Source organism: Niveispirillum sp. FG148 (genome assembly GCF_057809655.1).
The window spans coordinates 1-111,426 of the sequence record NZ_JBMDKJ010000020.1; the positions used below are offsets into that span (position 1 = coordinate 1).

The 111,426-nt window shown below is 63.9% G+C and carries 99 protein-coding genes and 2 tRNA genes; 62 read left to right on the top strand and 39 right to left on the bottom strand.

From position 1 onward, the window contains the following. The 5 genes from ACODTW_RS18945 to ACODTW_RS18965 form a co-directional block, all read right to left on the bottom strand. A partial coding sequence (locus ACODTW_RS18945) for a tetratricopeptide repeat protein (protein ID WP_488947618.1) occupies positions 1 to 322 on the bottom strand: 322 nt, incomplete at its 3' end. Positions 323 to 411: 89 nt separating this feature from the next. Beyond that, complete coding sequence (locus ACODTW_RS18950; protein ID WP_488947619.1) at positions 412 to 1,530, bottom strand: PA0069 family radical SAM protein; 1,119 nt, start codon at positions 1,528 to 1,530, stop codon at positions 412 to 414. 61 nt (positions 1,531 to 1,591) lie between these two features. After that, positions 1,592 to 2,662 carry a phosphotransferase gene (locus ACODTW_RS18955; protein ID WP_488947620.1) on the bottom strand — a complete coding sequence of 357 codons (1,071 nt, stop codon included), beginning with the start codon at positions 2,660 to 2,662 and terminating at the stop codon, positions 1,592 to 1,594. Between the two features lie 14 nt (positions 2,663 to 2,676). Next, positions 2,677 to 3,462 (bottom strand): SDR family NAD(P)-dependent oxidoreductase, encoded by a 786-nt coding sequence (locus ACODTW_RS18960; RefSeq protein ID WP_488947621.1) that lies wholly within the window; start codon positions 3,460 to 3,462, stop codon positions 2,677 to 2,679. Positions 3,463 to 3,490: 28 nt separating this feature from the next. Further along, entirely contained in the window at positions 3,491 to 4,243 is a 753-nt protein-coding gene (locus tag ACODTW_RS18965) for a glucose 1-dehydrogenase (RefSeq protein ID WP_488947622.1), read from the bottom strand. A 228-nt stretch (positions 4,244 to 4,471) separates the two neighbouring features. Between ACODTW_RS18965 and ACODTW_RS18970 the strand changes: the two genes are divergently transcribed. Beyond that, positions 4,472 to 5,014: a hypothetical protein gene (locus ACODTW_RS18970; RefSeq protein ID WP_488947623.1), complete on the top strand. Its 543-nt coding sequence runs from the start codon at positions 4,472 to 4,474 to the stop codon at positions 5,012 to 5,014. Here the strand turns inward: ACODTW_RS18970 and ACODTW_RS18975 are convergent. Beyond that, positions 5,011 to 5,793, bottom strand: coding sequence for a rhamnogalacturonan acetylesterase (locus ACODTW_RS18975; RefSeq protein WP_488947624.1), 783 nt, complete (start codon positions 5,791 to 5,793; stop codon positions 5,011 to 5,013). The genes ACODTW_RS18970 and ACODTW_RS18975 overlap by 4 nt on opposite strands. A gap of 157 nt (positions 5,794 to 5,950) precedes the next feature. Between ACODTW_RS18975 and ACODTW_RS18980 the strand changes: the two genes are divergently transcribed. The 3 genes from ACODTW_RS18980 (at position 5,951) to lepB (ACODTW_RS18990) (ending at position 8,892) form a co-directional block, all read left to right on the top strand. Further along, the gene (locus tag ACODTW_RS18980; RefSeq protein ID WP_488947625.1) at positions 5,951 to 7,315 is read left to right on the top strand and encodes an RsmB/NOP family class I SAM-dependent RNA methyltransferase; all 1,365 of its coding nucleotides are present in this window, start codon (positions 5,951 to 5,953) and stop codon (positions 7,313 to 7,315) included. Between the two features lie 102 nt (positions 7,316 to 7,417). Next, the gene (gene lepB, locus ACODTW_RS18985; protein ID WP_488947726.1) at positions 7,418 to 8,143 is read left to right on the top strand and encodes a signal peptidase I; all 726 of its coding nucleotides are present in this window, start codon (positions 7,418 to 7,420) and stop codon (positions 8,141 to 8,143) included. Between the two features lie 17 nt (positions 8,144 to 8,160). Further along, positions 8,161 to 8,892: a signal peptidase I gene (lepB, locus tag ACODTW_RS18990; RefSeq protein ID WP_488947626.1), complete on the top strand. Its 732-nt coding sequence runs from the start codon at positions 8,161 to 8,163 to the stop codon at positions 8,890 to 8,892. A 13-nt stretch (positions 8,893 to 8,905) separates the two neighbouring features. On the opposite strand, the gene ACODTW_RS18995 is transcribed toward lepB (ACODTW_RS18990), so the two are convergent. From ACODTW_RS18995 to ACODTW_RS19005, 3 genes are all read right to left on the bottom strand, one after another. Beyond that, positions 8,906 to 9,298: a VOC family protein gene (locus ACODTW_RS18995; protein WP_488947627.1), complete on the bottom strand. Its 393-nt coding sequence runs from the start codon at positions 9,296 to 9,298 to the stop codon at positions 8,906 to 8,908. A gap of 34 nt (positions 9,299 to 9,332) precedes the next feature. Next, on the bottom strand, positions 9,333 to 9,653 hold the full coding sequence (locus tag ACODTW_RS19000) for a DUF6665 family protein (RefSeq protein WP_488947628.1): 321 nt from the start codon (positions 9,651 to 9,653) through the stop codon (positions 9,333 to 9,335). Positions 9,654 to 9,736: 83 nt separating this feature from the next. After that, positions 9,737 to 10,633 carry a branched-chain amino acid aminotransferase gene (locus ACODTW_RS19005; protein ID WP_488947629.1) on the bottom strand — a complete coding sequence of 299 codons (897 nt, stop codon included), beginning with the start codon at positions 10,631 to 10,633 and terminating at the stop codon, positions 9,737 to 9,739. A 73-nt stretch (positions 10,634 to 10,706) separates the two neighbouring features. Here ACODTW_RS19005 and ACODTW_RS19010 point away from each other — a divergent pair, with 73 nt between their 5' ends. The 7 genes from ACODTW_RS19010 (at position 10,707) to ACODTW_RS19040 (ending at position 17,394) form a co-directional block, all read left to right on the top strand. After that, the gene (locus ACODTW_RS19010) at positions 10,707 to 11,198 is read left to right on the top strand and encodes a MarR family winged helix-turn-helix transcriptional regulator (protein WP_488947630.1); all 492 of its coding nucleotides are present in this window, start codon (positions 10,707 to 10,709) and stop codon (positions 11,196 to 11,198) included. Positions 11,199 to 11,230: 32 nt separating this feature from the next. Beyond that, complete coding sequence (locus tag ACODTW_RS19015; RefSeq protein WP_488947631.1) at positions 11,231 to 11,944, top strand: response regulator; 714 nt, start codon at positions 11,231 to 11,233, stop codon at positions 11,942 to 11,944. Then, positions 11,941 to 13,308: an ATP-binding protein gene (locus ACODTW_RS19020; RefSeq protein WP_488947632.1), complete on the top strand. Its 1,368-nt coding sequence runs from the start codon at positions 11,941 to 11,943 to the stop codon at positions 13,306 to 13,308. Before ACODTW_RS19015 ends, ACODTW_RS19020 begins: the two co-directional genes overlap by 4 nt. Before the next feature lie 88 nt (positions 13,309 to 13,396). Next, positions 13,397 to 14,671: a serine--tRNA ligase gene (gene serS / locus ACODTW_RS19025; RefSeq protein WP_488947633.1), complete on the top strand. Its 1,275-nt coding sequence runs from the start codon at positions 13,397 to 13,399 to the stop codon at positions 14,669 to 14,671. Then, positions 14,664 to 15,440 (top strand): 5'/3'-nucleotidase SurE, encoded by a 777-nt coding sequence (gene surE, locus ACODTW_RS19030; RefSeq protein WP_488947634.1) that lies wholly within the window; start codon positions 14,664 to 14,666, stop codon positions 15,438 to 15,440. Before serS ends, surE begins: the two co-directional genes overlap by 8 nt. Continuing rightward, complete coding sequence (locus ACODTW_RS19035; protein ID WP_488947635.1) at positions 15,437 to 16,093, top strand: protein-L-isoaspartate(D-aspartate) O-methyltransferase; 657 nt, start codon at positions 15,437 to 15,439, stop codon at positions 16,091 to 16,093. The genes surE and ACODTW_RS19035 overlap by 4 nt, the downstream gene beginning before the upstream one ends. Beyond that, positions 16,033 to 17,394, top strand: coding sequence for a peptidoglycan DD-metalloendopeptidase family protein (locus ACODTW_RS19040; RefSeq protein ID WP_488947636.1), 1,362 nt, complete (start codon positions 16,033 to 16,035; stop codon positions 17,392 to 17,394). Before ACODTW_RS19035 ends, ACODTW_RS19040 begins: the two co-directional genes overlap by 61 nt. A 65-nt stretch (positions 17,395 to 17,459) precedes the next feature. Here the strand turns inward: ACODTW_RS19040 and ACODTW_RS19045 are convergent, their stop codons facing one another. After that, entirely contained in the window at positions 17,460 to 18,797 is a 1,338-nt protein-coding gene (locus ACODTW_RS19045) for a putative bifunctional diguanylate cyclase/phosphodiesterase (protein WP_488947637.1), read from the bottom strand. A gap of 321 nt (positions 18,798 to 19,118) precedes the next feature. On the opposite strand from ACODTW_RS19045, the gene ACODTW_RS19050 reads away from it, so the two are divergent. From ACODTW_RS19050 to ACODTW_RS19095, 10 genes are all read left to right on the top strand, one after another. After that, entirely contained in the window at positions 19,119 to 19,910 is a 792-nt protein-coding gene (locus ACODTW_RS19050; RefSeq protein WP_488947638.1) for a YdcF family protein, read from the top strand. A gap of 68 nt (positions 19,911 to 19,978) precedes the next feature. Continuing rightward, on the top strand, positions 19,979 to 20,983 hold the full coding sequence (locus ACODTW_RS19055; protein ID WP_488947639.1) for a lytic murein transglycosylase: 1,005 nt from the start codon (positions 19,979 to 19,981) through the stop codon (positions 20,981 to 20,983). A gap of 132 nt (positions 20,984 to 21,115) precedes the next feature. Then, positions 21,116 to 22,045 carry a septal ring lytic transglycosylase RlpA family protein gene (locus ACODTW_RS19060; RefSeq protein ID WP_488947640.1) on the top strand — a complete coding sequence of 310 codons (930 nt, stop codon included), beginning with the start codon at positions 21,116 to 21,118 and terminating at the stop codon, positions 22,043 to 22,045. 151 nt (positions 22,046 to 22,196) lie between these two features. Further along, a complete protein-coding gene (locus ACODTW_RS19065; RefSeq protein WP_488947641.1) occupies positions 22,197 to 23,399 on the top strand; it encodes a D-alanyl-D-alanine carboxypeptidase family protein in 1,203 nt (400 codons plus the stop codon). A 5-nt stretch (positions 23,400 to 23,404) separates the two neighbouring features. After that, positions 23,405 to 24,040, top strand: a complete 636-nt coding sequence (gene tmk / locus ACODTW_RS19070) for a dTMP kinase (protein ID WP_488947643.1) — start codon at positions 23,405 to 23,407, stop codon at positions 24,038 to 24,040. Continuing rightward, positions 24,037 to 25,161 carry a DNA polymerase III subunit delta' gene (locus tag ACODTW_RS19075; protein WP_488947645.1) on the top strand — a complete coding sequence of 375 codons (1,125 nt, stop codon included), beginning with the start codon at positions 24,037 to 24,039 and terminating at the stop codon, positions 25,159 to 25,161. Before tmk ends, ACODTW_RS19075 begins: the two co-directional genes overlap by 4 nt. Before the next feature lie 36 nt (positions 25,162 to 25,197). Continuing rightward, positions 25,198 to 26,745, top strand: coding sequence for a methionine--tRNA ligase (gene metG / locus ACODTW_RS19080; protein ID WP_488947646.1), 1,548 nt, complete (start codon positions 25,198 to 25,200; stop codon positions 26,743 to 26,745). Further along, positions 26,745 to 27,539: a TatD family hydrolase gene (locus tag ACODTW_RS19085; protein ID WP_488947647.1), complete on the top strand. Its 795-nt coding sequence runs from the start codon at positions 26,745 to 26,747 to the stop codon at positions 27,537 to 27,539. The genes metG and ACODTW_RS19085 overlap by 1 nt, the downstream gene beginning before the upstream one ends. Positions 27,540 to 27,543: 4 nt before the next feature. Continuing rightward, positions 27,544 to 28,335, top strand: coding sequence for an MBL fold metallo-hydrolase (locus ACODTW_RS19090; protein ID WP_488947649.1), 792 nt, complete (start codon positions 27,544 to 27,546; stop codon positions 28,333 to 28,335). A gap of 49 nt (positions 28,336 to 28,384) precedes the next feature. Then, positions 28,385 to 29,422, top strand: coding sequence for an oxidoreductase (locus ACODTW_RS19095; RefSeq protein WP_488947650.1), 1,038 nt, complete (start codon positions 28,385 to 28,387; stop codon positions 29,420 to 29,422). A 148-nt stretch (positions 29,423 to 29,570) separates the two neighbouring features. Here ACODTW_RS19095 and ACODTW_RS19100 read toward each other — a convergent pair whose 3' ends face one another. After that, a complete protein-coding gene (locus ACODTW_RS19100; RefSeq protein ID WP_488947651.1) occupies positions 29,571 to 30,434 on the bottom strand; it encodes an alpha/beta hydrolase in 864 nt (287 codons plus the stop codon). Between the two features lie 5 nt (positions 30,435 to 30,439). Further along, positions 30,440 to 30,877 carry an HIT domain-containing protein gene (locus tag ACODTW_RS19105; RefSeq protein ID WP_488947652.1) on the bottom strand — a complete coding sequence of 146 codons (438 nt, stop codon included), beginning with the start codon at positions 30,875 to 30,877 and terminating at the stop codon, positions 30,440 to 30,442. Positions 30,878 to 31,078: 201 nt separating this feature from the next. On the opposite strand from ACODTW_RS19105, the gene ACODTW_RS19110 reads away from it, so the two are divergent. After that, on the top strand, positions 31,079 to 33,670 hold the full coding sequence (locus ACODTW_RS19110; protein ID WP_488947653.1) for a glycosyltransferase: 2,592 nt from the start codon (positions 31,079 to 31,081) through the stop codon (positions 33,668 to 33,670). A 22-nt stretch (positions 33,671 to 33,692) separates the two neighbouring features. Here ACODTW_RS19110 and ACODTW_RS19115 read toward each other — a convergent pair whose 3' ends face one another. Beyond that, positions 33,693 to 34,940 (bottom strand): pyridoxal phosphate-dependent aminotransferase, encoded by a 1,248-nt coding sequence (locus ACODTW_RS19115; protein WP_488947655.1) that lies wholly within the window; start codon positions 34,938 to 34,940, stop codon positions 33,693 to 33,695. Between ACODTW_RS19115 and ACODTW_RS19120 the strand changes: the two genes are divergently transcribed. Next, positions 34,939 to 36,306: a M48 family metalloprotease gene (locus ACODTW_RS19120; RefSeq protein ID WP_488947657.1), complete on the top strand. Its 1,368-nt coding sequence runs from the start codon at positions 34,939 to 34,941 to the stop codon at positions 36,304 to 36,306. The two genes, ACODTW_RS19115 and ACODTW_RS19120, sit on opposite strands and share 2 nt — an antisense overlap. Positions 36,307 to 36,347: 41 nt before the next feature. Here the strand turns inward: ACODTW_RS19120 and ACODTW_RS19125 are convergent, their stop codons facing one another. After that, positions 36,348 to 37,850 carry a DUF3369 domain-containing protein gene (locus ACODTW_RS19125; protein ID WP_488947659.1) on the bottom strand — a complete coding sequence of 501 codons (1,503 nt, stop codon included), beginning with the start codon at positions 37,848 to 37,850 and terminating at the stop codon, positions 36,348 to 36,350. A 272-nt stretch (positions 37,851 to 38,122) separates the two neighbouring features. On the opposite strand from ACODTW_RS19125, the gene ACODTW_RS19130 reads away from it, so the two are divergent. From ACODTW_RS19130 to accC, 4 genes are all read left to right on the top strand, one after another. Next, positions 38,123 to 38,905, top strand: coding sequence for a DsbA family protein (locus tag ACODTW_RS19130; protein WP_488947661.1), 783 nt, complete (start codon positions 38,123 to 38,125; stop codon positions 38,903 to 38,905). A gap of 283 nt (positions 38,906 to 39,188) precedes the next feature. Then, positions 39,189 to 39,647, top strand: a complete 459-nt coding sequence (aroQ, locus tag ACODTW_RS19135; RefSeq protein ID WP_488947662.1) for a type II 3-dehydroquinate dehydratase — start codon at positions 39,189 to 39,191, stop codon at positions 39,645 to 39,647. A 36-nt stretch (positions 39,648 to 39,683) separates the two neighbouring features. Continuing rightward, positions 39,684 to 40,151, top strand: a complete 468-nt coding sequence (gene accB, locus ACODTW_RS19140) for an acetyl-CoA carboxylase biotin carboxyl carrier protein (protein WP_488947664.1) — start codon at positions 39,684 to 39,686, stop codon at positions 40,149 to 40,151. A gap of 31 nt (positions 40,152 to 40,182) precedes the next feature. Continuing rightward, positions 40,183 to 41,529, top strand: coding sequence for an acetyl-CoA carboxylase biotin carboxylase subunit (gene accC / locus ACODTW_RS19145; protein ID WP_488947727.1), 1,347 nt, complete (start codon positions 40,183 to 40,185; stop codon positions 41,527 to 41,529). Between the two features lie 184 nt (positions 41,530 to 41,713). Here accC and ACODTW_RS19150 read toward each other — a convergent pair whose 3' ends face one another. From ACODTW_RS19150 to ACODTW_RS19170, 5 genes are all read right to left on the bottom strand, one after another. Then, on the bottom strand, positions 41,714 to 44,788 hold the full coding sequence (locus ACODTW_RS19150; RefSeq protein WP_488947666.1) for a TonB-dependent receptor domain-containing protein: 3,075 nt from the start codon (positions 44,786 to 44,788) through the stop codon (positions 41,714 to 41,716). A gap of 452 nt (positions 44,789 to 45,240) precedes the next feature. Then, a complete protein-coding gene (gene mgtE, locus ACODTW_RS19155; protein WP_488947668.1) occupies positions 45,241 to 46,599 on the bottom strand; it encodes a magnesium transporter in 1,359 nt (452 codons plus the stop codon). Between the two features lie 440 nt (positions 46,600 to 47,039). Further along, a complete protein-coding gene (locus tag ACODTW_RS19160; RefSeq protein ID WP_488947670.1) occupies positions 47,040 to 49,322 on the bottom strand; it encodes an NADP-dependent malic enzyme in 2,283 nt (760 codons plus the stop codon). A gap of 336 nt (positions 49,323 to 49,658) precedes the next feature. Continuing rightward, positions 49,659 to 50,267, bottom strand: coding sequence for a class I SAM-dependent methyltransferase (locus tag ACODTW_RS19165; protein WP_488947672.1), 609 nt, complete (start codon positions 50,265 to 50,267; stop codon positions 49,659 to 49,661). Positions 50,268 to 50,495: 228 nt separating this feature from the next. Beyond that, positions 50,496 to 50,580: transfer RNA gene (locus ACODTW_RS19170), tRNA-Leu, on the bottom strand. A gap of 181 nt (positions 50,581 to 50,761) precedes the next feature. On the opposite strand from ACODTW_RS19170, the gene ACODTW_RS19175 reads away from it, so the two are divergent. The 3 genes from ACODTW_RS19175 (at position 50,762) to ACODTW_RS19185 (ending at position 53,039) form a co-directional block, all read left to right on the top strand. Next, on the top strand, positions 50,762 to 51,871 hold the full coding sequence (locus ACODTW_RS19175) for a branched-chain amino acid ABC transporter substrate-binding protein (protein WP_488947673.1): 1,110 nt from the start codon (positions 50,762 to 50,764) through the stop codon (positions 51,869 to 51,871). Between the two features lie 279 nt (positions 51,872 to 52,150). Next, positions 52,151 to 52,573 (top strand): response regulator, encoded by a 423-nt coding sequence (locus ACODTW_RS19180; RefSeq protein ID WP_488947674.1) that lies wholly within the window; start codon positions 52,151 to 52,153, stop codon positions 52,571 to 52,573. Between the two features lie 226 nt (positions 52,574 to 52,799). Beyond that, on the top strand, positions 52,800 to 53,039 hold the full coding sequence (locus ACODTW_RS19185; protein WP_488947675.1) for a hypothetical protein: 240 nt from the start codon (positions 52,800 to 52,802) through the stop codon (positions 53,037 to 53,039). Between the two features lie 100 nt (positions 53,040 to 53,139). Here ACODTW_RS19185 and ACODTW_RS19190 read toward each other — a convergent pair whose 3' ends face one another. The 3 genes from ACODTW_RS19190 to ACODTW_RS19200 form a co-directional block, all read right to left on the bottom strand. After that, on the bottom strand, positions 53,140 to 53,589 hold the full coding sequence (locus tag ACODTW_RS19190) for a DNA polymerase III subunit chi (protein ID WP_488947676.1): 450 nt from the start codon (positions 53,587 to 53,589) through the stop codon (positions 53,140 to 53,142). A 9-nt stretch (positions 53,590 to 53,598) separates the two neighbouring features. Further along, positions 53,599 to 54,117, bottom strand: coding sequence for a hypothetical protein (locus tag ACODTW_RS19195; protein WP_488947677.1), 519 nt, complete (start codon positions 54,115 to 54,117; stop codon positions 53,599 to 53,601). A gap of 98 nt (positions 54,118 to 54,215) precedes the next feature. Then, the gene (locus tag ACODTW_RS19200; protein WP_488947678.1) at positions 54,216 to 55,709 is read right to left on the bottom strand and encodes a leucyl aminopeptidase; all 1,494 of its coding nucleotides are present in this window, start codon (positions 55,707 to 55,709) and stop codon (positions 54,216 to 54,218) included. Between the two features lie 171 nt (positions 55,710 to 55,880). Between ACODTW_RS19200 and lptF the strand changes: the two genes are divergently transcribed. From lptF to rsmA, 5 genes are all read left to right on the top strand, one after another. Next, a complete protein-coding gene (gene lptF / locus ACODTW_RS19205) occupies positions 55,881 to 57,044 on the top strand; it encodes an LPS export ABC transporter permease LptF (RefSeq protein WP_488947679.1) in 1,164 nt (387 codons plus the stop codon). A 5-nt stretch (positions 57,045 to 57,049) separates the two neighbouring features. Then, positions 57,050 to 58,144, top strand: coding sequence for an LPS export ABC transporter permease LptG (gene lptG / locus ACODTW_RS19210; protein ID WP_488947680.1), 1,095 nt, complete (start codon positions 57,050 to 57,052; stop codon positions 58,142 to 58,144). A gap of 65 nt (positions 58,145 to 58,209) precedes the next feature. Beyond that, positions 58,210 to 59,502 carry a peptidylprolyl isomerase gene (locus tag ACODTW_RS19215; protein ID WP_488947681.1) on the top strand — a complete coding sequence of 431 codons (1,293 nt, stop codon included), beginning with the start codon at positions 58,210 to 58,212 and terminating at the stop codon, positions 59,500 to 59,502. Positions 59,503 to 59,506: 4 nt separating this feature from the next. Further along, positions 59,507 to 60,523 (top strand): 4-hydroxythreonine-4-phosphate dehydrogenase PdxA, encoded by a 1,017-nt coding sequence (gene pdxA, locus ACODTW_RS19220; RefSeq protein WP_488947682.1) that lies wholly within the window; start codon positions 59,507 to 59,509, stop codon positions 60,521 to 60,523. Next, positions 60,520 to 61,368, top strand: a complete 849-nt coding sequence (rsmA, locus tag ACODTW_RS19225) for a 16S rRNA (adenine(1518)-N(6)/adenine(1519)-N(6))-dimethyltransferase RsmA (protein ID WP_488947683.1) — start codon at positions 60,520 to 60,522, stop codon at positions 61,366 to 61,368. The genes pdxA and rsmA overlap by 4 nt, the downstream gene beginning before the upstream one ends. Positions 61,369 to 61,409: 41 nt before the next feature. On the opposite strand, the gene ACODTW_RS19230 is transcribed toward rsmA, so the two are convergent. Beyond that, positions 61,410 to 63,650 carry a xanthine dehydrogenase family protein molybdopterin-binding subunit gene (locus tag ACODTW_RS19230; protein ID WP_488947684.1) on the bottom strand — a complete coding sequence of 747 codons (2,241 nt, stop codon included), beginning with the start codon at positions 63,648 to 63,650 and terminating at the stop codon, positions 61,410 to 61,412. A gap of 3 nt (positions 63,651 to 63,653) precedes the next feature. Further along, positions 63,654 to 64,112 (bottom strand): (2Fe-2S)-binding protein, encoded by a 459-nt coding sequence (locus ACODTW_RS19235; protein ID WP_488947685.1) that lies wholly within the window; start codon positions 64,110 to 64,112, stop codon positions 63,654 to 63,656. Between the two features lie 323 nt (positions 64,113 to 64,435). Between ACODTW_RS19235 and ACODTW_RS19240 the strand changes: the two genes are divergently transcribed. Next, positions 64,436 to 65,968 carry a YifB family Mg chelatase-like AAA ATPase gene (locus ACODTW_RS19240; protein WP_488947686.1) on the top strand — a complete coding sequence of 511 codons (1,533 nt, stop codon included), beginning with the start codon at positions 64,436 to 64,438 and terminating at the stop codon, positions 65,966 to 65,968. Here ACODTW_RS19240 and ACODTW_RS19245 read toward each other — a convergent pair. Then, positions 65,965 to 66,738, bottom strand: a complete 774-nt coding sequence (locus ACODTW_RS19245; RefSeq protein WP_488947687.1) for a substrate-binding periplasmic protein — start codon at positions 66,736 to 66,738, stop codon at positions 65,965 to 65,967. The genes ACODTW_RS19240 and ACODTW_RS19245 overlap by 4 nt on opposite strands. 47 nt (positions 66,739 to 66,785) lie before the next feature. Next, complete coding sequence (locus tag ACODTW_RS19250; protein ID WP_488947688.1) at positions 66,786 to 67,094, bottom strand: hypothetical protein; 309 nt, start codon at positions 67,092 to 67,094, stop codon at positions 66,786 to 66,788. 229 nt (positions 67,095 to 67,323) lie between these two features. Here ACODTW_RS19250 and ACODTW_RS19255 point away from each other — a divergent pair, with 229 nt between their 5' ends. The 3 genes from ACODTW_RS19255 (at position 67,324) to ACODTW_RS19265 (ending at position 70,013) form a co-directional block, all read left to right on the top strand. After that, positions 67,324 to 68,127, top strand: coding sequence for a dienelactone hydrolase family protein (locus ACODTW_RS19255; RefSeq protein WP_488947689.1), 804 nt, complete (start codon positions 67,324 to 67,326; stop codon positions 68,125 to 68,127). A 115-nt stretch (positions 68,128 to 68,242) separates the two neighbouring features. After that, the gene (locus ACODTW_RS19260) at positions 68,243 to 69,211 is read left to right on the top strand and encodes an aspartate carbamoyltransferase catalytic subunit (RefSeq protein ID WP_488947690.1); all 969 of its coding nucleotides are present in this window, start codon (positions 68,243 to 68,245) and stop codon (positions 69,209 to 69,211) included. Positions 69,212 to 69,299: 88 nt separating this feature from the next. Beyond that, on the top strand, positions 69,300 to 70,013 hold the full coding sequence (locus ACODTW_RS19265; RefSeq protein ID WP_488947691.1) for a 2OG-Fe(II) oxygenase: 714 nt from the start codon (positions 69,300 to 69,302) through the stop codon (positions 70,011 to 70,013). A 19-nt stretch (positions 70,014 to 70,032) separates the two neighbouring features. Here the strand turns inward: ACODTW_RS19265 and ACODTW_RS19270 are convergent, their stop codons facing one another. Together ACODTW_RS19270 and ACODTW_RS19275 are read right to left on the bottom strand one after the other, a co-directional pair. Then, positions 70,033 to 70,608 (bottom strand): DUF1993 domain-containing protein, encoded by a 576-nt coding sequence (locus ACODTW_RS19270; RefSeq protein WP_488947692.1) that lies wholly within the window; start codon positions 70,606 to 70,608, stop codon positions 70,033 to 70,035. Positions 70,609 to 70,781: 173 nt separating this feature from the next. Beyond that, positions 70,782 to 70,871: transfer RNA gene (locus ACODTW_RS19275), tRNA-Ser, on the bottom strand. A gap of 274 nt (positions 70,872 to 71,145) precedes the next feature. On the opposite strand from ACODTW_RS19275, the gene ACODTW_RS19280 reads away from it, so the two are divergent. The 7 genes from ACODTW_RS19280 (at position 71,146) to ACODTW_RS19310 (ending at position 80,164) form a co-directional block, all read left to right on the top strand. Continuing rightward, the gene (locus tag ACODTW_RS19280) at positions 71,146 to 73,515 is read left to right on the top strand and encodes a response regulator (RefSeq protein WP_488947693.1); all 2,370 of its coding nucleotides are present in this window, start codon (positions 71,146 to 71,148) and stop codon (positions 73,513 to 73,515) included. 63 nt (positions 73,516 to 73,578) lie between these two features. Continuing rightward, on the top strand, positions 73,579 to 73,980 hold the full coding sequence (locus ACODTW_RS19285) for a response regulator (RefSeq protein ID WP_488947694.1): 402 nt from the start codon (positions 73,579 to 73,581) through the stop codon (positions 73,978 to 73,980). 8 nt (positions 73,981 to 73,988) lie between these two features. Next, positions 73,989 to 74,438 (top strand): GNAT family N-acetyltransferase, encoded by a 450-nt coding sequence (locus ACODTW_RS19290; protein WP_488947695.1) that lies wholly within the window; start codon positions 73,989 to 73,991, stop codon positions 74,436 to 74,438. Between the two features lie 91 nt (positions 74,439 to 74,529). Beyond that, positions 74,530 to 77,670: an ATP-binding protein gene (locus ACODTW_RS19295; RefSeq protein WP_488947696.1), complete on the top strand. Its 3,141-nt coding sequence runs from the start codon at positions 74,530 to 74,532 to the stop codon at positions 77,668 to 77,670. 8 nt (positions 77,671 to 77,678) lie between these two features. Continuing rightward, positions 77,679 to 78,086, top strand: a complete 408-nt coding sequence (locus tag ACODTW_RS19300) for a response regulator transcription factor (RefSeq protein WP_488947697.1) — start codon at positions 77,679 to 77,681, stop codon at positions 78,084 to 78,086. Positions 78,087 to 78,162: 76 nt separating this feature from the next. Further along, on the top strand, positions 78,163 to 79,338 hold the full coding sequence (locus tag ACODTW_RS19305; RefSeq protein ID WP_488947698.1) for a PQQ-dependent sugar dehydrogenase: 1,176 nt from the start codon (positions 78,163 to 78,165) through the stop codon (positions 79,336 to 79,338). 136 nt (positions 79,339 to 79,474) lie between these two features. Continuing rightward, entirely contained in the window at positions 79,475 to 80,164 is a 690-nt protein-coding gene (locus ACODTW_RS19310; RefSeq protein ID WP_488947699.1) for a class I SAM-dependent DNA methyltransferase, read from the top strand. On the opposite strand, the gene ACODTW_RS19315 is transcribed toward ACODTW_RS19310, so the two are convergent. Next, a complete protein-coding gene (locus ACODTW_RS19315; protein ID WP_488947700.1) occupies positions 80,165 to 82,357 on the bottom strand; it encodes a xanthine dehydrogenase family protein molybdopterin-binding subunit in 2,193 nt (730 codons plus the stop codon). 19 nt (positions 82,358 to 82,376) lie between these two features. After that, complete coding sequence (locus ACODTW_RS19320) at positions 82,377 to 82,826, bottom strand: (2Fe-2S)-binding protein (protein WP_488947701.1); 450 nt, start codon at positions 82,824 to 82,826, stop codon at positions 82,377 to 82,379. Positions 82,827 to 83,021: 195 nt separating this feature from the next. Between ACODTW_RS19320 and ACODTW_RS19325 the strand changes: the two genes are divergently transcribed. The 4 genes from ACODTW_RS19325 to ACODTW_RS19340 all read left to right on the top strand — a co-directional run bounded on the left by ACODTW_RS19325 (position 83,022) and on the right by ACODTW_RS19340 (position 86,921). Further along, positions 83,022 to 84,437, top strand: a complete 1,416-nt coding sequence (locus ACODTW_RS19325) for a sigma-54-dependent transcriptional regulator (protein ID WP_488947702.1) — start codon at positions 83,022 to 83,024, stop codon at positions 84,435 to 84,437. Beyond that, positions 84,427 to 85,788, top strand: a complete 1,362-nt coding sequence (locus ACODTW_RS19330; RefSeq protein ID WP_488947703.1) for a sensor histidine kinase — start codon at positions 84,427 to 84,429, stop codon at positions 85,786 to 85,788. The genes ACODTW_RS19325 and ACODTW_RS19330 overlap by 11 nt, the downstream gene beginning before the upstream one ends. A gap of 68 nt (positions 85,789 to 85,856) precedes the next feature. Continuing rightward, the gene (locus tag ACODTW_RS19335; RefSeq protein WP_488947704.1) at positions 85,857 to 86,468 is read left to right on the top strand and encodes a LysE family translocator; all 612 of its coding nucleotides are present in this window, start codon (positions 85,857 to 85,859) and stop codon (positions 86,466 to 86,468) included. Between the two features lie 150 nt (positions 86,469 to 86,618). Further along, the gene (locus ACODTW_RS19340) at positions 86,619 to 86,921 is read left to right on the top strand and encodes an SCP2 sterol-binding domain-containing protein (protein ID WP_488947705.1); all 303 of its coding nucleotides are present in this window, start codon (positions 86,619 to 86,621) and stop codon (positions 86,919 to 86,921) included. Positions 86,922 to 86,934: 13 nt separating this feature from the next. Here the strand turns inward: ACODTW_RS19340 and ACODTW_RS19345 are convergent, their stop codons facing one another. After that, entirely contained in the window at positions 86,935 to 89,502 is a 2,568-nt protein-coding gene (locus ACODTW_RS19345) for a M10 family metallopeptidase C-terminal domain-containing protein (protein WP_488947706.1), read from the bottom strand. 178 nt (positions 89,503 to 89,680) lie between these two features. Between ACODTW_RS19345 and pyrC the strand changes: the two genes are divergently transcribed. The 3 genes from pyrC to ACODTW_RS19360 all read left to right on the top strand — a co-directional run bounded on the left by pyrC (position 89,681) and on the right by ACODTW_RS19360 (position 92,579). After that, a complete protein-coding gene (gene pyrC, locus ACODTW_RS19350; RefSeq protein WP_488947707.1) occupies positions 89,681 to 90,973 on the top strand; it encodes a dihydroorotase in 1,293 nt (430 codons plus the stop codon). A gap of 33 nt (positions 90,974 to 91,006) precedes the next feature. Next, a complete protein-coding gene (plsY, locus tag ACODTW_RS19355) occupies positions 91,007 to 91,627 on the top strand; it encodes a glycerol-3-phosphate 1-O-acyltransferase PlsY (protein ID WP_488947708.1) in 621 nt (206 codons plus the stop codon). Between the two features lie 163 nt (positions 91,628 to 91,790). Further along, positions 91,791 to 92,579, top strand: coding sequence for a phage tail protein (locus tag ACODTW_RS19360; RefSeq protein ID WP_488947709.1), 789 nt, complete (start codon positions 91,791 to 91,793; stop codon positions 92,577 to 92,579). A gap of 12 nt (positions 92,580 to 92,591) precedes the next feature. Here the strand turns inward: ACODTW_RS19360 and ACODTW_RS19365 are convergent, their stop codons facing one another. Beyond that, entirely contained in the window at positions 92,592 to 92,990 is a 399-nt protein-coding gene (locus ACODTW_RS19365) for an NUDIX hydrolase (RefSeq protein ID WP_488947710.1), read from the bottom strand. 129 nt (positions 92,991 to 93,119) lie between these two features. On the opposite strand from ACODTW_RS19365, the gene ACODTW_RS19370 reads away from it, so the two are divergent. Further along, complete coding sequence (locus ACODTW_RS19370) at positions 93,120 to 93,557, top strand: phage tail protein (protein ID WP_488947711.1); 438 nt, start codon at positions 93,120 to 93,122, stop codon at positions 93,555 to 93,557. Positions 93,558 to 93,599: 42 nt separating this feature from the next. Here ACODTW_RS19370 and ACODTW_RS19375 read toward each other — a convergent pair whose 3' ends face one another. After that, complete coding sequence (locus ACODTW_RS19375) at positions 93,600 to 94,070, bottom strand: Lrp/AsnC family transcriptional regulator (RefSeq protein ID WP_416572023.1); 471 nt, start codon at positions 94,068 to 94,070, stop codon at positions 93,600 to 93,602. Between the two features lie 129 nt (positions 94,071 to 94,199). Here ACODTW_RS19375 and ald point away from each other — a divergent pair, with 129 nt between their 5' ends. Continuing rightward, complete coding sequence (gene ald / locus ACODTW_RS19380) at positions 94,200 to 95,309, top strand: alanine dehydrogenase (protein ID WP_488947712.1); 1,110 nt, start codon at positions 94,200 to 94,202, stop codon at positions 95,307 to 95,309. 112 nt (positions 95,310 to 95,421) lie between these two features. Here the strand turns inward: ald and ACODTW_RS19385 are convergent, their stop codons facing one another. Together ACODTW_RS19385 and ACODTW_RS19390 are read right to left on the bottom strand one after the other, a co-directional pair. After that, positions 95,422 to 95,877, bottom strand: a complete 456-nt coding sequence (locus ACODTW_RS19385; RefSeq protein ID WP_488947713.1) for an SRPBCC family protein — start codon at positions 95,875 to 95,877, stop codon at positions 95,422 to 95,424. Between the two features lie 79 nt (positions 95,878 to 95,956). Continuing rightward, complete coding sequence (locus ACODTW_RS19390; RefSeq protein WP_488947714.1) at positions 95,957 to 98,545, bottom strand: ligase-associated DNA damage response DEXH box helicase; 2,589 nt, start codon at positions 98,543 to 98,545, stop codon at positions 95,957 to 95,959. Positions 98,546 to 98,596: 51 nt separating this feature from the next. Between ACODTW_RS19390 and ACODTW_RS19395 the strand changes: the two genes are divergently transcribed. The 5 genes from ACODTW_RS19395 to ACODTW_RS19415 all read left to right on the top strand — a co-directional run bounded on the left by ACODTW_RS19395 (position 98,597) and on the right by ACODTW_RS19415 (position 102,032). Next, positions 98,597 to 99,013, top strand: a complete 417-nt coding sequence (locus tag ACODTW_RS19395) for a GNAT family N-acetyltransferase (protein WP_488947715.1) — start codon at positions 98,597 to 98,599, stop codon at positions 99,011 to 99,013. A 53-nt stretch (positions 99,014 to 99,066) separates the two neighbouring features. After that, positions 99,067 to 99,681: a hypothetical protein gene (locus ACODTW_RS19400; protein WP_488947716.1), complete on the top strand. Its 615-nt coding sequence runs from the start codon at positions 99,067 to 99,069 to the stop codon at positions 99,679 to 99,681. 101 nt (positions 99,682 to 99,782) lie between these two features. Further along, a complete protein-coding gene (mazG, locus tag ACODTW_RS19405) occupies positions 99,783 to 100,592 on the top strand; it encodes a nucleoside triphosphate pyrophosphohydrolase (protein WP_488947717.1) in 810 nt (269 codons plus the stop codon). 31 nt (positions 100,593 to 100,623) lie between these two features. Continuing rightward, positions 100,624 to 101,400 (top strand): SDR family NAD(P)-dependent oxidoreductase, encoded by a 777-nt coding sequence (locus ACODTW_RS19410; RefSeq protein WP_488947718.1) that lies wholly within the window; start codon positions 100,624 to 100,626, stop codon positions 101,398 to 101,400. A 122-nt stretch (positions 101,401 to 101,522) separates the two neighbouring features. Beyond that, on the top strand, positions 101,523 to 102,032 hold the full coding sequence (locus ACODTW_RS19415) for a hypothetical protein (protein ID WP_488947719.1): 510 nt from the start codon (positions 101,523 to 101,525) through the stop codon (positions 102,030 to 102,032). 7 nt (positions 102,033 to 102,039) lie between these two features. Here ACODTW_RS19415 and ACODTW_RS19420 read toward each other — a convergent pair whose 3' ends face one another. From ACODTW_RS19420 to ACODTW_RS19430, 3 genes are read right to left on the bottom strand one after another with little or no spacing between them, the layout of a single operon-like run. Further along, the gene (locus tag ACODTW_RS19420; RefSeq protein WP_488947720.1) at positions 102,040 to 103,746 is read right to left on the bottom strand and encodes a GMC oxidoreductase; all 1,707 of its coding nucleotides are present in this window, start codon (positions 103,744 to 103,746) and stop codon (positions 102,040 to 102,042) included. Next, positions 103,746 to 104,294, bottom strand: coding sequence for a gluconate 2-dehydrogenase subunit 3 family protein (locus tag ACODTW_RS19425; protein WP_488947721.1), 549 nt, complete (start codon positions 104,292 to 104,294; stop codon positions 103,746 to 103,748). The genes ACODTW_RS19420 and ACODTW_RS19425 overlap by 1 nt, the downstream gene beginning before the upstream one ends. Further along, positions 104,291 to 105,577: a 3-keto-disaccharide hydrolase gene (locus tag ACODTW_RS19430; RefSeq protein WP_488947722.1), complete on the bottom strand. Its 1,287-nt coding sequence runs from the start codon at positions 105,575 to 105,577 to the stop codon at positions 104,291 to 104,293. The genes ACODTW_RS19425 and ACODTW_RS19430 overlap by 4 nt, the downstream gene beginning before the upstream one ends. A gap of 324 nt (positions 105,578 to 105,901) precedes the next feature. Here ACODTW_RS19430 and ACODTW_RS19435 point away from each other — a divergent pair, with 324 nt between their 5' ends. Further along, positions 105,902 to 106,357 (top strand): hypothetical protein, encoded by a 456-nt coding sequence (locus tag ACODTW_RS19435; protein ID WP_488947723.1) that lies wholly within the window; start codon positions 105,902 to 105,904, stop codon positions 106,355 to 106,357. A gap of 248 nt (positions 106,358 to 106,605) precedes the next feature. On the opposite strand, the gene ACODTW_RS19440 is transcribed toward ACODTW_RS19435, so the two are convergent. Next, positions 106,606 to 108,222, bottom strand: coding sequence for a peptide chain release factor 3 (locus tag ACODTW_RS19440; RefSeq protein WP_488947724.1), 1,617 nt, complete (start codon positions 108,220 to 108,222; stop codon positions 106,606 to 106,608). Positions 108,223 to 108,393: 171 nt separating this feature from the next. Between ACODTW_RS19440 and ACODTW_RS19445 the strand changes: the two genes are divergently transcribed. Next, positions 108,394 to 111,426: NACHT domain-containing protein (locus ACODTW_RS19445; protein ID WP_488947725.1), on the top strand; the 3,033-nt coding region annotated here is incomplete at its 3' end.

Consider the following 111,426-nt stretch of genomic DNA (forward strand, 5'->3'; position numbering starts at 1 on the left):
AAGCCGGAGAGCGCGATGATCCCGCCGCTCCTACACCACGCACGGGGACGTGATCATCGCTTAAAGACAGCCCTTTTAAAGCATCAAGGCTGTTTTTATATTTTTGTGAAAAATCTCTGTATAGAATTTCCGCCTTTACTGCATCGCCTAATTCCAGGTTGGCAGCAGCTAGATTGTTCAGGGAATTTTGAGAAATCAATGGGTCTTTAAATGATGAATTTAAAATGTCCTCGTATATTTTTATTGCAGAATAGATCTCTCCTTCCTGATGAAGATTGACGCCAAGATTGTACATTGTCCGTATTTTCTTGATATAATCCATGATCCTGCTCATAATAAATTAGAATATATATAAGATGAAAATATAATAAAGATCAACCTTTGCAGTGGGGGCCATGCCCCCCATATATTTCAAATAAGCTGCATCTGGTCGCCCGGCCGGGGCGGTGGGCGGAACTGGGTGCAGTCCATCTGCCAGTTCCGCTTTTCCAGTCCCAGGCGACGGCAGGCCAGTTTGAACCGTTGTGACAGCATTTCTGCTACCGGCCCGGTGCCCTTCATCCGTGTCTTGAATTCCGATCGATAAAGCGCGCCGTCGCGGGCCTGCCGTATCAGGCTCAAGACTTTTTCGGCGCGGTTGGGGGTATGGGCCTGCAGCCATTCGCTGAACAGGTCCGCGATTTCCAGCGGCAGACGCAGCAGGATATAGCTGGCAGCACACGCCCCCTGGTCGGCAGCGGCAGCCAGGATCGCCTCCATCTCATGGTCGTTCAGACCGGGAATCATAGGGCTGGACAGGACGGCGACGGGGATGCCCGCCTTGGTCAGGGCGCCGATGGCGGCCAGCCGCCTGGACGGGCTGCTGGCGCGCGGTTCCATGGACCGGGCCAGCGCGGGGTCCAAGGTTGTGATGGAGATCGCGACCGAGGCCAGACCGCGTGCCGCCATGGGGGCCAGAATGTCGATATCCCGCATGACCAGGGCCGATTTGGTGATGATGGCCACGGGCTGGTTGAAATCGCGGCAGACCTCCAGCACCGACCGCGTGACGCGTTCCGTCCGCTCCACGGGCTGATAGGGGTCGGTGTTGGCGCCCAGGGCCAGCGGCTTGCAGACATAGCTCTTTGCCCGAAGTTCCCTGTCCAGGAGGGCGGCCGCCTCCTTCTTGGCGAACAGCATGGTTTCGAAATCCAGCCCTGGCGACAGGCCCAGATAGGCATGGCTGGGGCGGGCGAAACAATAGACGCAGCCATGTTCACAGCCGCGATAAGGGTTCACCGACTGGTCGAAATTAATGTCGGGGCTGTCATTGCGGGCGATGATGCTGCGCGCCGTGTCGGGCAGCAGGCGGGTGCGCAGCCTTGGGGCGTCGTCCGGTTCCGGACCGTCGTCATCAGGCAGGACCGGGGCTTGCCAGCCATCGTCGATGCGATGGCGGCTTTCACGCTCGAACCGGCCAGCATGGTTGGAGACGGCGCCGCGCCCCTTCACCGGACGGTCGGGCAGGATATCATCAGGATGCCTGTCCATGACGGCATCCTGATGATGAATTCAGAACATTTCAAGAACAAATAGTGAGGAGACCGTCCCGTCAGGTGCGGTCGGACACGAAACGCCAGCCGGTTTCGGCGGCCGCGCGCGCCACCTCGCCATAAGCCAGGGCCTTGCGATCGGCGGCGTTGCCGGCCAGGGCGCGGGCATAGACGCCTTGGCAGATCGATGCGATGCGGAAGAAGGCAAAGGCCAGGAAGTAGGGCCAGTCGGGAATGCCGCTGCGGCCCGTGCGCCGGCAATAGGCGGCTACATAGTCGGCCTCTGACGGGATGCCAGTGGCGGCCAGATCGATGCCGACCAGGCCCGGGAACTGCTTGATCCCGGCCGGCAGGTGATAGGCTATGCAATTATAGGCCAGATCCGACAGCGGATGACCCAAGGTCGCCAGTTCCCAATCCAGGATGGCGACGACGCGCGGTTCCGTCTTGTCCAGCATCAGATTGCCCAGGCGGAAGTCGCCATGGGCGATGGTGGTCTCCTCCGCGGCCGGCACGGCGCGCGGCAGATACTCCATCAGCCGGTCCATGGCGGGAATGTCGCTGTCGCCCTTGGCGGCCAGGAACTGCTTCGACCAGCGTTCCGTCTGGCGCAGGATGTACTGTTCCGGCTTGCCGAAATCCGACAGGCCGGCAGCCCGCCAATCCACGCCATGCAAGGCCGCCAGCGTTTCATTCATGCTGTCATAGATGGCGGTACGCTCTTCCCCGCTGAAACCGTCCAGCGCCACGTCGGACAGGACGCGCCCGTCGATATGGTCCATGACATAGAAGGGCGTGCCGATAATGGCGGCATCCTCGCACAGCAGGCGCACATTCGGCACCGGGGCCGCCGTCGCCGCCAACGCCCGCATGACGCGGAATTCCCGCTCGATCATATGGGCGCTGGGCAGCAGCTTTCCGGGCGGCTTCTTGCGCAGGACATAGCGGCGGCCCGCCGCATCGGCGACCAGAAAGGTCGGGTTCGACTGCCCACCCTGGAACTGCTGTACCGTCGCCGGCCCCTGGAACCCGTCCAGATGGGCCGACAGCCAGACGGACAGCGCCGCTTCATCGAAACGGTGCTGTGGCAGCACGTCGATCAGGACGGCCGCACCCTTTCCTTCACTCATCACCGGTCCCCTGATCAGAGAATGGTCGGGTCGGCGATGGTGGCACCACCGTCGGCCACCAGGACCTGACCCGTCATGAAGTTGCCGGCAGGTGCTGCCAGCATCAGGGCGACGCCCGCAATCTCCTCCGGTTTGCCGAACCGGCCCAGCGGCGCGCGGCGCATCACAGCCTTGGCAATGTCGGGATTGTCGGTCAGCGCCTTGGCAAAGTCGGTTTCGATGATGCCGGGCGCAATGGCGTTCACGCGGATATTGGCACGGCCATATTCCACGGCCAGGTTGCGGACCAGCGCCGCCTCAGCCGCCTTCGACACGCCATAGGCGCCGATGACGGGATTGCCGCGCAGACCGGCGATGGAAGACAGGATGATGACCGTGCCGTCCTGGCGCTCCGCCATGGCCGGCAGCACCATGTTGCACAATTGCCAGGTGCTGCGCAGGTTGCTGCCCATGATCTTGTCCCAGGCATCGTCGCTGACGCTGGCCAGCGGACCATAGACCGGGTTGATGGCGGCATTGGCGACCAGGATGTCGATGCGGCCCCATTCGGCCAGCGTGGCATCGACCAGGGCCTGCAGATCCTCCTTGCGGCCGATATTGCAGGGGACCGCGATGGCTTGGCCCCCGGCGGCGATGATCTCGTCCCGCACGGTCAGGCAGGCGTCAATCTTGCGCGAGGAGATGACGACCTTGGCCCCGGCGCGGGCGAATTCCTGGGCGATGGACTTGCCGATCCCGCGCGAGGAACCGGTGATCAGCGCCACCTTGCCCGTCAGGTCGAACAGCGGATGCGTGGTCATGTGCATTCTTCCTTGAAAAGACACGGTATTACTGGGCTGTGGTGCCGCCATCGACGACGAATTCCGCACCCGTGACGAACGGACTTTCGTCGGACAGCAGGAACAGCACCATATTGGCCGCATCTTCCGGCTTGCCCATGCGGCCCAGCGGCGAGGTGCGTTCCAGGCGACGGCGCATCTTCTCCCCATCCGGGGCGATATCGATCATCGACTGCACCATGGGTGTTTCCAGGAAGGACGGATGCACGGAATTGCAGCGGATCTCGTACTTCTGCTGCGCACACCACATGGCGACCGACTTGGTCAGCAGCCGCACGGCGCCCTTGGAGGAGCAATAGGCCGGCAGATCCGGCGCGCCCAGCAGGCCGGCGACCGAAGAAATATTGACGATGGACCCGCCGCCCGTCTGCTTCATGGCCTTGATCCCGTGCTTGCAGCCCAGGAAAACCGATTCGACATTGACGGCATGGACGAAACGCCAGCCCTCCAGCGTCTCTTCCTCGATATTGTGCATGGAACCGCAGCCGGCATTGTTCACCAGCCCGTCCAGACGGCCATATTTCTCGACAATATGAGCGATGATGTCGACCCAGCGTTCTTCGCGCGTCACGTCTTGGGCCAGGAACTCCACCTGCGCGCCCAATTCGGCGGCGGCGGCCTCACCACCCTTCACATTGCGGTCGGTGATGACGACTTTGGCCCCTTCGCGCACCAGCGCCCGCGCCGTAGCCAGACCGATTCCCGATGCACCACCCGTCACCAGGACAATCTTGTCCTGCATGCGTCCCGCCATAATGATCCCTCCCAAGAATTCTTAGCCGGCCAGACGACCGGACATTCTCAAACGCTTGTTTGAGTGTAGGTGCAGTGTCGGCATGACGCAATGGGGAAGGTGAGGGCGGTTGTCCAAATCCCCGTTTGGCCGCGTGGCTTGTCGCGTCGAGGCCCGTTGACAGGGCGCCGATCGGGGCACAGCCTTTCTGCCAGATTATTGAATGCGCGGGAGGGCATGATGAAGCAGATGTTCCGGGTAGTCACGCTGCTGCTGGCGATGGTGTCGCTGTTCCTGTCACCGGCCATGGCCGGCGATCCGGACCCGTTCGCTGATATCGCCGGTTTCGTGGGCAAGACCTGGAAGGGCGAGGGCAAGGGGCCGGACGGCAAGCCCATGACCGACATCGCACGCTGGGAATGGGCGCTGGGGGGCAGGGCGGTTCGCATCACCCATTCCCTGGCCGACCAGTCCTATGGCGGTGAAACCATGATCGTCTGGGACGGCCCCTCCAAGTCGCTGGTCTATCACTATTTCACGACCGGCGGCTTCAATACCCAGGGTCGGATGCATGCCGAGGGTCCCGGCCGCCTGATCGCGGAGGAGGACGTGGCGGGCCATCCCAAGATCAGCAAGGTGCGGTCGACCATGATCGTCACCGGCGACGGCATGACAACGCAGGCGGAATTCTTCAGCGACGGCAAATGGTCGCCCGGCCATGGCTTCACCTACAAGGCCACGGACCCGTCTGCCCTGCCGCCCTTCACGCCCGTCCGTTAAGGGCAGGTGGGACCACCCAGGGTCGGCGGGTTAATGGCGGACAGGGGCAGGATGTGCGCGGAGACCGGCAGGTTCAGCGCCTGTAGCCGCGCCGCCACCAGCGAGGCGACGGCGCGGGCGCCGATTTCGCTGAAATGGACGTCGTCCCTGATGCCATCGGGCCAGCGCGGGTAGCCGGCTTCCTTCGCGTAGTGAAGATAGAAGGCCTTGGACGGCTCCTCGCCGATGGTCTGGAAATAGGCGCGGCTGTCGGCGGCAAGGTCGATCAGCGGTGTTGCCGTCTCCTTCGCCACCGCGCGTGTCACGGCCGCGTATTCACCCAAGGTCTCCTGCAACACACCCTGATCAAAGCTGCGGATGGCGACGGGGGTCAGCAGCACGGCCCGTGCGCCCTTCTCCCGCGCGGTGGCGATGAAGCGCAGCAGGTTGACGCGGAAGTCGGGCAGGGTTGTGTACCGCTCCGGCTTGGCGACCGTCGTGTCATTATGCCCGAACTGGACCAGCAGCGTGTCGCCAGCCGCGATGTCCCGGAACAGGGCGTCGAACCTTCCTTCAGCGATATAGCTTTTGGTGCTGCGCCCGCCGGCGGCCCGGTTCTCCACCATCACATTGCCGTCCAGATTGCAGGCCAGCACCATGCCCCAGCCCAACTGCGGGTATCTTTCCGGTCCATACTGGGCGGCCGTGCTGTCGCCCGCGATGAAGATGCGCCCGTCGGCAAGGGCAGGGCCGGTGACAAGGCTGGTTAGGGCAAGGAACAGGGCGGACAGGCGGCGCATGGGGATCTTCCATTGGTAACCGGTGTCAGTATGATGGAAGAACCCTCTGTCCGGCAAGCCGGCGATGGGCAGCCATGGCAGCTGGGCACTTCCCGTGACCCGCGCCCGGCCCTATAGTCCCCGGCTTTGCCAGCCGCACTGTACCGGAAGAAGAACCATGACCCCCGCCGCCCGTTTGGCCACCGCCACCGACCTGCTTGCCGAGGTGATGGACACCCCGCGCCCGGCCGATGCCGTGACCAGCGCCTTCTTCCGTGCCCGCCGCTATATCGGGGCCAAGGACCGGGCGGAGATCGCCCAGGCGGTCTATGGCGTCATGCGCCGCTGGGCCCGGCTGCATTGGTGGCTGGAGCGGGTGAACCATATGCCCGATCCGCGCGCCCTGGTCATCGCCGACTGCATCCTGTCGGGAGGCCGGACGGCCGACGCCGTGGCCGGCCTGTTCAACGGGGCCAAGTTCGCGCCGGCCCCGCTGTCGGACCGGGAACGCAAGCTGATCCGGGCGCTGGACACGCACACACTGGACCATCCGTCGCAGCCGGAGGCCGTGCAGGCCGAGGTGCCGGAATGGGCCGAGGCGTCCATGCGCGCCACCTTCGGCGACCGCTTCCTGGCCGAAGCGTCGGGCATGCTGGGCGAGGCGCCGCTGGACCTGCGCGTCAATCCGGTGAAGGCCACGCGCGAGGAAGCCATGAAGGCCCTGGCCGATGCGGGCATCAAGGCGCAGCCGACGGACCTGTCGCCGGTGGGCCTGCGCCTGGCCGGCCGCGCGCCCATCATGGCGCTGGACGCCTATAAGGACGGCATGATCGAAATCCAGGACGAAGGCTCGCAGCTGGTCGCCTTCATGACTGACGCACGGCCGGGCATGCAGGTCGTGGATTTCTGCGCCGGGGCCGGGGGCAAGACCCTGGCCATCGCCGCCATGATGGACAATAAGGGCCGCGTGGTCGCCACCGACGTGCTGGAAGGCCGTCTGACGCGCGCCAAGGAGCGGTTCCGCCGCGCCGGCCTGCACAATATCGAAACCCGCGCCATCAAGACCGAACGCGACCCCTGGGTGAAGCGGCACAAGGGCAAGTTTGACCGTGTCGTCGTGGATGCGCCCTGTTCGGGCACGGGTACCTGGCGCCGCAACCCGGACAGCCGCTGGCGCCCGCTGGGGCCCGGCCTGTCCGAACTGGTGCCGCTGCAGGCCAGCATCCTGGACAGTGCGGCCCGGCTGGTCCGGCCCGGCGGGCGCGTGGTCTATGCCACCTGCTCGGTCCTGCGGGAGGAGAATGAAGGCCAGGTGGAGGCATTTCTGGCCAGCCATCCGGACTTCACCCTGTTGCCGGTGGCGTCCGCCTGGCCCGCCGCCTGGGGAAAGCCCCCGGTGGACACGGACATGCTGCGCCTGACCCCGCTGCGGCACGACACGGACGGCTTCTTTGCCGCCGTGCTGGAACGCCGCGCCGATGCCGTTGAAGCCGCACCGGCCGAAGACGACGCCGCAGTAGAAGCAGACACCGCCACCGCGTGAATTGGTCCCATGTGGGCCCAGACGGGTGGAGATTGACCCAGGGAACGCCGCCGGGCATGGTGGCGGCAACCTTGATGACCGGGAGTATGGACGTTGCGCGCAGTGTTACGGGAATGGGCGGGTCTGATCGGCTTTGTCGCCGCCTTCTATCTCACCATCAACACGCTGCTGTTCGCAGGTTTCCACGTTCCATCGGAAAGCATGCTGCCCACGCTGAAGGTCGGCGACCAGTTCTATGCCGCCAAATATGCCTATGGCTACAGCCGCTTCTCCACCAGCTTCGTGCCGCTGCCGTTCGGCAGCGGGCGCTTCCCGGACATCATGCCGGAACGCGGCGATATCGTGGTTTTCCGCCTGCCCACGACGGAAGAAGATTATGTGAAGCGCGTCATCGGCCTGCCCGGCGACACGATCCAGGTGCGTGAAGGGCGGCTTTACATCAATGACGCCGAAGTGCCGCGGGAAAAGAACCGCGACTATTCCTACCGCGACAATGGCGGCAGCGTCGTGCAGGTGACCGAATATACGGAAACCCTGCCCAACGGCCGCAAGCACCTGATCATCGAACAGCGCGACGACGGCTATGCCGACAACACGCCCGAATATAAGGTGCCGGAAGGCCACCTGTTCATGATGGGCGACAATCGCGACAATTCGCAGGACAGCCGCTATCTGCGTCAGGTCGGCTATATCCCGGTGGAGCGTGTGCTGGGCCGCGTGTCCATGGTGGCCTTCGCCCGCAAGTCCTGCTCACCCGAAGATGGTCTGGTCTGCCCCGGTGGCGGCTGGTGGGACCGTCTGTTCCGCTGGGTTGCTGCCGACTATTGATCCGGAAAGGATGGACGATGCCGATTTCAGCCAAACTCAAGGAATGGGGGAGACTGGTCGGCTTCGTCGGTGGTTTCTATGTGCTGGTAACCACTTTGCTGTTCGCCGGTTTCTATGTGCCGTCGGAAAGCATGCTGCCCACCCTGACCGTCGGCGATCAGTTCTATGCGGCCAAATACGCCTATGGCTACAGCCGCTTTTCCACGCCCTTCGTGCCCTTGCCCTTTGGCAGCGGCCGCATCCCCGACATCCGCCCGGAACGCGGTGACGTCATCGTCTTTCGCAAGGGGAAGGACGAAACCGATCTGGTGAAGCGGGTCATCGGCCTGCCGGGCGACCGCCTGCAATGGCGCGAGGGCCGCCTTTACATCAATGGCGAGATGGTCGAGCGGGAGAGGGTCCGGGACTATGTCTACCGCACCCATAATGGCGTTTCGGTCCAGGCCACGGAATATCGGGAAACATTGCCCGGCGGCCGGCAGCACCTGATCCTGGAACAGACCGACAGCGGCTTTGCCGACAATACCGCCGAATATGTCGTGCCCGAAGACCACATCTTCGTATCGGGCGACAATCGCGACAATTCCGGCGACAGCCGGTTCCTGAACGATGTCGGCTATGTGCCGCTGGAACGGGTGCTGGGCCGCGTCTCCGTGGTGGCCTTCACCCGTGCGCCCTGCGCGGCCGAGGACGGGCTGGTCTGCCCCGGCGGTGGCTTCATGGACCGGCTGCTGCGCCGGGTGCCGTAATCGACTGCCGGGATCACGCACCCGATGGCTTGTGACACACCGCCTCGATATTGTGGCCGTCGGGATCAAGGATGAAGGCCCCGTAATAGTTCGGATGATAATGGGCACGGATGCCGGGGCCGCCATTGTCGGTGCCACCGGCCGCCAGCCCGGCGGCATGGAAGGCGTCCACCGTGGCGCGGTCTTCCACCCGGAAGGCGACATGGATGATGGGCCTGTTGGGCGTGCCTTCGATGATCCAGAAATCCGTCTTCCCGCCCTCGCCGAAACCGGCAACATTGGCGCCGCCTGTCACGGAAGCCGGAAACTCCATCAGCAATTCATAGCCGATCGCCCCCAGTGCCATCTGGTAGAAGCGTTTGCTTTTCTGGAAATCGCTGACATTGACGCCGGTATGGTCGATCAAGGCGGGCTCCTGCGAATGGAAAGGGTGTCACGGGTCAGCGGACAGTGCCCAGCCGCATCAGGACGACGGGCGGTATCTTGTAGGTGTCGATGGCATCGCTGTGGTCGCGCACGCCACAGACCTCCCGCTGGATGAAGTAATGCCAGACGGCGCGGGCCGCCTCGTTCAGCAATGCTTCGCGCTGGGCCGTGTCGTCAGCGGGGCAATCGCGCCAGGCGGCCAGACTGCGTTCAACGGCACGCCCCATGGCGCCCAGGCTGCTGGCCTGTTCGGCCAGTATCTCGGCCTCCAGCGCTGAAAAACCGGAGCGGGCCTGGAAATCCGGGGTCAGGTACTGAGGAGGACGGACGGTCATGATCGCTCTCCCTGGTCCATGAAAAAAGGGCGGCTGGATCTGCTCCGGCCGCCCTTTCCTGAACCCAGTCGGGCCGCTTCCGCTTATTCGGCGGCGGCGGCTTCCAGGCGGCCATTCACCAGCGCATCGTAATCCAACATCAGATTACGACAAACTTCGCCCGGCGTGTAGGTCCAGTCACCGATACGGCCCACCGGGGTCACTTCCGCCGCAGTACCCGTCAGGAAGATTTCCGAGGCGCCCTGGACCTCTTCCAACTGGATGTGGCGTTCGATGACCTGATAGCCGCGACGCTTGGCCAGATCCATGACGGTCTGGCGCGTGATGCCGTTCAGGAAGCAGTCCGGCGTCGGCGTGTGGATGACGCCATCCTTGACCATGAAGAAGTTGGCGCCCGTGGCCTCCGCGACCAGACCGCGATAATCCAGCATCAGCGCGTCCTGGAACCCGTCCTTTTCGGCCGCGTGCTTGGACATGGTGCAGATCATGTACAGGCCGGCGGCCTTGGCTTCCGTCGGGGCCGTGTCGGGGGCCGGGCGGCGCCATTTGGACAGCTGCAAATGGATGCCCTTCATGCGGGCTTCCGGGGTGAAGTAGCTGGGCCATTCCCAGCAGGCGATGGCCAGATGGATCTTGTTATGCTGGGCGGACACACCCATCATCTCGCTGCCACGCCAGGCGACCGGACGGATATAGCCGTTGGTCATGTTGGCGGCCTTGCAGGTGGCGACCTTCGCCGCCTCGATCTCGTCCACGCTGTAGGGGATGTCGAAGCCCAGCAGTTCACCCGACCGCTTCAGGCGCACACTGTGTTCGCGCGACTTGAAGATGGAACCGTTGTAAATGCGCTCCCCCTCAAATACACAGCTTCCGTAGTGCAGGCCGTGGGTCAGGACGTGTACCTTCGCGTCACGCCACGGAATCAGCTCACCGTCGAACCAGATGTGACCGTCACGGTCATGGAAGGGGATGATCGACATTGCCTTGGTTTCCTCGTTACTTTATGTCCCATGGGACTTCGCCCACGTTACAGAATTGCAGAAATAAGTCAACATGGCTGACGTAAAATCAGGACCGAACCCGCTGTTCCTCCGTGAGGAGGATCTCCGACAGGGCATCGAGCTGCTGTTCTACGCATACCGCGACTTTACCGCCGAACCCGATGCAATGCTTGCAAAAATCGGGTTGGGGCGCGCGCATCACCGCGTCGTGTATTTCGTGGGACGCTACCCTGGTATTACCGTAACGGAGCTCTTGGGCATTCTGCAGATCACCAAGCAGAGCCTGAGCCGGGTGCTGACCGATCTGGTCGATCAGGAATATATCGCGCAGCGACCGGGCACCAAGGACCGGCGCCAGCGGCTGCTGACTCTGACGGAAAAGGGCGTGGAACTGGAACGCAGCCTATCGGACGCACAGCGCGCCCGCATCGCCCAGGCCTACCGCGCGGCAGGTGCCGCTGCGGTGGAAGGTTTCCGCACCGTCATGCTGGGCATCATCGACGCCGACGACCGGGCGAAGTTCCCACCGCCTGGCAAGCGGTGACCATTGGCCCCGGTCGTGTTATGCAAGGGGCCATGATGACCGACCCTGCCGATCTGCCCCACATCCTGGTCGTGGACGATGACACGCGTCTGCGGGAGGCGTTGCGTCGGTATCTGGGCCAGAACGGCTTTCTGGTCACCGGTGCGGCGGATGCCGCCGATGCCCGCGCCCGTCTGGCGGGGCTGGCCGTCGATCTGATTGTTCTGGACGTGATGATGCCGGGTGAAAGCGGGCTGGACCTGTGCCGCGACCTTTCGGCGCGGGGGGATACGCCCATCCTGCTGCTGACGGCGCGCGGCGAGGCCGATGACCGCATCCAGGGGCTGGAAGCCGGGGCCGATGATTATCTGGCCAAGCCGTTCGAGCCACGGGAACTGGTGCTACGGTTGAATGCCATTCTGCGGCGGCGGGCGCGACAGGGGGCGATCATCACCCCGCCCGCGTCGCCCCACCTGATCCGCCTGGGGCGATATCTGTTCGACGCCGAGCGGGAGGAACTGCGGGCAGGCGGGGAGATCATCCGGCTGACAGCCATGGAGTCCGGGCTGCTGCGGGTGCTGGCGGCGGAACCCGGCACCGTCCTCAACCGGGAAGCCCTGGTGGAAAAGGCCGGTGTCGATGCGGCCAATGCCCGGACCATTGATGTTCAGGTCACCCGCCTGCGCCGAAAACTGGAGGATGACCCGCGGGAGCCGCGTTATCTTCAGACTGTGCGCGGCGAAGGTTATGTGTTGAGGCCGGATTGAGCGACAGGCTGCGCCTTCTCTGGCAGAAACGGCCCCGGCCTCTGCGTGGCCTGAAACGCTATGTGCCGGCGACTCTGTTCGCGCGGTCGCTGTTGATCATGATGACGCCCGTGGTCCTGGCCCAGGCCATCGCCACCTTCGTCTTCTATGACCGCCATTGGGATACGATGACCAACCGCCTGGCCAACGGCGTGGCGGGCGAAATCGCCTTCGTCATCGAACAGATGGGGCGTGATCCCGACGACATGGCGCGCGAACAGACCCTGACCATGGCGGCGCGCAATACCGACATCCTGTTCACCTGGACACCGGGTGAAGAACTGCCCGATCCGCCGCCGCGGCTGCGCGGTGCGTTGGAAGAGACATTGGGGCAGGCGCTGGATGACCGCGTGCGCCGGCCCTGGCGCATCAACAGCAATGTCGCCCATAAATGGATCGAAATCCGGGTGCAGCTGCCGGATGGGGTCCTGTCTGTGCTGTCGCCGGAACGCCGGCTCTATAGCTTCACCTCCTATCTGTTCATCATCTGGATGCTGGGCAGCGCGCTGGTGCTGTTCTCCATCGCCACCCTGTTCATGCGCAACCAGATCCGGCCCATCCGCCGGCTGGCCGTGGCTGCCGATGCCTTCGGCAAGGGCCGCGACATCAGCGATTTCCGACCGGAAGGGGCCGTTGAGGTGCGACAGGCCGCCCATGCCTTCCTGCTGATGCGCGACCGAATCCGGCGCCAGATCGCCCAGCGCACGGAAATGCTGGCCGGCGTCAGCCACGACCTGCGCACGCCGCTCACCCGCATGAAGCTGCAATTGGCCATGATGCCCGACATGGCGGAGGTGGAGGAGCTGAAGGCGGACGTGGCCGAGATGCAGGTGATGATTGATGGCTATCTGTCCTTTGCCCGCGGTGACGGGGAGGAGGAACAGCGCAATGTCGACCTGTCGCTGCTGCTAGCTGAAATGGCGGGCAATGCGCGCCGGGAAGGGGCGCGGCTGACCCTGGACCCGATGGTCACGCAGGGCGATGCCGTGATGCTGCCCCTGCGTCTGCTGTCGGTGCGCCGCTGCCTGTCCAACCTGATCGGCAATGCCGCCCGCTATGGCAAGCATGTCTGGCTGGGGCTGGAGCGCAAGGGCAGTTTCGTCGAAATCCTGATCGATGATGACGGGCCGGGCATACCTGAGACTCAGCGGGAAAACGTCTTCCGCCCCTTCTACCGGCTGGAGCCGTCACGCAACCAGAAAACGGGCGGCGTCGGGCTGGGCCTGACCATCGCCCGCGACATCGCCCGGCGGCATGGCGGCGATGTCGTCCTGCGCGACAGCCCGCAGGGGGGATTGCGCGCCGTCCTGCGTCTGCCGCTTTGATCGGGGGGCTTTTCGCTCACTGGACGTCGTCCCCCCTCCGCCCCTATAAACAGCTTCCACATCACTCCCTTATCGAAGCTGGCTTTCCATGCACGACCTTCGTTCCATCCGCGACAATCCCGCAGCCTTTGATGCCGGTCTGACCCGGCGCGGAGTGGAACCGCTGTCCTCCCGCATCCTGGAACTGGACCAGGAGCGCCGCGCCTGCCAGACGCAGTTCCAGGAATTGCAGGCCCGCCGCAATGAAGCCTCCAAGCTGATCGGCGCCTACAAGAAGGAAGGCAAGGATGCCCAGCCGCTGCTGGACGAGGTTGCCGGCCTGAAGGAGAAGTTGCCGCAGCTGGAAGAGCGCGAGAAGGCGCTGGGCGTGGAGTTGGATGGCATCCTGGCTTCCTACCCCAACATCCCGGCCGCCGACGTGCCCGATGGCAAGGACGAGCATGACAATGTCGAAATCCGCCGCGTGGGCACGCCGACGGAAATCGTCGATGCCAAGCAGCATTTCGAGCTGGGCGAAGCCCTGGGCCTGATGAGCTTCGATCTGGCGGCCAAGCTGTCGGGCGCGCGCTTCACGGTCCTGCGCGGGCAGTTGGCCCGCCTGGAACGTGCGCTGGGCGACTTCATGCTGGACATCCACACGCGCGAATTCGGGTATGAGGAAGTGTCGCCGCCGCTGCTGGTCAAGGACGATGCGGCCTTCGGTACGGGCCAGTTGCCCAAGTTCACCGAGGACCTGTTTCAGACCACCAACGGCTTCTGGCTGATCCCCACGGCTGAGGTGCCGCTGACCAATCTGGTCAATGATGCCATCCTGGATGGCGAGGAACTGCCCCTGCGCCTGACGGCCCGCACCCCCTGTTTCCGGTCGGAGGCCGGGTCGGCCGGGCGCGACACGCGCGGCATGATCCGCCAGCACCAGTTCTACAAGGTGGAGATGGTATCCATCACCCGACCCGATCAATCGGCCGCCGAACATGAGCGCATGACCGACGCGGCCGAAACGGTGCTGAAGCGCCTGGGCCTGCCGTTCCGCACGGTCACGCTCTGCACCGGCGATATGGGCTTCACGTCCCAGAAGACCTACGATATCGAGGTCTGGCTGCCGGGACAGGGCGCCTATCGCGAAATCTCGTCCTGCTCCAACTGCGGGGATTTCCAGGCACGGCGCATGAAGGCCCGCTTCCGCACCAAGGGGGAGAAGGCCACCCAGTTCGTGCATACGCTGAACGGGTCCGGCACGGCCGTGGGCCGCTGTCTGATTGCCGTGCTGGAAAATTACCAGCAGGCCGACGGCTCCATCCTGATCCCCGAGGCGCTGCGCCCCTATATGGGCGGGCTGGAGCGGATCACGGCCCATGGCTGAGTTCGACTTCACCGGTACGCGCATCCTGATCAGCAATGATGACGGCATCCATGCCGCCGGTATCGGTGTGCTGGAAGCGATTGCGCGTGAATTGACCGATGATGTCTGGGTGGTGGCGCCGGAAACCGAACAGTCCGGCGCCAGCCACAGCCTGACCATGCACCGGCCGCTGCGCCTGCGCGAACTGGGGGCCAAGCGCTTTGCCGTGGACGGCACGCCCACCGACTGCGTCCTGCTGGCCATCAATCATCTGATGGCGGACAAGAAGCCGGCGCTGGTGCTGTCCGGCATCAACCATGGCAGCAATCTGGGCGAGGATGTGACCTATTCCGGCACGATCGCCTGCGCCATGGAGGCCACGCTGCTGGGCGTGCGGGCCATCGCCATGAGCCAGCGCATGCCCCATGGCGGCCCGCCCAACTGGGCCGTGGCCCAGGCGTTCGGCGCCGAGGTGGTGCGCAAGGCCATGGCGGCGGACTGGCCCCGGCTGGTGCTTATGAACGTGAACTATCCCGACCGGGCGGTGGCGGATGTGACGGGCGTCCATGTCGTCCGCCACGGCAACCGCAAGATCGGGGATGAGTTGGACGAGCGGGTCGATCCGCGCGGCCGCCGATATTTCTGGATCGGCGCGGCGCGGGGGGACGAGGATGTGCCCGTTGATACCGACGTGCATGTCGTCAACCATGGCGGCATCGCCGTCACCCCGATCTTCCTGGACTTGACGCATTATGCGTGCCTGGAGGGTCTGAAAGGGGTGTTCGCATGAGTGGCGGGGCGGCGCGCAAGATCAGGTTGCTGATGCTTCTGCGCCGCCAGGGGGTGACGGATGTGAATGTGCTGCGCGCGATCGAGCTGATCCCGCGGGAGCTGTTCGTGCCGCGCCCCTTCCGCGACCAGGCCTATGAGGATACGGCCCTGCCCATCGGGCACGGCCAGACCATCAGCCAGCCGCAGGTCGTGGGCCTGATGACCCAGGCCCTGGAACTGGGCGACCGGCACAAGGTGCTGGAAATCGGCACCGGGTCCGGTTACCAAGCAGCGATCCTGTCCAAGATCGCGCGGCGCGTCTATACGATGGAACGCCACCGGCCCTTAGCGCAGGAGGCCGAACAGCGGTTCGTCGCCCTGCGTCTGCACAACATTACCGTGCGGGTGGGGGATGGAATCCGGGGTTGGCCTGAAGCTGCACCCTTTGAGAGGATATTGGTGACCGCCGGCTGTATTGGCAATCCTCCGCCTGATCTTGTAGATCAACTGGCGGTTGGTGGTATCATGGTCATCCCGTTGGGCCCGGACCACCGGGCGCTGAATGTGGTCCGCATCCGGCGTGACGAGACTGGATTGAAGCGAGAGGTACTGTGGCCCGTCAGGTTCGTTCCCCTGTTGCCGGAAGTGGCGCCGGACCCGGTTTCGGCCTGAGCCGCCGCGTCGGCACGCCCGTTGCCCTGCTGCTGGTGGGTCTGCTGGCGGCCGGCTGTTCCACGGAGGGTGACCTTCCGGCCCGTGCGGTCAAATCGACGGTGGCCGCCGCCCCCAACAGTATCTTCGTCTCCAAGGGTGATACGCTGTATCGTCTCGCACAGCAGTATAATGTGCCACTGCGCGACTTGATCGAGGCCAATGGCCTGAACCCGCCCTATACCTTGACCGCGGGGCAGCGGCTGTTGCTGCCGGTCCCCCGCACCTATGTCGTGAAGGCGGGTGACACGCTCTATGGTCTGTCGCGCCAGTTTCAGGTCGACATGTCCGAACTGGTGCGGATGAACAATATCCAGGCGCCTTATACACTGAAGACGGGTCAGAATATCCGTCTGCCGGGGCGAAGCCCCACACCGGCCACGGTGGTGGCGGCTGCGCCGGCCACAGCAGCCGGCACGCTGGCCAGGCCCCCGGTTTCCGCCCCATCGCGAAAGCCGGATCAACCGCCGGCCACCAGCCTGAGCCCGACCGAACGCAGCCAGCGGCCCGCCGTGGAAGTCGCGACGCTGCCCCCGCCGGCCACCCAGCCGGTGGGAACGGTCCCCAATGCCGCTACGGGTGCATCACCTGCACCCATGACCCGCCCGCCCCCGTCGGCCCCGACGCCACCGGCCAATGGCGGCAATGCCGGCGGCAACGCGCGCAGGGGTGTGGAGGCGGAAAGCCTTCCGCCGCCGCCCGCGGCCAATGCCACGCCCGCCCCCATATCACCCGCTCCCACACCGCCCGCTGCTGGATCGGCCGCGACGAATGTCACGCCGGCGGAGCGGCGGCCGGCTGCCCAGGAGCCTGCCCAGACCCAAGTGGCTGCCGTGGCCCCGCCACCGGCCCCGGCGAAAGCCGATCAGCCGCCCCCACGGGCCGGCAGCCGTTTCCTCTGGCCGGTGCGTGGCACCATCCTGTCGGGTTTCGGCGAGAAGCCGGGTGGCCTGCGCAATGATGGCATCAATATTGGTGCCAGCAAGGGCACGCCTGTCGCCGCCGCCGACGCCGGTATCGTCGCCTATGCGGGCAATCAGCTGAAATCATTCGGGAATCTGGTTCTGATCCGCCATGATGGCGGCTGGGTCACCGTCTACGCGCACCTGGATGCGATCGGCGTCGAACAGGGGCAGCGGGTGACGCGCGGGCAGGGGATCGGCACGGTCGGCCAGACCGGCAATGTCCGCGCCCCGCAACTGCACTTTGCCGTGCGCAAGGGCGAACAGGTGCTGAACCCGCTGGAGCAGTTGGAGAAATAACCCCCCGCGCGCGCGGGTGCGTCCGCCCCGTTGCGTGCAGTCCCCCTGACGCGCCGGGGCGTCAGTTAAGTGCCGACCCCATGCCGGATGAATTCGGCGAAGGCTTCCGCCGGCATCGGACGGGCGAACAGATAGCCCTGGCCCTCCTCCACGCCCAGCCGCTTCAGGATTTCCCACTGCGCCGGGGTTTCGATCCCTTCCGCCACCACTTTCAGATCCATGGCCTGGGCCATGGCGACGATGGCTTCTACGATGTGGCGGGTGCTCTGGTCCCGTTCCATGTCCATGACGAACTTGCGATCAACCTTCAGGCAATCCAGGGGCAGTTCGCGCAGATAGGACAGGGACGAATAGCCGGTTCCGAAATCGTCGAGTGCCAGGGCAACCCCACGGTCGGCGATCCAGCGCATCTGCTGCAGGGCACCTTCCAGATCGTCGGGCAGGATTGTCTCGGTAATTTCCAGCTGCAAAAGATGCGGCGGGATACCGCTTTCCGCCAACAGCACATCGATCAGGGCCGGCAGGTGACCCCAGCGGAACTGCCGTTCCGACACGTTCACGGCGATTTGTATGGGCGGGTAGCCCGCATCCAGCCAATTGCGGATTTGCTTGATGGCCGTCCGAAGCACCCATTCGCCGATCGGTACGATCAGCCCCGTTTCCTCCGCCGTCGGGATGAACACGCCGGGGGCGACCATGCCGCGCGTGGGATGGCGCCAGCGCAGCAATGCTTCCCCACCGACCGGCGCACCGCCCTGTATCGCCACCTTGGGCTGGTAATGCAGGACCAGCTGGTCGTCGCGGATGGCTGCCCGCAGCTCATCCTCCAGATCCAGCCGCTCTTTCAGATCATCACGCATGGCGCGCGTGAAATGAAGGTAGTTGGCCGTACCCGATTTCACGGCCCGTTCCAGCGCCACGCAGGCATTGCGGACCAGCGAAGGGCCGTCGGTCGCATCATTGGGAGAGACCGCGACGCCGATCTTGGCCGAAACAAAAAGCTGCTGCCCTTCAATGATGATCGGCTCGTTCATATTGTTGGCGATGGCCGAGGCGGCGAACAGCGCCTTGCCGGCATGGTCCAGGCCCGGCAGAAAGATCGCAAACTGTGTCTGGGCGAATCGACAGATCAGATCATTGTCACCACAGACCGGCGTCAGCCGCTTGACCAGCGTCGCCATGGCCTCATCCAGTGTCTGTTGACCATGGACGCGGAACAATTGCGGCATGCGATCGATTTCCACCACCAGCAAACCCGCGATCAACTCACCCGCATGCGCTTGCATGATTTCGGTGACGCGGTTCACGAAGGGGCGCATTTCCCATACGCCGGTGACGGCATCGTGGGGGATGTAATCGGCGGCCAGGATACCTTCCGGCGTCATAATCTTTGTCAGTGTCACGACGACTTAATTCCGTGGTCCCGGCAATAACAGGTGATACTCTAATGCGATCCGACAATGATCTTCATCTCCGCAGACATGAGCGGCATGATCAGACCCTGTCCATCGGCGCCCAGGAAATTGCCGTCAAAAAAAGTCACGCGCGCATCAGCCCGCAGACCTTTCCCAGATGGCAACCCCATGGTCGTGAATATCATCGCACAATCGTATCGGATATGGAACGCGTCATTGATCGGAGCCCGGATTTTTCGCCGAAAATACAAGGTTGCGGCGGGCACTAAGCGGGCACTGGATTTTGAATTTTTCTAAGGAATCCGTCGGATGGATTTCATTTTAGGCAAGCTTCTGGGTGTCGCCACTTCGCCGGGGCATTTTCTGCTGTTGCTCATCGTGGCAGGCGGCATGATGTTTCGGCGCCGGTGGGGGCGTGTCGCGCTGTTCACGGGGGTGGTCAGCTTCGTCGCCATCGCCATGACACCGGTCTCCGTGTGGGTGCTGCTGCCGCTGGAGCAGCGGTTTCCATCGGAAATAAAGGAAAATATGCCGCCCCTGGATGGAATCATCGTGCTGGGCGGTGCCATCATGCCCGGAGGGTCGGCGGAACACGGGTCGCCCCAGCTGACCCGCGATGCCGAACGCCTGACGGTACTGCCCGGGCTGATGCGACGGTTTCCCGAAGTGCCGGTCATCTTCACGGGCGGCAGTGGCGATCCGCGACGGCCGGACGAAAAGGAAGCGCCGGTCGCCTTGGCATTGTTGACGGATTGGGGGGTGGACACCAGCCAAGTCATCATCGAGGACCAGTCCCGCACCACCTGGGAAAATGCCGTGAACAGCCGCCCCCTGATTACGGTCCGTGGCGGCGGGCACTGGCTGCTGGTGACGTCGGCGTCCCATATGCCGCGGTCCATGGGTGTGTTCCGCATCGCCGTGCCGGGGGTGAAGTTCAGCCCCTATCCGGTGGGTTACAACGCCGACCGGGCCGATGCCTGGCGGTTCGGGCTCAACCTGTCTGACAATCTCCAAAGGCTGGAATCCGCCGCCTATGAGTGGCGGGGCTTGATTGCCTATCGGCTGGCCGGGCGCACCGACGCGCTGTTCCCGGCACCGTGATTGTGGCTTGCCGCCCCGTTCCGGGGCGTGCCACAAGAAATGGATGCGGCCCGCAGGAGTGCCACAACATGATGATCGCAATGCCCGTTCAGGCCCGGATTCGGCAAATCGTCGGGCTGTCGCTGCTGCTGACCGCGCTGGCGACCTGTCTGCCGGCAACGGCCGCGCCCGACTTCCAGCAATGGCTGAGCGAGTTGCGGGCCGATGCGCGCCGGGAAGGGGTGACCGACCGCACCATCGACGCCACCCTGACCAGCATCCAGCCGATCGGGCGCATCCTGGAACTGGACCAGCGGCAGCCCGAGCGCACGATCAGCTTTGACACCTACCTGTCGCGCGCTATCACCCCGGCCCGCATCCGCAAGGCGCGGGAAAAGCTGAAGGCCAACCGCGCGGTGCTGGAACGCGTCGGCAAGCAGTATGGCGTACAGCCCCGTTTCATCGTGGCGCTGTGGGGCATGGAAACCGATTTCGGCGGCAATATGGGGGGCTTCAAGGTCGTGGACGCGCTGGCCACGCTGGCCTATGACGGCCGGCGCAGCGCCTTTTTCCGGGCCGAACTGCTGAAGGCGCTGCGCATCATTGATGAAGGCCACGTCGTGCCGGACCGGATGCTGGGTTCCTGGGCCGGCGCCATGGGCCAATGTCAGTTCATGCCCTCCAGCTTCTTTCGCTTTGCTCAGGATTACGATGGTGATGGACGGCGCGACATCTGGGGCACGCAGGCCGACGTTTTTGCCTCCGCCGCCAATTATCTGAAAACAGTGGGCTGGAATCCGGCCCAGACCTGGGGACGTGCCGTGCGCCTGCCCAAGGGTGTTGATTCGGGGCCATGGGCCGGATTGGATAAATTCCAGCCGCTGTCAGTCTGGGCCAAGCGGGGCCTGCGCGCGGCCGATGGCAAACCCCTGCCGAAATCAGCCCTGGATGCTGCCCTGGTGATGCCGGATGGTCCGACGGGCAAGGCCTTTCTGGTCTATGGGAACTACCGGACCATCATGGACTGGAACCGCTCCACTTATTTCGCAACCGCGGTCGGAATCCTTGCCGACCATATTGGCGCGGGCAAATGAGTTGATGTAGGCTGCGGCCACAATCCGTTGGGGTAGGGAAGTATGGCGCGGGCAAATCTTGTAAGATTGGCGGTCCTTGGCATTGGTATCGCCAGCTTGGCGGGCTGTTCGACACCACCGCCACCGGCACCTGTGGCAAAGCCCGCCGCGCCGGAGCCGGCCCCCGTTCCGGGCGGTACCTACAAGGTCGGCAATCCCTATCAGATTGACGGCGTCTGGTACTATCCGCGCGTCGACTACAACTATAATGAAACGGGTATCGCCAGCTGGTACGGGCCGGGCTTTCACAAGAAGATCACGGCCAATGGCGAGCTTTACAACGAGAACGAACTGACGGCCGCGCACCAGACGCTGCCCATGCCAAGTCTGGTGCGCGTCACCAATCTGGAGAATGGCCGTTCCATCGTCGTGCGCATCAATGACCGCGGCCCCTTCGTATCCGGTCGCATCATCGACATGTCGCGCCGCGCCGCCCAGTTGCTGGCCTATGACCAGAAGGGCACGGCCAAGGTTCGGGTGGAAGTGCTGGCCGATGAAAGCCGCGCCATCGCCGCCGCTGCCATGAATGCCGGTACGCAGGTGGCCGGTTCGCCCGATGGCGGTCCGGTGCCGCAGGCGGCACCACGCCCGTCGGTGACGGTGGAGGCGACACCCCTGGCACCGCCCAGCGGGGCGAAGGGACCGGCAAAGGCGCCGACACCGCCGCCGCAGGTGGCAGCTGCACCACCGCCGCGCACCATCGTCGCCCCGACCACATTGGCGGGAACGACGACGGAGGATGGCCGTTTCCTGCCAGCCCCCGTGGTGGAACAGAAGCCGGTGCCCGCAAAGCCCGGCAAGATCTATGTCCAGGCCGGCGCCTTTGCCAATTATGACAATGCTGGCCGGCTGCGCGCCAAATTGAACTCAATCGCGCCGGCCAATGTTTCCACCGTGACGGTTGGCGGCCAGCAATTGTATCGCGTCCGGCTGGGGCCGTTCGATCAGGTGGAACGCGCCGACGAGGTGCTGTCGCAGGTGCTGCAGGTCGGCACGACAGAGGCACGCATCCTGATCGACTGATCCGGTCCCGCTGCGACATCGGGTCGTGTCATGTCGGCAATTGTTGCACAGGGACGGCCGCGTCTGGGAAAAGGATCGGAGAGGTTCCGATCAATCGCGGGATCCTGTGGGGTCCCATCTGTTCCGCTACCGTGAAGGGTTGACTGCAAAGATGGATATTCGGATCGCACATCGGATGAAGGGTGCCGCCCGCCGCGTGGCGGTGGCGCTCTTGTTCAGCGTGTCGGCCCTGCCGGCGGCCGCGGCCAGCCTGGAAACCATCGCCAGCCAGGCGATCCTGGTGGATGCCGACACCAATACGGTCATGTTCGAAAAGAACGCCGATCAGCGCATGCCCACCTCTTCGATGTCGAAGGTGGCGACCGCCTATATGGTGTTCGAACGCATCAAGGAAGGGCGGCTGTCATTGGATGACAGCCTGACCGTTTCGGAGCGTGCCTGGAAGGTACAGGGCTCCAAGATGTTTGTGGAGTTGGGCAACAATATCAAGGTCGAGGATCTGATCCGCGGCATGGTCATTCAGTCGGGCAATGACGCCTGCGTCGTGCTGGCCGAGGGACTGTCCGGAACGGAAGAGGCCTTTGCCGCCGCCATGACCAAGCGGATGAAGGAACTGGGACTCGTCAATACCAGCCTGATGAATGCGTCGGGCATGCCCGATCCGAACCATTATTCTACAGCCCGTGACCTGTCCGTGCTGGCCCGGCACCTGATCCATGATTTCCCGCAGCATTATCATTATTATTCCGAGCTGGAATATACCTATCACGGCATCAAGCAGGGCAACCGAAACCCGCTGCTCTATCGCAACATGGGCGTGGATGGCATCAAGACCGGCCACACGGAAGCGGCCGGCTATGGCCTGATCGCCTCGGGCGAGCGTGACGGGCGCCGTCTGGTGCTGGTGGTCAATGGTCTGCCCAACATGCAGGCCCGCGCCGACGAAAGCGCGCGCATCCTGGAATGGGGCTGGCGCGAATTCGATAATTTCACCCTGTTCAAGGGTGGGGAGACGGTGGACAGCGTCCCGGTCTGGCTGGGTGTGGCCGAAACGGTGCCCCTGATCGTGCAGGATCAGGTGAAGATCACCATGACGCATGAACAGAAGCAGAAGATGAAGGTCAGCTTCACGGCCAATGCGCCCATCGCGGCCCCCATCGTCAAGGGCACCACGCTGGGTACCCTGCATATCACGGCACCCGACCTGGCGCCGATTGAACTGCCGCTGCTGGCCGGTGCCGACGTGGCGCGGCTGGGCCTGTTTGGTCGCGTCGGTGCCGCCCTGTCGCACATGTTCGGCGGCGGTTCGTCCGCGCCGGCACCGGCCGTCCCGCCGGCCACGGCCGCACAGTGACCGGCGTGGCGCGCGGGCGCTTCATCACGCTGGAAGGCGGAGAAGGGGCCGGCAAGTCGACCCAGATCCGCCTGCTGGCCGATGCGCTGCGGAGGGCCGGGATCGGGGTGGTGACGACACGGGAACCCGGTGGATCGCCGGGAGCGGAAGTCGTGCGCGACCTGCTGGTCAATGGTGATCCAGGCCGCTGGCTGCCGGTCAGTGAGGCCATGCTGCTGTCCGCCGCCCGCCATGATCATGTCATGCGCACCATCCGGCCGGCCCTGGATGCCGGACAATGGGTGCTGTGTGACCGGTTCGCCGACAGCACCATGGCCTATCAGGGCTTCGGCCACGGGCTGGATCGCGCCATGTTGACCACGCTGCGCGACATCGCCGTGGCCGGCACCATGCCGGATCTGACCTTGATCCTGGATGTCGATCCGGCACAGGGGCTGGCCCGGGCCGCCGCCCGTCGCGGGGGTGAAGACCGGTACGAACGCATGCAGGCAGCGTTCCATGAACGCTTGAGGGATGGCTACCAAGCCATTGCAAAGGCTGAGCCGGAACGCTGCGCCCTGATCGATGCCTCGGTGGGGATCGAGGCAATCCAGCTGTCCATTCGCACGACCGTCGCCACCCGGTTGGGGGTGGCGCTATGAGTGCGGCGGGGCTGGACCCGGCGGAGGCCTTCCATCCCCGCCGCAATACCCACTTCGAGGGGCACCCCGCGGCCGAGAAGCTGTTGCTGGACAGCTGGAATTCCGGTCGCATGCATCATGCCTGGCTGATCGGCGGGCCGCCCGGCATCGGCAAGGCCTCGCTGGCCTTTCGTATGGCGCGGTTCGTGCTGACCAAGGGATTGCCGGGGGAGCAGGAAATGGGCCTTTTCGGCCCGCCGCCTGACCCCACCAGCCTGAATACCGACCCACAGAGCGCCGTCAATCACCGTATCGCGGCCGCTGGCCACGCTGACCTGCTGACCATCCAGCGCACCTGGGATGAAAAGCGCAAGCGCTTCAAACGCGACCTGCCGGTGGAGGAGATCCGCCGCATTGCACCCTTCCTGCGCCTGACCTCTGCCGAAGGGGGATGGCGCGTCGTCATTGTAGACGGCGCCGACCAGCTGAACAGCAGCGGCCAGAACGCCATTCTGAAAATACTTGAGGAACCGCCATCCAAGGCCCTGATTTTACTGGTCGCGGATAATGTCGGCGCCATGTTGCCGACCATCCGGTCACGCACCCGCAAGCTGGCGCTGGAGCCGATGTCGGAGGCGCAGGTGCGGTCCCTGCTGTTCCGTTACCTTCCCGATCTGGAGGATGCGGAACGCACGGCGCTGGCCCGTCTGTCCGAAGGGTCCATCGGTCGGGCCATGGAACTGCATGCGGCAGGTGGCCTTGACCTGTACAAGGCCATGCTGGGGGTATTCGACACGCTGCCCCGGATGGATGTCCTGGGCGCCTACGCCTTCATCGATGCCGTCCTGCGGGGTGGGAACGAGGAAGCGAATTGGGTTGCCGTCACCGAGCTGATCGGCTGGTGGCTGGGTCGCATCGCCCGTGCCGCGGCCCGCAGCACCATCCCGCCGGAGGTCGTGCCGGGCGAGGCCGCCCTTGTCCATCGCCTGATGCAAGGGAGCCACCGGGTGGGCGGCCTTGATCGGTGGGTGGAGGTGTGGGAGAACACCAACCATATGTTCGCCAAGGCGGAATCCGCCAATCTCGACCGCCGCCAGACCTTGATGTCCGTGCTGTCGGCGATTGAAGCGGCCGCCGCCTGAGCCCATCTGTTCCAGTCTGCCAAGCGGAGAAGACCCATGTCCGGGCGCACGCCCTATTACATCACCACGCCGATCTACTACGTGAACGATGCGCCGCATGTCGGCCACGCCTACACGACGATCGCCTGCGACGTGATGGCCCGCTTCAAGCGGCTGGACGGTTTTGACGTCAAGTTCCTGACCGGCACCGATGAGCATGGCCAGAAGGTGCAGAAATCGGCGGAGACGTTCGGGACGACCCCGCAGGAGCTTGCAGACAAGAATTCCCAGAATTTCAGAGACTTGGCGAAGCTTCTGAATGTCAGCAATGATGATTTCATCCGCACCACCGAACCCCGCCACGTCAAGGCCGTGCAGGCCCTGTGGCACCGGCTGGTCGACAGCGGCGACGTCTATCTGGGCAGCTATAGCGGCTGGTACTCCGTCCGCGACGAGGCCTATTACGGCGAGGATGAGCTGACGGAGCGGGATGGCAAGCGCTTTGCCCCCACCGGCGCCCCCGTCGAATGGGTGGAGGAGCCCAGCTACTTCTTCCGTCTGTCCGCCTATGCCGAGCCGCTGCTGAAGCTCTATGAAGAGCAGCCGCAATTCATCATGCCGTCCGGCAAGCGGTCGGAAGTGATCAGCTTCGTGAAGGGCAGCCTTCGCGACCTGTCGATCAGCCGCACCACCTTCGACTGGGGCATCAAGGTTCCGGGCGACGAGAAGCATGTGATGTATGTCTGGCTGGACGCGCTGGCCAATTACATTACCGCCGTCGGCTATCCCGATGAAACAGCAGACTTTTCCAAGTTCTGGCCGGCCGATCTGCACATGGTCGGCAAGGATATTCTGCGCTTCCATACCGTCTATTGGCCGGCCTTCCTGATGGCCGCCAAGCTGCCCTTGCCCCGCCGCGTCTTTGCCCATGGCTGGTGGACGGTCGAGGGCGAGAAGATGTCAAAATCGCTGGGCAATGTGGTCAAGCCGGCTGAATTGATCGAGACCTATGGCCTGGACCAGACCCGCTATTTCCTGATGCGTGAAATCCCGTTCGGCAATGACGGTGACTTTTCCAAGCGTGCCATGGTGCAACGGATCAATGGCGAATTAGCCAATGATTACGGCAACTTGTGCCAGCGTGTTCTGTCGATGATCCAGAAGTACCACGAGGGCAAGGTGCCCACGCCGGACATTCTGACCGATGCCGACCATGTGCTGCTGAACGCGGCCAAGGGCATGCTGGATGCCGTGCGGGCCGAGCTGGACGTGCAGGCCTTCAACAAGGCCCTGGATGCCATCTGGCGCGTCGTGGGCGATGCCAACCGCTATGTCGATGAGATGGCACCCTGGACCCTGCGCAAGACCGATCAGGTCCGCCTGGGCACGGTGCTGTACAACCTGGCCGACGTGATCCGCCAGTTGGCGATCCTGACCCAGCCCTTCATGCCCGATGCCAGCAACCGCATTCTGGATCAGTTGGTGATCCCGGCCGATCAGCGCGGTTTCGGTGACCTGATGGCCCATCCGCTGGTGCCCGGCACGCCGCTGCCGGCCCCGGCCCCGGCTTTCCCGCGCTATGTCGCGCCGGAGGAGGCGAAGTGATGCTGGTCGACAGCCATTGCCATCTGGATTTCCCCGACTTCGCGCCGGAGCGTGATGCCGTGGTCCAGCGCGCCCGCGATGCGGGCGTGGGCCTGATGCTGACCATCTGCACCCATGTCAGCCGGTTCGGCCAGGTGCATGAGGTGGCGCAGGCCTATGATGATGTCTATTGCACCCTGGGCATCCATCCGCATCAGGCGGCAGAGGAATTCGCGCTCTGCGACGAGGCGGAGATGATCCGCTTGGCCCAGCAGTCCAAGGTCGTCGGGATCGGCGAGACGGGTCTGGATTATTTCTATGACAAGTCGCCCCGTGACGTGCAGCAGGAGGCTTTCCGCCGCCATATCCGCGTCTGCCTGGAAACCGACCTGCCCATCATCGTCCATACCCGCGATGCGGATGAGGATACGATCAGCATCCTGCGCGAAGAGGGGCAGGGGCGTCTGCGCGGCCTGCTGCACTGCTTCAGCAGCAGCCGGCAACTGGCTGAACAGGCTCTGGAAATCGGCTTCTACATCTCGCTGTCCGGCATCCTGACCTTCAAGAAGTCGGAGGAATTGCGGGAGACGGCGGCGATTGTTCCCATGGACCGGCTGCTGGTGGAAACCGACGCCCCCTATCTGGCGCCCGTGCCCATGCGCGGCAAGCGCAACGAACCGGCCTTCGTGGCCCATACGGCCCGCACCCTGGCCGAGGTGAAGGGCGTCGATGCCGCCACCATGGCATCCGTGTCCACGGCCAATTTCCTGCGCCTTTTCAACAAGGTGCCGCAATCGGCTGTGAAGGTGGCCTAAGGCATTGGATTTGCGCGTCACCATATTGGGCTGTGGCGGTTCCGGCGGTGTGCCGCTGGTCGGCAATGTCTGGGGCAACGCCGATCCGGCCGAACCCCGCAACCGCCGCCGTCGGCCCTCCATCCTGGTGCAGAACGAGGATACGACCATCCTGGTCGATACCGGCCCGGACATGCGCGAGCAGTTGAATGATGCTGGCGTGAAGCGGCTGGACGGGGTGTTGTACACCCATGCCCATGCTGACCACGCCCATGGCATTGACGACCTTCGCGCCGTAAACTGGTTGCAGCATGCGCCGGTTCATCTCTATGGCAATGCGACGACCATGGAGATATTGACGCGGCGGTTCGATTACTGCTTTGCCGAGGCCGAGGTCAAACCGCCGCATTTTCCGCGACCGGTCCTGATACCCCATGTGATTGATGGCCCCTTGACCATTGGTTCCATTGAGATTCTGCCGTTTGTGCAGGACCATGGCTATTCCTGGACCTTAGGCTTCCGCTTCGGTCCCTTCGGCTATTCCACCGATGTCGTGCGCCTGTCGGACGAAGCGTTCGAGATTCTGGATGGCATTGATACCTGGATCGTCGATTGCGTGCGGCTGGAGCCTCCACATCCGGTGCATGCGCACTGGGACGTGACCAAGGCATGGATTGAACGGCTGCAGCCGCGCCGTTCGGTGCTGACCCATATGAACCAGAGCATGGATTATGCCAGCCTGCGGGCGATGCTGCCACCGGGTGTGGAGCCGGGCTATGATGGCATGGTGCTGGTGCCGGGCGGGCAGGGGGATTGACGCTGCCTTCAGAACGGTTCGCAAGGCACTGTTTTGAAAGGATTTCGACATGATTGTGCGGACAGCGCTGGTTGGCTTTGGCTATGCCGGCCAGACCTTTCACGCCCCCCTGATCGCGGCGTCGGGCGGATTGGACCTGTCAGTCATCGTGTCGGGGCAGGCGGACAAGGTGGCGGCCCTGTGGCCGGCGATCCCGGTGCGGGGGCTGGAGGAAGTGCTAGCCGACCCAGGCATCGACCTGATCGTCATTGCCACGCCAAATGATACCCATGCCGATCTGGCCCGGCGTGGATTGCAGGCCGGCAAGCATGTGGTGGTGGACAAGCCGTTCACCGTAGATCTGGCCGATGCACGCGATTTGGCGGCCTTGGCCAAGGCAACCGACCGGGTGCTTTCCATTTTCCATAATCGGCGCTGGGATGCGGATTTCCTGACCCTGGCGGACCTGATCCGGCGTGGGGAATTGGGTCGGATCACCCAGTTCGAAAGTCATTTCGACCGGTTCCGTCCCGTGCCCCGCGACCGCTGGCGCGAACGGGCTGGCGTGGCCGGGGCGGGGCTTTGGTATGATCTGGCTCCACATCTCATTGATCAGGCGCTGTGCCTGTTCGGCCGTCCGCAATCGATCCAGGTCGATATCGCCACGCAGAGGCCAGGCAATGGCGCGCCAGATTACTTCCATGCCATCCTGACCTATGCGAATGGGCTGCGGGTGATCTTGCACGGTTCCATGCTGACACCAGACAGCAATCTGCGCTTCGCCGTGCATGGCGATGGCGGCAGCTTCATCAAGCACGGCCTGGACAGCCAGGAGGATGCGCTTAAGGCTGGTGTCGTGCCGGGTGCATTCGACTGGGGGGGCGATCGGACACCAGGGTGGTTCACACGCATCGTGGATGGTCAGCCCGTCAGTGGTCAGCATGGCGGCATCGCCGGCGACTACCGGCGCTATTATGCGGAGGTGGCCGATGCCATCCGCAGCGGCACGGCCAATCCGGTCCCGGCTGATGAAGCCGTGGCAGTGATGGAACTGATTGATCTGGGACAGCGCAGCGCCGAAATGGGCCGGAAACTGACCCTGGACTGACGTTATTTTCCATAATCTTACTTATCGCCATTTTGGCTGTATTTTTCAAAATATCAAATAAAATCAATATGTTATGGTCATTTCCGAATATGAGGCTTGGACGCCGGCGATGCTCCTTCGGTCTGCGTCCAAGCCATCTCTGACGCGCTTATTTGATCGGGTTCGGGCCCGGTAAGGCGGCGCGCAGGGCCGGTAAGGCTGCGGGGTGATAGACGGAATGGTGCCGTTCGCCCGGTAAATCCTGGAAATCCCAGGTCACGCCTGCCGGGGCGTTGGCCTTCAGGGCCGCCATGACCCGATCCAATCCTCCGCGCATGCCGCCGCCTTCATTGCCAATAGCCAGATGCAGGCTGCGCACGCCGGGCTTCTGTGCTTTCAGCAGGTCGGCAGCCTGATAGGACAGTGCCTCCTTGTTCCACCACAGGCTGGGGCTGACGGCGATATAGTGGCTGAACAGGTCCGGCTGGCGCAGGAACGTCTCCACGATGAACAGGCCGGCCAGGCTCTCCCCGATGACGCCGGTCTCTCCCGACGTCCGGAAGTTCTTCTGAATGAAGGGCTTCAATTCCGATGCTAAGAACTTGCGAAAATTGTCGGCACCGCCATGGGTCGGCAGTTCCTTGATATCCAGCGGGTCCTGGGATGGCGAGGTCAGGTCGCGCTTGCGATCCGTCCCCTCGATACCGACCAGGATCACTTCCTTGGTGACGCCGTTCAGCTCGCCCAGTTGCACCAGCCCCGCAATGTGGAACCAGTCCTCCTTCTCCCCGCCGTCGATCAGGTACAGCACGGGATAGGACTGCTTGCCATCTGCATAAGAAGCGGGCAGCAAGATGTTGATCTTACGCTTTTCTTTCAGGATCGTGCTGTCTAGTGCGTAGGCATTGCCAAACGGGATGACGGCGCCCTGCTCCAGCGCCGGTGCGCTGTCCGGGGCCGCTGTCGCTGGCATTGCATATGTGGTGAGGGCCAGCGCTAAGCCCGCCACCCTGCCCCATTCCTTGACTTTCATCTTGTTCAGTTTCCCTGGATTGCCGGTATTTCTTGTTGAAGGGCCTCCCACAGCCGATCGGCCAGGGCTGCCAGTTCGTCACCGCCATAGGCGGCGCTGTGCCCGCTGCCCCAGACGGGGCCGGGCCAGGCCGGGTCGGTCTTGCGCCGGGCGATCACATGCACATGCAGTTGCGGCACGAGATTGCCGAGCGCGCCGATATTCATCTTGTCGGGGGTGAAGAGATGGTCCAGGACGCGCGCCGCTGCCGTCGTCTCCTTCAGCAACTGGATCTGCTGCGGCGTGGCCAGACGGTGGATTTCCACAGCGCCGGGACAGCGCGGCACCAGGATCAGCCATGGGAACAGCCGGTTGCGCATCAGCAGCACGCGGCAGAGCGGCCAGTCGCCAAGCGCCACCGTGTCGGCGGCCAACCGCGTATCCAGATCGAACGCTGTTTCCATCGCGGGTCTCCCCCTTCCCCGTTTTCTACCGGTCTATACCAGGATCGGGCTGTTAGGCTATGCTGCTGACAGAACAGCCATGATCGCCATTGCGCTTTTCACAAAAATAACAGAAACGGCTGCCACAACATGCGGGTTGCCGCCGTTCACTGTCGGCGGATTCCAGGGGCAAGACGAAACACGATGGGCAAAATTCTGAAAATGCGGGCCTCGGCTTGGGCCGTGCTGGTTCTGCTGGTGCTGGGCAATGTCGGGGCCTGGGCCCTGTCCAACCGGCCGACCACGCCGGAGAAGCTGTGGTCCGGCACCATTTCCGGCGTCGCCTTCAGCCCCTATCAGGAACACCAGAACCCGCAGGATGGCCGCCACCCCAGCCGCGCCGACATGGCCCGCGACATGGGTGTAGTGGCGCCCTATGTGCGCTCGGTCCGCACCTATACGGCGACCGACGGGCTGGAAGTCATTCCCGAGCTGGCGGCCAAGCATGATCTGGACGTGACCGCCGGGGCCTGGATTTCGGGCGACCTGGGCAAGAACGAGCAGGAGATCAACTCCCTGGTCCGCCTGACCCGCGCGAACAAGAATGTGACGCGCGTCATGGTCGGCAACGAGGTGATGTATCGCGGCGATCTGGAGGTCGACGCCCTGATCGACTATGTCCAGCGCGTCAAGAAGCAGCTGGACGTCCCCGTCTCTACGGCCGAGCCGCCCTATGTCTGGATCAAGTATCCCGAACTGGCGGCGTCGGTCGATTACATCACCATCCATCTGCTGCCCTATTGGGAGAAGGTGCCCATCGAACAGGCCATGGACCGCGTGCGCCAGGGCTATGACGAGGTGCGGGCCAAGTATCCGGACAAGCATATTCTGATCGGCGAGGCCGGCTGGCCCTCGGATGGCCCCTATCGCGGTGGTGCGCAGGCCAGTCTGGTCAATCAGGCCCAGTTCATCCGCAACTTCCTGAATCTGGCCGGTGAGAACCGCTGGGACTATTACATCATGGAAGCCTTCGACCAGCCCTGGAAGCGGGAGATCGGCGGCGAGGCGGAAGCCAACTGGGGTATCTGGGACACCCATCGCCAGATGAAGTTCCCCATGGAAGGCGGCGTGTTCGAGGTGCCGGGCTGGCCCGTGCTGTGTGCCATCGCCACGGCCCTGGCCTTCATCCCCATGTTCTGGTTCGTGCTGATGCGCGACGACCTGAAGCCGGCAGGACAGCTGTTCTATGGCGCGCTGATCCAAGCCATCGCGTCGGGGCTGGTCTGGACCGCGACGGAGGCGATGACGACGGGCATGAACACCCTGTCCTTCGTGGCCTTCCTGATCTTGATCTTTGCCCAGATCCTGCTGTGGGTCGTGGTGATGATCGACGGGCTGGAACTGACGGAGGTCGTGTGGACCGACCGCTGGAAGCGGAAATTCACCCCCGCCAAGGTCAATCCCAACAATTACTACCCCAAGGTTTCGATCCATGTGCCCTGCTATAACGAGCCGGCGCATATGGTGATCGAGACGCTGAACGCGCTGGCGAAGATGGATTATCCCAACTTCGAAGTGCTGGTCATCGACAACAATACCAAGGATGAGGAGGTGTGGAAGCCGCTGGAGGCGCATTGCGCCAAACTGGGCCCGCATTTCCGCTTCTTCCATCTGGCCAAATGGCCCGGCTACAAGGCCGGTGCGCTGAATTTCGGTCTGGCTGTGACGGCGCCGGATGCCGAGGTGGTGGGCGTCATCGACAGCGACTATCAGGTCACGCCGGACTGGCTGTCCGCCACCATCCCCTATTTCGAGAACCAGAAGGTCGCCTTCGTCCAGAGCCCGCAGGATTACCGGGAATGGCACGTCCATCCGTTCCACCGGATGATCAACTGGGAGTACCAGGGTTTCTTCCATATCGGCATGGTGCAGCGAAACGAGCGCAACGCCATCATCCAGCACGGCACCATGACCCTGATCCGTACCTCAATCCTGAAGAAAGTGGGCTGGTGGGCCGAATGGTGCATCTGTGAGGATGCGGAACTGGGCCTGCGCCTGTTCGAGGAAGGTCTGGAAAGCGTCTATATGCCCGACAGCTTCGGCCAGGGGCTGGTACCGGACAGCTTCGCCGGCTACAAGACACAGCGCTTCCGCTGGGCCTATGGCGCCGTGCAGATCATCAAGCGGCACTGGCGCGAATTCCTGCCCAGCGGCACGAAGCTGACCTTCGGGCAGAAGTACCATTTCGTCACGGGCTGGCTGCCCTGGTTCGCCGATGCCGCCCATATGGGCTTTGTCATCGGCGGCATCTTCTGGTCCCTGGGCCTGCTGCTGGCCCCGCGCTATTTCGAATTTCCGCCCACCGTCTTCATCATGCCCACGCTCGGCGTGTTCTTCTTCAAGGTGGCGTGCGGTCTCTGGCTTTACGCGGCTCGCGTGAAATGCGGCTTCCTGGATAAGGTGAATGCCGCCGTCGCCGGCATGGCCCTGACCCACACGGTCGGCCGCGCCGTCTGGACGGGCCTGTTCACCGAAGGCCGCCCCTTCGTCCGCACGCCGAAATGCGAGGATCAGCCGGCACTGATCCAGGGCTTCCTGCATGCCAAGGAGGAAGTGATGCTGATGCTGGCGCTGTGGGTCACGGCCTTCGCCGTGGGCTGGCGCGAGGGTGGCGACAATCGCGATGCCTATATCTGGTCGGCGATGCTGGTGGTGCAGTCCCTGCCCTATATCGCCGCCTTGGCGGTCGCCACCATCAACGGCCTGCCGGCACCCAAGGAAGACGGGCCGGAGGCGGTCGCGGCGGCGGAGTGATCCGCCGCAACCGAACCGGTGATCACCGGCCCGCCCAGGCGACCAGCCGGCGGACCGCCTCTGCCACTTCCGTTTCCGCCGCGGCGAAGCTGATGCGCAGATAGCGGTGGCCACGGTCCGTGTCGAAATCCAGACCCGGCGTGATGGCCACGCCGGTTTCAGCCAGGATGCGTTTGCAGAAGCCTTCGCTGTCATTGGTCAGCCGGCCGACATCCGCATAGATGTAGAACGCTCCATCGGCCGGGGCCAGATTGTCGAACCCAGCCTTGGGCAATTCGTTCAGCAGCAGGTCGCGGCTGCGGTGATAGCGGGCGACATGGCCTTCCGCCTCCTCAATACAGTCAAAGGCGGCAACGGCGGCGCATTGCGACAGGGTGGGGGCGGAGATGAACAGGTTCTGGGCCAGGCATTCGGTCGCCCGCACCAGTTCCGGCGGCACCACCATCCAGCCCAACCGCCAGCCCGTCATGCTGAAATATTTGCTGAAGCTGTTGATGATGAAGGCGCGGTCACCATAGGCCAGCGCCGTTTGCGCCCGCACATCGGTGAACTCGATCCCGTGATAAAGCTCGTCGCTGATCAGGCGAACGCCATTCGCCTCGCACCACAACGCCAGGTCCCGCATGGCGTCGGGCGACAGCATGGTGCCAGCGGGGTTGGACGGGCTGGCCACGATCAGGCCCCGTACGGGCTGTTCCAGGGCGGCCAGCAGGGCTGGTGTGGGCTGGAACCGCGTCTCCGGCCCCGTCGGGATCTCCACCGGAATCAGGTCGAGCGCGCGCAGGATGTTGCGATAGGCCGGATAACCCGGGGCGGCCAGGGCCACACGGTCCCCCGGCTCGAACGCCGCCAGAAAGCTCAACAGGAAGCCCGCCGATGATCCCGTGGTAACGGCGATGCGTTCCGGCCCGACCGAGACACCATAACGGTCGCGATACCAGCGGGCGATAGCCTCACGCAGGGCCGGGATGCCGAACGCCTCGGTATAGGCCAGCTTGTCCGCGTCCAGCGCCGCGTGGGCCGCCTTGATGACACCGCGCGGGGCCGGCGTGCCGGGCTGGCCGATTTCCAGATGCAGCACATCGCCTCCGGCCGCCGCACGTTCATTGGCGGCGCGCATCACCTCCATCACGATGAAGGGTGCGACGCTTCCCCGCAGGGCCGGAGCCCATGGATTCTTGTCAGCCCCCCCGTGAAAGGTCGCCCTTCCCTCGCCATGTTTTTCATGGCTAGTGTCGGGTCGGGGTGCCTTGCCGATGGATAGACTCATGTTTGCGGTTCCAAAGCGGATTGCCAGTGCGGCGGTAGCAGTGCTGATGTCGGCGACATTGGCGGTGCAGCCCGCGGTCGCGCAAGGAAGATCGATCAGCTTCATCCGCGATACGGAAATCGAACATATCCTGCGCACCTATTCCACCCCGATCTTCAAGGTGGCGAATGTCGTGCCGGAATCGGTGACCATCGGGCTGGTCAGTGATGATTCGCTGAATGCCTTCGTGGCCGGCGGCCAGAACATGTTCTTCCATACCGGCTTCCTGATGGATACCGATGTGGAGGAACTGGTCGGTGTGACGGCGCACGAAACGGGGCACATTGCCGGCGGCCATCTGGCCCGCGCGGGTGATGCCATGGCCAATGCCGCCACCATCGCCACCATCTTCACCCTGCTGGGCATGGCGGCCGCCATCGGCGCTGGCCGGTCCGATGTGGGGGTCGGCGTGATGGGCGGCGGCCAGGAAGCGGCCGTGCGCACCTTCTTCGCCTTCACCCGCGGTCAGGAAGGGTCCGCTGACGAAGCGGCGATGCAGTATCTGGAAAAGCTGGGCTGGTCGTCGGAAGGGCTGATGCACATGATGCAGAAGCTGGCTGGGCAGGAATTGCTGCCGGAGAACCGGCAGGTGGAGTTCGTGCGCACCCACCCGCTGACCCGCAACCGCATCGAAGCCATCAAGAATTTCGTCGACACGCAATCGAAGAACAATGGCAAGCGGTTGCCGGAGGAATTTTACACCCAGCATGAACGCATGGTGGCCAAGCTGATGGGCTTCATGCGACCAGACCTGGCGCTGCGCCGCTATTCAGCCGATGACAAGGGCATTCCGGCCCGCTATGCCCGCGCCATCGCGCTGTACCAGAAAGGCAGGACGCGCGACGCCCTGGCACTGACCGACGGCCTGATCGCGCAGGAAAAGGACAATGCCTATTTCTATGAATTGAAGGGCCAGATCCTGTTCGAGGATGGCAAGGCGGCCGACGCCGTTCTGCCCTACCGTGAATCGGTGCGGCTGGACCCGGATTCCGGCCTGTTGCGCAATTCGCTGGGCCATGCCTTGCTGGAGGTGGGAGATGACCGCTTCCTGAATGAGGCCATTTCCCACCTGACAGTCGCCGCGCGGCTGGAAAAGAACTCCTCCCTGACCTGGCGCCTGCTGTCATCGGCCTATAGCCGCGCCGACATGCAGCCGCAGCTCTCTTATGCCAGGGCGGAGGAAGCGCTGGCGCGCGGGGATATCCGGGCCGCCAAGTTCCATGCCGACCGCGCCGAACGGCTGCTGCCGGCCGGGTCGCCGGAATGGATTCGCGCCCAGGATATCCGCGTCATGGTCGAAGCGCACGTTCCCAGCCGCGATTACTGACCCCAACGGGCAGAAGCCGATGATGATTGCCGCGGCGCCGGTCAGCGCAGGCGGCCGCGTGCCTGTTTCACCTGAAAGAAGGCATTGACCACGACGGGGTCGAACAGGATGCCGGCCCCGGCCTGAATGGTCTTCAACGCCTCTGCCTGGGGCACGGCCTCGCGCCAGCTGCGGCGGTGAGTCAGGGCATCGAATACATCGGCTACGGCGACGATGCGGGCGGCCGCCGGGATGTCGGTGCCCTTCAGCCCATGCGGATAGCCGCTGCCATCCCAGCGTTCATGGTGGGCACGCGCGATGCTGGCGCCAAAGGCCAGATAGTTGCTGCCTTCCACCATACGCGACGCCTTTTCCAGGATGGCGGCCCCGCGTTCGCAGTGCAATTCCATCTGGTGGCGTTCCTCCCCGTCCAGGCACTGTTCCTTCATGATCACGCGGTCGGGAACGCCAACCATGCCGATGTCATAAAGCATCGAGCCCATGGTGATGAGATCCAGGAACTCATCATCGACGCTGACGTCCCATTCAGGGGCACCGCGCAGCGCAAAGGCCAGTTCGGTCACCAGCCGCGACATGCGCAGGCCATGATCGCCGCCGCCATCAGGATCCTTGTATTCCGCCAGTCCGGCCAGGGCGATGACCGCCGCCTTGTGCGAGCGCTTGACCTGTTCATAAAGATGCAGATTGTCGAAGCCGATGGCGATCTTCGCTCCCAGCAGCTCCGCCAGCTTGCGCTCCAGTTCATCCAGCGGCCGGCCGACCTCCAGATAGGCCGCAGCGTCGCGGCCGTCGGCCGTGCGCAGCCACAGGATGATGCAGCGGTCATCGAACTCATGTTGGCGCCGGCGCATCACGTCCAGGATGCGGGTGGCCAGGGCCGCATCGGCGGCACTGCCCAGCGGCATGCCCACCTGATCGGCAAAGGGCCCGGCCGCCGCCAGAATCTGCGCATCATTGCGGGCGGCCCCGCGCAACACACAGACGATGCCGTCGGGCGCCACGTCCAGCACATGCGCCAGTTCCCGCAGCACAGCCTCCGCGAACCGGTCGATGGCGCGCAGGTGCAGAAGGCTGCCGGCGGCATCGATGATGCGTTCCATGCCCTGGCGCGACCGCATCAGTTCGGTGATATGTTCGAAGGAACGCAGGGCGGCGACCGTGGCCGTGCCCAGCTTCTGGGCGGTCAGCTCCGTCTTTGCCTTGTAATCGTTGATATCATAGCCGTGGATAACATCATCCTCGGGCGCCTGTCCGGGCTGGCCCGTGCGCAGGATGATGCGGACATGACGATTGCCCAACTCGTCGCGGATGCGGGGAACCAGACGCAGGCCGGCATCATCCGTCTCCATCACCACATCCAGCAGGATCATGGCGATGCCGGGATCATTGCGCAGGACCTGCATCGCCTCTTCGGCGGAATAGGCGGACAGGAACTGGATCGGACGCCCCCGATAGGTGAATTTCTTCATCACCAGGCGGGTCATGGCATGCACTTCCGGGTCGTCATCGACGATCAGGATCAGCCATGGACGCATTTCGGGCATGACAACTGCGACCGGGGGTTCCGGTCCCTCTTCACTGAAGAGGAGTTCGTCATCATTCACACCCATCCGGTGCCACCCGTTCGTGTCGGTCGATTGTCAAATCCAGGCGTGGATCCTGGCCAAGTCGACCACAATGCACACTGATGTATCACGGCATAGGTCTCCGGGGGAGGCAAGCCATTTGGGATAATGAGCGATTACGCGTGCTTGTTGCAACCGTGCGACGGACGTCGCATGGTGCGCCAAAGCCAAGCATGGATGAGCCATACGTTATGATGTTCACCTTCCCCATCTCCCGTCGCCCTGGCCCGCTTTCCCGGGGCTTGGCGCTTTCGCTGGCTCTGATGGCAGGGGCTGCCGCACTGCCGGCCCAGGGCGCCGACAAGCCGCTGGACAAGCTGGCCGTGGAGAAGATCGTCCACGACTATCTGCTGGACCACCCGGAAGTGATCCTGGACGCCATCAAGGCCCTGGAGTCCAAGGAGCAGGCAGAGTCGGAGAAGGTGGCACAGGAGGCCATCCAGGCGAATCGCGCTGCCCTGGAGCAGAATGCCGCCTCGCCGGTCGGCGGCAATCCCAAGGGGGACGTCACCCTGGTGGAGTTCTTCGATTACAATTGCGGCTACTGCAAGCGGACGCACCCGGAACGGTCCGCCGCCGTGAAGGGCGATGGCAAGGTCCGGGTGGTCTACAAGGAATTCCCCATCCTGGCCCCCTCTTCCAAGGAAGCCGCGAAGGCCGCCCTGGCCGCCAACCGCCAGGGCAAGTACGAGGCGTTCCATACCGCCATGATGACGCATGAGGGGCGCCTGGATACCGACGCGATCCGGGCCGTGGCCAAGGATGTGGGCCTGGACCTGAAGAAGCTGGAACAGGACATGGGTGATCCGGCCATCGAGGCGGAGATCAAGGCCAACATGGAACTGGCGCAGAAGCTGGGTATCCGCGGCACGCCCGGTTTTGTGATCGGCAACACGGTGGTGCCGGGCGCCATCGATGCCAGTCAGTTCGTCGCGCTGTTCAACGCAGCCCGCGCCGCCAAGAAGAACGGCTGAAGGCTCATACCTCCACCGGCAATCGGCCCCCTCGATTCGTGACAAAGGGGCCGATCACGCCGGGGCGTACGGGCCTTTGCGGGCAGCAAGGGCCGCGCCCTTGATGGACCCACGCGGCTTATCCGGTGATACCGGGACCGGTTAAGCACAGGAACGGACAAAACATTGCCCGATGGCATGAATAAACAGCTTACGTTTACGTAATTTTTACGGCCATTGCCCCAATCCGTGGCCGTGTTATAACCGCCCGGCTTCCGGTGATCATCACAACAGGGCGACCAACTTGGCGCAAAAGCCGTCAATCCTCATCCTCAACGGGCCGAACCTGAACATGCTCGGCACGCGTGAGCCCCATATCTATGGGGCGGAGACGCTGGCCGATGTGGAATCCTTGTGCCGGGCCGAGGGCGATCGCCTGGGTCTGGAGATCGATTTCCGCCAGTCGAACCATGAGGGCGAACTGGTCACCTGGATCCAGCAGGCGCGCGGAACACGTTCCGCCATCCTGTTGAACGCCGGAGCCTATACCCATACCTCCGTGGCCATACTGGACGCGTTGACGGCGGTTGACCTGCCCGTTATCGAGGTTCATCTGAGCAACATCTTCCGTCGCGAGCCGTTCAGACATCATTCATATGTCTCGATGGCAGCAAGGGGGGTTATTTGCGGCCTGGGGTCGCATGGCTATGTGCTGGCGTTGCAGGCGGCCGACCGCCTGGTCCGCGCCGGAACCAAGCCCTGATGTCCCCGACGCCTTTTGCATAAGGTTGAGAAAACCATGTCGAGCTTCGATCTGGATGCCGAGTTCGTGCGTATCATGGCCAAACTCCTGGAGGAGTCCGGTCTGACGGAAATGGAATATTCGGAAGGCGAACGGCGCATCCGGCTCAGCCGTGCTGTTCCGCCGGCCCCGATGGGCTATGCTCCGATGGCCTATGCCGCGCCGGCCGCCGCGCCGGCAGCTGCCCCGGTGCCCGCCGCCGCCCCGGCCGCCGTGCCGCCGGCCCAGCATCCCGGTGCGCTGAAGTCGCCGATGGTCGGCACCGCCTATCTGGCGTCTGAACCGGGCGCCACCCCCTTCGTGAAGGCCGGCGACAGCGTGAAGGCCGGCCAGACCGTCATGATCATCGAAGCCATGAAGGTCATGAACCCGATCAAGGCCCCCAAGGGTGGCACGGTGACGGAAATCCTGGTCTCCGACGCGCAGCCGGTCGAATTCGGCCAGCCGCTGATGATCATCGAGTGACCGGCCCATGACGGCGAAAACCCAGGACGGCCTGTTCGACAAGGTCTTGATCGCCAATCGCGGCGAGATTGCCCTTCGCATCCACCGTGCCTGCCGCGAGATGGGCATAAAGACGGTGGCCGTGCATTCCACGGCCGACGCAGACGCCATGCATGTGCGTCTGGCGGACGAAAGTGTGTGCATCGGTCCGCCATCGGCCAAGGAAAGCTATCTCAACATCCCGGCGATCCTGTCGGCGGCCACCATCACCGGGGCCGACGCCATCCATCCCGGCATCGGCTTCATGGCGGAAAACGCCCAGTTCGCCGATATGGTGATCGAGCATGGCTTTGCCTGGATCGGGCCGACGCCAGACCATATCCGTATCATGGGTGACAAGGTCACCGCCAAGAAGACGGTGATCGCGCTGGGACTGCCCTGCGTTCCCGGCTCCGACGGCCCGGTGGAAAGTTTCGAAACGGCGGCCAATGTGGCCGACCAGATCGGCTATCCCGTGCTGATCAAGGCCGCGGCCGGCGGCGGCGGCAAGGGCATGAAGGTCGCCTTCAGCAAGGAAGAACTGCGGGAAGCCTATCAGCTGGCCCGCGGCGAGGCCCGCGCCGCGTTCGGCAATGACGAGGTTTATCTGGAAAAGTACCTCGCCAATCCGCGCCATATCGAAGTGCAGCTGCTGGGCGACCATCACGGCAATGTCGTGCATTTTGGCGAGCGTGACTGTTCCATCCAGCGCCGTCACCAGAAGGTGGTGGAAGAGGCCCCCTCCCCGGCCCTGAATGCCGAGGAACGGGAGAAGGTCGGCTCGCTGGCCGCCCGCACGGCCAAGCTGCTGGGCTATCGCGGCGTCGGGACGATGGAGTTCCTGTACGAGAACGGGCAGTTCTATTTCATCGAAATGAACACCCGGCTGCAGATCGAGCACACGATCACGGAGATGATCACGGGTGTCGATCTGGTTCGTGAACAGATCCGTGTCGCCACCGGCGCACCGCTGGGGTACACGCAGCAGGATATCCGCTTCCACGGCCATTCGATCGAATGCCGCATTAATGCGGAACATCCCGAAACGTTCATGCCGTCACCGGGCCAGATCAAGCAGTACCACGCGCCGGGCGGTCTGGGCGTTCGCGTCGACAGCGCGCTTTATGACGGCTACCGGGTACCGCCGCATTACGACAGCATGATCGCCAAGCTGATCGTTCATGGCAACACGCGCAACGAGTGCCTGATGCGACTGCGCCGCGCGCTGGAGGAATTCGTCATCACCGGTGTCGATACCTCCATCCCGCTGCATCAGAAGATCATTGCGGAGCCGGATTTCATCAACGGCGACTACGACATCAAGTGGATGGAAGGCTGGATGAAGCGTCTGCAGGGCTGACGCTGCTTCTGTTCCCCACATCGACTTATCGGCAAGGCCCGGCAGAAGAAATTCTGCCGGGCCTTTTTATTCCGGACACGAAATGACAAGAAAAAGGCCCGGCGATGCAGGGCATCGGCCGGACCTTGAGCAAGTTTGGGAAAGAGTCCGGCGCGGCGGTGGCCGCGCCGGAAGCCCTGAAGCATCAGAAGCTGTACTTGAAGCCGCCATAGAAGAAGCGGCCCTTGTTCTGGTACATGCCGGAACCCTCGCCCGTACCCGTAACGCCGAACGGCGGATCGCGGTCGGTCAGGTTGTTGACGCCCGCATACAGGTTCAGACCATCCGTGAGATCGTAGGCGACGCGGATGTCATGATAGAACATGTTCGGGTACCACAGCTCCGTGCCGTAATCCGGGTTCTCCGGCGGACGGCCCTGGACCGAACGGATGGCTTCGATCGTCGGGATGGCCATGCGGCCGATAAAGTTCATCCCATAGCTGAAAGCCCAGGCACCGGTCATGAACTTGGCCGAGAAATTGGCCGACCATTTCGGGTCGCCCAGTTCCCACAGGATCTGATCCTTGAACTTCCGATCCTGAACGTTCGGGAAATTATCGCGCTGACGGACATAGGTCGCGATGGCGCGGGTTTCCAGCGAGCCGACATCACCGATGTCGGTGTTGTAGTTCAGTTCGAAATCGACACCGCGGGAAACGCGGCTGGCAAAGTTCAGAGAGGATTGCAGGATACCCTGCGGCACGAAGAAGAACGCGTTGCTCTCGCCCGTGCGCGGGTTGATGCTGCCGGCCGGCTGACGCTTGATCAGGGCGCAGAACGCATTGTCCAGGCTGGCCGAGTCATAGCAGAGATTGACGATCTGCTGCGCCGACACCGAGGCGATGACGTTGTTCACCTTGATATCGAAATAGTCGACGGTCAGGGACAGACCGGAGACGATATCGTCCGGGGTGAACACGAAGCCCAGGGTCTTGGACTTCGACTTCTCTTCCGTCAGCAGCGGGTTGCCGCCCGACAGGATTTCAGCCGTCTGCAAACGGGCCAGTTCATTGATGAAGCCCGTCGGGATGCCAGCGGCTGCGCAGTTCTTGGCACGGTTGGCATTGCCGCTGCTGATATAGTTCACATCGCAGGGATCGTTGATCGACGCGAAGTTCTGCGTCTGCGACTCGTACAGTTCGCTCTGGTCCGGAGCACGGACGGCGACGGAGTAGTTACCGCGGAAGCGGATCCAGCTGTGCGGGGACCAGGTACCGCCGGCATTCCAGGCCAGAACGGTGCCGGTTTCGCCCTTGTAATCCGCGACGCGGACGGCGCCCTGTGCCGACAGTTCCTGGAAGAACGGCACATCCTTCACCAAGGGGACGTTGGCTTCGGCATAGGCTTCCTTCACCTCAAACGCCGGCGGATCGAATTCCGGAATGGCGTTCAGGAAGGTGGCACCGTCACGCACCAACTCGTCGAATGCGTAATAGGAGGTCTGACGACGGTATTCCGCACCGGCGGCGAAACCGATGGGACCGGCCGGCAGTTCGAACAGGTCGGAGCTGTCACCGGAGATGAAGCCACCGGCAACCAACTGCTTCTGCATGCCCCGGTAGCTGGACGTCGTCATCACATAGTCCAGGGCTTCCTGGGACATGGCGCCTTCGCCGAACACATTCATCGGCACGCACTTGGCCACGTCGTCTGCCAGATACTTTTCCAGGCTGGGATCGATGGCTTCGCGGGCCGACGGATCGGCGGTCACGCGGCAGACGATCTTGCCGGTGCTGTCACGGACGGCGTCGGTAGCGAACTGGTAACGCTGTTCGATACGGTTGCCACCGGACTGCATCTTGCTGCGGAATTCGCCGTAGTTCAGCGAAATCTCGTAATTCCAGTCGTCGTTGAACTCACCCTTGGTGCCGACGACGGCGCGATAGGTTTCGCGGGTCGTCGTCTCGTCACGGCTGCCCATGTCGAGATTGTTACGGTTGACCGAGAAGGTGCGCGACGCCGACGTGCCCGGGATCAGCGAATTCAGCTGGGTCCGCGCCTGGCTGGTCAGGAACGGGTTGTCCAGGTGGATGATCAGGTCGCCCTGGCTGAAATTCGGGCTGGACTGCTGCTTGACGTCGTTACGGACATACTTGGCTTCGAAGAACGGCACGAAGGCCGGCGAAACCTCGTAATGGCCCAGCGTATTGACGGCCAGACGCTCGATGCCCGGCTGCAGCTGACCGTAACGGCGCAGCGTCGTGCCATCGCCGCCATCGCTGTTGTTGGCGAAGGTCCGGAAATCGGTGGTGCCGTAGTTGGCTTCCTTCAAGGTGCCGTCAGGCTGGAAGCGGAACACGCGCGGGATGTTCCCGCCGGGCTTGCAACGGGCTTCACGCGCCGCACCGGTCAAGCTTGCCGGGCAGGATGCAACGTAGGAGCCGCCTTCGCTCAACAGGACGTTCCGAATATCCTTCACGAACACGCGATCGGGGATGCCGTCAGTGCCGCCCGGCTCACCGGAGGTCGGCTCATTGATGACGAAACCGGCGCGGCTGCGCGACCAGTCGCGGTCCATCATCATCAGTTCATTCTGGTCGGCATATTCGACGGACATCGCGACATTGCCGCGGCCTTCGTCAAAATTGCCGCCCGTGGTGGCGCTGACGAAATAGCTCTGCGCATCGCCATGGCCGGTCAGGCCATATTGCGAACGGATCACCGTGCCTTCGAAATTATCCTTCAGCACGAAATTCACAACGCCGGCGATGGCGTCGGAACCGTAAATGGCCGAGGCACCACCAGTTACCACGTCGGTCCGCTCGACCAGGTCGGTCGGGATCATGTTGACGTCAACGGTGTTGGAGCCTTCCGACGCACCAACATGGCGACGCCCGTTCTGCAGCACCAGCGTGCGCGAAACACCCAGGCCGCGCAGGTCCAGCAGGTTCAGGCCGGCGGTGCCGATGAAGCGGGTGGAATTGGCGCTGCCATAGGTCGAGCGCAGGGCCGGCAGATCGTTCAGCACGTCGCCGAGCGATACGTTACCCGTGGCCTGCAGATCCTCACCGGACACGCTGGTCACCGGAACGGCGCTGTCGACGTTGGGTCGACGGATGCGCGAACCCGTGACGACAATTTCTTCAATACCGACGGACTGGTTGCTGGAAGCTGGAGCCGTCTGAGCCGAAGCCGGCATACCGGTCAGCAGAATAGCGGTGGCGCCGGAAAGCAGAACGGCGCGCAACGCGCGGTCCGACGCGCTGTGTTGGATTGTCATCTCTTACCCCATTGTAGTTCCCCGCCGGTGTCCGCCGACATTTCCCCAGGCCGAACGGAATTCATCCCTTGCAGGTTGGTACCAGTTAACGACGACGCAGGGGCCAGCGACAAGAACGGTGGGCTCCAATCGTGTAAACAGATTCAGCGCTGTTGCATTCCTGCAATACGTACGCAATATTAGAATCATATTTCATAATAAATGAAATTTCCGTATGAATCGAAAAGATTATTTACCTATTTTGTAATTTAATTGCCGAACATATTGTCCCGGCCTACCCGCGATGATCAGAAATCATCCATCAGTCGGATATAAAGTTACAAATTTCGGCCCATGCATACAATCGGGTGCAATCATTTGGGCGGGAACGTTACAAAATGGTCTGGTAAGCCTGTTACAGACTTGGCCGCCCAGCCCATGCCTAGGCCGTTGGTTATAGCCTTTTCATCCGCTCAGAGCAGAATCAAGGTCGCCAATCCCAGGAAGGACAGGAATCCGACGACGTCCGTGACCATGGTCAGGAACACGCCCGACGCCACGGCGGGGTCGACCCGAATCCGATCCAGCAGGAAGGGGATCAACCCCCCGCAAAGCCCGGCACACAGCAGATTGATGATCATGGCACCGGCAATGACGATCCCGATCAGCGGATTGCCGAACCAGGCATAGGCGATGCCGCCGACAATGCCGGCCAAAGCCAAGCCGTTCAGCAACCCGACCAGCACTTCCTTGCCGATCACGCGGGCAGCGTTGGCGCTGGTCAACTCCTTGGTTGCCAAGGCGCGCACCGCCACCGTCAGCGCCTGGGTACCAGCATTGCCGCCCATGCTGGCCACGATGGGCATCAGCGATGCCAGCGCCACAACCTGGGCAATGGTGCCGGAGAACTGGTTGATCACCGTCGCTGCGATCAGGGCCGTCACCACATTTACGGCCAGCCAGCGGAACCGGGAGCGGGCCGTCGACAGCACGGCCCGGTAAAGATCATCCTCCCCCACGCCGCCCATGGCCAGAAGGTCTGCTTCCGCCTCCTCCTCGATCACGTCCACCACATCGTCGACGGTGATGACGCCCACAAGCCGATCCGCCCTGTCCACGACCGGCGCGGACACCAGCCCGTAATTGCGGAACAGCCGGGCCACTTCCTCCTGGTCCATGGTGACGGGAATCCGGTGGATGTCCTGGTGCAGAATCTCGTTCAGCTTTATACCACGCCGGGCCCGCAGCACGCGTGACAGGGGCACACTGCCGACAACGCGGTGCATCGGGTCGACGATGAAGATATCGTAGAATTCCTCCGGCAGGTGACTGTCGTCGGTCGTGGCGGCTGCCCGCAGATAGTCCAGCAGTCCCCCGACAGTCCAGAATTCCGGCACCGACACCAGTGCGCGTCCCATCAGGCGACCGGCGGAATATTCTGGATATGTCAGCCCCTCCTCTACCAGCGCCCGTGCCTCGGGCGGCAGGTTGGACAGGATGGAGAGCTGTGCTTCCTCGTCCAGATCCTGGATGACATCGACTGCGTCATCGGTATCCAATTCCGCCACGGCTGCGGCCAATGCCTTGGGCTCCAGCCGTTCCATCACCTCTTCGCGCAGATCGACGGAGAGGTAGGCGAGGATTTCCCCGTCGAAATCCGGTCGCAGCAAGGCGATCAGCAGGTCGCGCCGGTCGTCGTCCGCCTGCTCCAACAGATCAGCAATGTCGGAGGGGTGCAGTGCCGCCAGGGCGGCGGCAGCAGCGTCCCTCTCATCGGCCGCCAGCAGGGCTTCCACTGAATGCGGCGGCAGATCATCCGGCATCCTTGCCATGGGCCGGTCTCCCATTCTCTGGTTTCAACGGATATCCGATGGCGGATATCCGTCCCCGGTTATCAACGGGCGTGGGCGGGCGCTGGTGGGAAATGCTGCCCGGCCAGGGCACACAATTCTTCCGCGCTTGCATCCCACCGTGTCGCGACCGCCCAGAGGTCGTAATAGGGACGGGCCCGCCGGATGATGGCGACTTTCAGAAAGCCGGCCTCTGTCAGCATATGGCCCAGTAACGGCCGGGTGAAACCCGACCTGTGGGCCATATGCGTAACACCCCGGCGCAATGCCGGACGATGACCGTATACCACCTCAGTGGGGGCGACCGGTCCCGCAGCCGACAAGGGGAAGGTTCTTCATGTGCCTGTCCCCTGCCTCTCCTCCGTCCCCACTTCCCTCCGGCTGTACCACGGGTCCGGCAGCAGCGATACAGCGGCGTCGCCTCAACCGTTGATGGGGGTGTGCATCTGCGCGTCGATGACGGCCAGGGCCGACATGTTGACGATGCCGCGCACGGTCACGGACGGCGTCAGGATGTGCGCCGGCTTGGCCGCCCCCAGCAGCACCGGACCGACGGCAAGGCCGTCACCCAGCACCTTCAGCAGATTGAAGGACACGTTGGCGCTGTCGCGGTCGGGCATGACCAGCAGGTTGGCGGACCCGTTCAGGCGGCTGTTGGGGAAGATACGGCTGCGGATTTCCGGGCTGATGGCGGCGTCGGCGTGCATTTCGCCCTCCACCTCCATGTCCGGGCAGCGGGCCCTGATGGCCTGCAGCGCCTCCCGCATCTTCACCGCGGACATGTCCGCGTGGCTGCCGAAGCTGGAATGCGACAGCAGCGCCACCTTCGGGGCCAGACCGAAACGCCGCACTTCTTCCGCCGCCATGTCGGTGATTTCCGCCAGATCGGCGGCGGTCGGGTTGGCGTTGACATAGGTGTCGGTCAGGAAGAACGTGCCGCGGTTCAGGATCAGAACCGACAGGGCCGCCATGACGCGGGCCCCCTGCTTCTTCCCGATCACGTCATTCACATGCTTCATGTGCCAGTCATAAAGGCCAACCGTGCCGCAGATCAGAGCGTCGGCCTCCCCCTTTTCCACCATCAGCGCCCCGATGACGGTGGAATTGGTGCGCACCACCTGGCGGGCGCGGTCGGGCGACACGCCGCCACGTTCCATCTTGCGGTGATAGGTCTGCCAATAATCATTGTAGGCTGGGTCGTTCTGCGGGTCGACCAGACGCACATTGTCGCCCAAGCGCAGGCGCAGGCCCAGCTTTTCGATACGCCGGGCCACAACCTCGCGGCGGCCGATCAGGATCGGCTGCCCGATACCATCTTCCAGGACCTGCTGGGCGGCGCGCAGCACCCGTTCCTCCTCACCCTCGGCATAGGCGATGCGGCGCGGATCGGCCTTGGCCTTGGCGAAAACCGGCTTCATCAGCAGGCCGGAGCGGAAGACGAACTGGCCCAGCTGTTCGCGATAGGCGTCGAAATCCTGGATGGGGCGTACGGCCACACCGCTGTCCATGGCAGCCTTGGCCACGGCCGGCGCGATTTCCAGGATCAGGCGCGGGTCGAAGGGGCGCGGGATCAGATATTCCGGGCCAAAGCTGGGCGGTGCCTCCCCATAGGCCATAGCAACGACGTCATGCACTTCCGCCTGGGCCAGACGGGCGATGGCCTTCACCGCGGCAATCTTCATCGCCTCGTTGATGGTCGTGGCCCCGACATCCAGCGCGCCGCGGAAGATGAAGGGGAAGCACAGGACATTGTTGACCTGGTTGGGGAAGTCCGACCGGCCGGTGCCGACAATGGCGTCGGGACGGGCGGCCTTGACCTCGTCCGGCATAATCTCCGGCGTCGGGTTGGCCAGCGCCATGACGATGGGCCGCTCGCCCATCTTCTTCACCATGTCCTGGGTCAGCACGCGGGGCGCGGACAGGCCCAGGAAGATGTCAGCGCCGCCGATGATATCGTCCAGCGTGCGGGCGTTGGTGGCCTTGGCGTAACGGTCCTTGCGTGGGTCCATCAGTTCGGTACGGCCCTGATAGACCACGCCCTTGATGTCGCTGACCCAGACATTCTCCACCGGCAGACCCATATCGACCAGCAGGTCAAGGCAGGCCAGTGCCGCCGCCCCAGCGCCGGAACAGACCAGTTTCACATTGGCAAAGTCGCGGCCGGTCAGCTTCAGTGCGTTGGTGATGGCGGCGGCCACGATGATGGCGGTGCCGTGCTGGTCGTCATGGAAGACGGGAATGTTCATGCGCTCGCGCAGCTTGCGCTCCACATAAAAACATTCCGGCGCCTTGATATCTTCCAGATTGATGCCGCCGAAGGTCGGTTCCAGGGCCGCGATGACATCGACCAGCTTGTCGGGGTCCTTCTCGCTGATTTCGATATCGAAGACATCGATGCCGGCGAACTTCTTGAACAGAACGCCCTTGCCTTCCATCACCGGTTTGGATGCCAGCGGGCCGATATCGCCCAGGCCCAGCACGGCCGTGCCGTTGGTGATGACCGCCACCAGGTTGCCGCGGCTGGTATATTTGGCCGCATTGGTCTCGTCCTCGACGATCGCCTCGCAGGCATGCGCCACGCCGGGCGAATAGGCCAGCGCCAGATCGCGCTGTGTTGCCAGTGGCTTGGTCGGTGTGACGGCGATTTTACCGGGGACAGGCAGGCGATGGTAATCAAGCGCCGCGTCGCGGAAGGCGTCGGTCATTTAGGGGGGCACTCCAGCAACCTGAACGGATTTTTATTGGCTCTTAGTTAGGCCCGACACGGTCCCGCTGTCCAGCCATAGGGGAATGCGGTCCGCGGGAAGCAGGCAAACAAGAATGGACGGCACAACATTCCGTCGTGCCGTGTCTGCCCATGACAAAGAGATGTCGATCCCTGTTCCGGGTCTTGCCAATCCGTGGGGATCAGGACCTGTCGCTCTGGCCCTGCGGTGCCAGGGATCGCCGTTCGCCCGCCGGGGTACGGCCGAGGCACCGATGCACACAAATCCAGACGGCAGTGCATTCGGCGCACCGCCGCCTGGCCTTAACAGTCGGTTTTAAAAGTCACGCCGCAGCAGGAAGGCCCAATAAGTGTCGGGTCCGCACTTGACGATGGGGTTAACGGCGGTCGCTTCGACGATGCTGAACCCGGTCCTGACCATCAGGCTTCGCCAGGCAGTAAGGCCAAAGACACTGTAGTGATTTGGATTTTCCTGGTGCTGTGCCGTCGTATCAGGTGCCGGCACCTCGACATAGACGTGGCCGCCCACACGGGTGAGGCGAAAATATTCAGACAGCGTGAACAGAGGGAACGGGCTGTGTTCCAGTACGTGCCGGCACCACAGCAAATCAAAGGACTGATCAGGATATTCCAGAAAGCTCTGGTCGGCTTCGATCACATCATAGCCGGCTGCCTTGCAGACATCATAATCGGCACCGATGGTCACACCAACCGCCCTGGCCCCCGCATCCTTGAAATGCTTCAAGGCCACGCCCTGGCCACAACCGACATCCAGAATATCCATGTCGGCCTTGATGACGCCCTTTTCGCGCAGGCTGTTTACCATGACAGCGGTGATTGTGATCGCGGGCTCGGTCGGAGGCTCTGCGTAGATCTCGCCGCGAAGGCCATCCAGGAACTTATCCAATCTCGAAAAGTCGCGCACGATTCACACTCATGGTTTCCAGGAGCGTTTATCTATGCACAGTTATAGGCAAAAAGAAATACACCTAACGACCAGCCAGCAGGGGTATAACCATATGACACCTTGCCATTGACTTAGAACATCCGTTTCACCTGCAACGATCCTGTCCGGGGTGCTGCGATTGTGCCGGGGCCATAGAAGCACGAAGCCCCGGAACATCGCTGTTCCGGGGCTTTCGCATCTGGGTCATGGTGCGGCCGAAAAGACTCGAACTTTCACGGGTTGCCCCACAGCGACCTCAACGCTGCGCGTCTACCAATTCCGCCACGGCCGCAAACACATGCCGGAAGACCGCTTCGGGCTTATCGCCCCCGGCGGTTGGCGGTGGATAGCAAATCGGACGCTGCGCTTCAAGCACCAATCGTCACGGTGCCGCCCATGTACGGATTTGACGGGAAAGGACCCCGTGATAGCTTCACCTTCACGGACAAAGCCCTCGCAGGAGATTGGCGACAATGAATTTGAAGAAGAGCTTCGCCGCCGCCCTGGCGGCCGCAACCATGTTGACCGCGTTGCCGGCCTTTGCCGACACGGTTGTGGGCCTGGTGGCGCCGTTGACCGGCCCCAACGCTGTCTTTGGCGAACAGATGCGCCGCGGCGCCGAAATGGCCGTGGCCGACATCAATGCCAAGGGCGGCCTGCTGGGCGAGAAGCTGAAGCTGGTCAATCTGGACGACGCATCCAATCCCAGCCAGGGCGTCGCGGTTGCCAACAAGCTGGCCACCCAAGGCGGCGTCGCTGCTTTCGGTAACTTCAATTCCGCTGTCTCCATCCCCTCCTCCAAGGTGTTCGCGGACGAGGGAATCATCATGATCAGCCCCGCTTCCACGAATCCGCAACTGACCGAACAGGGCCTGGACACGGTGTTCCGCACCTGCGGCCGTGACGATCAGCAAGGTGATGTGGCCGCTGCCTGGCTGCTGAAGAATCACAAGGATGGCAAGGTCGCCGTCATCCATGACCAGACGACCTATGGCCGTGGTCTGGCGGAAGCGACTCGCGCGGCGCTGAAGAAGGGCGGCAAGACGGAATCCATGTTCGACGCCGTCAATGTCGGCGACCGTGACATGTCGGCCCTGGTCACCAAGATGAAAGACGCGGGAATCAACGTCGTCTATTTCGGTGGTCTGCACACCGAAGCGGGCCTGCTGGTCCGCCAGATGGCCGATGCGGGGCTGAAGGCCGTGTTCATGTCGGGTGACGGCACCGTGAACCAGGAATTCTGGAACATCGCCGGTGCGTCGGCCGAAGGCGCGCTGGTGACGTTCGGCAACGAATATCGCGACAAGCCGGAAGCCGCCGACGTGGTGAAGCGTTTCCGCGCCGCCGGATTCGAACCGGAGGCATATACGCTTTACACCTATGCGGCGGTTCAGGTCTGGGCCGGCGGCGCCGCCAAGGCCAAATCAGTGGATTCCGAAAAGGTGGCCAAGTCCATCCGTGACGGTGAATACAGCACCGTGATCGGCCCGCTGTCCTTTGATGCCAAGGGCGACCGTAAGGTCACCGACTATGTCGTCTACCGCTGGACCGCCGGCAAATATGCGCCGATTCCCGGCCAATAATCCCCCGTCCCGGTGATCGTAACCGATCACCGGCCTCAAGCGCCGGCATCGCCATCCATAAATCCCTGACCAAGGCCCCTGTTTCCAATCCCGGACAGGGGCCTTTTTCATGACGGGCGAACGCTGATCGCCGCTGCAGCAATGGAAAACTTGCCTTTCGGCCTATCCAGGTTACGGACAGTTGGGCGGGTTGCGTGCCTTGCATTGTTACCGTATTGAAAATAGCAGCAACCATGCAAATGCACGCAGTCCCTGCGTGCAAGCCTGAGGGGTGGCCTCGTGGGTTCAGTGCTGCCGTCTGATATGCCGGTCCGGGTCCTGATCGTCGAAGACGACGCCTTGGTGGCACTTGGCGTGCGGCTGACGCTGACTGAACTTGGGTTCGATGTGGTGGGTATCGCCGCGTCCGAGTTGGAGGCGCTGTCGGCGGCGGCGGCGGAACGCCCGCACCTGGCGCTGATGGATATCCGGCTGCGCGGCGCCAATGACGGCGTGCAGGTGGCCCGGCGGCTGTGGCTTGAAAAGGGGGTGCGAAGCGTATTCCTCTCCGCCTACGCCGATGAACAGACCATGGAACGGGTCGCACAGGCCAAGCCCTTGGGCTTTGTGCAGAAGCCCTATTCGGCCCCGCAATTGCGCACCGCCCTGGATCTGGCTTGTAATCGGTTGCGGCAGGACGCGATTGCCACTGCAAGCCTTTGAATTACCCAGCCAATGGCATGGGATTGCCGCAATCTGTTGAGAGTTTGATCATGTTGGCGGCAGGATATTGGGCAGATTGCCGGAAAAATGATCGCTTCGGTGAAAAAACTGTACCCAAACTGTTGTCATTCTAGACTCAACGCTTCAAGGTTGGTGCGTTGAAGCGTACCCGGCGATGGGGGGATGGGCCCCCGGCCGCCGGCCACGATAAGCGAAGGAGCGAACAATGCGCGTGCTTCCCCTGGTTTTTTCCGGCCTGATGGTCCTGGGCCTGGCTGCTTGCGGTCAGAAGCAGAAGGAGGCGGCGCCCGCCGCTCCGGCCCCGGCTGAACAGGCGGCTCCCGCCACGCCCGCCCCTGCTGCCCCGGCTGAAACCACCACGCCCCCGGCCACCCCGGCGGAAGGCACCACTGCTCCGGCCCCCGAGGCCCAGCAGCCCGCCCCGCCGCCGGAAGAGAAGAAGTAAGACGCAGCCGCGATTCTATTGCGGCATGGCGATCAGGGCCGGGCACCGTCGGGGTGCCCGGCCCTTTTCGTTGGTGGATGGCGCAAAGGCTCCCGAAAAATCAGGCCTTCTTTTCCCAGCCACCACGTTCATTCTGTTGCCAGTAGGTCAGATCGTGGCCGCCGGCCTTCGCCTGACGCCAACGGTCACGCGCAGCGGCGACGGCTTCCGGATCATTGCCGTCGAACAGGTCGCAGACCAGTTCATATTCGCCCAGCAGATTGCTGGAGGTGCCATCGGTCAGCAACAGCACATGGGCCGCGTTGGTGCGCGCATCCAAGGACTGGATCAGGATGGGCTGGTGCGCCGCGTTCCCGTCCTTGGGTGTGCCATGCGGCAGGAAGCTGTCGGGCCGATAGGTCCACAGATGCTGACACAGCGCCTCGGCCCGTTCTTCGCTGGCCGTCATCACCAGCACCCGCCAGCCGCGTTCAAGCGACTTCTCCAGCAATCCCGGCAAGGTCTGTTCCAGGGTGCGGCGGGTCAGATGATAGAAACGCAGTTCGGTCATCGCTGAGAATCAGCGCAACGGGAAGGGGTCGAAATCCACTTCCTTGGCCAGTTCGACCAGATGTTCCACCGTGCCGGTGCGTGTGGTCAGCATGACAATGCCGTCCGTGCCCACCGGGATCTGGATCTGGTAAAGCGGCACCTTGGCTTCCGGATAGCGGATGACGATGGCCTTGCGCCCGGCGACATTCTCAATCTTGCCGTTGGGCGGCAGGGTGGACGGCACCTTGACCGATCCCATGATCGCCTTGAACAGGGTCGGGCTGCGGGCAGTTCCCACCGTCACCTCCACCTCCCCCTTCTTGTAGACCGCCTCGGCCGTCGCGGCGGAGTACATGGGCAGGGCACCGGTTGCCGGTCGCACCTCTCCGCGCTTCCAGCCATCAACCCGGCGCGGCAGGGCGTCGCTCATGCTGTCATTGACCTTGGCCTTGACTTCCTCCTGCGCGGACACGGGCGTCGTGGTTGCCGCCAATGCAAGCGGCGCAGCCAAAAGGGCCAGGACAAGGGGAAGGACGGTGCGACGCATCAAACCAGCTCCAGCAAAGGCTGAGATCTCGGAAACACAGGAAAGCATAGGTGAAGGCCGGGGGCGGCTGCCACCCCCGGCCTTCGCCCTATCCGGCCTTACCCTTCGTAATGGGTGGCGACCAGATTATCCAGCAGGCGCACACCGAAGGCCGTGGCACCCTTCGGCACGGCCCCCTTGGCTTCCTTGGACCAAGCCGTGCCGGCGATGTCCAGGTGCGCCCACGGCACCTTGTTGACGAAGCGTTGCAGGAACTGCGCGCCGATGATGGAACCGGCCGTCATCGGACGGCCAATGTTCTTCACATCCGCCACGTCGCTGTCGATGTCCTTGTCGTAGGCGGGCGACAGCGGCAGGCGCCACAGCTTCTCACCCGTCTTCAGACCGGCTTCAGTCAGCTTGGTCGACAGGTCGTCATCGTTGGAGAACAGGCCGGCATGTTCATTGCCCAGGCTGACGATGATGGCGCCCGTCAGGGTCGCCAGATCGACCATGAACTTGGGCTTGAACTGGTCCTGGGTGTACCAGAGGGCGTCGGCCAGCACCAGACGGCCTTCGGCATCGGTGTTCAGCACCTCGATCGTCTGGCCCGACATGGTGGTGACGATGTCGCCCGGACGCTGGGCATTGCCGTCCGGCATGTTTTCCGCCAGGGCCACGACACCCACGGCATTGACCTTAGCCTTGCGGCCGGCCAGGACGGCCATCAGGCCGACGACGGTGCCGGACCCGCCCATGTCCCACTTCATCTCGTCCATATTGGCGGCGGGCTTGATGGAGATGCCGCCGGTGTCGAAGGTGATGCCCTTGCCGACGAAGGCGACCGGGGCGTCGTCCTTGGCACCGCCATTCCACGTCATCACCACCAGACGCGGCGGCTGGACCGAGCCCTGGCCCACGCCCAGCAGCGCGCCCATGCCCAGCTTCTTCATCTTCTTCTCGTCCAGGACCTCGACCTCCAGGCCCAGCTTCGTCAGTTCCTGGCAGCGTTCGGCCATGGACTGCGGATAGAGGACGTTCGGCGGCTCGGACACCAGATCGCGGGTCAGGAAGATGCCGTCGGCGATCTTTTCCAGCTTCTCCCACACCTTCTTGGCGGCCTTGGCCGCGTCGGTGCCAACCGTCACCTTCTTGATCGACGGCTTCTTGTCGGCGGCCAGCGTCGTCCGGTACTTGTCGAACCGGTAGGAACGCAGCAAAGCACCGAACGCCGTCTCTGCCGCCAGTTCGCCTGCATCGCCCGACAGCCCGTCATGGGCGTCCAGCGTCACGGTCAGGTCGGTTTCGCCCGACAGGCTGACGGCGGCATAGGCGGTGGCACCGGCATTGTTGGCCTTCAGCGGGCCGAACTCCGCCGCCGTACCGATTCCCACCAGCACCAGGCGGGCGACGTCCACACCCGGCGGGGCGACCAGGGTCAGCACCTCGTCCGGCTTGCCGGCGAACCGGCCCTGCTCCATGGCACGGGCAATGAACCCACCGGACTTCTGATCCAGCTCACTGCCGAAGGCGCCCAGGGCGCGGTCCGCGGCGACGGTGATGGCCAGGGCGCCCGATTTCGGCAGGCCGGGCGAGGAGAAGGCGATTTTCATTCCGGGGCTCTCTTTGTTGTTGGACCGTCTGCATGGGCGCTGACGGTTGTGTGCATGGCAGGGAGTCGATAAAGAACAGCCTCGTGACCGTGTCAAGGTCGGGCAGGGTCAAAATCGATGGGTCCGCCACGTTCAGGACGCAATCGCCCCTTAAGGGCCATGGATAGCATAATGCCGTCCCGCCCGCGCGGGGCCCTTTGGGAAATGATGAACCAGATCAACCGCTACCTGCTTCGCCATCTTGTGCTGGCCACTGCCGTGGTCACCGGCGGCCTGTCCGCGGCCATCTGGCTGACCCAGTCATTACGGCTGGTGGAAATGGTGGTGGAAGGGGGCGCCGGATTCGGCATGTTCCTGCATCTGGCCGTGCTGTCGCTGCCGGGTTTCCTGGGAATCGTCCTGCCCTTCGGCGTGCTGACAGCCGTGCTGTTCACTTATAACAAGCTGACACAGGAAAGCGAACTGGTGGTCATGCGCGCCGCCGGCCTGGGTCCGATGGCACTGGCGAAGCCGGTGCTGGTGCTGGCCTCCGGCGCCATGGTCGCCTGCTATCTGCTGTCGGTCTATATCGGTCCGGCCGCGCAGCGACAGCTTGTCGCCCTGCGCCAGACGGTGCGCAGCGACATGTCGGTCGCCCTGTTGCGCGAAGGCGCCTTCAACGAACTGGGCGACAAGCTGACCATCTATATCCGCGACCGGCTGCCCGACGGCACCTTGCAGGATATCCTGATCCACGACACCCGCGGAGAAGGCATTTCCACCACGGTCGTGGCGGCCCGCGGCACCCTGACCGACAATGATGGGGTGCAGCGCGTGCTGGTCCATGACGGCACCCAGAGCAAGTTCTATGAGGCGACGGGCAAGACCGAATGGCTGGAGTTCGAACGCTATGCCATTGACCTGCAGTCGTTACGGCGCGAGTTGCCGGCGCGCTGGGTCGAACCCCGTGAAAGGACGCTGGCGCAGCTGTGGACACCATCGGCCGATCCCACCGACCAGCGCTTCGCCGGCCGTCTGCGGGCCGAACTGCATAACCGGCTGGCCTCCCCGCTGCTGGCCGTGTCCTTTGCCGTGATCGCCCTGGCAGCCCTGTTGCCGGGTGAGTTTTCAAGACGGGGGCAGACCCGACGCATCACCATCGCGGCCGTGGGCGGGCTGGTCCTGCAAAGCGCCGTCATCGGCATGGTCAACCTGATCGCCAAGGTTCCGCAGATGGCCGTACTGCTTTATGTCGTGGCCCTGGCCCCCATTCCCATCGGGGTCTGGTACCTGCGTATGGGCCGGATGAAGACGCCGCCGGCCATCCCCGCCCCGTCGTCGTCCAGGCAGGGGTGAAGCGGATGCGCCTGTTCTCCACCCTGTCCGGCTATATCGGTCGCCAGTTCCTGATCTGGTTCGCGGCGGGCCTGCTGTCGCTGCTGGCCCTGATCTATCTGCTGGATACGGTCGAATTGCTGCGCCGTGCCGCCAACCGGCCGGAAGCCACATTCGACATCGTGGTTACCATGGGGCTGCTGAAGCTGCCGGAAATCGGGCAGGAGATCTTCCCCTTCGTCATACTGTTCGGCGCCATGTACACGTTCTGGCGCCTGACACGCACGCATGAGCTGGTCGTGGCGCGGGCCAGCGGCATCAGCGTCTGGCAGTTCACGGCCCCCGTCATGGCCTGGGCCGTCATTATCGGGATCGTGCTGGTGACGGTGCTGAACCCGATCTTCGCCGCCATGCTGACCCGGTTCGAGCGGATGGAGAACAAATATCTGCGCGGCCAGACCTCCTCCCTGGATGTCGGGCGGTCCGGACTGTGGCTCAGCCAGTTGACGGAGGACGGCGCCTATCGCATCCATGCGGAATCTGTGGTTCCGGGGACGCTGGAGATGCGGCGGGTGACCGTGTTGCTGTCGACACCGCAGGAACGCATGTCGGCGCGCCTGGATGCCGCAGCGGCGGCGCTGACACCCGGCTATTGGGACCTGACGGAGGTCTGGTTCAATCAGCCGGGCCAGCAGTCCCGCTTCCTGGCGCGCTACCGGCTGCCCACCGACCTGACGGAACAGAAAATCCAGGACAGTTTCGCTCCGCCCGACACGCTGTCTTTCTGGGCGCTGCCCGGCTTCATCAACACGCTGGAACGGACCGGCCTGTCGTCGGTCCGTCATCAGCTGCACTGGCATACGCTGCTGGCGCAACCGGTGCTGTTCGCTGCCATGGTGCTGCTGGCGGCCGCCTTTTCCCTGCGCCAGATGCGCGGGGGCGGCACTATGGCCCTGGTGTCGGGCGGCATCGCCACGGCGCTGATCCTGTTCCTGGTCAAGGATGTGATCATGGCGCTGGGCTTGTCCGGTTCCATCCCTATCATTCTCGCCGCCTGGGCACCGGCCGGGGTGACGCTGCTGCTGTCCATCGCCGCCCTTCTGCACACAGAGGACGGCTGACCGCCGGTACGCTTTGCCTTTGGCCGTGCAAGTCTCTATAAGAACCCCCGCAACGACGTAAGACAGTGATCCGACCGACCATGAAAAGCTTCGCGCGCACCGCCCTGATCGGGGCGACCGCCCTTTCCGTCGCCCTCCTGTCCGGCACCAATGCCTGGGCACAGGCGGCGCAGGCCCAGCTTGGCCGGATCGCAGCCGTGGTCAATGAGGAGCCGATCACCGTTGCCGACGTCGAAGGACGCATGCAGCTTGCCATGGTGTCGTCGGGCCTGCCCGACACGCCGGAAAATCGGCAGCGCATGCTGCCCCAGGTCATCCGCCTGCTGACGGACGAGGCCTTGCAGATCCAGGAAGCGCGGGAACGCAAGCTGACCGTGACCGAGGATGAGCTGAACGACGATCTGACGGCGGCGGCACAGCGCAACCGCATGGATATCGAACAGCTGAAGGCCGCGCTGGCCCAGGCCGGTGTGCCGTGGGCGACCATGCGTCAGCAGATGCTGGCGCAGATCGCCTGGGGCAAGGTCGTGCAGCGCGTCGTGCGCCAGCAGGTGACCGTGCCGGAGAGCGAGGTCAACGCCTATATCGAGCGTGTCCGCGCCAATGCCGGCAAGCCGGAATATCAGGTCGCAGAAATCTTCCTGGCCGTCGACAACGCCGCCAGCGAACCCGAAGTGCAGAAGCTGGGTGAGCGGCTGGTGGAGCAGATCGGCCGGGGTGCCAATTTCGCCGCCGTCGCCCGCCAGTTCTCACAGGCCGCCGGTGCCGCCACCGGTGGCGACCTGGGCTGGATCCAGCAGGGCCAGTTGGAGGAGAATCTGGACCGCGCCCTGCAGCAGATGCAGAAGGGGCAGTTCTCGCGCCCCATCCGCGGTTCAGCCGGCTATCATATCCTGTGGCTGCGCGATCAGCGCATCGTGGCCGCCGGCGACCCGAAAAACATCCAGGTCGCCATCCGCCAGTTCGTCGTGCCCATCGCCGATCCGTCCAAGCAGGACGCCGCCTATGACGCGGCCAAACAGGTCAGCGAACAGGCCCGCGGCTGCGAAGCGCTGGAACAGGCGACCCAGGCCGTGCCCGGCGCGCAGATCTTCACGCAGCCGCTGGCCCGCCTGGGCGATATCCCCGAACAGATCGCACAGCTTGTCGGCTCGCTGGGCGTGGGGCAGTCCACGGCGCCGCTGATGACCGACCGTGGCGCCATGCTGCTGATGGTCTGTGACCGCGTCGTGCCGGAAGGCAGCCTGCCGCCGCCCGACCAGGTGCGCAACATGCTGTTCCAGGAACGCATGGATTTGCAGCAGCGCCGCTATCTGCGCGATCTCCGCCGTCAGGCCACCATCGAAACCCGGATGTGACGCCATGGCTGCACCGCTGGGCCTGACCATGGGCGAACCGGCGGGCATCGGTGGCGACATCGCCCTGAAGGCCTGGACGGAAAGGGGGGCGGCATCGGTGCCGCCCTTCGTCTTGCTGGACGATCCCGATCGTATCCGGGCGCTGGCCGCCCGGCTGGGGCTGGATGTGCCCGTGACGCTGGTGACGGAAAACGGGCTGGACGGGGTTCCGGCCCTGTTTGCGCATTCTCTGCCCGTCCTGCCGGTACCGCTGGCCACACCTGTCACCTATGGCACACCTGATCCCGCCAACGGCGCCGCCGTGATCGCCGCCATCGACCGGGCGGTTTCCCTGTCGCGCGACGGCAAGCTGTCGGGCGTGGTGACCAACCCGATCCAGAAAAGTGCCCTTTATGCCTGTGGCTTCCGCTGGCCGGGACACACGGAATATCTGGCGCACCTGGCGGGCCTGCCCGATGACGGCACCGTCATGCTGCTGGAAGGGGGCGGGCTGCGCGTCGTGCTGGCCACCATCCATATCGCGGTGAAGGATATCGCCCGGCATCTGACATCGGATGCCATCCTGCATGTCGCCCGCGTCACCGCCGCCGCCCTGACGGCCGATTTCGGCATCCCGGCGCCGCGCCTGGCCGTAGCCGCCCTGAACCCGCATGCGGGAGAGGCCGGCGCCATGGGACGGGAAGAGATTGAGATCATCCGCCCAGCCGTGGAGCGGCTGCAGGCCGATGGCATCGACGCCGCGGGCCCCTTCCCTGCCGACACTCTGTTCCATGCCGGTGCCCGCGCCCGCTATGACGCGGTGGTCTGCATGTATCATGATCAGGGGCTGATCCCGCTGAAGACCCTGGATTTCGACACGGGCGTCAATATCACGCTGGGCCTGCCGTTCGTCCGCACCTCACCCGACCATGGCACGGCCCTGTCGCTGGCCGGTACGGGTCAGGCCAGCGCCTCCAGCCTGATTGCCGCCCTGCATGCCGCCGCACGGATCGCCGCGCGCCGGCAGGAGATTGCCCCATGAGTGACGGCCGTGACCTGTCCCATCTGCCGCCGCTGCGCGATGTCATCGCCACCCATGATCTGGCCGCCAAGAAGGCGTTCGGTCAGCATTTCCTGCTGGATCTGAACGTCACCCGCCGCATCGTGCGCGAAGCGGGTGATTTCACCGGCGTGAATATAGTCGAGGTCGGGCCCGGCCCCGGCGGCCTGACCCGCGCCCTGGTGGAAAGCCCGGCCGCCAGCATCACGGCCGTGGAACGCGATCCGCGCTTCGCCAGCGCCCTGGCCGATGTGGTCGCAGCCTCGGCCGGGCGGCTGCGGCTGATCGAAGCCGATGCGCTGACTGTGGACCCGGTCGATCTGGTCCCCGCCCCGCGCGCCGTCGTCTCCAACCTGCCCTATAATGTCGGCACGCCGCTGCTGATCGGCTGGTTGAAGCGGATGGGGGAATATAAGTCGCTGACTTTGATGTTTCAGAAGGAAGTGGCCGACCGCATCGTCGCCGGCACGCGCACCGACGCCTATGGCCGGCTGGCCGTCATGGCGCAATGGGTGGCGCATTGCCGCAATCTCTATGATCTGCCCGCCCGCGCCTTCACCCCGCCGCCCAAGGTGGACAGCGCCGTCGTCCACCTGACCCCGCGCGACCGCCCGGCCGACGATCCGGATTTCGCCACCATGGAAGCCCTGGTGGCGGCCGCCTTTGGCCAGCGCCGCAAGATGCTGCGCGTGGCCCTGAAGTCGGTGATGAAGGAACCGGAGCCGCTGCTGCTCTCCGTCGGCATCGCCCCCACCGCGCGGGCGGAGGAGATCGACGTGGCTGGTTTTGTGGCGCTAGCCAAGGCGTGGAAGCCGAAGGCCGCCTGAAATGAAAAAGGGGCCGGCTGCGAACCGGCCCCTTTCCTGTCTCACACCACGCCGGCCTTGGCGAAGGGCAGGTCGCGCAGGTGCTGGCCCGTGGCCTTGAACACGGCGTTGGCGACAGCCGGAGCCGCCGTCGGCACGCCGGGCTCACCGACACCCGTCGGGCGTTCCTTCGACGGGACGATATGCACCTCCACCGCCGGCATGTCGGAATAACGCAGCGGCTCGAACCCGTCGAAATTCGCCTGATCGACGATACCATCCGTCAGGGTGATCTGGTCGCGCAGGGCGTGGCCGATGGCAAAGCCCGTGCCGCCCTCGATCTGGGCCTTGATGACGTTGGGATTGACGGCGATGCCGCAATCCATGGCCACGACGACGCGATCGACCTTGATCTTGCCGTCCTTGCCCACCGTCACTTCGGCCACATGGGCGACATAGGAACTGAAGCTTTCATGCACGGCGACACCGCGCGCGCGCTTCGTCCCCGCCGGCCCGGCGGCCAGCGGCTTTGACCAGCCGGCCTTTTCCGTCGCCAGTTTCAGCACATGGGTCAGGCGGGGATGGGCGTCGCCCAGCAGGTCCAGACGGAAGGCCACCGGGTCCTTGCCAGCCGCCGCCGCCAGTTCATCGATGAAGGCTTCCTTGGCATAGGCCGTATGGGTATGGCCCACCGACCGCCACCACAGGGTCGTCACCGGCGACTTCATCAGGTGGAAATCGACGGCCAGACTGGGCACGGCATAGGCCATGTCGGAGGCGCCCTCCACTGCCGTCTCGTCCACCCCGTCCTTGACCATGTTGGCTTCGAATGGGGTTCCAGCCATGAAGGATTGGCTGACAATGGCCTGCTGCCAGGCTGTCACCTTCCCGGCCTTGTCCAGTGCGGCCTTCATCTTGTGCAGCACCAGGGGGCGATAACGGCCGCCCTTGATATCGTCCTCGCGCGTCCAGACCAGTTGCACGGGCGCCTTGCTGCCCTTGGCCGCCAGGGCCTGAGCGATGATCGCGGCCTCGGCGATATAATCGGCGTTGGGCGTGGCACGGCGGCCGAAGCTGCCGCCGGCCCACAGCGTATTGATCTTCACCTTGTCCGGACTGGTGCCCAGGATCTTGGACACGACCATCTGTTCCACGCCCTGGAACTGCGACCCGGCCCAGATCTCCACCCCGCCATCGGGTTTCAGTTCGATCACGGCGTTCAGCGGCTCCATCGGCGCGTGCGCCAGATAGGGGAAGCTGTATTCGGCCTCCACCACCTTGGCGGCCGACTTGAAGGCGGCATCCACGTCGCCCTTACGGGCGGCCTTGGCGCCGGGCTTCTTCGCCTGTTCACGATAATCGGCCAGGATCTTGTCCGTGCCGCGCTTTTCCGCCTCGCTGTCATCCCACTGGATGGACAGGGCTTCGCGGCCCTTGATGGCGGCCCAGGTGTTCCTGGCGACAACGGCCACGCCAACCGGCGTGGACAGCACCTCCAGCACGCCGGGCACGGCGCGGGCCGCCTTGTCATCCACCGATTTCAGCTTGCCGCCGAAACGCGGGCTGCGGGCCAGCACGGCCGTGACCTGACCGGGCCGGCGCACATCCAAGGCGAAGATGGCCGTGCCGTTGGTCTTGGAAATATGGTCCAGCCGGTGCAGCGTGTCGTTCCCGATCAGGCTGTACTGGCCGGGGTCCTTCAGGCTGACCTTGGCCGGGATCGGCTGCTTGGACGCGGCCTCGGCCAGTTGACCGAAGGTGGCGGACTTACCCGATGCCTTGTGGCTGACCACACCCTTGGCCACCGTGATGGCATCGGCCGACACTTGCCATTGCTGGGCGGCGGTGGCGACCAGCATGGCGCGGGCGGCGGCACCGGCCATGCGCAGCTCGTCCCAGCTGTTGGCAACGGCCGTGGAACCGCCCGTGCCCTGGATGCCGAAGAAATGGTTGGCGTACAGCTTGCTGTCGGCGGGTGCGAATTCACCCTTCATCTGGGCCCAGTCGGCGTCCAGTTCCTCAGCCACGATGGTGGTCAGGCCGGTCATGATGCCCTGGCCCTTGTCCAGATGCTTGACCAGGACCGTGACGCTGTTATCCGGCGCGATACGGATGAAGACGTTGGGCCGCGGGTCGGCCGGGCCGATGATCTTCCGGCCGGCCGCTTCCTGGGCAAAGCCCGACAGGGGCACGGCGGCGCCGATGACCAGGGCACCACCGGCACCCTTCAGGAAGGACCGGCGGCTGGGGGCGGCTTCCACCACATTGGCGGCCGCCTGACGGAGCAGTTGACGCAGCATCATGGCTCAGGCCCTCGCCAGCTTGGCGGCCTGCTTCACGGCCGCCTTGATCCGCACATAGGTGGCGCAGCGGCAGACATTGCCATCCATCGCCTGTTCAATATCGGCATCGCTGGGATCGGGATTTTCCGCGATCAGCGCCGTGGCCGCCATTACCTGACCCGACTGGCAATAGCCGCACTGCACCACGTCCAGATCAGCCCAGGCCTTCTGCACCGCGGCGGCCGCCTTGCCCGACAGGCCTTCGATGGTCGTGATCTTCGCCCCGACCGCCGACGAGGCCGGCAGCTGGCACGACCGGGTCGGCTGGCCATCGACATGGACCGTGCAGGCGCCGCACAGGGCCTGGCCACAGCCGAACTTCGTGCCCGTCATGTTCAATTCGTCGCGCAGGACCCAGAGGAGCGGCATATCCTCCGGCACGTCCACCTCGCGGACCTGACCATTGATGTTCAGGCTTATCATCGCTCACCCCAATGAAGAAATGAAAGGTACCGGTCCCCGCCAGGACCGCGATCGACCGGAGAATGACGGACGGGAACGTACAAGTCTTCCAGATTTCGATCATTGGCCGAACCATGGTGACGGGACGATCCCGATATCGTGGGCGACTTCCCTATGCAGCGTATGGATTTGCATGGGCGTGCAAGGATACCGAGATATATTGAAGAATATAACGATTGCAGTGGCCAGCACGGATATGCAACAGCGACAGCCGATCAGCGCTTCCTGCCTGCAAGTCTATTCCACTATACTAACCATAGCGGGAAGGTCCGGCGGGGGCATTTGTGGCAGCGCGAGTAGGAACGGTAGCCTTTCAAGGCATTGATGTGCTGGACATCGACGTGCAGGTGCAGATGACGGGCGGGCCGCTGGCCTTCACCGTCGTTGGCCTGCCCGACAAGGCCGTGGGCGAAAGCCGGGAGCGGGTGCGCGGCGCCCTGCATGCGTTGGGCATCGCCCTGCCACCGCAGCGTCTTGCCGTCAATCTGGCGCCGGCCGACGTGCTGAAAGAAGGGTCGCATTTCGATCTGCCCATCGCGCTGGCCCTGCTGGTGATGATGGGGATCATCCCGGACGACGCCATGGCGGGTTATCAGGCGCTGGGCGAACTGGGGCTGGACGGGTCAATCTCCCCCGTCGCGGGCGTGCTGCCGGCGGCCATCAACGCCCTGGCGTCGGGCAAGGGTCTGATCTGTCCCGCAGCCAGCGGGGGAGAAGCGGCCTGGGCTGGCGATGGGCTGGACATCCTGGCCCCACCATCCCTGCTGTCGCTGATCAACCATTTCAAGGGCACGCAGGTCCTGACCCGGCCCACCCCGAAGCTGGAAAGCGAAGCGATGATCACGGCGCGCGACCTGCGCGACGTGAAAGGACAGGAAACGGCCAAGCGCGTGCTGGAGATTGCCGCCAGCGGCGGGCACAATCTGCTGATGCTGGGACCGCCGGGGTCGGGCAAATCCATGCTGGCCGCTCGCCTTCCCGGACTGCTGCCGCGCCTGGACCCGACGGAAGCGCTGGAAGTGTCCATGGTGCATTCCATCGCCGGCGGGCTGGAAGGCGGGCGGCTGATCCGGACACGACCGTTCCGGGAGGTGCATCATTCCGCCACGCTGGCCGCCATGGTGGGCGGCGGGACGCGCGCCCGGCCCGGCGAAATCAGCCTGGCCCATCATGGTGTGCTGTTCCTGGATGAGCTGCCGGAATTCGCGCGCGGCACGCTGGAGGCATTGCGCCAACCACTGGAAACGGGGCGGGCCACGGTCAGCCGCGCCAACCATCATGTGACCTACCCTGCCCGCTTCCAACTGGTCGCCGCCATGAATCCCTGCCGCTGCGGCCATCTGGACGATGCGTCGCTGGCCTGTGGCCGGGCGCCGAAATGCGCGCTCGACTATCAGAGCAAGATCAGCGGCCCCCTGTTCGACCGTATCGACCTGCATGTGGACGTCCCGGCCGTCAGCGCCTCGGACCTGTCGCTGCCGCCACCGCGGGAGGGATCGGCAGAGGTCGGGTCCCGCGTCGCCGCCGCCCGCGACCGGCAGCGGGACCGCTATGCCGCTCTGGTTCCACGGGGGCAGCCCGCCATCCGCACGAATGCAGAGGCCGACGGCGAGGTGCTGGAGAAAGTGGCGGGGCCCGACCCGATGGGACGGCAATTGCTGACCGATGCGGCAGAGCGGCTGAAGCTGTCGGCCCGCGGGTACCATCGGGTGCTGCGCGTGGCCCGCACGCTGGCCGATATGGACGGATCGGACGGCGTGCGGCGCATTCATGTGGCCGAGGCCCTGTCCTATCGCCGGGTGGCGCCGGGGCGTTAACGCTTATAGAGAGGCAGCCCCAGAAAGGGCCTGAACTCCGGCGCAATATCGTCGGGCAGACGGATGGAGGCCGAGGCGATTTTCAGTTCCGCTTCCGTGATCGGGCCATTGCGCGGCACGCCGACCGTAATGTTGTAGCGGACGGCGCTGCCCTTGATCGTCAGATCCTGCCGCTGGCGCGCGAAATAGCGGAACGTGTATTCCGACACGATCCCATATTCGATGCGCCCGAATTCAATAAGCCGGAAGACATTCTCCTCCGAGCGCACATCCCGCCGGATCATATGTCCGCTTTCCACCGCCTGGGAAATGCGGTCGCCATATTCATAGCCCATGACGGTGGCAACCTCCGGCGGCAGGGGGCATTGCTCGCAGATGGGGCGGGCTTCACGCGGCGCGATGAAGACATTGTCGGCGCTGTAAAGGCGGCGTCCGAACCACATGTCGTCGGGATAGGCGTACCAGGCGGAAGAGACATGGCAGACCATGTCCGCCTCCCCTGCCCGGACCAGTTCCGGCAGGCGCTTGGGCGGCGCCTGACGCATCTTGCTGTCATAGCCCAGACGCGCCGCCACCTTGCGGCAGACATCAACGGCCAGACCTGTCGGTTCCACCCCGTCATCACCCGACTGGATGAGATAGGGCGGCGGCAGACTGTCGGAGATCAGCAGACGCAGGGTGCGGTCGGGCTGGCCCCACACGCTGGTGGGGCCCATCAGCAAAGCCAGCAGCAGGCAGAAACCCATCACCGGACAGAATCGCCAGTTCATCAAGACAGGATGGTCCTTCACGGCAGACCGCCAGCCCGGCATGGGGGTCAGATGCGACGACCGCCAGGCCGGGGGCCCGTGCGCGTATCCGCATAGGCCTTGGAGGCGGTTTCCGGCTTTTTCAGATTTTCCATCAGCGTCATGGCAAATTTGCCACCGTCCGTGCGGGCACGCAGGAACGCCGCCACCACGTCGCGCGCCGCTTCCTTGTCATAGGGCACCTGGTCCGGCGCCATGGTGCGGGCCGCTTCCGCCGCCTGTGCTGCGCGTTCGGCCTTGGCCAGCACATCGGGGTCGATGCGGCGGCGGATGGCGCGGATCTGCCGCAACAATTCGGATTTCGGATCGGTCGTCATGGGCGGTCCTGCGCGGGTGCGGCACGCGATGTTCAGCCACAATGCGCGCATCCCCATCTTATCGGCAAGCATCATTCGGCCACCAACATGGTTGCAGGTTGTACGCAACGCCCTATCCTTCCTGCCCGACCCTGGAAACGCGGGAGCAACAGATATGGACACGATCGGCGCCGAGGCGCAGTGCCAGCTTTCCCCCCTTAACCCCAGTTTGAGCAGACGGCTTTTCGCCATGACCACCCTTGCCAGCGGATTCGCCCTGTCCACCCTGCCTGTAGGCGCCCAGACCGTGACCACACCGGCCGACGGGCTGGTCGCGGGTGAGGTGTCCATCCCGGTTTCCGACGGCACCGTCCCGGCCTATCGCGCCAAGCCGCAGGGAAAGGGCCCGTTCCCTGTCATCCTGGTCATCCAGGAGATTTTCGGGGTGCATGAACATATCAAGGATGTCTGCCGGCGCTTCGCCCGCGAAGGCTATCTGGCCGTCGCGGTGGAGCTTTACGCCCGGCAGGGCAGCGCCGCGTCCTACACGGAGGTGTCCAAGCTGATCTCCGACCTTGTGTCCAAAGTGCCGGACGCGCAGGTCCTGTCCGATCTGGATGCCGCCGTGGCCTGGGCCGGCCAGGATGGCGGTGATACGGGCAAGCTGGGCGTCACCGGCTTCTGCTGGGGTGGCCGCGCCACATGGCTTTATGTCGCCCATAACCAGAAGGTGAAGGCCGGCGTGGCCTGGTATGGCCGTCTGACCGGCACGCCGACGGCGCTGCAGCCCCTGATCCCCGTCAATCTGGTGCAGAAGATCAATGCGCCGGTTCTGGGGCTTTACGGCGGCAAGGATGGCGGCATCCCGCTGGCTGATGTGGAACGGATGCGCGAAGTGCTGGCCGCTGCCCAGCAGACGCGCAGCCAGATCCATGTCTATCCGGAGGCCCCCCACGCCTTCTTCGCCGATTATCGGCCCAGCTATCGCCCGGACGACGCCAAGGATGCCTGGAAGCGCTGCCTGGACTGGATGCGGGCCAACGGCGTGGGCTGATCCCCCGCATCGTTCATGCCCGACCGGTTTTTCTGACGCTTGCCAGGGTGGGGGCGGGGCACCATAGTCCCGCCCCGCCGATCCACGCCGTCCAAGCCCCGAGAGCATGTCCGCCATGGCCGCCCACCCGCACGATATCGACGCCCGCGCCGAAACGTTCAACCATCGCCACCTGCTGGGGATCGAAGGGTTGACGGCGCCGGAGATCAATCTGCTGCTGGACACGGCCGACCGCTATGTCGAACAGAACCGCAGCGACAACAAGGTGACGAACAAGCTGGCCGGCAAGACCGTCGTCAACCTGTTCTTCGAGAATTCGACCCGCACGCGCACCAGCTTCGAACTGGCCGCCCGTCGCCTGGGTGCCGATGCCATCAACATGGCCGTCGATGGCAGTTCCGTGAAGAAGGGGGAGACCCTGATCGACACGGCCATGACGCTGAACGCCATGCATCTGGACGCGCTGGTCGTGCGCCATCAGGAATCGGGCGCGCCCAAGCTGTTGGCCGACAAGGTGAACTGCGCCGTCATCAATGCGGGCGACGGGCAGCACGAACATCCGACCCAGGCCCTGTTGGACGCGCTCACCATCCGCCGCAATCTGGGCACGTTGAAGGGCCTGACGGTCGCCATCTGCGGCGATATCCTGCACAGCCGCGTGGCCCGGTCCAATATCCATCTGCTGAACATCATGGGGGCCCATGTCCGCGTCGTGGCCCCGCCCACCCTGCTGCCCGGCGCCGTCGACCGCATGGGGGTGGAGGTTCACCATTCCATGGCCACGGGCCTGAAGGATGCGGACATCGTCATGATGCTGCGCCTGCAGCTGGAACGCATGCAGGGCCAGTTCCTGCCCAGTCAGCGCGAATATTTCCGCTTCTTCGGTCTGGACTATGACAAGCTGGCGGTGGCAAAGCCCGGTGCCCTGATCATGCATCCCGGTCCCATGAATCGGGGCGTGGAGATTGACAGCCTGGTGGCCGACGACATCCACCGCTCCGTCATCCTGCAGCAGGTGGAACTGGGCGTGGCCGTGCGCATGGCCTGCCTGGATCTGCTGACCAGCCAGCCCAAGTCTGCCTGATCGATCACAGTCCGACCGCAAGGATCGGAATGCGGACATCCCTGCTTCGCGTCATCCTGGCCTTCGGCTTGGATGCGGGAGCGAGGGTATGGAACGGGATCTGGATGCGCGGCTGGCGGCCATCGACTGGCAGGCTGTTGGCGGTGAGCTGGATGTGCGGGGCTGCGCCCTGTTGTCAGGGCTGCTGACGCCCGACGATTGTCAGGCCCTTGCCGGACTTTACCGCGACGGCTCGCATTTCCGCAGCCGCGTGGTCATGGCGCGACACGGATTCGGCCAGGGCGAATATCGCTATTTCAGCTATCCCCTGCCCCCGCTGGTCCAGACCCTGCGTGCCGCACTTTATCCGCCGCTGGCCAACATCGCCAATGACTGGAACCGGCGCATGGCGCTGAAGGGGACCTTCCCGGCAGACCATGCCGATTTCCTGTCCGCCTGCCATGCAGCCGGCCAGAGAAGGCCGACGCCGCTGCTGCTGCAATATGGTCCCGGTAATTATAATTGCCTGCATCAGGACCTGTATGGCGACCTGTCCTTCCCCTTGCAGGCGGCGTTCCTGCTGTCCGAACCGGGACGCGACTTCCAGGGCGGGGAATTCGTTCTGACCGAGCAGAGACCCCGCATGCAGAGCCGGGCGGAGGTGGTGCCCCTGCGCCAGGGCGACGCCGTGATCTTCGCCGTCAACCAGCGACCCGTGCAGGGCACCCGCGGGGATTACCGCGTGACCATGCGCCATGGGGTCAGCCGGGTACGGTCCGGCCAGCGGCACACACTGGGGGTGATTTTCCACGATGCGCGGTAATCACCGCCCCGCTGTCAGATCACCCCTGGGACGGGAAGGTTCCGGGCCGGACATAGGCCAGCATGTGTCCCACATAATCCGCCTTGCCCAGATCAAGCCCCTGGCTGCGCAGGATGGCGTATGCCATGGCATGGTGGAAATAGACCTGCGGCAGTGCCCAGTCGCGGGCAAACTGCTCCCCTGTCAGGTCAAAGATCATCCCGTTCGGCAGGTCGAGAACGATGGCGCGATCCGCGGTCGCATCCAGTTCCGTCGACGACAGGCTGTCAAGGAACGACAAGGCCGACGCGATGTGACGCTTGGCATCAGCCACCGTTCCCGGCGCGCGTCCGGCATCCCATCCTTCCTGTCGAACTGCCAGCAGTTCATCAGGTACCTGGCTGCCGCGCAGTCGGTGGATGGATTCCTGTGACAGGAAGCAGACAAAACGCACCTGCGTGGCCAGCGGATACATGTCGGCCGCCAGACTCTGCGTCAGGAGCGCATCGGGATCCCGCCCCTCGGCCTGTTCCCGCGATACAGCCTTGTCGAGCCAGTTGGACAGGCCCCGAAGCGATTGCCGAAACGTCGGCACCAGCAATGCGGTCAGCGACATGATACCCTCCCCGTGAATGGTTTTGAGCCACGATAGGAAGGTTCGCGCCACGAAGGCAAATCAGCGCTGGGTTGCGCCCCTGAAACCGACAGCTGTGATAGCGGTCATAGACAAAAGCATCTGGCGAACCGGCCTGAACACCGGGCGATCGACCATCGTCCACGGAGAGAATCTGGCGGATGGGGTGGGATTCGAACCCACGGTAGGCTCGCACCTACGGCGGTTTTCAAGACCGCTGCCTTAAACCACTCGGCCACCCATCCGCGTCACGGGCCCCTCAGGGACCGGAGAGGCAGAAACGCCTATCCCAACTTCGGCGTCGGAGCAAGTCCCACGTATAGGCCAGCGCCTGAATGGGGAAATTGAAGGACGGGTCTCCTGGTTCAACCCTTATCGCTTGCCGGACATGGTAGCCCTGCTATCCTGCCTTTCGCCTAGCACCATCACCTGTCACCGGATAGTCTGGGTAACAGGACATGCACGCGTTGGAACGGCCGGATTTGGCCGACACTGACGGATCGGGGGATACCGGCGTTGATGGTCGATGACGGGGATGATCTGTTCGCTCCTGAAGAGGACGAGGTGCCGGGCGCCGCGGCGGCCGAGGAAGTATCCGCCCCGCCGCCGCCATGGCCCGTGCTGATCGTCGACGACGATGAGGAAGTGCATATCATGACGCGGCTGGTCCTCAGCCGCCTGCGCTACAAAGATCGGCCGCTGGAATTGCTGACCGCACGGTCCGGCATGGAAGCGGACGATATCTTCCGCGAGCGTGACGATATCGCCGTGGCCCTGCTGGACATCGTGATGGAGACGGATGATGCCGGCCTGCGGCTGGCCCGCCGCATCCGCGACGAATTCGCCAACAGCGATGTCCGCCTGATCCTGCGCACCGGTCAGCCCGGCCAGGCGCCCGTGCGCGACGTCATCGTCAATTACGACATCAATGATTACAAGTCGAAGACCGAGCTGACGTCGGAAAAGCTGTTCATCACCATCATCACCGGCCTGCGGTCCTTCGACAATATCCGCAGCGCCCGCATGGCGGAAAGCGCCAGCCGGCTGAAATCCAACTTCCTGGCCGCGATGAGCCATGAGATCCGCACGCCCATGAATGGGGTGCTGGGGATGCTGGAACTGCTGTCCCACACCGATCTGGATGGCGACCAGAAGGAGATGCTGGGCACGGCGCAGGAATCGGCCGTCACTCTGCTGCGCATCATTGATGACATCCTGGACTTCTCCAAGATCGAAGCCGGGCGCATGGATATCGAGCGGCATCCGGTGGATGTCGCGGCTATCGCGGAGGGTGTCGCCGACACGCTGGCCCCGAACGCCCGCAAGAAAGGCCTGTCGCTGAACCTGCATGTCGATCCCGCCATCCCGGCCGCCGTGTTGGGCGATCCCGTGCGGCTGCGGCAGATCCTGTTCAATCTGGCCGGCAATGCCGTGAAGTTTACCGAACGCGGATCGGTCAATATCCGCGCTGATCGCGCGCCGGATCCCCATCCCGGCACGGTCCGCATCCGGTTTTCGGTCAGCGATACCGGCATCGGCATCGCGCCTGACATCCAGGCGAAGCTGTTCGAACCCTTCACCCAGGCGGAGAAATCCATCAGCCGTCGCTTCGGCGGTACTGGTCTGGGCCTGTCCATCAGCCGTCGTCTGGTCGATCTGATGCGGGGCCATATCGGGCTGGACAGCGTGCCGGGGAACGGGTCCACCTTCTGGTTCACCCTGGATCTGGATGTTGCGGAGCAGACGGCCCCCGGTTCCCTTCCCGATATAGCCGGTCTGGTCCTGGCCCTGGATGTCTGGGAACAGGATCTGGCGGAAACGCTGTCCGCCTACCTCTCCCACGCCGGTGCCGAACTGGTGGGTTCCGGTGATACACGGGCGCATCTGGTGGTCACGGCCGGTGCCGCGGGCACGGATTGGCCCCTGCCCCGCCATGACCTGCCCACGGTGTTGGTGGCAGAAGCCGATTCCCGCCGTCCGGAAGGATTGCCGTCCCACCTGCGGCTGGTCGCCCGTCCTGTCCGGCGCTCGGCCCTGTTCCGCGCCGTCGCGCAGGCCGCGGGGCGCCTGACCACCACACAGGATGCCCCCGCCGCCACCCCGCCCCGCGCCCAGGCGCCAAGCGTGGCAGAGGCTGCCGCACAGGGCCGCCTTATTCTGGTGGCGGAAGATCAGAAGGTGAACCAGCTGGTCATCCGGCGACAATTGGAACAGTTGGGCTATGCCTGCGAGGTGCATGCCGACGGTGCCTCCGCCCTGGCGGCTTGGCGGCCGGGCGTACATGCTCTGCTGCTGACTGACTGCAATATGCCGGAGATGGACGGGTACGAGCTGACGGCCGCCATCCGCACCGAGGAAGCGGCGCGCGGCATCGACCGCCTGCCCATCGTCGCCCTGACGGCCAATGCCATGGCGGGGGAGGACCAGCGCTGCATCAATGCCGGCATGGACGACTTCCTGGCAAAGCCCTTGGATCTGGGCCAGTTGCAGCGTTGCCTGACGCGCTGGGTGGGGGGCGCGCCGGATGCGGCGGGCCTGACGGCGGCGCGTTCCACTGGAACCGACCTGTTCGATCCGTCCATGACCCTCGACCTGTTCGGCGGTATCGACGGAGAGGCGCGGGCCTTCCTGGCGGAGTTCACCGATTCCCTGCGCGAACTGGGCGCTGCGGCGGGTCAGGCCTTTGAACGCGGCGATCTGGATCAGGCGCGGTCCAAGGTGCATGCCCTGGCCGGTGTTGCCAAAAATGGGGGCGCAGTATCCCTGGGTGCCCTGGCCGATCATATCGAAGCCGCGCTGAAGGCCGGCCGTACCAGCGAGGCGGGCATCGACGCCCTGAAAATTCCCGGCGTGATTGATCGAGTGGTTGCCGCTATTGACGCTCTGTAGTCAACTGGTGGTCAAATCGGGTGGCAAGACCCGGACAGGCTACGCGTCCATAGGGAAAATTCCATGTCGGTTTACGTGACTTTCAGCCGGATGAGTGCCTTGATCGTGGAGGATCAGGCCTTCATCCGCACGGTCGTGTCCCGCATCCTGAAACAATTGGAGTTCGCCCAGATCTGGGAGGCCGACGAGGGCACCAGCGGTCTTTCTACCGCCCTGGAGCGCAAACCGGACATCATCATCTGCGATATCGAAATGGCACCGATGGATGGTCTGACCTTCCTGCAGCAGTTGCGGCAGAAAGAGGAGCTGGGTCGACGCACGCCCGTGATCTTCCTGACCAATCATGCGCAGAAGGACATGGTCCTGAAAGCCCGCGACCTGGGTGTCAGTGCCTTCATCGCCAAGCCGGTGACCGTTGTCGGCCTGCGCGAGAAGCTGACCGTGCTGCTGGGTTCCCGCCGGTGATCCGGGCGATGCCGCTGCGGTTCGACTGGCAGGAATTTGACGCGTTCACGGCGGCCAGCCTGCATGCCATGCTGCGTTTCCGTCAGGATATCTTCATCGTCGAACAGAATTCCGCCTATCCCGACATTGACGGGCTGGACCCGCATTGTGGTCATCTGCTGGTCACTGCCGATGACGGCACGCTGGCCGCCTATCTGCGGGCCCGCGGCCCCGACGGAAAAGAGCCTGCATTCATTGGTCGTATCGCGGTCGGCGCCGGCTGGCGCGGTACCGGCCTGGGGCAGCGTCTGGTAACCGCCGGCCTGGACTGGCTGGCCAGACATCACCCGGGACAGCCGGTGCGGATCGGTGCCCAGCAGCATCTGGCCCGCTTCTATCAAGGGTTTGGTTTCCAGTTGGAAGGCGAACCCTATGACGATGGCGGCATTCCGCATGTCACCATGTGGCTGCACCGTTAGACAAAGACGCAGGCGCAAGCAAACTCCAAGTTGAAATCTAGCAATATTTGTGGTCCGTTCTCTATCCAAGATAGAGAACGGGGGCCTGATCGTGCGGATTCCGGTGCGGCACCTGCTGTTTTATGTGGTGGCTGTCGCGGCCGTCATCACCTTCCTTTGGCTGCAGGTGGCAGAGGCCAACCAGCGATTGGAAGAGCATCGGCAGACGGCCCGCATCGACGTTGCACGGCGGGTGGAACAGGCCGTGGGCACGGCATTGGACTTCCTGGAACTGATGCATGCGCAGATGGAGGAAGGGCTGGTCAAGGCCGTGCCGGGCGCTCCTCCGTCGCCGCTGCGCCGGGCCCTGACACAGGATACCGACGGCGCCTTCCGGCTGGAGGAGACGCCGCCGCCCTATAACCGGGACATGGTGGGCAACCTGACCGGCCTGGGGGGGCTGACCGGCCGCGAGCCGGCGTTCGAGGCGGAGATCGAGGCAGCCCTTTCCCTGCACGTCGCCTTTGCCCAGGCCCAGCGGCGCCTGCCGAACATCCCCTGGGTCTATTACATCTCCGCCAATCGTTTTGAATTTGTCTATCCCTGGGTATCGGCGGACGAACTGGCATTCGCGGACAAGGATCTGGAAATGGAATATTTCCAGGCATCCCTGCCCGCCAACAACCCGTCCGGCGACATGTTCTTTTCCAGGCTGTACGAGGATGATGGCGGCAAGGGGCTGGTCGCCACCATCGGCATCCCCGTCTATAGCGGCGGCAGGCACCTGGGTGTCGTGGCGCTGGACATGACGGTCGGCTACCTTTCGTCCATGCTGGACGGGTTTCCGGCAGCCTATGGTGCGATGGCGCTGGTGGCGCCGGACGGACAAATCCTGGGCAAAGCCGGCCAGGAGGGGGGGCGGCGCCAACCGCCGGACGCCGCCCTGCAGGCCGCCATACAGGAAACGATCAACCGCGACGGCCCCATGCGCATGGTCCGCGACGGCTGGACCTTCACCAGCCACCCCCTGCGCAAGATGCCCTGGCGGATGATCATGGCGCAGGATGGAACGGGCCATTGGCACGCCGTCATCCGTGAAAGTACGCCCCCCATCCTGGTGGCGCTGCTGCTGCTGGGCCTAATCGTCGGCATGGAATTCCGCCGCCGGACCGATAGCCGGATCCGCCAGCAGGCGGCGGAACTGGCGGCCACGAACCAGGATCTGGCCCGCGCCCGCGATGATGCCGAACAGGCAACGCGCGCCAAGTCCACCTTCCTGGCAACCATGAGCCATGAAATCCGCACGCCGATGAATGGTGTGCTGGCCATGGCGGAAATGCTGGCCGACACGCCCCTGAATGAAGATCAGCAGGGCATGGTCAAGGTGGTTCGCGATAGCGGCGGTGCCCTGCTGACCATCATCAACGACATCCTGGACTTCTCCAAGATCGAAGCCGGGAAGCTGGATATCGAATGGATCGACACGGATATCCTGGCGCTTGCCGAGGGGGTGGGCGACCTGCTGGCCCGCCGGGCAGAGGAAAAGGGCTTGGCCCTGACCATCGATGTCGACCCGAACCTTCCAGGCCATCTGCTGGCCGATCCCACCCGCCTGCGCCAGATCCTGCTGAACCTGACCGGCAACGCCATCAAGTTCACCGAACAGGGCGGCGTGACGATCCGCCTGCGTCAGCGTGAACAAGGCAATGGCAAGGTGGGGCTGCGGGCAGAGATCATCGATACCGGCATCGGCCTGACGCCCGAACAGCAGTCCCGCCTGTTCCAACCCTTCGCGCAGGCCGACGGGTCAACCGCCCGCCGCTTTGGCGGCACCGGTCTGGGCCTGTCCATCTGCCGACGGCTGGTCGAACTGATGGGCGGCAGCATCGGTGTGACATCGGAAGCCGGCGAAGGTTCCACCTTCTGGTTCGAACTGGCGCTTGACCCGGGCAATGCGGACGGGGATGCAACCGATGACCTCTCCCTCTGGGGTCTGCGGGTCGCCATCCTGGGCGGGCTGCCGGCGGAGCGCGCGGCCCTGACCCGCACATTGACGGCACGCGAGGCCGAGGTGGTGGAAGTCGCGGACGAGGGCCAGGCCCTCGACGCGCTGTGCAACGCGTCGAGGGCGGGCACGCCCTTCCATGTTGTCCTGGTCGATGCCTATCCCGGCGACGGAGTCGGACTGGACATCGCCCGCCACCTGGGCATGGCGGACGGCACGGGCGGGACGCGGACCGTTCTGGTGGCGCCGGTCTCCCTGGTCTCCACCCTGTCGGAGGCGGGGCGGGGCAAGGGGATCTTTGCCGCCATTCCCAAACCAGTCCGGCGCGCCCGCCTGATCAAGGTGGTGGCGGCGGCCGATGGCCGCGCCTCCCTGGATGTCAGCGCCACCACCGGCAGCAGCGAGACAGTGTGGCAGGCGCCCCTGCCGGAAGAGGCGACGGCGAAGGGTGCCATGGTGCTGGTGGTGGAAGACAATGCCACCAACCAGATCGTCATCCGGCAAGCCATGCGCAAGCTGGGCTTCGCTGCCGAAATCGCCGGCAATGGCCTGGAGGGGCTGACGGCATGGCGCACGGGCCGTTTCGGGCTGGTGGTCACCGATTGCCACATGCCGGAGATGGACGGTTATGACATGACCCGCGCCATCCGGGCGGATGAGAAAGCGGCCGGCGACGGGCGGCATGTGCCGGTCATCGCCCTGTCGGCCGACGCCGTCAGCGACGCGGCGCAGAAATGCCGTGCGTCCGGCATGGACGATTATCTGACCAAGCCGATCGAACTGGCAAAGCTGGAGGCGGCCATTCTGCGCTGGCTGCCGGTGACAGGCACGATGCGCCAGCGCGTATCCGCCAGACATGCCCCCGCACTGCCCGCAGCATCGGCGTCGGTCACGCCCAGGCCGGAAACCGACCCGACCATCTTCGACACCGCGCGCCTGAAGGAGATGTTCGGTCACCTGGATGTCGAAGCCATCAGCCTGCTGGATGATTTCCTGATCCAGGCCGAAGCCCGTGCGGCGTCGGTCGAGGAGGCGCTGAACAATGGGGATCTTAAGGCGGCAAAGGACGGATCCCATTCCCTGAAGGGATCGGCCAACGGCGTCGGTGCCGTGGCCCTGGGCGATCTTTTCGCCCGGATTGAAGCCGCCCTGAAACAGGGTGACGAGGATACGGCGCAGGACCTGCGCTGGCACATTGCCGACACGTTTGACGCGTTGCGGCAGCAGATACGGATCGTGAAAGGCTGAGGGGCCCGATGGCGGATATTGAATTCAGCAAGTTGAAGGTGCTGGTCGTCGATGACGACCAGTTCTATCGCGGCATCCTGAAGCGCCTGCTGTTCCAGGCCGGTGTGCGCATGGTGGCGGAGGCGGAGAATGGCGAAGCCGCCATCAGTTCCATTACCCGCCTGAAGCCCGACGCGGTGCTGTGCGACATTGAAATGGAGCCCGTGGACGGGATCGAGGTGCTGCGCCGCGTGCGGGCCATCGATATCCCGGCCATCGCCACCACACCCATCATCATGGTCACCAGCCACGCCACCAGCGATCTGGTCAAGCAGGCCGTACAGTTCCAGGCATCGGGCTATCTGGTCAAGCCCGTGTCCTTGACCGACATCCAGAAGCGGCTGACGGTGGCCATCCAGACGCGCCCGGTCGAATAGGCAGAGGCTTGGCAGCACGACAAAAAATGCCCACATTGCCGGCAACCAATCAGGTTCAGGAAAGAGAAGCCACCCCATGTCCCTGACCAGAAAAATCATCGCGGCAGTGGTCACCAGCCTGTTGGTCAGCGGAACATCGCTGGCCGCGCCCAGGGAATTCACCACCTTCCCGGCGCCCAAGGCGCGTCATGATGTGAAGGTCACGGTCGTCGCTGACGGGCTGGATACGCCTTGGGCCATGGCGTTCATGCCTGACGGCCGCATCCTGGTGACGGAGCGTACGGGGCACCTGCGGGTCATCAAGGACGGCAAACTGCTGCCCGACCCCGTCGCCGGATTGCCGGTGATCGAGGAGTACAAGCAGGGCGGGCTGCTGGATGTGGCGCTGGACCCGGACTGTGCCCAGAACCGGTTCATCTACCTGTCCTTCATGGAAAAGGCAGTGAAGGGATCGGATGCCAAGCCGCGTGACCAGGACAAGGGCAACCGTACAATCATCGCCCGCTTCACCGACAATGGCACGGCGCTGGCCGACATGAAGGTGTTGTTCAAGGGCGCCCTGGTCGATAGCGGGCTGCATTTCGGCAGCCGCTTCACCTTCGACAAGGATGGCCATGTCTATTTCGGCATTGGCGAGCGCGGGTCGCAGGACCGAGCGCAGGATCTGATGGACGCCGCCGGCAAGGTCTTCCGCCTGAACCGCGACGGCAGCGTCCCGGCCGACAATCCCTTTGTTGGCCGCGCCGATGCCCTGCCGGAGATCTTCACCCTGGGCAACCGCAATCCCCAGGGGCTGGCAACCCAGCCGGGCACCGGCCTGATCTGGGAAAGCGAGCATGGACCGCAGGGTGGGGATGAAATCAACATCATCCGTCCCGGCACCAATTACGGCTGGCCTGTCATCACCTACGGCAAGACCTATGGTCTGGGCCTGAAGATCGGTGAGGGCACGGAGAAGGACGGGTTGGCCCAGCCGGAGCTTTATTTCGTGCCGTCGCTGGCCCTGAACGGCATGACCTTCTATGACGGTGCCGCCCTTCCCTTCTGGCGCGGCGACCTGATTGTCGCTCTTCTCGCCGGCGGCATCGCCCGGCTGGATGTGGAAGGCGACAAGGTGGTGGCGACCGAACGGCTGCTGGTCGATGAACTGCCCCGCACCCGCGACGTGGCCGTGGGCCCGGATGGGCGGCTTTACGCCCTGGTGGAAGCGCCCGGCTTGGACGGCAAGCTGGTCCGCATCGACCGGAAGTGACGCCGGGCGCCCTGTTGACAGGATCATGCGGGGCCGGATAGGGTCGGCCCCGCAGTGGCGCTGCTCCCCCGCTTTGGCTGGGATAAATCTACGCCCCTTTCCGTACCGGTGAACGGAAACAGGGGAGACATGCGCCATGACCAGGACCAGCCACGACCAGACCGTTTCCACCAACGAAGCCGGCTATGACCGCTGGTCGGGCTTCTATGACCATTATCCCAACCCGACCGTTGCCGCCGACGATCTGGCCTTCCCGCCACTCTGGTCGCACCTGACCGGGCTGAACGCGCTGGAGATCGGGTGCGGCACGGGCCGGCACACGCTGAAACTGGCGCGGGCCGGCAACCGGGTGACGGGGATCGACCTGTCGGCGGGTATGCTGGCCCAGGCGCGGACGAAGCTGCACGGTTTTCCGGTCACCCTGATCCAGGGTGATGTGATGGCCGGGCTGTCCATCCCGCACGGGCCGTTCGATGCCGCACTGACGGCGCTGGTCATCGAACATATTGCCGATCTGCCGGGGTTTTTCGGCCGCATCCGGCCGCTGCTGAAGCCCGGTGCCCCGTTCTACATTTCCGAAATCCACCCGGATCGCACCGCCGCCGGCACCTTCGCCCATTTCAAGGACGCCGACACGGGAGAGGAAGTGGCGCTGGCGGGCTTCCCGCACAGCGCCCAGACCGTGGCGGATGCCGCCGGTGCCGCCGGGTTTGTTGTAGATCAAAGCCTGGACGTGCAGGGCGATGCGGCCCTGACGGCGCTGAACCCGAAATGGGCACGTCATCAGGGCCGGCCGATGCTGAAAATCTGGGTGCTGCGGGCGTAGTTACGCCTTCAGCCCCTCCATGATCGGCAGTTGTCGGATGCGCTTGCCGGCCAGGACCGACAGGGCGTTGGCCAGCGCCGGGGCCGTGGGCGGCAGGCCCGGTTCGCCGACGCCGCCCAGCGCTTCCCCCGAATTGATGAAATGCACATCAACCACGGGCGCCTCGGAATGGCGCAGCAGGCGGTAGCTGTCGAAATTGCGCTGTTCGGCGCGACCGTCCTTGACCGTCACTGCTTCATAAAGTGCCGCCGACAGGCCCATGATGACGCCGCCTTCCATCTGGCTGCGGGCCCCGTCGGGCAGGACGACATCGCCGCAATCCAGCACGGCCGTGACGCGGTGGACCCGCGGCTGGCCCTGATCCAGCGACGCCTCCACCACATGCGCGGACAAGGCCCCGAAACTGGCGAAGAAGGCGATACCCTGGGCGTGGCCCTTGGGCAGCTTCCGGCCCCATCCGGATTTCTCCGCCGCCAGATTCAGCACGGCCAAAGCCCGTTTGTCATCGGCCAGCAATTGCCGGCGGAAGGCAACCGGGTCCTTGCCTGCCGCCGCCGCCATCTCGTCGATGAAACATTCCAGGAAGAAGGCGTTCTGTGTCGCCCCCACCGACCGCCAGGGGGCAGCCGTGACGGCCACATGGCGCATGGCCCAGTCGATCTTATAGTTGGGCAGCTTGTAGCGAAGATTGGTCAGGTCCTGCACCGACGATCCGTCCAACTCCCCGTCCTTCATGCCGCCGGGGGAAAATTCCATGCGCATGGACGGTCCGGCAGTGCGGATGCGCAGGGCCGTCACCTGACCCTTGGCATCCAGGGCGGCGGTCAGGCGCGCCATCTGCGCCGGGCGGTAATAGCCACGGTCGAACTCATCCTCTCGCCGCCAGAAGAACTTCACCGGTGTTCCGGCCAGTTCCTTGGCGACGATGGCCGCGCCGGGGATGCCGTCATCCATCAGCCGCCGGCCGAAACCGCCACCCAGCAGCAGGGTGTTGATCGTCACCGCTTCCGCGTCGATGCCGGCCGCACCGGCCGCCGTGCGGCGGCACCGGTCCTGCACCTGTGTCGGCGCCCACAGCTCCAGCTTGCCATCCTTGAACAGGCCCGTGCAGCTCCACACCTCCATCGGGGAATGGCAGACATAGGGTACGCCGTAATCGGCCGTCACCGTCTTGGCGGCCCCCTTGAAGGCGGCATCCACGTCGCCCGTGGCCGTGGCCGGCACCGCCTTTTCAGCGCCCAGCCCTTCCTTCATCGCGACTGCCAGGGCGGGGCTGTTGATGCTGTCGTTGGGCGACGGGGCCATGGTGACGGTGATGGCATCGGCCCCCTTCATGGCCGACCAGACGCTGTCGGCGACGATGGCGACGCCGCCGGGAATTTTCACGACCTTGCGCACCCCCTTCACCGCCAGGGCCGGTGCGGCGTCGAAGCTGGCAATGTCGCCATGATAGACCGGGTTCAGCCGCGCGCAGGCATAGAGCATGCCGGGCAGCCGGAAATCCATGGAATAGACGGTTTCCCCCCGCGTCTTGGCCGGGATGTCCAGGCGCGGCACAGCCTTGCCGACATAGCGGCGGGTCTTGGGATCGCGCAGCGGCGGATTGTCGGGCGGGGTCAGTTTGGCGGCAGCCTCCGCGACCTCTCCGATGCCGAGGCTGCGGCCGCTGGCGGCGTGCGACAGGTGGCCGGATTCCAGGGTGATGCCGGCTGCATCCACCTGCCAGCGGTCGGCCGCAGCCTGCACCAGCAGGGCGCGCGCCTGCGCGGCCCCTTTGCGCAGATGGTCATTCCAGCGCCGCACGCCCCAGCTTCCGCCCGATCCCATACCACCACCGAAACGGTAGGCATCGGCGGGGATGGCCGTCTGCACGCTGACATCGGCGAAATCCACCCCGACCTCATCCGCGATGATGGCGGCATGGGCCGTGTGCGTGCCCTGCCCCATCTCCGTCGTGGGCGACAGGATGACGACCTTGCCATCGGGCTTCACCACCAGATGGGCGGTGACCATGCCGGCCTGGGCATTGGCCCCGGCAGCCGACGCGGCCAGCGACGGATAGGCGGGCGGGGCCGCATTCTGGGCCACCGCCGGCAGCGGCAGCGACACGGCAACGGCCAGCCCCCCCATGCCGGCCAGCAGGGCGCGGCGGGACAGGTCGGGCATCAAGACATCGCGGTTCAGGCTGTCCATGGCTGAAATCCCCTTCCCGTCAGGCGTTGATGCCGGCGGCGCGCTTGATCGCGGCCTTGATGCGCGGATAGGTGCCGCAGCGGCAGAGATTGCCATCCATGGCGGCGTCGATATCGGCGTCGCTGGGCTTGGGCGTTTCGGCCAGCAGGGCGGCGGCCGACATGATCTGGCCCGACTGGCAGTAGCCGCATTGCGGCACCTGCAGATCGGTCCAGGCCTTCTGCACCGGATGGTCGCCGCCCAGCCCCTCGATCGTGGTGATCTTCGATCCAGCCACCGATTCCAGCGGGATGGAGCAGGATCGTGTGGCCACGCCGTCGATATGGACGGTGCAGGCGCCGCACTGGGCGATGCCGCAGCCATATTTGGTGCCGGTCAGCCCCGCCAGATCGCGGATGGCCCAAAGCAGCGGCATGTCGGGATCGGCATCCAGCTTGTGCGTCTTGCCATTGATGGTCAGTTCGATCATCGCCCGCTTCCTTCCGCCTGTCTGTTGGTTTGGCGCCAGAATAAAGTCCGACCGGTTCGGCGGCTGCGGCGAAATTGTTTCCCCTCTGTAACAGTGATGCCAAACGATATCAAAATCCAACCCGGCGCCCCTCGCCTTCCCCCGGCAAACACTGTACGTTTCCGGACAGTTGAAGTGGTTAACAAGGACGGGCTTATGGGTACGCAGCCGCGGGTTCTGATCGTGGATGATGACGAGGATATCCTCGTCGCCGCCCGCCTGATGCTGAAACGCGAAGGCATCCTGTGCCACACCGAACCGCGCCCCGACCGCATTCCGCAATTGCTGAAGGATGGTGTGTTCGACGCGGTGCTGCTGGACATGAATTTCGCCATCGGGGCGAATACCGGGCGCGAGGGTTTCCAGTGGCTGAAGCGGATCGTGGAGATTGATCCGTCCCTGTCGGTGGTGCTGATCACGGCCTATGGCGATGTCGGCACGGCGGTGGAGGCCATGAAGCAAGGCGCGGCCGATTTCGTGCTGAAGCCCTGGCAGAATGAACGGCTGCTGGCCACGCTTTCCTCCGCCTTGAAACTGACCGCGTCCAAGCGAGAGGCGCAGCAGGCCACGGCGACGACGCGGGAACTGGCGTCGGTGGCGCTGGATGGTACGCCGGGCATCATCATCGGGTCGTCGCCTTCCATGGCGCGCATCTTCTCCCTGCTGGACCGGGCGGCCCCGACGGAAGCCAATGTCCTGATCCTGGGGGAGAACGGCACGGGCAAGGAGGTGATTGCGCGGGAAATCCATCGTCGGTCTAAGCGCCGCGATCAGGTCTTCGTCTCCGTCGATCTGGGCTCCGTCGCCGAAAGCCTGTTCGAAAGTGAGCTGTTTGGCCACAAGAAGGGCGCGTTTACCGACGCCAAGGAAGATCGGGTCGGCCGGCTGGTCGCGGCCAATGGCGGTACCCTGTTCCTGGATGAAATCGGCAATCTGCCGCTTTATCTGCAATCCAAGCTGCTGTCGGTGCTGGAACAGCGCGTCGTCATCCCCGTGGGCGGGACCAAGCCCATCCCCATTGATGTCCGTCTGGTCAGCGCCACCAACATGCCGCTGGCCCAGTTGGGGCGGGAAGATGTGTTCCGCCAGGACCTTCTCTATCGCATCAACACGGTGGAACTGCACCTGCCGCCGCTGCGCGACCGGGCCGACGATATTCCAGCGCTGATCGAGCATTTCGTCGCCATCTATGCCCGCAAATATAATATGCCGGCCAAGAAGGTGGCGCCCGCCGCCCTGCCCCGCCTGATGGCCTATCGCTGGCCCGGCAATGTCCGCGCGCTGCGGCATGCCGTGGAACGCGCCATGATCCTGTCGGCAGGCGATATGCTGGAAGCCGACGATTTCTCGTTGCCCTCCACCACCGGGCAAGCGGCACCGGCGGCACCCGCACCGATGCCGGCGGCGTCTGATGGCGCGCTGGTTCTGGACACATTGGACCTGGAGGCCGTGGAACGGGAAGCCATCCGCAAGGCCCTGTCCAAGCACCAGGGCAATATCAGCCACGCGGCCCAGGACCTGGGAATTACCCGCGCCTCGCTTTACCGGCGGATGGAAAAGCATGGGCTATAAGCGGTTTGAACTGAACGTCACGCTGCGCGTGGCACTGCTGGCGCTTTCCTCCATGCTTCTGGGCATCATGCTGGTTGCCACCAGCTACCGTGCCACCAGCTTCCTGGTCGGTCTGGCCATCCTGATGCAGGTGGGGGGCCTGCTGCGCACCGTCACCAAGACCAACCGCGAGGTAGCGCGTTTCCTGGGCGCCATTGCCCATTCCGATTTCAGCCAGACCTTCCGGCAGGGAACGCAAGGGGCGGCCTTCGACGAACTGGGGCAGTCCATCACCCAGGTGATGGACAAGTTCCGCGACAGCCGTGCCAACTCCGAAAAGCAGGCGGACTACCTGAACGCCATGCTGAACCATGTCCCCGTCGGGCTGGCGGCGGTGTTCGAAGATGGCCGCGTCACGCTGCTGAACAATTTCGCCCATCGTCTGCTGGGACCAGAGGAACTGAGCCGCCGCACCGCCGACGGTCAATTGCTGGCCGATGTTCTGCGAACCCTGTCGCCGGGCACGCGCAGCCTGATCCGCGTGGCCGGTGGCAGTGCGGTGGGGCCGCAGCAATTGACCGTGACGGCCACAAAACTGATCCTGGGCGGTGAGTCGCGCCTGCTTCTGTCCTTGCAGAACATCGCCGGCGATCTGGAGGCAACAGAGGTGCGCGCCTGGCAGGATCTGGTGCGCGTGCTGACGCACGAGATGATGAATTCCCTGACCCCCATCGCATCGCTGACCCGTACTGCACAGGGCGTGCTGGCCGACCTGAAGGAAAAGATCAACGCCCAGCCTGATCTGGTGGAGGAGATGCAGGATGCCGAGATGGCCATTGATACCGTGGCCCGCCGGTCCAACAGCCTGCTGCGCTTCGTGGAACGGTACCGCCAGTTCACGTCCGTGCCCAAACCGCAATTGTCCCGCATCAAGGTCAAGGAGATCACGGAGCGCCTGCAGCGGCTGATGGCACCGGCAGCGGAAAGCCATGGCGTCTCGCTGGAAGTGCTGGTGCTGCCACCGCAGTTGGAACTGGTGGCAGACGGCGACATGGTCGAACAGGTGCTGATCAATCTGCTGAAAAATGCCGTGGAAGCCATGCGGGATGCAGAACCACGCGCCCAGGGCCGGCGCATCCGCCTGACGGCCCATCTCGACGAAGGCGGCCATGTCGTGGTCAGCGTCGCCGACAATGGCCCCGGCATCCCCGCCGACGTGGCGGAAAAGATATTCATCCCCTTCTACACCACCAAGCGCGACGGATCGGGTGTGGGCCTGTCGCTGGCGCGCCAGATCATGCTGGCCCATGGCGGCAGCATCAACCTGTCACCCGACCCGGACGGCGGATCGGTCTTCACATTGCGCTTCTGATCGGTATCGCGGTCCCAGATGCATCCGTGGTAGGATGCATCTCTTTTCGGCTGCAAGGTGCCCCGATCATGGAACTGACCGCATTGTTGATCTTCGCCGGTATCTACGCTGTGGCTGTCGCTTCCCCGGGGCCGGGCGTAGCCGCCGTTGTCGCCCGCGCCATGGCCACCGGCACCCGCCGCACCCTGCCCTTTATCGCTGGTATCGTCATCGGCGACCTGACCTGGTTTGCGCTGGTGGTTGGCGGGCTGGCCGTCCTGGCGCAAAGCTTCCAGATTCTGTTCACCGTCATCAAATATGCCGGTGCCGCCTATCTGCTGTTCATGGCCTGGAAGCTGTGGCGGGCACCCGCCAAACCGGCCGGCGAACAGCCGCAGGTGAAGGGTGAGGGCCTGCGCCTGACCATGGCCGGCCTAGCCCTGACGCTGGGCAATCCGAAGACCATGGTCTTCTTCCTGGCCATCCTGCCCCAGGTCATTGCCCTGCGCGATGTCACACCGCTGTCGATCGCGGAACTCTGCGCTGTCATGATCGTTGTCCTGTCGGGCATCATGACCGCCTATGCCATGGTGGCCAACCAGGCCCGACGGTTCCTGAACACACCGGAACGGATGCGCGCCGTCAACAGGGCCACGGGTGGCGTGATGGCCGGTGTGGCCGTCGCCGTCGCCGCGCGCTGAACCTTTCACTGCACCCAACAATGGACCGGTGGCACAGGCGGCAGTGCCACCGGCCTTTTTCTTGCCATCCCCCCTGCGAGACGCTATATTCCCATTACGTAAACGTCACACATAAACGTCACAATTGTGACCGGAGCCTTGGGGAGTGCCATGACCGTCGATCAGATCGAAGCGCAGATGAAGGCCCGTGCCATGAATTTCATGGGCCTGGGCGCCCTGGTGAAGTTCGATTTTGGCGGCGGCGACGCGCTGTTCATTGATGGTCGCAGCACCCCGCCGGTCGTATCCCGTGAAGGGTCGGCGCCGGACACGACGCTGACCATCTCTGCCGAAAACCTGATCAAGCTGGCAGAAGGCAAGCTGGCCCCCACCCTGGCCTTCATGACCGGCAAGCTGAAGGTCAGCGGCAATATGGGTGTGGCCATGAAGCTGGCCAACATGCTGGAAGACTGATCCCCTTCCGGGTTCAGCGGGCGTAAAGCCAGTAATCATCCACCGTCACGGCCTGAGCCAGGAGGTTCAGGCCGTTGTCGTCTCCGGACATCGTGTCGGTTGCGGCCGCGGCCTCCGACACCATGGCGCTGCTGCTGGTGCTGGTGCCCGCGGTGATGGTGACGCGGTAGTTCTTGGCCAGGGAACTGAGCGCACGCAGCTCCAGATAGATATCCTCCGGCTCCTGGGTGAAGAACTCCACCGAGATGGATGAGTAACGGCCATATTCATCAATGACGATGACATTGTCGTGGCCACGCATCAGCAGTTCCGCCAGCTGCACGCTGGAACTGGACTGGTTCAGGAATTCCAGCTTCACGGTATAGGTCGTGTAGGCGGTGCCGTGGAAAATGAACCAGTCATCGTCATTGACGCTGGCGAAATCCCCCGTCACGGCCACGCCAGCGCTGATGGTGTGGCTGGTCTGGTCCGTGCCGAAAGGTGTGCCATTGGCATTGGTGGCGGCCAGATAAGCCTTGGTCGCCCGCTCCTGCCAACTGTCACCGGTGATATTGTTCGCCATGGCATAGGCGACCACGTCGAACTTCCCGACACTGCGTCCTTCCAGGAAACCGCTGGTCAGATAGTGGCGCGTCAATGCGACCGTGTCATAGCCATAGACCTTCACCAGATCCGGGTTGGACCCGGCATAATCATAGGCATTGAACAGGTCGATGCTTCGCCCCTCCCCCGCGCCGAAATTGAAATAATGAACATAGGCGGCGTTGGTATCGGTACCGAAGACGCGGATCAGATCGGCATTGGACGCCAGATATTCCAACGGGTCGAACAGGACCGTCCGGTATTCCTTGTAGCCATAGCTCAGATAATGGTCGACACCGGCCGCCGCGTTCAGGCCAAAGACGGCCCGCAGGTCGGCGTAGGAGGCGATATAGGACAGGCCTGAGAAACTGATGGTCGCCCCCTTGGCGGCCCCGTTCAGGATATAGTCAATCTCCCCACCCACGACGCTGTACCCGATCGTGTCGATCCGGCTGGCATCGCTGGCAATATAGGCCAGGGCGTCGAACCCGGTGGCGACGCGGCCTTCCTTGTAGCCATAGCTGACATAGTGCTGGGTGGCGGCCGCGGTATCCAGACCGAAGGCGGCGATCAGATCCTTGTTGTTGGCCAGATATTGCAGCGGATCGAAGCTGTCCAGGCTGCGCCCTTCGTTGACGCCGAAGCTCAGCCAATGGCTTTTGGCCGCCGCGGTATCATAGCCAAAGGCCCGGATCAGGTCTGGGTTGGAAGCGAGATATTCCAGCCCGTTGAAATCCAGGGCCGCGACCTGATCCCGGGTCAGGGTGACGCTGCCCTTGAACTGGAAATTCTCCACATTGCCGACCAGCAGGCTGCCCGTCGGCCCCTTCAGGGTCAGCGTCCCGTCGCTGTTGGTGATGGCGCGATAGTCGCTGGACGAACCCAGAAGCTGCACCGTATCGGTGCCGGCCCCGCCATCGACCGTGTCATTTCCCCCACTGTATAGGGTGATGACGTCATCGCCGGCGCCGGTCACGATGCGGTTGGCCAGCGCATTGTCACGCACCGCGTCCGTGCCCGAACCCGTGACGACATCACTGATGAAGCTGGCATAGGCGATGGCCAGATTGCGGGTCAGACCGCCGGCATCGGAATAGGACCCGGGCCGAAGATCCACATTGGCCGTGGTGGAAAATCCGGACAGGTCCAGCTTGTTATGCCCGCCGCCATCCCAGATGGTCAGGATCGGTTGCCCGTTCACGGTGAAATCGAACACGCTGCGATTGGCCGTGCTGTTGAAGCCATAGACCGTATCACCCGACCGGGTGTCATAGTTTCGGCCATAGTAATCCTGCACCGCCAGCAGATCATAGATCATGGGCGTGGAGGCATATTTACGCCCATAATTGGCACCGGTATTGGTGGCGGAGAAATAGGACATGATCGTGTACTGGTAACTGTCCTGATAGAACTCCGCATTGGTGGCGTAGGTGATCTCGTCGCCATTGTCGGAGGCATTGTAATCACTGGGATGGACCAGTCCCAGCGTATGCCCGATCTCATGCAGGAGGGCCATCAGGTCGTAGCTGCCGGCGACATTGCCGCTCCACGTATCCTTGCTGCCATCGAAATTGATCCAGAGTGGTCGGGTCTGGCCCGATGTGTAAGCGAAGCCCCAGACCCCGTCGGCGATTGAACTGGAATTGGCAAAGGTGATCTGTCCCTGCCGCACGGAAGAGGAGGCGTTCTCCACGAAGTTCAGGACGGCGACGTCGGCCCAGAGCGACAGGGCCAGGCGCACCGTCTCCTTCTGGCTGCTGGTCAGGGCATTGAATCCCGTATAGTCGGAACCGGTGGAGCCGGCAGGCCGGGAGGTCAGGAAGCTGTAACCGATGATGTCATCCGGCGCCCAGGCCCCATCAGGGTCCTGCAGGCGCGTCACCAGCGCGTCATCGGAGATGACGGTCTTGCCCCCGGTGATGCCTGTGGCGGCCGTCGCCAGCTCCGCCGTCGTAACGTCCTGATGGCTGTCTTCCGGCCGACCGCACAGAACACACATGCTCCCACCCTGCTGAAAATCCCGTCCCATTGCCTTCAACGTAGCAGATGGCCAGCGACCGTCGACAGCCACCGAAAGGATGGTGGCTGCTTTTTCAACCTGCGCCCGCGAAAACAGCAATCCGCCGACGGCCCGGCTCTGCTAAATACCCCCCGTGCAGCCACGGAGACGCAGCGCCATGACCCAGCCCGTCCTTTACCGCAACGCCCGCCTGATCGACCCGGCCATCGGCCTGGATGTCGTCGGGGACCTGCTGACGGTGGGAGAGGAGATCGCCGCCCTGGGGCCCAACGCCACGGCCAACGGTGTGCCGGACGGAACGGAAACCGTGGACGCCACGGGCCTGATCCTGGCCCCCGGCCTGGTCGATCTGCGCGCCCAGGTGGGCGAGCCGGGGCTGGAACATAATGAAACGATCCAGACCGCCAGCCGCAGTGCGGCTGCCGGTGGTATCACCGCCCTGGCCGCACTGCCCAACACCGACCCGGTGATCGACGATGTGGCGGGGATCGAGTTCATCGCCAGGCGCGCGCGGGAGACCAAGCTGGTCAAGATCTTCGCCTATGGGGCGGTAACGCGGGAGAATGCGGGCAAGGAAATCGCGGAGATCGGCCTGCTGTCGGAAGCTGGCGCCGTGGGCTTCACCGATGGCGGTCCCATCGCCGACCCGGCCCTGATGCGTCGCGCCCTGGCCTATGCCGGCGGATTCGGCCAGACCATCTTCCAGCATCCCAGCGAGCCGCGGCTGGCCGGTGGCGTCATGAACGCGGGCGAGATCGCCACGCGCCTGGGCCTGGCCGGCATCCCGCCCATGGCCGAGGTCATCATGCTGGAGCGCGACCTGCGTCTGGTGGAGATGACGGGCGGCCGCTATCACGCCGCCAACATCTCCACGGCCGAGTCTGTGGCCGTCATCCGCCGCGCCAAGCAGCGCGGGCTGAAGGTGACCTGTGACACCGCCCCGCCCTATTTTGCGCTGACGGAAGTGGATGTCGGCGATTACCGCACCTTCTTCAAGCTGTCGCCGCCGTTGCGCGGAGAGATGGACCGCCGCGCCATCATTGAAGGGCTGGCCGACGGCACCATCGATGCCATCGCGTCGGACCACCAGCCGCATGACCAGGACAGCAAGCGTGTGCCCTTTGCCCAGGCTGCCTTTGGCGCCGTGGGTCTGGAAACGCTGCTGCCGCTGACTCTGGAACTGGTGCATAAGGGCGCCCTGCCCCTGACGCGCGCGCTGGCCGCCCTGACCTCTGTCCCCGCCAGTATCCTGGGGTTGAAGGGTCTGGGTCGCCTGACCGTGGGCGGCAAGGCCGATCTGGTGCTGTTCGACCTGGACCGGCCCTGGCGCGTAGAGGCCGAGAAACTGGCATCCAAGTCGAAAAACAGCTGCTTTGACCGCCGCCCGGTGCAGGGCATGGTCTTGCGCACCATCGTGGATGGGCGCACGGTGTTCAGCCGCAACGCGTGACCGACCGACCCTGAATAACCAAGAAGCAAGACCATGGCCGATCTTTCCCCGCTGCCGCTGATCCTGTCCCTGATCGGGGGCTATCTGTTGGGCTCCATTCCCTTCGGGCTCGTCCTGACCCGGCTGGCCGGTTATGGCGATATCCGCAAGATCGGCAGCGGCAATATCGGCGCCACCAATGTCCTGCGCACGGGCAACAAGCCGCTGGCGCTGGCCACCCTGCTGCTGGACAGCGGCAAGGGCGCCATTGCCACCCTGATCGCGTTGTACATGGTGGGACCGGAAGCCGCCATTGCCGCCGCCGCCGGGTCCATGCTGGGCCACAGCTTCCCCGTCTGGCTGGGCTTCAAGGGCGGCAAGGGGGTCGCCACCTCGCTGGGCGTGCTGCTGGCCATTTCCTGGCCCGTGGGGCTGGCAGCCTGCGGCACCTGGCTGCTGGCGGCGGCTTTGTTCCGCATCTCGTCGCTGTCGGCACTGATCGCCATCGGCGCCAGCCCGGTTGTCGCCTGGTTCCTGGCCGGTCCCGAAGTCGCGGGCCTGTGCCTGTTCATCGCCGCCCTGGTTTATATCCGTCATAAGGACAATATCGGGCGGCTGCTGAAGGGAACCGAACCCAGGATCGGGGCGAAGAAGAAGGATGCAGCGGCGGGTTGATCGGCCTGTCGCCGCGATCACCCGGCGCGAACATCGGGCGGACAGAAATTCCGTCATCCAAAATACCAGTATTTCCCATTAAAATTAATATATTAATGAGTTTCCGTTCGGAAATTTATGTGAGTATCCTGCACCATGCTTGTTCAGCGCGGCAGGATAGAAGATGACCACCAATCCGGTACCGTACTTCTGCGGACAGATCGAGTATTTCCCCTTTAACACCATCCCGGAGGGTTGGGCCCTTTGTGATGGGCAGGTGTTGAAATCGTCCGATTACCCCTCGGCGGCCAAATTGCTGGGCGACCGTTTTGGCCGTGGGGCCGACGGGACCTTTGGCTTGCCCAGTCTGCTGAATGCAACGGGCACACCCGCCAACTTTCAGCCCTGCATCTGCCTGGATGGCACTGTGCCCAGTTCCCAGGAAACGTCGAACATGGAAGAGACGGTGATTGCCTATACGGGGCAGATCGCTTACGTCGCTTTCACGGAAACGCCCAACGACTGGCTGATTTGCGATGGGTCCGTCGTGACGATTGCAAGGTTCACGGCCCTGTTCCAGGTCCTGGACACCGCTTTTGGTGGGGATGGTCAAACGACATTCGGCTTGCCTGATCTTGTGACCGACCCGACGACACCAGCCGGTGTGACACCGCTGATCAATGCCGCCGGCTTGTTTCCATCCAATTCGGCAGCGGACGAAACAGAGTTCTCAACCTTCTGCGGTCAGGTCATTTACACCGGTTTCAGCACGCCGCCGAACGGTTGGCTGACCTGTAACGGCGCCCTTCTCAAGATGTCGGACTATCAGTTCTTGTTGCCGGTGCTGGGAACCCGGTTCGGCGGTGATGGTACCAGCACCTTCGGCCTGCCCAACCTGATCGGCAGTGCTTGCACGCCCAAGGGGCTGACCCCGATCATCCAGACGGTCGGGACTTTCCCGACTTCCGATTGAACGGTCTGGCCGTTATCGGCCCTGGATTGCCGCAACCGCTGTCCTTGTCGACACGGTCAGGGGTTGCGGCAGCGCGTCCAGGCTGAACCATCCCCAATCCGCCATCGCGTCAGGCTCCATCACCTGCGGCACGCCTTCCACGATGCGGGCGCGGTGGACCGGGTTGACCCAATGGCTGGGGCCGGTGGGGTCGATCTGATCGACCACACAGAGCAGGCCCGTCAGTTCGATCACCACACCCAGTTCCTCGCGGATTTCCCGAACCACAGTGTCCGCGACCCGTTCCAGGAATTCCACCTTACCACCCGGCAGGCCCCAATGATCAGCCTCCGGATTGCGGCGGCGTTTGACCAACAGCAATCGGTCTTCGTCATCGGTAATGAAGGCGCCACAGCCAACGCGAATCTGCATCCTGTTCCCATCCTTTCGATATAGCCATAAATAACAAACAGTTAACTTGTCACTCCATGCCGGGGCATATTATCAACATCCTCACCAGTGGATTTTCCATCTGGTTTTAACTCCATTTTGGAGAGCTCAATGGACGCCTATATCGGTCAGGTCTGTTTCTTCGCATTCACATATCCGATCAGAGACTGGATGCCCTGTGACGGGCGATTGCTGACGATCCAGCAATATCCGGCGCTCTATGCTGTCATCGGTACCTATTACGGCGGTGACGGCCACGTAAACTTCGCCCTGCCGGACCTGCGGGGCCGCGTGCCGGTGGGCGTCAATGTCCCACCCGTCGCCGGTCGCCTTCCGGCTTCCCAGGTCGGGGCCAATGGCGGTTCCACGTCCCTCACCGTCCCCCCCGCCAGCAGCACCGTGGCGGTGGAAACCACGACGCAGACCGGCAGCACTGTCGCCCATGTTCAAACCCCGCAACCCATCCAGGCCCCCCTGCCGCCACCGCCGTTCCAGACGCTGAATGCCTTCATCTGCGTCAACGGCATCTTCCCCACGCGCGACGACTGAACTCTTCCCTCTGCTCCCCGACCGACGGGGACGGCGATACCCTTACCGCATCGGCACGGTGGTGCGTTTGGCCACCGTGCGCAGGGTGAAGCTGGACCGTACCCGCGCCACGCCGGGCAGACGGGTCAGGGTCTGGGTATGCAGCCTTTCATAATCGCTGCCATCGGCGACCACGACGCGCAGCATGAAATCGGCGTCCCCGGCCATCAGATAGCATTCCATCACCTCCGGGCATTCCATCACCTTGGCCTCGAACGCGCGCAGGTCCTGGTCCTGCTGCCGGTCCAGCGTGATCTGCACAAAGACTGAGGTGCCGCGGCCCAGCGCCGCCGGGCTGACCAGCGCCACATAGCCCTCGATCACCCCTTCATCCTCCAGCCTTTTCAGGCGGCGATGGCAGGCCGAGGGCGACAGGCCGACATGGTCCGCCAGGTCGGCGACGCTGATCCTTCCGTCCGCCTGCACCTGGGTCAGAATCTTACGATCAATGGCATCAAGGTCGGCTGGCCGCATTTTCCACCATCAAAGGCCGGTTTCATGCACGAAGCGTCGAAATAGGGCCATGCCGGACCCGGTCTTTGCAAGGACATTCACCGGCCTTCGGGCGTATTCTCTCCCCACATCCGAACAGGGAGAAAAAACATGCTCATCGGCGTTCCGAAAGAGATCAAGAATCACGAGTATCGCGTCGGCCTGATCCCCGGCAACGTGCGTCAGCTGGTGGTCCACGGCCATCAGGTGATCGTCCAGAAGAACGCCGGCACCGCCATCGGCCTCTCCGACGATCTGTATGTCGCCGCCGGCGCCACCATGGTGGACACGGCCGAGGAAATCTTCGCCCGCGCCGACATGATCGTGAAGGTGAAGGAGCCGCAGCCGGGCGAATGCAAGATGCTGCGCCCCGGCCAGGTCCTGTTCACCTATCTGCATCTGGCCCCCGATCCGGAGCAGACCAAGCTGTTGCAGGAATCGGGCGCCATCTGCATCGCCTATGAAACTGTTACCGACCGCAATGGCGGCCTGCCCCTGCTGGCGCCGATGTCGGAAGTGGCCGGGCGCATGTCCATCCAGGCCGGCGCCCACTGCCTGGAAAAGTCCTATGGCGGCATCGGCATCCTGCTGGGCGGCGTGCCCGGCACCCCCCCCGCCAAGGTCGCCATCATCGGCGGCGGCGTGGTCGGCACCAATGCCGCCCGCATGGCCATGGGCCTGGAAGCCCATGTCACCGTCCTGGACAAGTCGCTGGACCGGCTGCGTCAGCTGGACCAGCAGTTCGGTCGTCGCCTGAACACCGTCTATGCCAATGTCGAGACCATCGAGCAGGCCGTGCTGGAAGCCGATCTGGTCATCGGCGCCGTGCTGGTGCCCGGTGCCGAGGCGCCGAAGGTGGTCAGCCGTGAGCTGGTCGGCCGCATGAAGAAGGGTGCGGTTCTGGTCGACGTTGCCATCGATCAGGGTGGCTGCTTTGAAACCAGCCACGCCACCACCCATGCCGACCCGACCTATGTCGTCGATGGCGTCATCCATTACTGCGTCGCCAACATGCCCGGCGCCGTCGCCCGTACCTCCACCTTCGCCTTGAACAATGCCACGGCGCCGTTCGTGCTGGCGTTGGCTGACAAGGGCTGGGTGCAGGCGCTGAAGGACGACGTGCATCTGCGCAACGGCCTGAATGTCTGCAAGGGCGAACTGACCTATCCCGGCATCGCGCACCTGGGCACGATCGTCAGCGCCGACAGCGTGCTGGCCTGATCCATCAAGAGCTATCTCTACCGGGGCGATTCCCTCCCGCCCCGGTTTCCCTGCCCCAAAGGCAGTCCTCGTGAAAGCCGGGTTCCCGACAAGGGAATCCGGCTTCTTTTTTTTACGCTGCCGCGGCACGCGCCGCGCCATAGGCGGCCAGACGGGCCAATTCATCCTCGAACAGGCGCCCGACATGGCCGGGGGCGAGCCAGCGTTCCAGCAGGCCAGCCAACCCCTTGCCGGATCGCCAGGAACTATCGAAGGTTACGGTGCAGCCATTGTCCCGCGGCGTAACCGTGAACACCGTCACCAGCGCGCTGGTCAGCGAGATTTCGCGAAAAACCCGGCCGGGCACTTCCTCCTCGATCCGGACCCGCAAGGGCTGGCGACGGCCCGCCATCTTCATGGCAAACGAAACGACTGTACCATCTCCGTATCCGCCCTGTTCCACCTTGTAATCAACGAAGGATGGCGGCAGGAATCGGTTATGATGATTTTCATAGTCAATCAAACATTCATAAATTATTACCGAACTAACATCGATATCCAGGCTACGCTTCACATGTATTATCGACATGATCTTACACCAATTCAGGGCCTTGCTTCGCCCATTATATCAATATTCACCATGGGTCTACAGGGACAATTCTGCGATTTTACAGCAGCACACCTTGTCGACCAATCGGGTTGGTCGGGTGCATCAGTTCCGGAACAGCCTCCTCCAGTATCTCGTTTACCGCCTCGTCCAGCAGGGCATCAATGGCGCTGCCCTGCACCTGCTCCCGCCCGATTTCCAGGATGACAGGCACGGCCAAGGGGGAGATGCGGTCCAGCCGTCGGTGATGGATGTGGCCCTTCACCCGGGCCAGCATGTCGGCCACACGCCGCACATCGGTCAGGCCCGCCGCCGCATCGGCGCGCGTGGCGCGCAGCAGGACATGACCGGGCTCGTGCTTGCGCAGCACGTCATAGATCAGGTCGGCGCTGAACATCACCTGCCGGCCCGTCTTTTCCAGCCCCGGATGGCGGCGTTCGATCAGGCCGGCGATAATGGCGACGTTGCGGAACAGGCGCTTCAGCATGGAGCTTTCCTCCATCCACGCCTCCAGATCATCGCCCAGCATGTCCTGATCGAACAGGTCGGCAAGGTCGCTGGCCGGTTTCAGCGACCAGATGGCCAGCACATAGTCGGTGGCGACAAAGCCCAGCGGGTGCAACCCCGCCCGTTCCATCCGCCTTGTCAGCAGCATGCCCAGCGTCTGGTGCGCGTTGCGCCCTTCAAAGCAGTAAGCGACCAGATATTCCTTGTCATTGCGCGGGAACGTCTCCACCAGCAGACCGGTCCGGTCGGGCAGGACGGAGCGGTATTGCTGCAGGCGCAGCCATTCCTGCACCGCGTCCGGGAACTGGTCCCAGCGTGACGGGTCGGCCAGCAGGGCCCGTACCCGGTCGGCCAGATGGGTCGACAAAGGCAACCGCCCGCCGGCATAGGCCGGCACCTTCGGCGTACCCTCCCCGCCCTTGGCAACGATGATGTCATTGTCGCGCACGCCGATGAATTTCAGCAACTGGCCGGCAAAGACGAAGGTGTCGCCCGCCACCAGCCCATTGACGAAATATTCCTCCACCCTGCCCAGCACGGCCCCGCGGTTAAGGCGGACATTCAGCATCACCTCTTCCACGATGGTGCCGACATTCAGCCGATATTGCCGCTGGACCAGGGGGCTGGCCACGCGCCAGAGCCCCGTCTCCTCCTCCTGCGTCAGCCGCTTGAACCGGTCATAGGCGCCCAGGGCATAGCCGCCATTGGCCACGAAATCGAAGACATCATCGAATTCGTCACGCGACAGGTCGGCATAGGGTGCGGCCCGCACCGTCTCGGCATAAAGCGCATCGGCGCTGAACGGGGCCGAACAGGCGACGCCCGTGATGTGCTGGGCCAGCACGTCCAGGGCGCCGGGGCGGGCCTTGTCGCCGTCCAGGGTACCGGCCTTGATGGCGGTGATGGCCGCCTGGCATTCCAGCACCTCGAACCGGTTGCCGGGCACCAGCAGCGCCTTCGACGCCTCGTCCAGCCGGTGGTTGGCGCGGCCGATCCGTTGCAACAGGCGCGACACGCCCTTGGGCGCGCCGACCTGCACCACCAGATCGATCTCCGCCCAGTCGATACCCAGATCGAGTGAGGAGGTGGCAACGACAGCGCGCAGCTTGCCGGCGGCCATGGCCGCCTCCACCTTGCGCCGCTGCTCCACGGCCAGACTGCCATGGTGCAGGGCAATGGGCAGATTGTCGGCATTCAGCCGCCAGAGTTCCTGAAAGGCCAGTTCGGCCTGGGCGCGGGTATTGACGAAGACCAGGGTGACACCGTGCTGGCGGATACGCTCATACACCTCTGCCATCGCATGCAGGGCCATGTGACCGGCCCAGGGCAGATTCTGCTTCGTCGCCAGGATTTCCACCTGTGGCGGTGCGCCGGGCCGGCCACGTACCACCCGCACCGGCGCCAGTTCGCCCGCATCATCGTAAAGCCGGCCGGTTGGCGACAGCCAGGCGGTCAACGCATCCTCATCCGCCACCGTGGCCGATAGGCCAGCGCGCAGGGCGCGTGGCGCCAGACCCGACAGCCGCGCCAGCCCCAGGGCCAGCAGGTCGCCGCGCTTCGACCCGGCCAGGGCGTGCAATTCATCAATGACGATGCGGCGCAGGGGGCGGAAAATCTCCGCCGCCTCCGGATAGGACAGCATCAGCGCCAGGCTCTCCACCGTCGTCATCAGGATGTGCGGCGGCTTCGACCGCTGGCGGGCCCGCTTGGCCTCCGGCGTGTCGCCGGTCCGCGTCTCCGCCCGGATCGGCAGGCGCAAACTGGCGATGGGCGCTTCCAGATTGCGATGGATATCCACGGCCAGCGCCTTCAAGGGCGAGATATAGAGCGTATGCAGCCCTTCACGCGGGCGCTGCGACAGGTCGATCAGGCTGGGCAGGAAGCCGGCCAGGGTCTTGCCCGCCCCCGTCGGTGCGATCAGCAGGGCATGCAGACCGTCACGCGCCGCCGCCACCATGCCCACCTGATGCGGGCGTGGCGTCCAGCCCTGGGCCCGGAACCAGCCGGCAATGGCGGGCGGGATCAGGTCATCATCGGCACTGTCGATCGGCATGGCTTGCATGATGATGGCACTATGGCGGAACAGAGAGCGAACGGAAAGGGCCCTGGCCATCAGCGGCAATGTGGTCCTGTCCAGTGCCATGGATGGGGCGCTATATCCAGGATGCAATAATCGTCAGCGGCCGCCAGACAAGTGACAATTCGCACCGCCCATGCCGGCGATATACCCGGCCTGATGCTGATCCGTGCTCAGGTGCTTGAAAATCGCCTGACCCGGCCCGACCGCGTGCCTGCGTCCGCCTATGCCGAATTCATGGAAGTCAGCTACATCTGGCTGTTTGAGGATGCGGGTGGTATCCGGGGCTTCTCTGCTGCCGACCCGCGCGATGGCACCATCTGGGCCCTGTTCGTGCATCCGGCGGCGGAAGGGCGCGGACTGGCCAAGCAACTGATGGTCAAGGCCCTGGATGATCTGCGGGCGGCGGACTGGATTTTCGCCCGGCTTTATACGGAACCGTGGAGCCGGGCCGACATCTTCTATCGCTATCAGGGCTGGACCCCGGATGGTCTGACCGCGGATGGGGAACAGGCGTTCATCCTGATTCTGTGATTGACCTATCGATTGCAGGAATGCATTGGCCTGCTACCATCAAGGTTCTTTGCATGATGATGGGCGTATCCATGCCGGTGCTTTTGGACAATGAAGGCAATCGCTATTTCATCGGGGCCGGTCAACTCTGGTCCGGCGACGACACCGCGCCCACACCCGCGCAGGCGCAGAATCTCTGGCGATTATCGCCTCATTGGCGGCAAATTGACACCCTGCCACTGCCCCTGTGGTGCGCCTTTGCGCTTAGCATTCTGATCCAGATGGTGGTCGCGGGCATGGCCTTGACCGTTATTGACGGCGCGCGGATGGATTCGGCCATTCTGAGTGCGGCCTTCCTGGCCACCCTGGCCTGTCACATATCCATACCTTATGCCGGCCGCCTGGCTGGACGGCGGTTCCATCTCGGCGAACCGCTCCCGCTGCCACTTCGTCCACAGATACCCCGGTCCTGGACAGAATACGCCGCCACTTATCTGGCGTTTTTCTCGTTGGGTCTGGTCATGATTGCCCAAACGGCCAACAAAACCGCGGCGGGGACCAGCATCACGGCCCTGCCCCTGAGCTTTGGTATCGCCGCCGGCCTGTTTGTGATCATGCTGGGCCTGCTTCTGCCGCTCTGGTATCTGGCCCGGAATGCGAGACGACGGCATCCCCCCATCCGCCGTTAAGGCAGCATTGCCCGGCCCTGCCCGTCGCGCCGCTGGCATGATCCCTATCCCTCGGCTAAGTTTCGCCGCGACCGACGATGGCTTTCCGGGGACTGGGGCACATGACCGACAATATCACCCGCCTGCTGGGCATCATGGCGAAGCTGCGGGACCCCGATGGCGGCTGCCCCTGGGATCTGGAGCAGGATTTCCCCACCATCGCCCCGCACACCATTGAGGAAGCCTATGAGGTGGCGGACGCCATCCAGTCCGGCGACATGATGGCGGTGAAGGACGAGTTGGGCGACCTGCTATTCCAGACCGTGTTCTATGCCCAGATGGGCAAGGAGCGCGGCCTGTTCGATTTCGACGCCATCGCCGCCCATACGGCCGACAAGATGATCCGCCGCCACCCGCATGTGTTCGGCGATGTGTCGGTGGAAACGGCGGACGACCAGACCCGGCATTGGGAAGAACTGAAGGCCCGGGAACGGGCGGAAAAGGCCAAGGCGAGTGGCATCCCGCCATCGGCCTTGGACGGCATCACGCCGGGCCTGCCGGCCCTGACCCGTGCCGTGAAGCTGCAGAAACGCGCCGCCCGCGTGGGCTTCGACTGGACCCGCGCCGCAGAGATCCTGGACAAGATCGAGGAAGAGATCGGCGAACTGCGGGCAGAGCTGACGGCCGAACGCCAGGAGAAGGCCCGCGTGCAGGATGAACTGGGCGACCTGCTGTTCGCCCTGGTCAATCTGGCCCGCCGCCTGGATATCGATCCGGAAACGGCGCTGCGCGGCACCAACTTCAAGTTCGACAGAAGGTTCCGCTTTGTCGAACAAGCCCTTGTAAAGCAGGGAAAGAAGCCCGAAACCTCCACCTTGGATGAGATGGAGGAACTGTGGGTGGAAGCCAAGAAAACCGAGCGCCAGAGCTGAGACAGCGGATCAGGAAACGGAGAAAAAGCCAATGACGAAAGTGCCTTACGCCCCGAAAGTGGTGATGATCACCGGCGCCAGCGGTGCCTTCGGCAAGGCCTTTGCCCGCCGTTTCGCCGAACTGGGCTCCAAACTGATCCTGACAGCACGCGATCTCAGCAAGTTCAATGACTTGTTGGACGAGGTGAAGGTGCCGGTCCACCTGATGCGGTTCGATGTGCGCGACCGCAAGGCGGTGGAGGCCGAACTGGCTGCCCTGCCCGATGAGTTCAAGGCCATTGATCTGCTGGTCAACAATGCCGGTCTGGCGCTGGGGGCCGAGCCGGCGCACAAATCCAATCTGGATGATTGGGAAGTGATGATCGACACCAATGACAAGGCGCTGGCCATCATCACCGGGCTGGTTTTGCCGGGCATGGTGGAAAGGGGTGCCGGCCATATCATCAATCTCAGCTCCATCGCCGGTACCTATCCCTATCCCGGCGGCCACGTCTATTGTGCGTCGAAAGCCTTTGTGACGCAGTTCAGTCTGGCGCTGCGCGCCGACCTGATCGGCACGGGCGTGCGGGTGACCTCCGTCGAACCCGGCATGGTGCAGACCGACTTCTCCCTGGTCCGGTTCAAGGGCGATGCAGAGCGGGCGGCCAAGGTCTATGCCGATACGGTGCCGCTGACGGCTGAAGATGTTGCGGAAACAGTGACTTGGGCTGCCACCCTGCCACCACATTTCAATGTGAACCGGGTGGAGATCATGCCCACCACCCAGGGCCCCGGTGCGCTGAACGTTCACCGCACGCCCAAGGCGTGACCCGCAGTGCGATGCTGCCATCAGCACCGCACATGGCATAATCGAATATGTGGCACGGGCGTTGCTGTTCTTCTGCAAGGGTGCTGAAAAAGCATCAATGCCAACAACGTCCGGAGCCGACCATGCTCCATCATCGCTACCATATCGCCTGGCAGCGCCGGCGGCGGCACATGCTGAAAGTGCTGGCGCTGTCAGCAGCGCTGTTCGCCGGGATGCCCTTGGCCATGCAGGACCCCATGCCCTCAGCGCTGATCCGGCTGACCGGCAATATGGAGATGCAGTGCCATCTGATCATTGCCGAAACCAATGAGGCACTGGACCTGCTGAACGGTTCCGTCGACCAGCCGATTGCCACCGTTGGCGAAAAATGTAACCGGGCCCAGGGCTACAGGGTAACGCTGAGTTCCGCCAATGCCGGCATGCTGGTCAGTGCCGCCGGGGCGCGGGCTCCCTATATGGTCCGCTATGGCAGGGCGGAACCGGTCGCCCTGTCCCGGCCGCTGGCCCTGGTCCGGCGGGAACCGGCGCCCCGGACGGTGACCCAGGTGGTTGCCATCACCCTGCCCGCCCAGCCCTCGGCCCTGGCCGGGGATTATATCGACCGCATCATGCTGACCATCGCACCGCAATAGGCGATCATCAGAGCACACCCTGTTTCAGCAGGTCCACGGCATGGTGGGCCGCGCGTGCCGTCAGGGCCATATAGGTCAGGGAGGGGTTCTGCGTGCCGCTGGACGCCATGCAGGCGCCGTCGGTGATGAACAGGTTTGCCACCTCATGCGCCTGGTTCCAGCCATTCAACACCGATGTCGCCGGGTCGCGCCCCATGCGGGCGGTGCCCATCTCATGCGTCTTCGACCCGACGGGCAGGTCGAAACGGGCACCAGCGGCCACATCCTCGCACCCACCCGCCTGCAGGATGTCCGCGGCCTCCACCTTGGCCTGCGCGATCATGGCCCGTTCATTCTCGCGCAAGGTGCAATCCAGATGCGCCAGCGGAATACCCCAACGATCCTTCCTCGTCGGATGAAGGGTCACGCGGTTGTCGGCATGGGGCAGCATTTCCCCGAACATGTCGATGCGGATCGTCCAGGGGCCGTATGCCGTGGCGGCGTCCTTCACCTTGGCGCCGATGCCGGGGCCATTGCCGGCACCGGCCAGGGCCCGGCCGCGCGCCGCCCCACCCTGGAAACCGAAACCGCGGATGAAGCCATCGCCGGGGCGGGACGCCTTGTACCGGTAATTGGGGATATAGATGCCGTTGGGCCGCCGCCCATATTCATACCGGTCCAGCAGGCCCGGAACCCGGCCCGCCGCCCAGGCGCCGCCGACATGGTCCATCAGATACCGGCCCACGGCATCGCTGCCATTGGCCAGCCCCCGCGGACGGGCATCGTTGCGCGAATTCAACAAGATCTGCGCCGATCCGATGGTGGAAGCGCAGAGGAAGACCAGCCGGGCGCGGTGCGTCTCTGTCACCAGATCGTTGGCACCGATGGTCCGCACGCCTGTCACCCGGCCCGTTGCCGGGTCATGATCCAGGCTGTGACAGATGCGGTCGGTCAGGATGGTCAGGTTGCCCGTGCGCCGTGCCGCTGGCAGGGTCGCCGACAGGCTGCTGAAATAGGCGCCATAGCCACAGCCACGGCTGCAATGCGAACGGGCCTGGCAGGGGCCCCGTCCCAATGCCTGCTGTTCTTCGGTCGGGGCTGTCATGTTGGCGGTACGGCCGATGATCATGCGCACGTCCGGCCGGCTTTGCCCCAACCGGTCGGCTATGCTGCGTTCGGCGCAATTCATCTCAAACGGTGGCTGGAACACCCCATCGGGCAGTTCCTCCAGCCCCTCCATCGACCCGGATATGCCGGCGAACGCTTCCACATGATCATACCAGGGAGCCAGATCGGCATAGCGGATGGGCCAGTCCACACCATGCCCGTCACGGGCATTGGCCGTGAAGTCGGCGTCGCTCCAGCGATAGGATTGCCGATACCAGGTCAGCGACCGCCCGCCCAACTGGTATCCGCGCGTCCACATGAAGGGCCGGTCATCGGGATAGGAGAAGGGGTAGGTCTCGGTGTCGGCGAAGAACTGCAGGTGCTGCATCTTATAGATCCAGTCACCCTTGTCCCGCAGCTGCCGCCAGCCATGGTCAGGATAGCTCTCCGGCACCAGGTTGCGGAACTCCACCTCCCATGGGGCCTGGAAATCGGTGTAGTCGGGGCCGGCATGGTCGATATGGCGGCCCCGTTCGATGACCAGGGTCTTCAGCCCGGCCTCACACAGTTCCTTGGCAGCCCAGCCGCCGGTGATGCCGGAACCGATGACGATCGCATCCCAATCCATCAGCCATGCTCCCGCACCAGATCGCGCAACTGTGCTTGTGACAGGTCGCCATGATAGGCGCCGGGCACCAGGACATAGTCCGGGTCTGCCCCTTGCGAGGTAAAATAGGCGAGGTAGATCAATTGCTTCAGCCGGCGATAGGCGAGATGTGCGGGCCCCTGCCCCTTGAAGGCATCGGTGTCGTGGCGGGTCAGCACGGTCAGCCGTTCCGCCACCGCCAATCCGCAGAACCCTGTTTCCCCTGCCAGCCTGTCGATCGTGGCCAAGGCTGCCCGGAACTGGGCCTGCGTGGCCGGCAAGGCCCAGTCCAGCATCAGTCCATCAATGACGCCATGGACATTGGCCGCCATCGCTCCCGGCGCCGTGGTGGCCGGGATCATGGTCTCCGCCACCGCCGCCAGCGTCGCCATCTCGGTGGCTGTGAAAAGGCGGCCGGCGCCGCCCGCCGGCACGATGGTACCGATATAGGCTCCGGCCGGCAGGGCGGAGGAGGCGACCGATCCCCCGACAAGGGCGATGGCGCCCAGCAAGGCTTCCCGCCGGTTCATCCTCCGGCCCCCGTCAGCGGCCGGATGCGCAGGGATCGGAAGGCCATCGGGCCCCGGTCACCGCGCAGCACGATGGGGCCGGGCCCCGCCATGCCCGTTCCCGCAAGGGAGGCATCGACGAGCTTTGATCCGTTCAGCCAATGTTCCACCCGTTCCCCCGTCGCGCGGATACGCACCCGGTTCCACAGATCCGGCGGCTTCACAGACGGCTTTTCCGGGTTAGGGTCGGTGAGGTTGCGGGCTGGCACCTGATCCAAGAGAGAACCCGTCGCCATCATTCCCTGCCCTTTCGGCCCCTGGGCCAGCCGGTAGCAGGCGCCATGGGCATAATCGATGCTTCCCTCCGCCCCCTCGGACAGTAGCACATCCAGTTCCAGCTCGAACGCCGTGAACGGGTCGGCCGTCAGCGCGGGCGTCGCCGGCCCCTGCACCCGCAAGACCCCATCGCCGATGCCCCACCCCGCCGCCGACAATCCCGCCCAGCCGGCTGCCGTCCGCCCATCCCAGAGCAGGCGCCAGCCCAGGGCGCGGCGTTCGGCACTCAGATGATTGGCAATGAAATCCTGTTCGTTGCTGGCATCGATGGGCGTGGCGAAACGTGCCGGGCGATCGGTGATGATGCGCATCTCACGCAGCCGCACCTCCATCCCGGCATTGGCCGGATCGGCGCCGATATCATGGACCTGCAGGCCGAAGAAGCCGCGCGGGGTCAGATCGTCCAGCAGGTTGGCTGCAGGATTTCCGTTCAGCCAGGTGCGGATGCGGGGGCCGATGGCTTCCACCCGCAGATGGTTCCAGTCACCGGAGCGGAAGGCGGCCAAGGTGTCGGGCCGATGTGCCGGGCTGTTCAGCCACAGCCGCCGCTCCTCATCATAAATCCCGCCTGTCCAGCGCCGGTCCGACGGATCAATTTCCACCTGATAGCCGTGAACGACACCGTCGCGGTAATCGGCGCGGCTTTCCGACCGGATCATCATCCCGGTATTCAGGCGCGGATCGGTCTTCACCTGGAATTCCAGGATGAAATCGTCGAACGTCTCCAGCGTCGTCAGAAAACTGTTCCGCGATTTTTCGACGGATCGCCCAACGATCTGCCCACCCTCCAGGCTGAACGTCGCCCGCCCGCCCAGCGGGCGCCAGCCGGGGATGGTGCCGTCCGGCGCCGCAGTCGCCGGAATAAGGGACCGCCACGGTCGCGGCATGGCGGCCAGAGCCATCCGGCCGGTACCCGTCAGACCCGCGGCCAGCCAAAACGCCTGTCGGCGTGAGAAGGACTGCACCATTCGTCGCTTCCTCCCGATGGATCATCAGCCGCACCCGTCATTCGTCTGCGCAATGCTTACTGACAACCTTGTCATAACCGAAATGATGGAAGAGGGGAAGGAGCAGTGGCGTGATTGCACTATGCAAACGGCATTCATTGCACCATGCAACTGCAATCCATTTCGAAAGTCAGGGAACTTTGCATATTGCAAGGATCAGGTCGGAATTGGCGTCGGCATCAACGTTGCTTAGTCAGGCTTCGACCGGTAAGAGCCGGCATGAAAAAGCGGCCAGAATGGCCCCAAGAACCGAAAGTAAAGACAATGAGACAATGGACATGCGGCGTGGGGCGAGCGCTTGTCTGCGCCCTGCTGCCCTTGGCCGCGACATTGCCAGCGCAGTCGGCGGCCAGTGGCGGCGTTGCCCTTAGGGGCAGCATGGAAAGCATCTGTTACGTCGTGGTGACGCAGACCGTCACCAATGTCGACATCGTGAAGGGCAATTCCGGTCTGACCATCGGATCGGTCGGGGAAAAGTGCAACCGCGGCAACGGCTTCACCATCACCCTGTCATCGGCCAATGCCGGTGCCCTGGTGAATGAAGGCGGCGCACGGGCACCCTATACGGTGCAGTACGACAATTCGGGCACGCGGTCGCTCGCCACGCCAGTCGTCCTGACCCGGAAAAGCGCCAAGAAGACCGTCTCGACCAAATCCTTCAAGGTCAGCCTGCCGGCCAAGGCCCAGGCGCTGGCCGGCAGCTATGGCGACACGATCACGGTCAGCATCGCTGCCCGATAGGAATTGCGGGTGGTCGCCGGTCCGGTGTCCACCCGTTCCTTCAGGCCCGGACCGGGATTGTTAAAGCTTTCATCATCGGGCAAGTGAACCATTTGCCCTTGGCGCCGTTCTCTTCAGGTGACCAACCCTGGTCAATGGAGAAACGATATGCGCGGCATCCTGCTTTGGGCCCTGGGGATTCCCATCTCTATCATTATCATTCTGTATCTGCTGAACGTGCTTTGACAGGATGCATCATGGCGGCCCGATCAGGCCGCCACCGTCGTCACGCTCTTGTTCTGCTCGCGCGTCTTCAGGAAGCGCAGTTCGGGGAAATCCTCCTGCGCGCGGTTCAACTGCCAGCCATTGCGGGCCAGATAGACCAGGGCGCCGTCATGGTCTTCGGCGATGTCGGCCCGACGGCTGTCGATGAAGTTCTTCAGCGCAATCGGATCATCGCTTTCCACCCAGCGGGCGGCGTCGTAACCCGCCGTTTCGAACCGGGCCTTCATGCCATATTCGGCCTCGATGCGCGCGGCCAGCACCTCGAACTGCAACTGCCCGACGACGCCGACGACCCAGTCGGCACCGACGACAGGCTTGAACACCTGGCTCGCCCCCTCCTCGGCGAAATGCTCCAGCGCCTTGCGCAGGTGCTTCACCTTCATCGGGTCGTCCAGGCGCACGCGCTGCAGCAGTTCCGGGGCGAAGCTGGGCACGCCCGTATAGCGCAGTTCCTCGCCCTCGGTCAGTGTGTCGCCGATGCGCAGGGTGCCATGGTTGGGGATGCCGATAATGTCGCCGGGGAACGCATCCTCGGCCAGTTCACGGTCGCGGGCCAGGAACAGCACGGCATTGTTGACGGCCAGGATCTTGCCGCTGCGCATATGCTTCAGCTTGGTCCCGCGCTTGAAATGGCCGGAGCAGAGGCGGAAGAAGGCGATGCGGTCGCGGTGGTTGGGGTCCATATTGGCCTGGACCTTGAAGACGAAGCCGGTGACCTTGCCCTCGTCCGGTTCCACCATGCGGCCATCGGCCTTCTGGTGACGCGGTGGCGGGGCATATTCGGCCAGACCCAGCAGCAGCTCGCGCACGCCGAAATTATTGATGGCGGAGCCGAAGAAGACCGGCGTCTGGTGGCCTTCGCGATAGGTTTCCAGGTTGAAGGGCGGGCACAGTTCCCGCACCATCGCCACGTCCTCGCGCAGCTTGGCGGCCTGGTCGGCGGGGATCAGTTCGTCGATCTTGGGATCGTCGATGCCGTGGCATTCGATCCCATCCGTCATCACGTCGCCCGAACGGCGATCCATCAGGATCAAGCGGTCGCGGATCAGGTCATAACAGCCCCGGAAATCCGACCCCGAACCGATGGGCCAAGAGGCGGGCGTCACTTCCAGCTGCAGATCGCGTTCCACCTCGTCCATCAGCTCGAACGGATCGCGCGCCTCGCGGTCCATCTTGTTGACGAAGGTGACGATGGGCACATCGCGCATGCGACAGACCTCGAACAGCTTGCGCGTCTGGCTTTCGATGCCCTTGGCGGCGTCGATGACCATGACGGCGCTGTCCACGGCGGTCAGCGTGCGATAGGTGTCCTCGGAAAAGTCCTCGTGGCCCGGCGTGTCGACCAGATTGAAGGTGCGGCCGGCATAATCGAAATTCATCACCGACGCCGTGACGGAGATGCCGCGCTCCCGCTCCACCTTCATCCAGTCCGACCGGGCACGCCGCTGCTCGCCGCGCGCCTTCACCGCCCCCGCCATCTGAATGGCCCCGCCGAACAGCAGCAGCTTTTCCGTCAGCGTCGTCTTACCCGCATCGGGGTGCGCGATGATGGCGAAGGTACGGCGCTTGGCGACTTCGGCTTCAAGGATATTGTCGGGCATGGGGCACTTCTGACGGCTGGACGCGGACCAAGCGGGTTCAATAGCCGATTTGTGAGGCAGACAGGGGGGAAAGTTTTGCAGGGGGGCTGTGACAGGGCGCGGGACAGTGTGGCGTGGTTGGCGATATTGCCTGTATCCTGATCCGGTTATAGCCGGGAGAGTTGCATACAAATGTCTGCCACCGTCACGCTGTTGATCAACAAGCTGGGCATCCCCGTCGCCAAGGCGCTGGCGGGTTTGTGGATCGAGAACAAGGTGGGTGTGGCCCTGACCGGCGGGGTGATCGACATCCTGGGCGGGCAATGGGCGGACCGCGTCGGCAGGCAGCGGCTGGAAAGCCAGTTCCAGAAGATTGGCGGCGACATCGCCCGGCGGATTGATCCCTGTCTGACCGGGTTGTCCGGCGGCGCCATTGAACATCTGGCGGATCATCTGTCGCTGCTAATCCGGGAGCAGATCGACGATGTGAAGACCCTGATCCGGGGCAGCATCTGCCCGGCCGACATCGCGCGGCGATTCCAGGAAAAGGATGCGCGCTGGCAAGTGTTGCGGGGACAATCGCTGTTCGATACCGCCGCACAGAAGGCTTATGAGGCCGCCCTGCTGATTATTGCCGAGGCATTGCTGGGCTATCTCGACAAGTTGCCGAACTGGCAGCCGGCGGTGGAACTGGAGCAGCTTCGACAGCTCCAGCATATTCTGGAACTGCTGGTCACCGAACGCGCCGCGCGGCAGGAGGCGTGGGACGATTATGAAAGGGCCTATCGCCGGGCTCTGGCCCGGACCTGTGACGAAACGGCCCTGTTCGGCATGCCGCCCGGCAAGGTGGAGGAGGATGTCAAGCAACTGCCCCTGACACAGACCTTCGTCACCCTGTCCATGCGGGAAAATGGTGCCGCCGCCGGCATCGCCGCACCCGACATGCTGGACCGGCTGGATCGGCGGGCGCCATTGCGTATCGTCATCGCTGGCGATGCGGGTTCCGGCAAAACGACGCTGGTGCGCTGGATTGCAATGGCGGCGGCGGCCGGGCGGGTGACCGACCGCTCCAACACCAGGGAAAAGACGGACGAAGCCGGTCCGTCCCCTGTCGATTGGGGCCTGCGCATCCCCTTCATGATCCGGCTGCGAAAACTGCAAGGGGACCACTTGCCCCCGCAGCGCGACTGGGGTCTGCCCGATGCCGACGGCATGCCCGACCCACCCGCCAACTGGGTATACAGCATCACGCAATCCGGTCGGGCGCTGATCATCCTGGACGGGTTGGACGAGGTGGATGCCGCGCGGCGGCCGAAATTGCTGAAGGCTGTATGGGATGCCTATCTGAAGGACAGCCAGAATGCCTGCATCATCACCAGCCGGCTGGCGGCCCTGTCCGGCCTGGAATCGCGGCTGACCGACTTCCGCATGATCGAACTGGACCCGCTGTCCGCAGAGGACAGGGTGCGGTTGATCGATCTTTGGTATGAAGCGGCGTCCCGCGCCGTCGGGGCCAAGCGTCTGCCGGCACCGGCGGAGAAGGCGCAGGCCTTGAAACAGGAGATCGAGCGCAAGCCCGTATTGCGGCAGTTGACCAGCAATCCGCTGCTGTGCGCCATGGTCTGCGCCCTGCATCAGGCGCGCGGCCCTGCCCTGCCCTCCACGGCCGCCGGCCTGTGCGAGGATATGGTGGAAATGCTGCTGCACCAGCGGGATGCCGAACAGTCGGTGAAAGGATCACCAGATTATGACAGCCTGAAACCATCAGTCCGTCGGCAATTGGTTACCGACATCGCCGACAGCATGGTCCGTAATGGTGATTCCGAGATGGATTTCACCGATGCCTGTCAATTGCTGGCGGACAAGCTGCCCCGGTTCAACCTGGACCCGGCGCTGGCGGCGGATCCGCAGCGCGTCCTGATCGCGCTTTGCGAACGAAGCGGCGTCATCCGCCGTCCGCAGAATGACAAGGTGGATTTCGCCCATAACAAACTGAAGGAGTATCTGGCTGCTGTTGCCGCGGCGGAGGATCAACAGGAAAAGGACGCCGTCCGCCGTCTGCCCGACGCCACCTGGGACGAGGTGGTGCAATTCATGACAGCCCTGCCCACCAAGCCCAAGACGGCGGATCGTCTGATCGCCGCCCTGTTGGCTAGGCGGAACGGCCTGCTGACGCGAGTCAAAGCTCTGGTTGCATTCAACCGGCGCGATGACCGTCGGGAACGACCGGACCTGCTCAAACGATCCCTGGGCTATCTGGCCCTGGCCTGCGCGTCAGGCGCAACGCAACTGGCGCCGGAATTGCGTATGCAGATTGACGCATTGAAACACGACCTCCTCCCCCCGACCAACCGGTGGGAGGCAGAAAAGCTCGCCTCCATGGAAGGGGTGGATGTTGAGGCCTTGCGATATCGGGCCGATTGGCCGGTGGAGACCGCAGCGGCTGCCGCCTTGTGCCTGCGTCTGATCGGCACTCCAGCGGCAAAACAGCAATTGGCCCTTCATTATGCCGACAATCCAAACCGGGACGTGGCCTTTGAACTGGTGCAATGCCTGGACCCGATGCAATGCCATGGCTTCTGGCGATGGTTGGCGAGCCGCCGTTTTCCAGAACATGAATTCGACGTCGATAAGGTTCCCCCACCTGTGGCATGCAGAATTTCCGCGCTGCCGCGCGGTGCCCAATTCAACAGCGTCACTCACTTGGCTCTCAACGGGCTTTCTCACCTGTCAGACATTGGCGCCCTTGGTGAATTAACGAGCCTGTCGTATTTGAGTTTAGCAGGCACGGGGGTCAGCGACGTCAGCGCCCTGGCGGCGCTCACAAACTTGACCACCCTCCACCTCAACAACACGGCAGTCAGCGACGTCAGTGCCCTGGCGGCGCTCGCAAACTTGACCACCCTCACCCTCAACAACACGGCGGTCAGTGACGTCAGTGCCCTGGCGGCGCTCACAAATTTGACCTTCCTCGCCCTCGAAAACACGGCGGTCACCGACGTCAGCGCTCTGGCGGCGCTCAAAAACCTGACCACCCTCCACCTCACTAACACGGCGGTCAGCGACGTCAGCGCCCTGGCGGCGCTCACAAACTTGACCGTCCTCTACATCCCCACGGCGGTCAGCGACATCAGCGCCCTGGCGGCGCTCACAAACTTGGCCTCCCTCTACCTCGACAACACGGCGGTCAGCGACGTCAGTGCCCTGGCGGCGCTCACAAATTTG

Bases quoted from the DNA above. Each gene is read 5' to 3' on its own strand.
- ACODTW_RS18950 (WP_488947619.1), bottom strand. From the start codon at position 1,530: ATGGACAGGCATCCTGATGATATCCTGCCCGACCGTCCGGTGAAGGGG.
- ACODTW_RS18955 (WP_488947620.1), bottom strand. From the start codon at position 2,662: ATGAGTGAAGGAAAGGGTGCGGCCGTCCTGATCGACGTGCTGCCACAG.
- ACODTW_RS18960 (WP_488947621.1), bottom strand. From the start codon at position 3,462: ATGACCACGCATCCGCTGTTCGACCTGACGGGCAAGGTGGCGCTGATC.
- ACODTW_RS18965 (WP_488947622.1), bottom strand. From the start codon at position 4,243: ATGCAGGACAAGATTGTCCTGGTGACGGGTGGTGCATCGGGAATCGGT.
- ACODTW_RS18970 (WP_488947623.1), top strand. From the start codon at position 4,472: ATGATGAAGCAGATGTTCCGGGTAGTCACGCTGCTGCTGGCGATGGTG.
- ACODTW_RS18975 (WP_488947624.1), bottom strand. From the start codon at position 5,793: ATGCGCCGCCTGTCCGCCCTGTTCCTTGCCCTAACCAGCCTTGTCACC.
- ACODTW_RS18980 (WP_488947625.1), top strand. From the start codon at position 5,951: ATGACCCCCGCCGCCCGTTTGGCCACCGCCACCGACCTGCTTGCCGAG.
- lepB (WP_488947626.1), top strand. From the start codon at position 8,161: ATGCCGATTTCAGCCAAACTCAAGGAATGGGGGAGACTGGTCGGCTTC.
- ACODTW_RS19000 (WP_488947628.1), bottom strand. From the start codon at position 9,653: ATGACCGTCCGTCCTCCTCAGTACCTGACCCCGGATTTCCAGGCCCGC.
- ACODTW_RS19005 (WP_488947629.1), bottom strand. From the start codon at position 10,633: ATGTCGATCATCCCCTTCCATGACCGTGACGGTCACATCTGGTTCGAC.
- ACODTW_RS19010 (WP_488947630.1), top strand. From the start codon at position 10,707: ATGGCTGACGTAAAATCAGGACCGAACCCGCTGTTCCTCCGTGAGGAG.
- ACODTW_RS19015 (WP_488947631.1), top strand. From the start codon at position 11,231: ATGATGACCGACCCTGCCGATCTGCCCCACATCCTGGTCGTGGACGAT.
- serS (WP_488947633.1), top strand. From the start codon at position 13,397: ATGCACGACCTTCGTTCCATCCGCGACAATCCCGCAGCCTTTGATGCC.
- surE (WP_488947634.1), top strand. From the start codon at position 14,664: ATGGCTGAGTTCGACTTCACCGGTACGCGCATCCTGATCAGCAATGAT.
- ACODTW_RS19035 (WP_488947635.1), top strand. From the start codon at position 15,437: ATGAGTGGCGGGGCGGCGCGCAAGATCAGGTTGCTGATGCTTCTGCGC.
- ACODTW_RS19050 (WP_488947638.1), top strand. From the start codon at position 19,119: ATGGATTTCATTTTAGGCAAGCTTCTGGGTGTCGCCACTTCGCCGGGG.
- ACODTW_RS19055 (WP_488947639.1), top strand. From the start codon at position 19,979: ATGATGATCGCAATGCCCGTTCAGGCCCGGATTCGGCAAATCGTCGGG.
- ACODTW_RS19065 (WP_488947641.1), top strand. From the start codon at position 22,197: ATGGATATTCGGATCGCACATCGGATGAAGGGTGCCGCCCGCCGCGTG.
- ACODTW_RS19075 (WP_488947645.1), top strand. From the start codon at position 24,037: ATGAGTGCGGCGGGGCTGGACCCGGCGGAGGCCTTCCATCCCCGCCGC.
- metG (WP_488947646.1), top strand. From the start codon at position 25,198: ATGTCCGGGCGCACGCCCTATTACATCACCACGCCGATCTACTACGTG.
- ACODTW_RS19085 (WP_488947647.1), top strand. From the start codon at position 26,745: ATGCTGGTCGACAGCCATTGCCATCTGGATTTCCCCGACTTCGCGCCG.
- ACODTW_RS19095 (WP_488947650.1), top strand. From the start codon at position 28,385: ATGATTGTGCGGACAGCGCTGGTTGGCTTTGGCTATGCCGGCCAGACC.
- ACODTW_RS19100 (WP_488947651.1), bottom strand. From the start codon at position 30,434: ATGAAAGTCAAGGAATGGGGCAGGGTGGCGGGCTTAGCGCTGGCCCTC.
- ACODTW_RS19105 (WP_488947652.1), bottom strand. From the start codon at position 30,877: ATGGAAACAGCGTTCGATCTGGATACGCGGTTGGCCGCCGACACGGTG.
- ACODTW_RS19110 (WP_488947653.1), top strand. From the start codon at position 31,079: ATGCGGGCCTCGGCTTGGGCCGTGCTGGTTCTGCTGGTGCTGGGCAAT.
- ACODTW_RS19120 (WP_488947657.1), top strand. From the start codon at position 34,939: ATGTTTGCGGTTCCAAAGCGGATTGCCAGTGCGGCGGTAGCAGTGCTG.
- ACODTW_RS19115 (WP_488947655.1), bottom strand. From the start codon at position 34,940: ATGAGTCTATCCATCGGCAAGGCACCCCGACCCGACACTAGCCATGAA.
- ACODTW_RS19125 (WP_488947659.1), bottom strand. From the start codon at position 37,850: ATGCCCGAAATGCGTCCATGGCTGATCCTGATCGTCGATGACGACCCG.
- ACODTW_RS19130 (WP_488947661.1), top strand. From the start codon at position 38,123: ATGATGTTCACCTTCCCCATCTCCCGTCGCCCTGGCCCGCTTTCCCGG.
- accB (WP_488947664.1), top strand. From the start codon at position 39,684: ATGTCGAGCTTCGATCTGGATGCCGAGTTCGTGCGTATCATGGCCAAA.
- ACODTW_RS19150 (WP_488947666.1), bottom strand. From the start codon at position 44,788: ATGACAATCCAACACAGCGCGTCGGACCGCGCGTTGCGCGCCGTTCTG.
- mgtE (WP_488947668.1), bottom strand. From the start codon at position 46,599: ATGGCAAGGATGCCGGATGATCTGCCGCCGCATTCAGTGGAAGCCCTG.
- ACODTW_RS19160 (WP_488947670.1), bottom strand. From the start codon at position 49,322: ATGACCGACGCCTTCCGCGACGCGGCGCTTGATTACCATCGCCTGCCT.
- ACODTW_RS19175 (WP_488947673.1), top strand. From the start codon at position 50,762: ATGAATTTGAAGAAGAGCTTCGCCGCCGCCCTGGCGGCCGCAACCATG.
- ACODTW_RS19185 (WP_488947675.1), top strand. From the start codon at position 52,800: ATGCGCGTGCTTCCCCTGGTTTTTTCCGGCCTGATGGTCCTGGGCCTG.
- ACODTW_RS19190 (WP_488947676.1), bottom strand. From the start codon at position 53,589: ATGACCGAACTGCGTTTCTATCATCTGACCCGCCGCACCCTGGAACAG.
- ACODTW_RS19195 (WP_488947677.1), bottom strand. From the start codon at position 54,117: ATGCGTCGCACCGTCCTTCCCCTTGTCCTGGCCCTTTTGGCTGCGCCG.
- ACODTW_RS19200 (WP_488947678.1), bottom strand. From the start codon at position 55,709: ATGAAAATCGCCTTCTCCTCGCCCGGCCTGCCGAAATCGGGCGCCCTG.
- lptF (WP_488947679.1), top strand. From the start codon at position 55,881: ATGCCGTCCCGCCCGCGCGGGGCCCTTTGGGAAATGATGAACCAGATC.
- lptG (WP_488947680.1), top strand. From the start codon at position 57,050: ATGCGCCTGTTCTCCACCCTGTCCGGCTATATCGGTCGCCAGTTCCTG.
- pdxA (WP_488947682.1), top strand. From the start codon at position 59,507: ATGGCTGCACCGCTGGGCCTGACCATGGGCGAACCGGCGGGCATCGGT.
- rsmA (WP_488947683.1), top strand. From the start codon at position 60,520: ATGAGTGACGGCCGTGACCTGTCCCATCTGCCGCCGCTGCGCGATGTC.
- ACODTW_RS19230 (WP_488947684.1), bottom strand. From the start codon at position 63,650: ATGATGCTGCGTCAACTGCTCCGTCAGGCGGCCGCCAATGTGGTGGAA.
- ACODTW_RS19235 (WP_488947685.1), bottom strand. From the start codon at position 64,112: ATGATAAGCCTGAACATCAATGGTCAGGTCCGCGAGGTGGACGTGCCG.
- ACODTW_RS19245 (WP_488947687.1), bottom strand. From the start codon at position 66,738: ATGAACTGGCGATTCTGTCCGGTGATGGGTTTCTGCCTGCTGCTGGCT.
- ACODTW_RS19250 (WP_488947688.1), bottom strand. From the start codon at position 67,094: ATGACGACCGATCCGAAATCCGAATTGTTGCGGCAGATCCGCGCCATC.
- ACODTW_RS19255 (WP_488947689.1), top strand. From the start codon at position 67,324: ATGACCACCCTTGCCAGCGGATTCGCCCTGTCCACCCTGCCTGTAGGC.
- ACODTW_RS19260 (WP_488947690.1), top strand. From the start codon at position 68,243: ATGGCCGCCCACCCGCACGATATCGACGCCCGCGCCGAAACGTTCAAC.
- ACODTW_RS19265 (WP_488947691.1), top strand. From the start codon at position 69,300: ATGGAACGGGATCTGGATGCGCGGCTGGCGGCCATCGACTGGCAGGCT.
- ACODTW_RS19270 (WP_488947692.1), bottom strand. From the start codon at position 70,608: ATGTCGCTGACCGCATTGCTGGTGCCGACGTTTCGGCAATCGCTTCGG.
- ACODTW_RS19280 (WP_488947693.1), top strand. From the start codon at position 71,146: ATGGTCGATGACGGGGATGATCTGTTCGCTCCTGAAGAGGACGAGGTG.
- ACODTW_RS19285 (WP_488947694.1), top strand. From the start codon at position 73,579: ATGTCGGTTTACGTGACTTTCAGCCGGATGAGTGCCTTGATCGTGGAG.
- ACODTW_RS19290 (WP_488947695.1), top strand. From the start codon at position 73,989: ATGCCGCTGCGGTTCGACTGGCAGGAATTTGACGCGTTCACGGCGGCC.
- ACODTW_RS19300 (WP_488947697.1), top strand. From the start codon at position 77,679: ATGGCGGATATTGAATTCAGCAAGTTGAAGGTGCTGGTCGTCGATGAC.
- ACODTW_RS19305 (WP_488947698.1), top strand. From the start codon at position 78,163: ATGTCCCTGACCAGAAAAATCATCGCGGCAGTGGTCACCAGCCTGTTG.
- ACODTW_RS19310 (WP_488947699.1), top strand. From the start codon at position 79,475: ATGACCAGGACCAGCCACGACCAGACCGTTTCCACCAACGAAGCCGGC.
- ACODTW_RS19315 (WP_488947700.1), bottom strand. From the start codon at position 82,357: ATGGACAGCCTGAACCGCGATGTCTTGATGCCCGACCTGTCCCGCCGC.
- ACODTW_RS19320 (WP_488947701.1), bottom strand. From the start codon at position 82,826: ATGATCGAACTGACCATCAATGGCAAGACGCACAAGCTGGATGCCGAT.
- ACODTW_RS19325 (WP_488947702.1), top strand. From the start codon at position 83,022: ATGGGTACGCAGCCGCGGGTTCTGATCGTGGATGATGACGAGGATATC.
- ACODTW_RS19330 (WP_488947703.1), top strand. From the start codon at position 84,427: ATGGGCTATAAGCGGTTTGAACTGAACGTCACGCTGCGCGTGGCACTG.
- ACODTW_RS19335 (WP_488947704.1), top strand. From the start codon at position 85,857: ATGGAACTGACCGCATTGTTGATCTTCGCCGGTATCTACGCTGTGGCT.
- ACODTW_RS19340 (WP_488947705.1), top strand. From the start codon at position 86,619: ATGACCGTCGATCAGATCGAAGCGCAGATGAAGGCCCGTGCCATGAAT.
- ACODTW_RS19345 (WP_488947706.1), bottom strand. From the start codon at position 89,502: ATGTGTGTTCTGTGCGGTCGGCCGGAAGACAGCCATCAGGACGTTACG.
- pyrC (WP_488947707.1), top strand. From the start codon at position 89,681: ATGACCCAGCCCGTCCTTTACCGCAACGCCCGCCTGATCGACCCGGCC.
- plsY (WP_488947708.1), top strand. From the start codon at position 91,007: ATGGCCGATCTTTCCCCGCTGCCGCTGATCCTGTCCCTGATCGGGGGC.
- ACODTW_RS19360 (WP_488947709.1), top strand. From the start codon at position 91,791: ATGACCACCAATCCGGTACCGTACTTCTGCGGACAGATCGAGTATTTC.
- ACODTW_RS19365 (WP_488947710.1), bottom strand. From the start codon at position 92,990: ATGCAGATTCGCGTTGGCTGTGGCGCCTTCATTACCGATGACGAAGAC.
- ACODTW_RS19370 (WP_488947711.1), top strand. From the start codon at position 93,120: ATGGACGCCTATATCGGTCAGGTCTGTTTCTTCGCATTCACATATCCG.
- ACODTW_RS19375 (WP_416572023.1), bottom strand. From the start codon at position 94,070: ATGCGGCCAGCCGACCTTGATGCCATTGATCGTAAGATTCTGACCCAG.
- ald (WP_488947712.1), top strand. From the start codon at position 94,200: ATGCTCATCGGCGTTCCGAAAGAGATCAAGAATCACGAGTATCGCGTC.
- ACODTW_RS19385 (WP_488947713.1), bottom strand. From the start codon at position 95,877: ATGTCGATAATACATGTGAAGCGTAGCCTGGATATCGATGTTAGTTCG.
- ACODTW_RS19390 (WP_488947714.1), bottom strand. From the start codon at position 98,545: ATGGCACTGGACAGGACCACATTGCCGCTGATGGCCAGGGCCCTTTCC.
- ACODTW_RS19400 (WP_488947716.1), top strand. From the start codon at position 99,067: ATGATGATGGGCGTATCCATGCCGGTGCTTTTGGACAATGAAGGCAAT.
- mazG (WP_488947717.1), top strand. From the start codon at position 99,783: ATGACCGACAATATCACCCGCCTGCTGGGCATCATGGCGAAGCTGCGG.
- ACODTW_RS19410 (WP_488947718.1), top strand. From the start codon at position 100,624: ATGACGAAAGTGCCTTACGCCCCGAAAGTGGTGATGATCACCGGCGCC.
- ACODTW_RS19415 (WP_488947719.1), top strand. From the start codon at position 101,523: ATGCTCCATCATCGCTACCATATCGCCTGGCAGCGCCGGCGGCGGCAC.
- ACODTW_RS19420 (WP_488947720.1), bottom strand. From the start codon at position 103,746: ATGGATTGGGATGCGATCGTCATCGGTTCCGGCATCACCGGCGGCTGG.
- ACODTW_RS19425 (WP_488947721.1), bottom strand. From the start codon at position 104,294: ATGAACCGGCGGGAAGCCTTGCTGGGCGCCATCGCCCTTGTCGGGGGA.
- ACODTW_RS19430 (WP_488947722.1), bottom strand. From the start codon at position 105,577: ATGGTGCAGTCCTTCTCACGCCGACAGGCGTTTTGGCTGGCCGCGGGT.
- ACODTW_RS19440 (WP_488947724.1), bottom strand. From the start codon at position 108,222: ATGCCCGACAATATCCTTGAAGCCGAAGTCGCCAAGCGCCGTACCTTC.